Below are 81,279 nucleotides of genomic sequence, written 5' to 3' on the forward strand. Positions count from 1 at the left end.
CTCAGCTGCCGCCCGCAACAGGTCTTCGTTCGCCGCCTCCCGGCCGGAACCCAGGTGTTCTCCCGGCTTCCGGCCCGCCGGTCAGTCGGCGGCGCGGGCGGGCACGGGGACCTGAGTGGTCCCGCCGGACCCGCGGTCGTCTTCCTGGCTCCCCGCTCCCGCGTCGCCCTGGTCCGCGGCGGGGCCTCCCGTCGCTTCCCTCAGCTCCGCGATGGCGGCCTCGAAGTCATCGAGCGAGTCGAACGCCCGGTAGACGGAGGCGAATCGCAGATAGGCGACGAGGTCGAGCTCCTGCAACGGGCCGAGTATGGCCAGACCCACGTCATGGGTGGTCAGCTCGGCACTTCCGGTCGCGCGCACCGCCTCCTCGACCCGCTGGCCGAGCTGGGCGAGCGCGTCCTCGGTGACAGGCCGTCCCTGGCACGCCTTGCGCACGCCATTGATGACCTTGGTACGGCTGAAAGGCTCGGTGACCCCGGACCGCTTCACCACCATGAGCGAGCACGTCTCCACGGTCGTGAACCGACGGGAGCAGTCAGGGCACTGGCGGCGCCTGCGGATGGATGTGCCGTCGTCGGTCGTACGACTGTCGACCACACGGCTGTCGGGGTGCCTGCAGAAGGGGCAGTGCATGTTCTCCAACCCTCCTCACAGCAGACTCGTCAACCCCACTGGACCCACAGGTCTCGCGAGGCAGCCCTAAGCATAGGCGATGACCGAGCAGTCTCCGACCGGTGGACCACAACTTCTGGGCTGCTGTAGCCATCCAAGCACTACATGTGGGGATTGGCTCTCACATCAGGGGGTACGCGCGTGTCGCCCGGGCCGGGGCACGCGCGCGTGACGCGCGGGGACACCGGCATCGACGTCGGCCGGCGCGGACACGCGGGCGCCGAGCCGGCCCGTCGAGCGCTCGCGGGGATACCGTGGGCGCCGCACGGTGGCGTGGCACTCCCGCACGGAACCGACCCCGGATCCCGGACTGCGGGATTCCGGATGGCAGACTGGGGCGCGGCCCACAAGGCGAACGACCCCGGCGGTGAAGAGTACAACAATGGGCGCTTTTGCCCGACAAGTGTCGCGTGAGCCATACACCCGGACACATGATCACGGCAGGTAAAACGCACTTTTTCACTCGAACGTGTGTTTGGCGCAACCTTTCGAAAGCAACTACCGTTGTGCAGCAGGGAGACCATCGAGAGGGGCCGACGTGACCACCACCGCAGACAGTGCCACCATCACTGCCCAGGACCGCTCCCAGGGCCGAGTCGAGCCGGTACACGCGATGAACGAAGCCACGAATCCCGAGGCGCACAAGCGCTCCCTGCCAGGGCGACCTCCAGGCATCCGGGCGGACAGCTCCGGGCTCACCGACCGGCAGCGCCGGGTCATCGAGGTCATCAGGGACTCCGTGCAGCGGCGCGGCTACCCGCCGTCGATGCGGGAGATCGGCCAGGCCGTCGGCCTTTCCAGCACGTCCTCCGTCGCTCACCAGCTGATGGCGCTGGAGCGCAAGGGCTTCCTGCGCCGCGACCCGCACCGGCCGCGCGCGTACGAGGTACGCGGGTCGGACCAGGCCGTCACGGTGCAGCCCACGGACACCGCCGGCAAGCCGGCCGCGTCCTACGTCCCGCTGGTCGGCCGTATCGCCGCCGGTGGCCCGATCCTCGCGGAGGAGTCCGTCGAGGACGTCTTCCCCCTGCCCCGCCAGCTCGTGGGCGACGGTGAACTCTTCGTCCTCAAGGTGGTCGGCGACTCCATGATCGAGGCCGCCATCTGTGACGGCGACTGGGTCACCGTGCGCCGCCAGCCGGTCGCCGAGAACGGCGACATCGTGGCCGCCATGCTCGACGGCGAGGCCACGGTCAAGCGCTTCAAGCGCGAGGACGGCCACGTGTGGCTCCTCCCCCACAATGCGGCCTACGAGCCGATCCCGGGCGACGACGCGACCATCCTCGGCAAGGTCGTCGCAGTACTGCGCCGCGTGTGACGGCCGCTGCGGGCGGGCGGCCGCTCGCTCCCTGACCGGGCCCCGGAACCCCTGCGCCGGTTCCGGGGCCCTGCTGTGTTCGGGGCCTGGATCCAGCGGGTGGCTGCGGGCACTGTGCGGGCGCGGGCGGGGTGCCGCGGGTGCGGGTGTTGCGGGTGCGTGGGGTGTCGTTGATGTCCCGCGGTACCCGGAGTGTCTTCTGGTTGTCCGGCGTCCTGCGCTGGTCCAGCGTCCAGCGGTTGGCCGGGCGTCTTACTGTTGGCCGGCTTACTGTTGGCCGGCTCGGGCGGGTGTGCGGTGCTGCGTGTGGGGCGCCCGTGTGTCCGCTTCCGCAACGTTCGTGCGCTTTGCGGTACGGGGGCGGCGTAACGGGACCGGCCTCGGCGCGGGTGGCGTGACCGGTCCTGGTCACGCCACCCCTTGATCACTCAGCTGCCGCTGCCGACGTCTCCGCCTGCTTAGCCACCGCGTCGATCGCCGCGAGCGACTTGCGTACCTGGTTACGGTCCGTGGTGTACCAGAAGTCGGGCAGCGACGCCTTGATATAGCCGCCGTACCGCGCGGTGGCCAGCCGCTGGTCCAGTACGGCCACCACGCCGCGGTCGCCGGACGCCCGGACGAGACGGCCGGCACCCTGCGCCATGAGCAGGGCGGCGTGCGTGGCGGCCACCGCCATGAAGCCGTTGCCGCCGGCGTCCTCCACGGCCTTCTGGCGTGCGCTCATCAACGGATCGTCGGGCCGCGGGAACGGGATCTTGTCCATGACGACCAGCTGGCAGCTGGGGCCCGGGACGTCGACGCCCTGCCACAGCGACAGTGTGCCGAAGAGGCAGGTCTTGGCGTCGGCCGCGAAGTTCTTGATCAGTTCTCCGAGCGTCTCCTCGCCCTGGAGCAGGATCGGGAACTCGGGGACGCGGGAACGCAGCTCCTCGGCGGCGAGCTGGGCGGCCCGCATGGACGAGAACAGGCCGAGGGTGCGCCCGCCGGCTGCCTGGATCAGCTCGGTCAGCTCGTCCAGCATGTCGGCGCGCTCGCCGTCACGCGCGGGACGCGCCAGGTGCTTCGCGACATACAGGATGCCCTGCTTGCGGTAGTCGAAAGGCGAGCCGACGTCGACGCCCTTCCACTTCGGCAGGTCGTCACCCTCCGCTCCCTCCGGGCCGAGCCCCAGTGAAGCGCCCACGCCGTTGAAGTCGCCGCCCAGCTTGAGCGTCGCCGAGGTGAGGACGACCGCCCGATCGGCGAAGAGCTTCTCCCTGAGCAGGCCGGAGACCGACATGGGGGCGACCCTGAGGGACGCGCCGAAGCGGTCGTGCCGCTCGTACCAGACGACGTCCCACTCCGAGCCGTTCAGGACCCGCTCGGCCACGTCGTGCACCGTCTCCACCGAGGCCAGTGCCTGCTTGCGGACCGCGTCCTCGTCCTGGACGGACTTGTCACGGGTCGCGCCGATGGCCGTGATCACCGTACGGGCCGCATCCCGCAGCGCCATCAACGCGTAACCGAGGTCTTCCGGGATCTCCTCCAGGCGGCCCGGCAGCGCCAGCTCCATGAGCCGTTCGAAGCCCTCGGCGGCGGTCTGGAGCTGATCGGCGGCCTTCTCGTTGACCAGCTTGGCGGCACGGCGCACGGCACTGTTGACCTGGCCGGGCGTGAGCTCGCCGGTGGCGACCCCGGTGACGCGGGAGACGAGTTCGTGCGCCTCGTCCACGATCAGCACCTCGTGCTGGGGCAGCACCGGAGCGCCCTCGATGGCGTCGATGGCCAGCAGGGCGTGGTTGGTGACGACGACCTCGGCGAGCTTGGCCCGTTCGCGGGCCATCTCGGCGAAGCACTCGGCACCGTAGGCGCACTTCGACGCGCCCAGGCACTCTCGCGACGACACCGACACCTGCGCCCAGGCGCGGTCCGAGACACCCGGCGTGAGATCGTCGCGGTCGCCGCTCTCCGTCTCGTCCGCCCAGTCCCGCATCCGCAGGAGGTCCTGGCCCAGCTTGCTGGTGGGCGCGGCGGCCTCGAACTGGTCGAACAGTCCCTCCTCCTCGTCCTGCGGCATGCCCTCGTGCAGGCGGTGGAGGCACAGGTAGTTCGACCGGCCCTTGAGCATCGCGAACTCCGGGCGGCGCCGCAGCAGCGGGTGCAGGGCGTCGACCGTGCGCGGCAGGTCCCGCTCGACCAGCTGGCGCTGCAGGGCGAGCGTGGCCGTCGCGACGACCACCCGTTCTCCGTGCGCGAGGGCGGGCACGAGATAGCCGAGCGACTTTCCGGTGCCGGTGCCGGCCTGGATCAGCAGGTGGGATCCGTCGTCGATCGCCTCGGCGACCGCTTCGGCCATGGTCACCTGGCCAGGGCGCTCCGTGCCGCCGACGGCCGAGACAGCGGCGTGGAGGAGTTCGGGGAGTGAGGGCTTCGTCATAGCCTGACCACCCTACGACCCTGCACTGACAAACGGGCGGTCACGGCGGAGGCCGGGGGTGGAATCACGGCGGGGGCTCCTGGGGGTGGTGGGCTGTTGGGGCGGGCGGAACGACGCTGACGGGGCCCTGCGGCGCTCGGCGGGATCGCCGGGTGGGGTTATCGGATCGGGGAGCGCCGCGGCGGGACGCCGTCGGGCGGGACACCGGCGACCGGGCGGGCCGGAATACGAAGCGGGCAGGCGGGGACCGGGCGTCGGCGGCCCGACGCCTCGGCGCCTCTGCGACGCGCCGGCCGTGCGACTGGGCGACTGGCCGGCCCCGCGACCGCGCGATTGGCCGGCCCTGCGACCGAGCGATTGGCCGGCTCTGCGACCGAGCGACTCGGCGGGGGCGAACGCCTCCGGCATGCGGACGCCACTCGAGATTTTTTCCGGGACCGGGAACACCTCGGACTCGCCGCTCGTATCTCATAGTGAGCGGTCAGTCACGTGACGCTACAGCACATGTCGCAGGACCCGGTCCCGGATCATGAGGGCGGCCCGCTTGCCGGGCAGGTCGATCTCGTCCGCGTACCGGAAGCCGGCGCTCAGGAACGCGGCAACGGAGGGGGTGTTACGAAGATCGGGTTCTGACACGACCCGTGCGCAGGCGGGACACCGATCGAGGATCAGATCGGCCACGGCTCGGAGCAGGACGGATCCCAGCCGTCGTCTCCGGTCGGCGGGGTCACCGACGAGAAGGTGGATCCCGGTGTCCTGCGGACGGGCCGGATAGTGACGGGCGAGCGGATCCAGGTCCGCCCGGTAGATCTCCCAGTAGCTCATCGGGGTGCCGTCGAGAACGCCTAGGCACGGCACACTGCGCCCGTCGCCATGGAGCTGCGTGCGCAGGTGGCCCTCGGTCCGTTCGCGCGGCCCTGCCAGTTCCCAGAACTCCGCGACGGCGGGGTCGTTCATCCAGCGGTGGACGAGCGGCAGGTCCTGGTCGATGCGTACGGGCACCAGCTGGAAGGAACCGACGGGGGTCCCGACCGGACCCCATGCGGCGACTCGGGCGAGGAGGCCGGCCGTCGCCCCGGTGCACAAGGCGGCGAACTGCGCGGGCAGGCACAGCTCCAGCGTGTCCTCGCTGTCGGGGTCGTCGTCCTCGACGGTGAACCCGCCGAACGGAGAGTTCAGGAGGGCCGCAGTGTCCGCTCGCGCTCGGGGGCCGGCGCCGTCCGGGTGGGCGGAGACAGGGCCGGTTCCGGCGTTCGCGTCGGTGGGAGGCACGGTGCGCTCCTCTCAGGAGACGAGGTGGGTCATGTTCCTCGGGTGTGCGGAGGTGGTGCGGCTCGCTGCGGGTCCGGTCCGCACAGGTGGTGCGGACCGACCGACGGCTCGGGAACCGGGCTCAGGAATGAAGGGGGTTGGCGATGGTGACGTAGACGGACTGGGTGTCGACCGGGCCCACGAGTTCGTCACGACCGTGCAGCCGGGTCAGCAGGTTGGCCTTGCAGCGCAGGACGGGTGAGTCGAGCAGGAGGTCGGGCAGGGAGGTGCGCAAGGGGACGGGTCCTGAGGCGAGGTCGGTGAGGAATCGGCGGAAGGCGGCGAGGAGCAGTCGCTCGTCGGCGAGGCGTTGGGAGCCGAAGGCGCCGATGAGGCCGAGCACGTTGTTGACGGCGAGGTAGTAGGCGAAGCGTTCGTCGGCGACCTCGTCCGGCACGAAGGTGTCGCTGCGCTCGCCGATGCCGGGGAGCCGGGCGTCCAGTTCGGCTCGCCGGGACTCGCGGAAGTAGTACCCCTGGTTGTCCCGGTAGCGGCCGCCGGCGGGCCAGCCGTCGCCGTCCAGGAGGAGCAGTGTGTTCTGCTGATGGGCTTCGAGGGCGATGCCGGCCTCGCTGTCCAGCCAGAGGACGGGCCGGACCACGTGTTCCAGATAGCGGAGGAACCACTCCGCGGAAACGGCGCCGACGGGTCGCCCGGTGCGAGTGGCGAGACGGGTGACGAGCTGGGCCAGACGGGACCGCAGCGGCCATGTCACGGCGGGCGAGGCGGTGCGTGTCGCCGTGTGTGCCGCGGTGTGCGTCGCGTTGTCGGCGGAGGGCTCGGCGCAGGGGCGGGGTGAGACGAGCCCGGCGACGCAGCCGACGTCGTCGGTCGGGGCGAACGGGTTGTGCCGGATCACCACGTCGAGCCCCGGCACGGAATGGCCGTCCGGGTCGTCGACGGCCAGCCAGGCCGGGTCGCGGACGATGTCGAAGCAGGGGTGGGCCGCCTGCCACTGGCCGGCCAGGCCGGTGCGCAGCAACCGGTGCACCTCCACGCCGCGGTGGAGTTCCTTGCGGAGGTTCTCGCGGCGGGAGTTGGTGATGTGCAGGGCCAGCGAGAGCTTGAGCATCGCGGGCGCACCGGATCGGTGGACGGTTCGTACGGAGGAGGTGGGATACCAGGGAGTGCCCAGGGGGCCGAGGTCGCGAAGCAGCCCGGAGTCGAGCAGTGCGGTCACGGAAGGGCGGTGCCGTACCTCGCGTGCCTGCCAGGGATGCAGGGGCAGGGCGGTGTAGCCATCGGGCAGCGGCAGTTCGGTTCCGGCACCGGCCAGCCGTCGGATGAGGTGCCCTGCGGGGACGGGACGGCCGCGCTCGGTCCAGGCCGAGTCGGACGCGAGGAGAGAGGGGGCGACAGCCAGCCAGTGCAGAGGGAAGGAGCCGCGCAACTCCGGTGAGTACCGGCGGGCTTCGGCCTCGGTCAGGCCTTCCCGGCTCTTCGGGGTCGGGTGCAGGGGATGTCCGAGGAGAAGAGCCTGTTCGGCGCCGAGGAAGAGGTCCGGGGGATCGCAGGGGTGCCGGCGCCGGTGCTGGATGAAGGTCGCGGTGCGGCGGACGGAGTCGGCCACCCTGGCCACGAGGTCGGCACCGTCGACTGGACCAGGCCCGGCACCGGGGCTGTGCCCCGCGCCGTCGCGGAGCCCGGGGGCGGTGCCGTCATCTCCACCTGGACCGACGCTGAACCCGCCTCCCGGACCTGAGCCGCCACCACCGCCTGACCCGAAGCCGCCGCCATCTTCCGGACCGCAGCCGTCACCACCACCCGACCCGACCCCGACACCACCACCCGGACCGCAGCGGTCACCACCACCCGACCCGACCCCGACACCACCACCCGGACCGCAGCCGTCACCACCACCCGACCCGACCCCGACACCACCACCCGGACCGCAACCGTCACCACCCCGCTCGACCCCACCCGAGCCGGCGGCAGCCGGGGCGGCAGGGTCGGTGGACCTCCTGCTCTCGCCGACGGACTCCCTGGTGAGCAGAGCCGCGAGGGTGACGGCGTCGACCGGGGGCGCGGTGTCGGGTGTGTCGGCCAGGCGGGGGAGGCCGAAGCGGTGCCAGCCCGTCGGGGACCAGTGGCGGACCGGTGCGATCAGGGCGGTGCCGCTGGCGGACAGCGGAATGCGGAGGCTGCCGGTCGTCGGAGCGGCGAGGCCGGTCTCGCGGACCCAGCACCGCAGGAGGTTCTCGACGGCGGCGGCCTGGGCCACGGAGCCGGGATCGGGGTTCTCCAGCGGGTCGGCGCCGGCGGCTGTCCGTCGAGGGGGATGCACTTCCCACTTCCTCTGCGGGGGAACCGACTCGGGGGGTGGTACCGCGCAGGACGGGGCGTCGGAGGCTCCCTGGCCGTCGGGGGTGCCGGAGCGGCCGTCGGATGTGGGAGTGGCGTTCATGACGGCTCCTCTGGGGCTGGAGTGAGGTGGTGCGGGCTCTTTCCGTGGTCCGCTCCCCTCCCCTCCCCGCCGTGGTCGGTGTCGGCCGGGAGTGCCGGGTGTGCCGGCAGTGCCCGTAAGGAAGTGGAGCGGGATGTCGGGACGGGAGGGGCTTGTGGAGTGGTCAGCTCGTGGGTTGGGCAGAGCCGGGGTGTCTTGGCTGGTGTGGGTCGTGGGACTCGTGCTGGCGGGCGGCCGCCGCCGCGACCGCGTCGGCCAGGCGGTCGAGTACGGCCGCAGCCTGTTCGTCGCTGATCGTCAGCGGTGGGAGCAGACGGACCACGGACGCGTGACGGCCGCCGAGTTCGACGATCAGGCCGCGCCGGAGACACTCCCGTCGTACGGCGGCGGCCAGGCGGGGCGCGGCCGGGGGTGGGGTGCGGGTGGGTTCCAGGCCGGTCGGTGCGGTGTCGGGGCGGTCCGGAAGGGGTGCCGTGGGAGAGGGGGTGGGGCCGGCGTCCGGATCCACCAGTTCGACGCCGATCATCAGCCCGCGTCCCCGCACGTCGCCCACGCAGGGGAACTGGCGGGTGAGTCCCGTCAGTTGGGTCAGCATGCGGGTGCCGAGGGCGGCGGCGCGTTCGGCGAGGGCGTTCTCGCGGACGTAGGCGAGGGTGGCGGTGCCCGCGGCCATGGCGAGCTGGTTGCCGCGGAAGGTGCCGGCGTGGGCACCGGGTTGCCAGACGTCGAGATCGTCACGGTAGACGATCACGGCCAGCGGGAGGCTGCCGCCGATGGCCTTCGACAGGACCATGACGTCGGGGGTGACACCGCTGTGGTCGACGGCCCAGAAGGCACCCGTGCGGCCGACTCCGGTCTGGATCTCGTCGACGACGAGCGGGATGGCCCGGTCGGTCGTGAGCCGGCGCATGCGGCGCAGCCAGTCGTCCGGCGCGGGGATCACTCCGCCCTCGCCCTGGACGGGTTCGAGGATCAGGCCGGCCGGCAGGGGGACTCCGGACTTCGGGTCGTCGAGGAGGGACTCGGTCCAGCGGGCGGCGAGTTCGGCGCCGGGCCGGCCGCCGACGCCGAAGGGGCAGCGGTAGTCCTGGGGGTAGGGCAGGCGGGCGACCTGGATCTCGCGGGCGCCGCCGGAGGCGGCCAGGGCGCCCGCGGTCATGCCGTGGTAGGCGCCGGTGAAGGCGAGGATGCCGGTGCGGCCGGTCGCGGCCCGGACCAGTGTGAGAGCGGCCTCGACGGCGTCGGTGCCGGCCGGTCCGCAGAACTGGACGCGGGCCCGGTCGGTGAGGCCGGGCGGGAGGGTGCGGAACAGCTCGGTGGTGAAGGCGTCCTTGACGGGGGTCGCGAGGTCGAGGACGGAGAGGGGAGCGCCGGAGTCGAGGACCTTGCGGATGGCTTCGAGCACGACCGGGTGGTTGTGGCCGAGGGCGAGGGTGCCGGCGCCGGACAGGCAGTCCAGGTAGCGGCGGCCGTCGGCGCCCTCGATGGTGAGCCCGCGCGCCCGGACCGGCACGATGGGCAGGGCGCGGGCGTAGGTGCGCGCCGCGGACTCACGCGCCGACTGGCGTCTCAGGATCCCCTCGTGCACGGCCCGCGCGTCCCCGGGCGTGCCTCCAGCCATCGACTCCGTAACGGCCACTGCGCGTTGTCCTCCCCAGTGTTCAAGGGCGAGTTGATCGTCGGGGACCGCACGGGCGGCCGGCCCCACCGGCTACAACCGCGGACCGTTCGGGCGGTTACGGGGTCACCCGCGGTTCGTTGGCGCGCGCCCTGTTCAGGCGGCGTCCGGGCAGGCCCTGTTCGGGCAGCCTGTGACGGAACCGTTGCCCCGCCGTCGGAACTCCCCCGTGGCGACGGCATAGTGTGGGATGCCGTTCCCAGAAGGCCGTGAGGCCGGCGTGAACCGTCCATGAGTTCACCGCCGGTGTCGGGGCCGAAGCGCCGAGTTCCTTCCACAGCAGGGGAGTCAAGAACATGCGATCCATACGGCCGTCGTTCACCGCTCGGCGAGGGAGGGGCCGTCGCCGCGCCTCCACCTCGCTGACGGCGGTCGCTCTCGTGTCGGCGCTGGCGCTGACCGCCACCGCCTGCAACGGCGACGGTGACGACAACGCCAACGGCGAGCCGACCGCCACCGCGTCAGCGGCGGGCACCGGCGACGGAAAGATCACGATCCCGGACGACCTGAAGCGCAGGCTCAAGCAGCACGGGATCGACGTCGACAAGTGGAAGCACGGCGCCTGGAAGAACTGGAACAAGGACGACTGGCTGCGCGAGGCCAACGACTTCATCAACCCGGTCATCAAGGGCCTGTGGGACCCGGACCGGATGCGCCACGCCGACGACCCGGACCAGGGCGTCGACGACAACGACATCTCCGGTGACCAGGGTGTGACGGACCCGGCGCCGCAGCCGGTGAAGGCGCAGGCGGTCACGCCGCCGTACCACGTCGGCGCGGCCACCTCGGGCAAGCTGCTCTTCGACTCCCCCGAGGGCACCATGGTCTGCTCGGCGACGGTCGTGCAGGACCCGGCGCACCCGGGCAAGTCGAACCTCGTGTGGACGGCGGGTCACTGTGTGCACGCCGGCAAGAAGGGCGGCTGGTACCGGAACATCGCGTTCGTGCCGTCGTACAACAACCAGGGCAGGTCGGCGGCCGAGCTGGAGAACGCCGGCCGGTCCGACATCGCCCCGCTGGGCGTGTGGTGGGCCGACGCGGCGAAGACCTCGCAGCAGTGGATCAGCAAGGGCGGTCAGACGGGCGGTGACGGCGCCTCGTACGACTTCGCCGTCATCCATGTGGCCCCCGAGCAGGGCAGCGGCGGCAAGTCGCTGGAGGAGACCGTCGGCGGCGCGCTGCCGGTCGACTTCGACGCTCCGGCCGTGGCGAACGTGAAGAGCGTCACGGCGACCGGATACCCGGCGGCGGCGCCGTACGACGGTCAGCTGATGTACCAGTGCCAGGACAAGCCGGGACGGCTCTCCATCGAGCAGGCCGACCCGACGATGTACCGGATCGGATGCACGATGACCGGTGGCTCCTCCGGCGGCGGCTGGGTGGAGACGGGTGCGGACGGCAAGCCCGCGCTGGTGTCGAACACCTCCATCGGCCCGGTGAGCGCGGGCTGGCTGGCCGGCCCCCGGCTGGGTGAGGTGGCCAAGGGTGTGTACGAGTCGGTGAGCAAGCAGTTCGCCGGGCGGTGAGCGGGCCGCGGACATGACGGAGGCCCGTCACCCGGGTGGGTGGCGGGCCTTCGCGTCGGGGTGGTTCAGGCCGCGGAGACCGGTGCGTGGGGCGCCAGGTCCGCCGCCAGTTCCTCGTGCACCCGGGCCTTGAGCAGGGTGCCCTCCGCGGTGTGCTCCTCGGAGATCACCTCGCCCTCGGTGTGGGCGCGGGCGACGAGCTTGCCGTGGGTGTACGGCACGAGCGCCTCCACCTCGACCGAGGGGCGGGGCAGCTCGTCGTCGATCAGGGCGAGGAGCTCCTCGATGCCCTGGCCGGTGCGGGCCGAGACGGCGAGCGAGCGCTTCTCGACGCGCAGGAGCCGCTGGAGGGTCAGCGGGTCGGCCGCGTCCGCCTTGTTGATCACGACGATCTCGGGCACGTCGGTGGCGCCGACGTCCCGGATCACCTCGCGTACGGCGGCGAGCTGCTCCTCCGGGTTCGGGTGCGAGCCGTCCACCACGTGCAGGATCAGGTCGGAGTCACCGACCTCCTCCATGGTGGAGCGGAACGCCTCGACCAGGTGGTGCGGCAGGTGCCGGACGAAGCCGACGGTGTCCGCCAGCGTGTACAGCCTGCCGCTCGGGGTCTCGGCCCGGCGGACGGTCGGGTCCAGGGTCGCGAACAGGGCGTTCTCGACCAGGACGCCGGCGCCCGTGAGGCGGTTGAGCAGGGAGGACTTGCCGGCGTTGGTGTAGCCGGCGATCGCGACGGACGGCACCTTGTTGCGTCGGCGCTCCTGTCGCTTGACCTCGCGGCCGGTCTTCATGTCCGCGATCTCCCGGCGCATCTTCGCCATCTTCTCGCGAATCCGGCGCCGGTCCGTCTCGATCTTGGTCTCACCGGGGCCACGCGTGGCGAGGCCGCCGCGACCGCCACCCATCTGCCGGGACAGCGACTGACCCCAGCCGCGCAGTCGCGGCAGCATGTACTGCATCTGCGCGAGCGCGACCTGCGCCTTGCCCTCGCGGGACTTGGCGTGCTGGGCGAAGATGTCCAGGATCAGGGCCGTACGGTCGATGACCTTGACCTTGACGACGTCCTCCAGCTGGATCAGCTGGCCGGGGCTCAGCTCACCGTCGCAGATGACGGTGTCCGCGCCCGTTTCGATGACGATGTCACGCAGCTCGGCGGCCTTGCCGGAGCCGATGTAGGTGGCCGCGTCGGGCTTGTCACGGCGCTGGATCACGCCGTCGAGCACGAGCGCGCCCGCGGTCTCCGCGAGGGCCGCCAGCTCCGCGAGGGAGTTGTCGGCGTCCTGCGCGGTGCCGGTGGTCCACACGCCGACGAGCACGACCCGCTCCAGGCGGAGCTGTCGGTACTCGACCTCGGTGACGTCCTCCAGCTCGGTGGACAGGCCCACGACGCGGCGCAGGGCCGCGCGCTCGGAGCGGTCGAACTGGTCGCCGTCCCGCTCGCCGTCGATCTCGTGGCTCCAGGCGACGTCCTCTTCCATCAGGGCATCGGCCCGAAGACCCTCGGGATAGGCGTGCGCGAGGCGCTTGGTGTCCTGGGAAGGGGAAGAAGAGGAGGTCATTGGATCCTTACGTCGATGAGATACGTCGATGCGGTGCCGTCGGTGCGCCACGGCGCCGGTACGGCGGCCGGTGACCCGGGCCGTACGTGAGGTACAACGCACGGGTACCCCGGGAGATTCCCGTGACCCGTGCGTGTGCCGACCTGTAGATGGTCGCACGGTACGGCCCGTCTCGTCACCGGGTTATCGCCGCATGCGGGGCTCGGTGGTCTGCGTGCGCGGCAGCGGCTTCCAGTCCGGGTGACCGGGCATCGGCGGGGTCTTCTCGCCGTATAGCCAGGCCTGGAAGAAGCCCCTCAGGTCGCGGCCGGAGACGGCTGCGGCCAGCCGCGCGAAGTCGCTGGTGGTGGCGGTGGTGTCCCGGTGCTCCTGGACCCAGATGCGCTCCAGCCGCTCGAAGGCGGGCGCGCCGATCTCCTGCCGCAGGGCGTAGAGGACGAGCGCGGCGCCGTCGTAGATGTTGGGGCGGAAGATGCTGATCTTCTGGCCGGGTACGGGCGGCTTGGGCCGGGCCGGGGGGCCGCCGGCCTCCCGCCAGCGGTCGGAGGCGCCGTAGGCGGCCTTCATCCGCTCCTCCATGGGCCGGTGTGCGGTCTCCTCGGCGTACAGCTCCTCGTACCAGGTCGCGTGGCCCTCGTTCAGCCAGACGTCGGACCAGGTGCGCGGGGTGACGCTGTCCCCGAACCACTGGTGGGACAGCTCGTGCACCATGACCGACTCGATGTACCACTTGGGGTAGGCGGGCTCGGTGAACAGGCCCTTCTCGAACAGGGAGAGGGTCTGTGTCTCCAGTTCGAAGCCGGTGTCGGCCTGTGCCATGAGCACGCCGTAGGTCTCGAAGGGGTACCGGCCGACCTTGCTCTCCATCCAGGCGATCTGGTCGGGGGTCTTCTCGAGCCAGGGCTCGAGGGCCTCGCGGTCGCTCGCGGGCACGACGTCGCGCAGGGGCAGCCCGTGCGGACCTTCGCGGTGCACCACGGCGGAGCGGCCGATGGACACCTGGGCGAGTTCGGTGGCCATGGGGTGCCGGGTGCGGTAGGTCCAGGTGGTGGTGCGGCCGACCCGGTCGGCTCCGGCGCGCAGGCCGTTGGCGACGGCGGTGTAACCGTTCGGCGCGGTGATGCGGAAGGTGAACATCGCCTTGTCGGACGGGTGGTCGTTGCACGGGAAGACCAGGTGGGCGGCGTCGGCCTGGTTCGCCATGGCGAGACCGTCGGAGGTGCGTACCCAGCCGCCCTGCTCCTCGTCGTAGACGGGGTCGCTGGTGTGCCGCACGGTGATCCGGGTCCAGCTGCCCTCGGCCAGGGGGTGCTCGGGGGTGACGACCAGGTCCTCGCCGGCCCGGGTGAAGGCGGCGGGGCGCCCGTCGACCTCGACCGAGCGGACGGTGCCGTGCGCGAAGTCGAGGTTGAGCCGCTCCAGGTCGGCGGTGGTCCAGGCGTCGATGACGGTGACGGCCTGCAGCGGCTTGTCGTTGGTGCCGGGATAGGTGAGGGACAGGTCGTACGAGGCGACGTCGTAGCCGGGGTTGCCCAGGTACGGGTAGAGCCGGTCGCCGACGCCGAGCGGTCCGGCCGGGGCCGCGGCGGCGACGAGGCAGACGGAGACGGCGGAGGCGAGCAGGGCCGCCGTGCGGCGTCGGCGGAGCGTGTGCCGGATCCCGCGGCGGGAGAGTCTCGGCCGGGTCCGGGGGCGGGGGGTGAGCGGCATGGACCATCGCTACCAGGGCGTGATCGCTCCGCGGTGGCGACGCGCGTCCGGCCCACCCGATCGGGTAAGCCGGACGCCGTCGTCAGGAGGCCGGTGCCTGGTGCTGGGCGCGGCTCACGTCGTACACCCCGGGGACGTCCCGCATCGCACGCATCAAGGCGGGGAGGTGGGCGGCGTCGGGGAGCTCGAGGGTGTAGGTGTGGCGGACCCGCTGCTGGCTCGGGGGTTCGACGGTGGCGGAGACGATCTCGGCGCCCTGGAGGGCGATCGCCTCGGTGAGGTCGGCGAGGAGGTGGGGGCGGCCGAACGATTCAGCGATCAGGGTGACCCGGCACTCGGTGGTGTCTCCCCAGCGCACTCCGATCTCGTCGCGTCCCCTGCTCTTCATGTGGGCCACGGCGGCGCACTCCACGCGGTGCACGGTCACCACCCCGCCGCGCACCGCGAACCCGGTGATCTCGTCCGGCGGTACGGGCGTACAGCACCCGGCGAGCCGTACGGCGGCGCCGGGCAGGTCCGCGAGGACGTCGGCGCGGCGGGGTCGGGGGGCGGGCGGGCCGTCCGCGGGGGGCGCGGGCGGGGCACCTGCGGGGGCGCCGGGGCGGGTCGCGCCGGCGGGGGCGGTGCCGTGGGCGGCAGCGGGGTGCGCGGCATCGCCGTGGGTGGCGGTGGCGGGGCGGCTTCCGGCCGGGTGCCCGTCCGGCGGCGTCGCCGGGCCTGGGGTGCCGGCGGGTGCCGCGGGAGCGCCGTCCGGCCCGGCCGGGTCGGTGCCGCCGCCGGGGTGGGCGGCCAGCCAGCGCTGGATGGCGATGCGGGCGGCCGGGGTGTGGGCGTGCTCCAGCCACTCGCGGGAGGGTTCGGAGGCCGGGTCCTGGCCCATGAGGAGCTGGACCGTGTCGCCGTCGCGCAGGACCGTGCTGAGCGTGGCCAGCCTGCCGTTGACGCGGGCGCCGATGCAGGCGTGGGCGTCCTCGCCGTACTGCGCGTAGGCGGCGTCCACGCAGGTGGCGCCCTCGGGGAGGCCGAGGGCGCCACCGTCGGGGCGGAAGACGGTGATCTCCCGGTCCTGGGCGAGGTCCTCGCGCAGGGTGGACCAGAAGGTGTCGGGGTCGGGGGCGGCCTGCTGCCAGTCGAGGAGGCGGGAGAGCCAGCCGGGGCGGGTGGGGTCGACGCGCTCGCCGTCGGCGGCGGAGGCGGGGCCGGAAGCGGGGGTGTCGAAGACGGACGGGTCGGAGGCCGGTGCGTACGGGTTGCCGAGGGCCACGACGCCGGCCTCGGCCACCTTGTGCATCTGGTGGGTGCGGATGAGGACTTCGACGACCTGGCCGTCGGGGCGGGCGACGGCGGTGTGCAGGGACTGGTAGAGGTTGAACTTGGGTACGGCGATGAAGTCCTTGAACTCCGAGACCACCGGGGTCATGCAGGTGTGCAGCTCGCCGAGGACGCCGTAACAGTCCGCGTCCTCGTTCACCAGCACCAGCAGGCGGCCGAAGTCGGAGCCGCGCAGCCGGCCGCGCTTGCGGGCCACACGGTGGACGGAGACGAAGTGCCGGGGGCGGATGAGGACTTCGGCCGGGATGCCGGCCTCGCGCAGCACCCCGCGCACCTCGTCGGCGACCTCGGCGAGGGGGTCGTCGGGGCGCGCGGCGTTCTCCGCGATGAGTTCCCTGGTGTGCTCGTACTCCTCGGGGCGGAGGATGGCGAAGACCAGGTCCTCCAGTTCGGTCTTCAGGGCCTGCACGCCGAGGCGTTCGGCGAGCGGGATGAGGACGTCACGGGTGACCTTGGCGATCCGCGCCTGTTTCTCGGGGCGCATCACGCCGAGGGTGCGCATGTTGTGCAGGCGGTCGGCGAGTTTGATCGACATCACCCGCACGTCGTTGCCGGTGGCGACGAGCATCTTGCGGAAGGTCTCCGGCTCGGCGGCGGCTCCGTAGTCGACCTTCTCCAGTTTGGTGACGCCGTCGACCAGATAACGAACCTCCTCCCCGAACTGCTCCCCCACCTGATCCAGCGTCACCTCGGTGTCCTCGACGGTGTCGTGCAGCAGAGAGGCCGTCAACGTCGTGGTCTCCGCGCCGAGTTCGGCGAGGATCAGGGTGACGGCGAGCGGATGCGTGATGTACGGCTCGCCGCTCTTGCGCATCTGTCCGCGGTGGGAGGACTCCGCCAGGACGTAGGCGCGGCGCAGGGGTTCGAGGTCGGCGTCGGGGTGGTGGGCCCGGTGCGCCTCCACGACATGGCTGATCGCGTCGGGCAGCTTGTCGCGGGCGGTGGGGCCGAGCAGCGCGGCCCGGCCGAGCCGGCGCAGGTCGATCCGGGGCCGGGACTTTCTGCGCGCCGCCGCGGGCGCTGTGAGCGCTTGTGGCGTTGGGGGCGCTACCGGGCCAGCGGTCGCAGGGTTCGTGGCCTCCGCACTCATGGGCACCTCCGGCTCGTGGACCGGCGGACGGGGCCCCAGGGCGTACGCGGCTCAGGGTTGGCGACGTTCCCCCGTCCGTGCCGGTGCTTGATGCTATCGAGCCCATCACGTGCGACCGACCGCCTCTCGCCGAGCGTGAAACGGATCACCCATTCGAGCGATGGAAACGAGGTTTAGATTTTCGGTCAGCCGACAGCGTGAGCGAGCCACTCCGCGTCGATCTGGCCCTCGGCGACGATCACGGCGGGCCCGGTCATCTCGATCTCGCCGTCGGGGCGCTCGGTGATGACCAGGCGCCCGCCGGGCACGTCCACGGTGTACGTCGCCGGGGTGCCGGTGACGGCCGGGTCGGTGCCGTCGCGCCGGGCCGTGGCCACGGCGACGGCGCACGCGCCCGTGCCGCACGAGCGGGTCTCGCCGGAGCCGCGCTCGTGCACGCGCATGGCGACGTGGCGGGGGCCGCGGTCCACGACGAACTCGACGTTCACCCCGTCCGGGTAGGCGGTCGCCGGGCTGACCGGCGGTGCGCCGTACAGGGTGCCCGCGTGGGCCAGGTCGGCGACGAAGGCCACCGCGTGCGGGTTGCCCATGTTCACGTTGCGCGCGGGCCAGCTGCGCTCGTCGACGGTCACCGTGACGTCGCCCTCGGGGAGGCGGGCGCGGCCCATGCCGACGGTGACGTCACCGTCCTTGGCGATGTGGACGGCCTTCACGCCCGCGCGCGTGGCGATCGTGAGGTCCCCTTCGGCCACATGTCCGGCGTACTGCAGGTAGCGCGCGAACACACGGACGCCGTTGCCGCACATCTCGGCGACCGAGCCGTCGCCGTTGCGGTAGTCCATGAACCACTCGGCCTCGGCGGCCATCGCCCGGGCCTCCGGGTGCGCGGCGGAGCGTACGACGTGCAGCACACCGTCGCCGCCGATGCCCGCCCGGCGGTCGCACAGGGCGGCGACGGCGGCCGGGGACAGGTCGAGGGCGTTCTCGGGGTCCGGGAGGATCACGAAGTCGTTCTCGGTGCCGTGACCCTTGAGGAAGGCGATCCGTGTGCTCATTCCTCGATCGTACGGGGTGGGTACGACAGTGCCGTCCCGGCAGGGTCCGGCACCGCATCGCCCCTGGCCGGGTCCGGCGGCACCGGGTCCGTGTCCGCGGGCCTAGCGGAGCCGGGCCACGCGCCACACCGCGAGGACGACCACCACGATCACGAGGAGGACGTACCCGACGACGACTCTCCAGTCCGGGCGGCGGCCGGAGCCGCGCGGGGGGAGGCCGGGCCAGGTGTAGCCCACCCGGCGGGCGGCCATCATGCCCCAGCCGGCCGCGCAGGAGCAGATCAGCAGGCCGAGCATGGCGATGACCGCGCCGCTGTCGCCGAAGTCGAAGGCGAGCGGGAAGGCGAACATCAGGGAGCCGACGGCGGCCAGGCCCACGATGGGGGCGAGCTGCCAGATGCGCAGCCGGCGCTGCGGCCGCAGCTCGACCTCGACCTCCGGGCCGCCCGGGTACATCTCCTCGGGCTCCGGTCCGTCGTCGGTCACACCGTCCGGGGTGTCGTCGGGACCGTCGTCGGCGAGGCGGTCCTCGGCGAGCGGACTCCCGGGCAGGGGGCCGCCGAGCAGGCCGTCGGACGGGCCGGCGTCGGGGAGACGGTCCTCGGAGGGACGGGCGTCGGACAGATGATCCCCGGACGGGCCGTGACCGGCCGGGCGGCCCTCGGGCAAGGGGCCTTCGGGGAGGGGGGCGCCGGACGGAGCACCGTCGGACAGGGGGTCGTCGAGCAGGCCGTTCCGCGGTGAGCGGTCCTCGCCGGGGCGCGGCTCGTCACGGCACCCGTCACCCTCTGTGGTGAGGTGCTCGGCACCTGGTGCGGTGTCGCGAGGGCCGGCCTCCATCGCCACGCGCCCTCCCAACTAGGCTCCACTTGGTCGATCGAAGCTCGATGATGGCACGGCCCCGAAGGCCGGGATGACCGGCGGCGCATCCCGATGCCATGACGTGATCAGGCTGTAACCGGTCGTTCGACCAACGCCAGGGCCTGCTGCGGAAGTTCCCCGCGGTCCGCCGCGGCCCCACTCAACCAGTGCACCCGGGGATCCCGCCTGAACCATGAATCCTGACGGCGCGCGAAGCGCTTCGTGGCACGGACGGTCTCGGCCCGCGCCTCCGCTTCGGTGCACTCCCCGGCGAGTGCCGCGAGCACCTGCTGGTAGCCGAGCGCGCGCGAGGCCGTGCGCCCCTCGCGCAGCCCCTGCGCCTCCAGTGCGCGCACCTCCTCCACGAGGCCCGCCTCCCACATGCGGTCGACGCGCCGCGCGATGCGGTCGTCCAGTTCCGGCCGGGCCACGTCGACGCCGATCTGGACGGTGTCGTAGACCGAGTCGTGGCCGGGCAGGTTGGCCGTGAAGGGCTGGCCGGTGATCTCGATCACTTCCAGCGCGCGGACGATGCGGCGCCCGTTGCTCGGCAGGATGGCGCGGGCGGCCTCGGGGTCGGCGGCGGCCAGCCGGGCGTGCAGCGCGCCCGAGCCGCGCAGCGCCAGCTCCTCCTCCAGCCGGGCCCGGACCTCCGGGTCGGTACCGGGGAACTCCAGGTTGTCGACGGCACCGCGGACGTAGAGGCCGGAGCCGCCGACGAGGATCGGCCAGCGGCCCTCGGCGAGCAGGGCGTCGATCCGCGCGCGGGCCAGCTTCTGGTAGTCGGCGACCGAGGCGGGGACTGTCACGTCCCAGATGTCCAGCAGGTGGTGCGGGACGCCGCCGCGCTCCTCGGGCGTCAGCTTGGCGGTGCCGATGTCCATCCCTCGGTACAGCTGCATGGAGTCGGCGTTGACGACCTCGCCGCCGAGTTGCTGGGCCAGGAAGACGCCGAGATCGGACTTTCCGGCCGCGGTGGGTCCGACGACGGCGATGACGCGGGGGGCGGGGGGTGCGCTGCTCACCGCACCAGTCTCGCAAACCTGCCGGTGAGGTCTCGAACGAGTTACGTGACGGTGCGCGTCCCAGGTCGTTGCCCGTGGCGAGGTACCGCCCTCCGGGGTGCCGGAGGCGGTGGCCCGGGCGGCGCAACCGTACGCACCGGGCGACGCGGGAATTCGCCCGCACGAGTACCGTATGGAGTGGATATGGGCGTGTTTGAACGGCTTCTCGGCAGGTCGAAGGCGACTCCGGAGGCGTCGGACGCACCGGCGCACACCGGCTCGGAGCCGGCGGAAGCCGGGGCGGAGCAGGCCGAGGTGACGGTGCCGGCGAGCGAGGTCGGGACCGCGGAGGCCGAGGAGGCGTCCGGGGACGGGCACGGTGACGTGGCCGCGCCGTCGGACTCCGGTGCGGACGACGCGTCCGAGGGCGCCGGGATCCCCCGGCAGCAGTCCGCCGGGAAGGCCGCCGACAGGGAAGCCGGTGAGGGCGCCCGCGGATAACTGTCCCGCGAGGGAAGGTGGACCATGGGTCTGATGGACAACATGAAGGCCAGGCTGGGCCCGGCCAAGGACAAGGTGTCGGACCTCGCGCGGCAGCACGGGGACAAGGTCCAGCACGGGATCGACAAGGCCGCGAAGGCCGTCGACGAACGGACCAAGCACAAGTACAGCGACAAGATCCAGGCGGGCACGGGCAGGGCCAAGGAGGCGATGGACCGCCTCGCGCACAAGAGCGGCCCGGACGCGGCGCCCCACACTCCCACGACCCCGACCCGCCCGGCACCGCCGGAGGGCCCACCGCCGGCGTCCTGAGGAACCGGACACCGGCCGCCGTGCCGGTGACCACGCGACCGGGGCGGCCTGTGCACCACGGGCCGCCCCGGTCGCTGTCCGGGGTGGGTTCAAGAAGAAACCTGTGCGGGCGAGCGGCGCCTTGGCCGGCTGGTCCACGCCCGTGTCAGGACCAGGTCGCCACCATGTACCCGACGCCGTACGGCGCGTCCTCGTACAGCAGGCCGCCGGCGAGGCCGGCCCCCTCGGCCGCGCCGGCCAGGATCTGCCAGGGGGCGCGGCCGGCCGCCTTCAGTTCCCGGGCCAGGCCGGGGTCCAGTGCCCGCAGGGCGGACACGTCGGCCGCCGCGAGGGCCCGGGCGGCCTCCGCGTCGAAGGGGGCCGCCCGCTCGTCCAGGTATCCGGGTGCCTTGAGGGTGCGGCAGGCGCTGCCGTCCCCCATGACCAGGAGGGCCACCCGGCCGGCCCGGCCGGCCAGCTCGCGCCCGGTCTCGGCGCACTGCTCCGGCTCCAGTGTGTCCGGGACGGCGAGCCCCTCGATCGGTGCGTCGGCCCAGCCGGTCCGCTCCAGCAGCCAGGCGGCGACGGCCAGTGAGGTCGGCAGCTCGCGTTCCGGGACGGGGCGGCCTACGGCTCCCGGGTGACCCAGGTGTACGTCCAGGTCGACCCCGAAGCCTCGGAAGGCACCCGGGGCGCCCTGCGGGTACCGGCCCAGCCCGCTCTCTCCGGCGTGCCCGACGACCACCAGCAGGTCGGGGCGGGCGGCGGCGAGCACACCGAGCGCGTCCGCGCAGGCCGCGCGCGCGGCCTCCAGTTCCGGAGCGGCACCCGCGGCGACCTCGGGCACGAGCAGCGGCGGGCAGGGGCATACGGCGGCGGCGACAAGCATGATCGGCAGCGTAACCCGGCAGGACGGCCGGGTGTCACTCCTCGATCAGGACGTCGGAAGCACGTCGGAGCGACCTTGGTGGGACGCGTCGGAGCACGTCGGAGCGACATCGGTGGGACGCGTCGGAACACGTCGGAGCGGCATCGGTGGGACGCTTCGGACGCACGTCGGAGCGCCGCCCGGAGACCACGACGGGCGCCGCCGCAGCGCCTTCCGGAGCAGCACCGGGGCGCCGCCGCGGCCGTGCCGGCGTGACGCCGCAGCGCCGCCGGAGCGCCGTCGGAGCACGTCGGCGAGGTGGATCACCTCTCAGGACCGCACGACGGGCTTCGTCACCGAGAGCCTGGCCACCCTCGACCCCTCGCACCTGGACCCACCGTGGGCGGGGCCGGCGCGGCCGCCGATCAAGGACGGCCGCGCCGCCCGTCAGTCGCAGCCGCAGCCGCTCCCCGTCGCCACCGGCAGCGGAGCCGGGGCGCCGATCTTGGGGAGGCCGAGCATGACGCCCGCCGGCTTGGCGGCCGCCGCGGCGTTGCGCTTCTCCCAGGCGTCCCCCGCGCGCGTGCGGCGCACGTCGAGGACCGGGCCCTCGGCGAGGAGGTGGTGCGGGGCGGCGTACGTCACCTTGACCGTGACCACGTCACCGGGGCGGACCTCCTGGTCCGGCTTGGTGAAGTGGACGAGGCGGTTGTCGGGGGCGCGGCCGGAGAGGCGGTGCGTGGCGCCGTCCTTGCGGCCCTCGCCCTCGGCGACCATCAGTTCCAGGGTGCGGCCGACCTGCTTCTTGTTCTCCTCCCAGGAGATCTCCTCCTGGAGGGCGACCAGCCGCTCGTAGCGCGCCTGGACGACCTCCTTGGGGATCTGGTCGTCCATGGTCGCGGCGGGGGTGCCGGGGCGCTTGGAGTACTGGAAGGTGAACGCCTGCGCGAAGCGGGCCTCGCGGACGACGTGCAGCGTCTGCTCGAAGTCCTCCTCGGTCTCGCCGGGGAAGCCCACGATGATGTCGGTGGTGATCGCGGCGTCCGGGATGGCGGCGCGGACCTTCTCGATGATCCCCAGGTAGCGCTCCTGCCGGTAGGAGCGGCGCATCGCCTTCAGGACGGTGTCCGAGCCGGACTGCAGCGGCATGTGCAGCTGGGGCATCACGTTCGGCGTCTCGGCCATGGCCGCGATCACGTCGTCGGTGAAGTCACGGGGGTGCGGGGAGGTGAAGCGGACCCGCTCCAGGCCCTCGATGTTCCCGCAGGCGCGCAGCAGCTTGCTGAAGGCCTCGCGGTCGCCGATGTCGGAGCCGTAGGCGTTGACGTTCTGGCCGAGCAGCGTGATCTCGGAGACGCCCTCGCCGACGAGGGCCTCGATCTCGGCGAGGATGTCGCCGGGGCGGCGGTCCTTCTCCTTGCCGCGCAGGGCCGGGACGATGCAGAAGGTGCAGGTGTTGTTGCAGCCGACCGAGATCGACACCCAGGCCGCGTACGCGCTCTCGCGGCGGGTCGGCAGCGTGGAGGGGAAGGCCTCCAGCGACTCGGCGATCTCGACCTGCGCCTCCTCCTGGACGCGGGCGCGCTCCAGCAGGACGGGCAGCTTGCCGATGTTGTGCGTGCCGAAGACGACGTCCACCCAGGGCGCCTTCTTCACGATGGTGTCGCGGTCCTTCTGCGCGAGGCAGCCGCCGACCGCGATCTGCATGCCGGGGCGCGAGGTCTTCTTGGGCGCGAGCCGGCCGAGGTTGCCGTACAGCCGGTTGTCGGCGTTCTCCCGGACCGCGCAGGTGTTGAAGACGACGACGTCCGCGTCGCCGTCCGACCCCTCGGGGGCCCGCACGTACCCGGCGTCCTCCAGCAGACCGGCCAATCGCTCGGAGTCGTGGACGTTCATCTGGCACCCGTAGGTGCGGATCTCGTAACTCTTGGGGGCGGGAACGTCCACTGCCGGGCTCCGGTCGCTGCTGCTGGTCATGCTTCAAGGGTAGGTGGTGCCGGAAGGCGCTCCGCCCGCCTTGTCCGGCCGGGCCGCCACCGGTGCCCCGGTCCGCCGCCCGCACCCGGCAAGGGAAGGATTTCGCCAAAGGGAGACCAAAAGGCCCGGCAGACGTGTTCAAGGCGGTGCGTGACCTGCTTATGTGTGAGCGACACCTTGTCCGCTGGAGACGGGAACTGGTTCCTCGCCCGGGAGTTGGAGATTTGGCCATCCGCGTACGGCAGGTGAGGAGATCCGGGGAGTTCGCCGCGCTGCAGCGCCGTTGTACCGCGATCCTGCGTGATCTCGGAGTGCCTCGGTCGCTGTCCCTGGACGCGGTCTGTGCGCGGGTGGAGGAACTCAGAGGCCGTCCGCTCGTGCTGCGCGAGCTGCCGGAGGAGGCGGCGGCGAGCGGCGCCTGCGGGCTCTGGCTGGGCACCGACAACGCCGACTACGTGTTCTACGAGGCCCGGACCGCCCCGCTCCACCGCGAGCACATCATCCTCCACGAGATCGGTCATGTGCTGTGCGACCACCACCGGAGCCTCACGGACGACGGTGACGACGGGACGGACCGCCTCCTCGACGGTCTGCAGCCGCACCTGGTGCGGCGGGTGATGGCCAGGACGAGTTACACGACCACCGAGGAGCAGGAGGCCGAGATGATCGCCAGCCTGATCCAGAGCGCCGGGACGGCCGGTCCGGTCGCCGGCCCGCTGGGGCGGCTCGGCGCGTTCCTCGGGGTGACGGCGGACGCCGGTGAGTGAGCTGGCGGCGCAGGTCGGGCTCGCCAGCGTCCTCTCCCTGTGGTTCGCCCTGGTCTGGCGGGCCCGGGGCGCGCTGCGCCGGCCCAGCCTGCGCGGACTGTGGATCACCGTCCTGGCCGCGACCACCGCGATCACCCTCTTCCAGCCGAAGGTCGTCGCCTGGCTCACGTCCGCCGGCATCGACGTCCACACCGTGTCCCTCACCCGCAACCTGATCGGCGTCCTCAGCGCGGGGCTGGTCCTGCTGTTCGTGATCGACTCGAACCGGGCTCCGCGTCTGCGCCTTCTGGTGGCGGTGGGAATGACGGCCGCCCTGGTCTCGCTGCTCGCGCTCGACCTGCTGCAGGTGGACCACGGGGCCGCGGGGGCGGCGGCCGCCCAGCGGCCCGCGTCCGCCTCCTCCGCCTACTGGCTGATCCTCATCGCCGCCCACCTCGCCGGGGACGCCGTCGCGGTCGTGGTCTGCTGGGGGTACAGCCTGCGGACGACGGAGCGCGACCTCGTCTGGTCCCTGCGGCTCTTCGCGGCGGGCAGCGTGCTCGCCCTCGCCTTCTGGTCCGGTTACCTGTTCCACCTCTGCGACCCCGCCCCGGGGCTGCTGCCCTACCTGTCCGTGATCATGGGCGTGCACGGCTTCCTGCGGGCGGCGTCCCTGCTGGTCCCGTCCGCGACCGCGCTGGCCCGGTCGGCCACCGCGCTGCGGACCACATGGCAGCTGTGGCCGCTGTGGCACGACCTGGTGACGGCGGTGCCCCACGTGGCCCTCGCCCGGCCCCGCCGGACCCGGCTCCAGGAGGTGCTGTGGCCGCGGTACCCGCCCGCGCTGCTGGCACACCGGCAGACGATCGAGACGTACGACGCGCTGCTCACGCTGCAGCAGTACGTCCAGCCGGACGCCTACGAGCGGGCCCACCGGCTCGCCCGGCAAGCGGGCGTGCGGGACGACCGCCTCGCGTCCGCGGCGCTCGCCGCGGCGGTGGGACAGGCCCGGCGAGCCGTCCTCGTCGGCGTGCCCCCGTCCTCCGCCGCCCAGCCGCTGCCCGGGGTGACGCACGGCAGCTCCGAGACCCTGCTGGGAATCGCCCGGATGTGGCCGTCCATGACGGACGTGCTGCCTTGCCGGGGACGGTCGTCCTCGGCGCAGTAGGGCAGTGGAGCCGGGCGGGGGAGGACCAGGCGAGATGCGGCCCCGGCCGAGCCGCGGGGGCCCGAGCCGGGCCAGGGAGCGTAGTTGCCGCTGGTCACCGACCCGGCCGACCCGGCTCTCTCCCCTCTGGTCCCCAGCCGTCCGGGGACCCCGTGGACCCGGCCCCCCTCCGCGGTCAGACCTCCCGCGGCGTGACCCGGAAGTCGAAGGCGAGGGTCCCCGGGTCCAGTGCCGTCGCACCGCCGTCGACGGTGAGCACCGATCCGTTGACGTACGACGCCGCCGGCGACAGCAGCCAGCTGATCGCCTCCGCGACCTCGCGCGGTTCGCCGGGGCGCCCCTGGGGCAGCAGCCGGGTCGCCTCCTCGTAACCGGCTTCCGTGTCGCCGCCCGGAAGCTCGGCCTCCGCGGCGAAGCGCGCCATGCGGCGGTCGGCCATCTCGGTCCGTACCCAGCCGGGACACACGATGTTGGCCCGCACGCCCTGCCGCCCGTAGTCGACGGCGACGGAGCGGCACAGCTGGAGCAGGGCCGCCTTGGAGGTGGCGTACGGCGCGTTGCCGGTGCCGTTGCGCAGCGCGGAGACCGAGGCGACGGCGACCACCGAGCCGGCGGACTCCAGCAGGTGCGGGATGGCGGCGCGGAGCAGCAGCATCGGGCCGGTCAGGTTGGTCCGCATCACGTCGTCCCAGTCCTGCAGAGACATGTCGCCGACGGCTCCCCCGCGTCCGATGCCCGCGTTCAGCACCAGCCCGTCGAGCCGTCCGTACGCGGTCAGGGCGGCCTGGACGAGCCCCTCGGCCGCGTCGGGGTCGCCCACGTCGGACGGATGCGCCAGCGCCCCCGTCTCCTGCGCGAGGCGCTCCAGGGGCTCGACCCGTCGGCCGGAGACGACCACATGGTGACCCGCCTCGCTCAGCAGCCGGGCGGTGGCCTGCCCGATGCCCGACCCTCCGCCGGTCACGACGACAACCCGCTTGTCCTCCACCGCAGTTCAGGCCCTTTCCCCGAGACCGGCCAGTCCGGCCGGATTGACATGACCGCCTGGAACGCCAGGCGTCTCGAGCTTATTGGCCCACTGATCCACTGGTGACGACTTCCGGCCAGCGTCAGCCCTGGTCGCGCGGGAGGCGCGCCGGACCGGCCCCGAATCGGCCAACCCCCTTCCCTCACTTCTTACTTCACACCTTGACGTAAGTGGTCTGGACCTCTAGCTTCTCGGGGCGACCACCCCACCACCCCCACGAGAGGCGGGCCCCCACCCATGCCCCGAGCCAGATCCCTCCCCCTGTCCGCGTCCACCGCGCTCGCGGTCACCGCCCTCACCCTGTCCACCGGCCTGCTCACCGCCTCCCCCGCCCAGGCGGCCACCGGCTCCATCACCGGCCTCGCCGGCAAGTGCCTCGACGTCGCCGGGGCCGACTCCGCGGACGGCACACCCGTGCAGATCTACGACTGCAACGGCACCGCCGCCCAGCAGTGGACCGTCGGCGGCGACGGCACCCTCCGCGCCCTCGGCAAGTGTCTCGACGTCACCGGCAACTCGACCGCCGACGGCGCCAAGGCACAGCTGTGGACCTGCACCGGCGGCGCCAACCAGAAGTGGACCGTCACCGCCGCCCACGACATCGTCAACCCGCAGGCCGACAAGTGTCTGGACGTCACCGGGAACACCTCCGCCAACGGCACCCGCGCGCAGATCTGGAGCTGCACCGGCGGCGCCAACCAGAAGTGGAACGCGCCCGCGGCCGGCGGCGGCACCACCCCGTCCGCGCCGATGGCCGTGGCGCCGTACCTCTACAACGGCTGGGGCAGCCCGCCCAGCCCCACCACGATCACCCGGGCGACCGGCGTGAAGTGGTTCACCCTCGCCTTCGTGCTCAGCAACGGCTACTGCAACCCCCAGTGGGACGGCAGCCGTCCGCTGACCGGCGGGGTGGACCAGCAGACCGTCACCACCGTGCGGGCGAACGGCGGTGACGTCATCCCGTCCTTCGGCGGTTACAGCGGCAACAAACTGGAGAGTTCCTGCTCCAGCGCCGGTGAACTCGCCGCCGCCTACCAGAAGGTCGTCGACGCCTACGGCCTGAAGGCGATCGACATCGACCTGGAGGCCGACGCCTACGCCAACGGCACCGTCCAGCAGCGCACGGTCGACGCGCTGAAGACCGTGAAGGCGAACAACCCGGGCCTGAAGGTGTACGTCACCATCGGCACCGGGCAGAGCGGCCCCGACACCGGCCTCATCAACCGGGCGGCCTCCTCCGGGCTGAGCGTCGACGCCTGGGCGATCATGCCGTTCGACTTCGGCGGCGCCGGACAGAACATGGGCGACCTGACCGTGCGGGCGGCCGAGGGCCTGAAGAACGCGCTGAAGACCGCGTACCACTTCAGCGACGACCAGGCCTACCGGGACATGGGCATCTCCTCCATGAACGGCGTCACCGACCAGAACGAGACCGTCACGGTGGCCGACTTCCGTACCATCCTCGGCTACGCCCAGCAGCACCACCTGGCCCGGCTGACGTTCTGGTCCGCCAACCGGGACCGCCCCTGCACCGGCGGCCCCGCCGACAGCTGCTCCGGCGTCGGCCAGTCCGACTGGGACTACACCCGCGTCTTCGCCGGCTACACCGGCTGACGGCTCCCGACTCGGCAGCACACCGGTCACCGCCCTGGCCGCACACCGGTCACCGCCCTGGCCGCCCGGCCCGGCCGGGGCCTTCCGGCAGGATCCGGAAGAGTGGCCCTAGTCCCCGGTGGCCAGCTTGTGCAGGGCGGTGACCGTCTTCCAGTTGCGGGTCGTGGCCCGCATGCCGAGGCGGCGCTCGACGAAGGTGTTGTTGAGCTTGGTCCGGCCGTAACCGTCGGGGACGTGCAGGTGGATCTCGTCGCCGGCCAGGGTGAACACGCCGGTCTCACCGGCCGGCACCTGAAGGCGGGCGGCCTGCTCGGCGGTCGGTGCCTCGGCGAGGAAGGTGACGTGCAGCTTGGCCGGGTCGTCCTCCTGCTCCAGGTACGGGTTGGCGGCGAGGGTACGGCCCAGGGAGTCGCCGGTGCGCAGCAGGACCGTGACGGACACCCCCAGGTCGTCGGCGATCCGCTGCTCGATGCGCGCGGCGAGTTCCGCGGGGCGCAACCCCTCCTCGCCCGGGGTTCCGGGCGCGCCGAACACCACGTTCCCGCTCTGCAGATAGGTCTGCACGTCCTCGAACCCCATGCCGACGAACAGGCCGCGAAGGTCCTTCATGCCGATCCTCGCGCTGCTGCCGACGTTGACCCCGCGCAGCAGCGCGATGTGCTTCGTCATGGCTCCAACCTCTCATGCGGGTGCCCCGGCCACGCGGGCGGAGCGCACCGGCCGCTCACGGGGTGCGCCGGCCGGCCATCCGCGCCGGCGACCGCACCCCGCACCGGACGGCCGCCGCAAAACCCGCTGGAGAGCCGGCCCCTCCTGTGCCTAGGGTCGCCGAATGACCACACGAACCTTCCGCATCACCGTCCGCGGCGCCTTCGACGCCCTCACCGGCGCCCAGCGCGCCGCCCTGCTGGCCGACGCCGCCGAACACGACGTCCTGCGTGCCGCCTTCACCCCGGAGGGCACCCTCACCTACGACATCGCCGCCCGGCCCGCCTTCGTCTTCCGCTTCTGCGCGACGGGCGAGAAGGAGGAGGACATCCTGGAGGCGACGGAGCGCGCCGAGGAGGCGGCGAAGGCGTGGCTCACCGAGCGCGGCTACGGCTTCAAGCACCTGCGGGCCACCGCCGAGGACCTCTCCCAGGCCCCCTTGGGCAAGCGACAGCGCCGCGCCGCCCGCACGACGGGCCGATGAAGCGTGCGCATAAACTTGAGTGGTCAAGGATCCCGCACATGACAGCGGGGAGATCCTGCGGGCGGCAGGAGACACGGGACGTGACAACAGGCGGGGAGGAGGCGGGCCGTGAGTGAGGCTCTGGACACGGCGCTACGGCTCGTGCGGGCCCAGACGGCACTCGTACGGCGCTTCGACGCCCGGCTGAGCGGGCTGCACGGCGTCAGTCTCGCCGACTTCACCCTGCTCCTCCGGCTGGGTCGGGCACCCGGCGGCCGGATGCGCCGAGTCGATCTGGCCGAAGCGCTGGGGTTGACCGCCTCCGGGGTCACGCGCGGGCTGGCTCCGCTGGAGCGGATCGGGCTGGTGACCCGGGAACCGGACGCCCGGGACGCGCGCGTGGCGTACGCGGCCCTGACCGCGACGGGCCGGCGGCGGCTGACGGAGATGCTGGCGACGGCGGAGGAGACCGCCGCGGAGATCTTCGCCGGCCCGGCGTGGCCCGCGGCGGACGTCGCCGGCCTCGCGGATCTGCTGACCCACCTCGGCGGTACGGGCCTCCTCGGACGCTGAGCCCGCCCCTGCCGCACGCGGACCACCCGGCCGCAACTCCCCGTGGCGCAGGTCACGTTGAGGTGTGGCCGGAAGGTGCGCGACCTGTGCGCAAGGGGTGGCATGCTCACGCTCGTCAACGAGTTACCGGTCGGTACTACCGATGAGTAGGGACATCGCCGGTGCCTCTCCGCCACCCCCCACTCCACACGGGACCCACCTTGCACAGACCCATGAGGCACAGGCGAGCCCTGCTGCCCGCCTTCGCCGTGACCTCTCTGTTCCTCGCCGCGGCCTGCTCCTCGGCCCCGCCGCCGGCCGCCGACCGGCCGGCCGCCGACCGGCCGGCCGCCGGAACGGGGCAGCAGGTCAGGGCCACCGAGCAGTCCGCCGACGGCACGGACCACCCGCTCACCGTCGCCGCCGCCCCCGCCGCGGCGGCGACCGCGACCGCCACGGCGACCCCCGGCCGCTCCGGGCAGCGGGCCCACAGCACCTCACTGACCGTCAGCTCGTACGACGGGCACACCCGGCGCGCCGTCATCGTCGACAAGCCCCGGGGGAAGGGCGGTTCACCCGCCTCCCCGGCCCCGTCCGCCGGCACCTCCGGCCCGTCCGCCCCTTCCTCTCCTTCCGGTTCCTCCACTCCTTCCACCGGTTCCTCCGCCGCACCGCGCCCGGCCGCCGTCGGCGACGTGATCGCCAGCGCGCCCGCGCCGGGGGCACCGCGCGGACTGCTCGCCAAGGTCACCAAGGTGATCGGCGAGACGCACGGCGGCACCGAGGTGCAGACCGAACCGGCCACGCTCAACGCGCTGCTGGGCGACGCCACGGCCAAGGGTGACGTGCCCGTCGACCCGTCCTCCTTCACCGTCGACAAGCTGCTGCCCGATGTCCGGGTCTCCTGGGCGAAGCACGGTGACGTGCACGCCGGACCGGAGGGCGCGACGGTGCCGCTCGGCAGCCTCCGGCTCGACGTCGCCGCCGAAGTGCCCACCGCCAAGGACGCTCCCGCGTCCGCCACCGCCTCCGTGCACGGCTTCGTCCAGGTCGCCCCGCAGGTCGACTTCGCCTACGGCGGCGCCGGGACCGACGCACCCCCCGGTTCGGCCTACCTCGGTGTGTCCGGTGACTGGACCTCCGGCTGGGCCGTCAAGGGACGGGCCGCTGCGGCCACCGGCACCCCGCTGCGGATCCCGTTCGCCAAGCTGCACGCCGACCCCGTCCTGCAGGTCGGCCCGGTCCCCGTCGTCGTCAACCTCGATCTGACCTGCTACGTCCAGATCAGCGCCGACGGCCGGGTGACCGTCGATGTCGAGCAGAGCCTCAAGGGCGATTTCAAGGCGGGCGGCGCCTTCGGGCCGGCCCGCGGCTGGACGCCGGTCAGCTCCTCGCACATGAGCAGCACTCCCGTGCACGCCGCCGTCACCGCCGCCGGGGACGTGAAGACGGCACTCGGCGCCGAGGCCACGGTGGGCCTCTACGGCGCCGTCGGTGTCACCGCCGACCTCGCCCCGTATCTGCGCGGCGAGGCGTCCGGGACGCTCACCACGGGCTCCCACGGCGGCGAGCCGAAGGCGACGGGCACCTGGGCCGTCTACGGCGGCGTCGACCTGTCCGGCACCCTGCGTCTCCAGCTGTCGGTCTTCGGCACCCCGGTCGTCCAGCGGAGCGTCCCCCTGGGCGCCCTGCACCGCGAGTGGAGGCTGGCGGGCGGTTCGCCGTCCTCCTAGTTCCCGCCGGGTATCCAGCCCTGCCGGCGCAGTACGGCCGAGACGTCCGGCGCCCGGTAGTGCTCCCCCTTGAGCACCTTGCCGTCGGCCCGGCGGGCGACCTTCCCGTCCGGGCCGATCTTGCTCATGTTGGCGCGGTGGATCTCGGCGATCACCTCGTCGAGATCGATGCCGTGCACCAGGGCCGTGCCGTAGGCGACGTACACGACGTCGGCCAGCTCGTGCGCCAGCCGGTCCAGCGGACCCTCCACCGCGACCTCGGCGACCTCCGCGGCCTCCTCGGCGAGCAGCTCGCCGCGGTGGGCGGCCAGCTTCGCGTCCACCTCCGTCGGCGTGGTGCGGGCGTCGAGACCGAAGGCGTCGTGGAACTCACGGACGAGGCGGGCGGGCGAAGTGGTCATACGGCGACTCTAACGGCCGCCACCGACAACGCCGGCCGCCCGCGGACGGGCCCCACGCACGCACTCCGCGGCCACCGGCCGGAACCCGCGCATCCGCTCCCCGGCCCACCGACCGACCCCACGCATCCGCTCCCCGGCCCACCGACAGACCCCGCGTCCTTTCCCCGGCCCATCGACAGACCCCGCATGCGTTCCCTGACCCACAGACAGACCCCGCGCATGCGCTCCTCCGCGCCTGGGGGCGTATCCGGCGCATCCGCGCTCCCCGGCCCACAAGCAGACCCCCTGACCCACAGACAGACCCCGCGCATGCGCTCCTCGGCGCCTGGGGGCGCATCCGCGCTCCCCGGCCCGGACACGTACCGCGCGCGTCCGCGCTCCCCCTCCCCGGACCCGTGCCACGCGCGTCCGCGCCCCCGCCCCGGACCCGTACCGCGCGCGTCCGCGCCCCCGCCCCGGACCCGTGCCACGCGCGTCCGCACCCGGGCCCGAAGACGGACACCCCACCCCCTCCCCCGCTCCCGGACCGGCCCCCTCCACCACCGTTCCCCCTCCGGGAGTAACCCCGGCCCTGGTCAGCGCCGCACGTCGCCTGGCAGGATCCTCCGCATGTCCAAGGTGTTCCCCCGGCTCGGCAGGCGCCGAGCGCTGCAGGGCGCGGTCGTCGGTGCCGTGGCCCTCGGGCTGCTGCTGTGGTGGCTGCTGCCCCTGGGCGAGAAGCCACCGAGCGGAACGATCGTGTTCAGCACCGGCACGCCCCGCGGGGTCTACCAGGAGTACGGCGAGCGGCTGCGCACCGAGCTGGGGAGGGACATGCCGGGTCTGAAGGTGAAGCTGCTCAACAGCGCCGGTTCCCAGGAGAACGTCCAGCGGGTGGCGACCGGCCGGGCCGACTTCACCATCGCGGCGGCCGACGCGGTGGCGACGTACGAGCTGCGGCACGGCAGCGGCGCCGGCCGGCTGCGGGGCGTGGCCCGGCTCTACGACGACTACGTGCACCTCGTCGTGCCCCGTGACTCGGACATCAGGACCGTCGCCGACCTGCGGCACAAGCGGGTGGCGACCGGGCTGCCCGACTCCGGCGTGCGGCTGATAGCCGAGCGGGTGCTGCGGTCCGCCGGTATCGATCCGCACAAGGACGTCACGCCGGTGGCCGACGGCATCGACACCGGGCCCGCGCGGCTGCGCGAGGGCAGGATCGACGCCTTCTTCTGGTCCGGCGGACTGCCTACGAACGGACTGGTCGCGCTGGCGAAGCAGCGTGCCTTCCGGTTCGTGCCGATCGACGACGGCCTCGTCGCCCGGCTGCACGGCCAGGGCGAGGGCGCGCGCTACTACCGGGCCACCAACATCCCCGAGTCCGCCTACCCGGACGTCCAGCAGGGTGCACAGGTGCCGACGATCGCCGTGTCCAACGTGCTGATGACCCGTACGGACGTCGACCCCCGGCTGACCGAGTGGGTGACCCGTACGGTGATCAAGAGCCGCGACGGCATCGGCGCCCACGTCCACTCCGCCCAACTGGTCGATCTGCGCACCGCCATCTACACCGACCCCCTGCCCCTCCAGGAGGGCGCCCGCCGCTACTACCGGTCGGTGAAGCCGTAGGGGGCCGCCGCCCCCGCGCGGAAGCCGACGGCGAAGAGCGGGGCCCGCACCGGCAGCCACCGCCGCCCTGCGCCATCCCGCGCCGCGGCACCCGCAGCCCACCCGCCCCGGCACACACGCCCTAAGGGGCGATGTCCGTGGTCTCCCCGTGCGCCTCGCCGTGCCGCGGCACCCTGACCGTCACCCGGAGTCCGCGCGGCTCGTGGTGGGCGTAGTCGATCGAGCCGCCGCCCGCCGCGAGGAGGGCGCGGCTGATGGACAGGCCGAGGCCCGAGCCCTTCACGTTCTGGTGCCGGCCGCTGCGCCAGAAACGGTCGCCCACGCGCGCGAGTTCCTCGTCGGTGAGTCCGGGCCCGGTGTCCGTCACGACGACGGTGGTGGCGTCGCCGTCCACGCAGACGGCGACGTCGACCGTGCCCTCCTCGGGGGTGAACTTCACGGCGTTGTCGATCACCGCGTCCAGGGCGCTGGACAGGGCGATCGGGTCGGCCCAGGCGGTGGTCGGCGGACAGTCGCCGGCGAGCCGGACGCCCTTGGCCTGGGCGGCCGGTGCCCACGCGGCCACCCGTTCCCCGGCCAGCGCGCCGATGTCGGTCAGCCGGAGGTCGGCCTCGGCGTGCTCGGCCAGCGCCAGGTCGAGCAGGTCGTCGAGGACCTGCGCGAGGCGCTTGCCCTCGGTGCGGACCGAGGCGATCTCCTCGCTGCCCTCCGGGAGTTCGAGGGCGAGCAGTTCGATGCGCAGCAGCAGCGCGGCGAGCGGGTTGCGCAACTGGTGCGAGGCGTCGGCGACGAAGGCGCGCTGCTGCTCCAGAACGGCCTCGACGTTGTCCGCCATCTCGTTGAACGAACGGGCCAGCCGCCTGAGTTCCGGCGGCCCGCCACCGACCGCGACCCGGGACTTCAGGCGTCCGGTGGCGATGTCATGGGTGGTGGCGTCCAGGATCCGGACCGGTCTGAGCACCCACCCGGTCAGCCGCAGCGCCGCGCCGACGGCGAGCAGCATGGCCGCGATCTCACCGGCCCCGATGAACAGCCAGCCGCGCAGGATCCGCGACCGCAGCTGTCCGGTGGGCGAGTCGGTGACCACCACCGCGACGACGTCCCCGTCCCGGATCACCGGTGAGGCGACGACGAGCCGGCCGCGCTGCCAGGGCCACACCTGGCCCGGGTCGTGGCTGCGCCGGCTGAGCAGCGCCTCGTCGAACGCCCGGCGGACCTCACCCGATTGCGGTACGAGCCAGTCGTCGGGCGCGTTGGCCATCGAGGAGCCGTTGCGGTAGAAGACGCCCGCGCGGATGCCGTAGACGCCGTAGTAGCTCTCCAGCTCGCTGCGCAGACTCTCCCGGCGCTCGTCCGTGCTGGTGCGGCGGGAGCCGCCGGGGGCGTCGGTGACGAACTGGGCGAGCGCCGCGAAGCGCGCCGTGTCGTCGATGCGGTCGACGACGACGCGCTGCTGCTGGGCGGCGGCCACGCTGCCGGCGAGCGGGACGCCCAGCGCGAGCAGGACGGCTGCCAACAGGACGATGAGCAGCGGGAGGAGGCGTGTGCGCACCCGTCCCCGCTAGGCGGCCGGGGCGACGAGCCGGTAGCCGACGCCGCGTACGGTCTCGATCAGCGCGGGCATGCGCAGCTTGGCGCGCAGGGAGGCGACGTGCACCTCCAGGGTGCGGCCCGTCCCCTCCCAACTCGTGCGCCAGACCTCGCTGATGATCTGTTCCCGGCGAAAGACCACCCCGGGCCGCTGGGCGAGCAGCGCGAGCAGGTCGAACTCCTTGCGGGTCAGCTGGACAGCGGCGCCGTCCACGCTGACCTGCCGGGTGGGCAGTTCGATCCGGACGGAGCCCAGGAGCAGGGCGCTCTCGCCGCCGGCCGCCGGGTCCTCGTGGACGGTGCGCCGGCTGACGGCGTGGATCCGGGCGAGCAGTTCGCCGGTGTCGTACGGCTTGACGACGTAATCGTCCGCGCCCAGGTTGAGTCCGTGGATGCGGGAGCGGACGTCGGAGCGGGCGGTGACCATGATCACCGGGGTGCTGGTGCGTTTGCGGATCTTGCCGCAGACCTCGTAACCGTCCTGGTCGGGCAGGCCGAGGTCGAGCAGGACGACGCCGAAGCCCGCGCCCTCGGGGACGAGTGCCTGGAGGGCCTCCTCGCCGCTGCGCGCGTGGGTGACCTGGAAGCCGTGCCGCGCGAGGACGGCCGACAGGGCCGCGGCGACATGGTTGTCGTCCTCGACGAGGAGCAGTCTCATCCCGGCCCCCTCCGGTTCAGTGGTCGTGCGGTCTCGGTCGGTCGGTCGTGCGGATCACACACACGCGTGTGCACCAAGGCAGTGACGCTGATGGACAAGGACGGCGTCAAGGGGGTTCCGGTTGCCCGCCGCTTCCGTTACCCGGCCGATATACGCACAGGCCACAAGTACTACGACATGTGTCCGATTGCTATCGGATCGTGATGCTCAGATCTCCCTCAGATGTGATGACGCAGGTCACAGCCCCTCACTACTGTCCTCGGAAACCCGAGGAGGACGGAGCCCGAGAGCGATGACCAAAGTATCGGTGGCCAAGGAGGACGCGGCCACGTCCGACGAACTGGTCGTCCTGAAGAGCGTCAACAAGCACTTCGGCGCGTTGCACGTGCTCCAGGACATCGACCTGACGATCGCCCGCGGCGAGGTCGTCGTGGTCATCGGGCCCTCAGGGTCCGGAAAGTCGACCCTGTGCCGCACCATCAACCGCCTGGAGACCATCGACTCCGGCACGATCACGATCGACGGCAGGCCGCTGCCGCACGAGGGCCGCGAACTGGCCCGGCTGCGGGCGGACGTCGGGATGGTGTTCCAGTCGTTCAACCTCTTCGCGCACAAGACCGTGCTCGAAAACGTGATGCTGGGCCAGGTCAAGGTCCGCAAGGCGGACAGGAAGCAGGCCGAGGAGAAGGCCCGGGCCCTGCTGGACCGGGTCGGCGTGGGCACGCAGGCCGACAAGTACCCCGCCCAGCTGTCCGGCGGCCAGCAGCAGCGGGTCGCGATCGCTCGGGCGCTGGCGATGGGCCCGAAGGTCATGCTCTTCGACGAGCCGACCTCGGCCCTCGACCCGGAGATGATCAACGAGGTCCTCGAGGTCATGCAGCAGCTCGCGCGTGAGGGCATGACGATGATCGTGGTCACCCACGAGATGGGCTTCGCACGCTCTGCCGCGAACCGTGTGGTCTTCATGGCGGACGGGCGGATCGTCGAACAGTCCGCGCCCGACCAGTTCTTCAGCAACCCGCGCAGCGACCGGGCCAAGGACTTCCTGTCCAAGATCCTGCACCACTGACGCCGGCGCTCCGGCCGCCCGCACCGCCCGGCCGCGTCATCCGCGTCCCAGGGACTCGTTCCTCACCACTCAGAAGGATGTTCACCATGAAGCTCCGCAAGGTCACCGCCGCCTCGGCCGTCCTCCTCGCCCTCTCCGTGACCGCCACCGCCTGCGGCGGCGACAAGAAGGACGACGGCGGCTCGTCCGGCGGTGGCAAGAAGATCGCCATCGGCATCAAGTACGACCAGCCGGGCCTCGGACAGAAGACCCCGCAGGGTTACGCCGGCTTCGACGTCGACGTCGCCACCTACGTCGCCAAGAAGCTCGGTTACAGCGCCGACCAGATCGAGTGGAAGGAGTCGAAGAGCGCCGACCGCGAGACCATGCTGCAGCGCGGTGACGTCGACTTCATCGCCGCGACCTACTCGATCAACCCGGAGCGCGAGAAGAAGGTCGACTTCGCCGGCCCGTACCTGCTGGCCCACCAGGACGTGCTGATCCGCGCGGACGACAAGACCATCACGTCGCCTGCGGACCTGAACAAGAAGAAGCTGTGCTCGGTGACCGGCTCGACGTCGGCGCAGAACGTCAAGGCCAAGCTGGCCACCAAGGCGCAGCTGCAGCAGTACCCGACGTACTCGGCGTGTCTGACCGGTCTGCAGAGCAAGGCGATCGACGCGCTGACCACGGACGACTCGATCCTCGCGGGTTACGCCTCCCAGTCGCAGTTCAAGGGCAAGTTCAAGCTCGGCGGCTTCAAGATGACGAACGAGAACTACGGCATCGGCGTCAAGAAGGGCAGCGACCTCAAGGCCAAGATCAACAAGGCCCTGGAGGAGATGGTCTCCGACGGTTCCTGGCAGAGGGCCGTGGACAAGAACCTCGGCCCGGCCGGCTACAAGAACGAGCCCGCTCCGAAGATCGGTGACATCAAGAGCTGAGGCAATGCCGTCGGGTGCGCCGTCCGTGAGGCCGGCGCACCCGGGCATCCCTACACGCGGAAGCGCGGGAGATCGTGTTCGACTTTCTTGACAAGTACGACGTGCTGGGAGCCTTCTGGACGACGGTGCAGCTGACGCTGCTGTCCGCCGTGGGCTCCCTGATCTGGGGCACCCTGCTGGCCGCCATGCGGGTGGGCCCGGTGCCGCTGATGCGCGGTTTCGGCACCGCGTACGTGAACATCGTGCGGAACATCCCGCTCACGGTGATCATCCTCTTCGCCTCGCTCGGGCTGAAGGACACGCTGAACGTCACCCTGGGCTCGGACCAGGTCGAGACGAGTACCTTCCGGCTGGCCGTGCTCGGTCTGATCGTCTACACGTCGGCCTTCGTCTGCGAGGCGATCCGCGCCGGCATCAACACGGTTCCGGTCGGCCAGGCCGAGGCGGCCCGGGCCATCGGCCTCAGCTTCACGCAGGTGCTCGGCCTGATCGTGCTGCCGCAGGCCTTCCGCGCGGCCGTCGGCCCGCTGACCAACGTGCTGATCGCGTTGACGAAGAACACCACCGTGGCGGCGGCGATCGGCGTGGCGGAAGCGGCACTCCTGATGAAGGAGATGGTGGAGAACGAGGCGCAGCTGCTGCTGATCTCCGCGATCATCGCCTTCGGGTTCTGCTGTCTGACCCTGCCGACCGGTCTGATCCTCGGCTGGGTGGGCAAGAAGGTGGCGGTGAAGCGATGAGCGCGCTCCTGTACGACGCCCAGGGTCCCCGGGCCAAGCGGCGCAACATCCTCTACACGGCGGGTTTCCTCGTCGTCCTCGCGGCCGTGCTGTGGTGGGTGTACAAGGCCCTGGACGACAAGGGCCAGCTGGAGTGGGCGCTCTGGAAGCCCTTCTTCAGCGGCACCGAGGCCTACTCGACGTACATCTGGCCGGGTCTGCAGAACACCCTGAAGGCCGCGGCCCTGTCCATGGTCATCGCCCTCCCCCTGGGCGCCGTCCTCGGCATCGCCCGGCTCTCGGACCACGCGTGGATACGCGTCCCGGTCGCGGTGGTCGTGGAGTTCTTCCGCGCCATCCCCGTGCTGGTCCTGATGATCTTCGGGCTCGCCCTGTTCGCGCAGTACACCGACGTCAGCTCGGACGACCGTCCCCTGTACGCGGTCGTCACCGGCCTGGTGCTGTACAACGCGTCGGTGCTCGCGGAGATCGTCCGCGCGGGCATCCTCGCCCTGCCGAAGGGCCAGTCCGAGGCGGCCATGGCGATCGGACTGCGCAAGAACCAGGTGATGCGGCTCATCCTGCTGCCGCAGTCGGTCACCGCGATGCTCCCGGCGATCGTCAGCCAGCTGGTCGTGATCGTGAAGGACACCGCACTCGGCGGCGCGGTCCTGACCTTCCCGGAACTGCTCGCCTCGGCCAGCACGATGAGCGGCTACTACGGCGCCAACACCATCGCCTCCTTCACCGTCGTCGCCGTGATCTTCGTGGTCATCAACTTCGCGCTGACCTCCTTCGCGAGCTGGCTGGAGGGCCGGCTGCGGCGGCGCAAGAAGTCGACCGGCGCGGTGCTCGGAGTCCAGGACACCGCGGACATCGCGGGCGCGGCGGGAACCGGAGCCGCGGTCTGACGCCTGCTCAGACCCGAATGCACCACCCGGAGGCAGTGGCGTGATCGCCACTGCCTCCGGTCGCTTGACGCGATCTCCGCCAATGGGTTGCATACGTTGTGTGATCGTGCACCCCGCTCCACCTTCCTGTTCACTTGTCTCCGTCAGGGCATCGTCACGGGCAGGGGGCGCCGCGTCATGGACCCGGTGATCATCGTCGGAGCGGGGCCCGTCGGGCTGACGCTCGCGCTGGCCCTGGCCCGGCAGGAGGTGCCGGCCGTCGTCCTGGACGAGGGCCCCGGGAAGGACGAGCCCCGCCCGGCACGCACCGTCGTCCTGCGCGAGGACACCGCCGCCCTGCTGGAACGGCTGACCGGTGTCGCACTCGGTGAGCACGGCCTGCGCTGGACGGGATGGCGGTCCCTGCGGCGCAGGCAGGTGATGAGCGAGATCGCCTTCGCCGCCGACGAGCCCGCCCCGCTGCACATCGCCCAGCACCTCCTCACCGGGTTCCTGCGCGCGGCCATCGCGGCTCAGCCCCTGGTCCGGCTGGTGGCGGACGGCCGCGTGGACGCGATCGAGCAGGAGCGTTCCGGCGTCACGGCGCACACCCGCGGCGCCGAGGGCACCTGGTGGCGCGGGAGCTACCTGGTCGGCTGCGACGGCCCCCGCTCGACCGTGCGCAAACTCCAGGACATCCGCTTCCCGGGCCGTACGGCGGTGGAACGGCACGCGGTCGCCGCGCTGCGCGTGGAACTTCCGTGGGAGGGTCAGGCGTTGCTCCATCGGATGCCGCCGTGGCGGTCGTCCGGGCCCTCGGCCGGGGAGGTGACCGCCCGCCCCCTCCCGGACGGCGTGTGGCGCCTGGACTGGCTGCTGCCGCCGGGCAAGGACCTGGTCACGCCGGAGGCCCTGCTCACCCGGATCCGCGAGACCCTCGCGGGCTGGTCGGACGGCACCGCACCGCCGTACGAGCTGCTCGACACCGGTGTCCACACCGTGCACCACCGGCTGGCCCGCCGGTGGCGTGCCGGCCGGGTCTTCGTCGCGGGGGACGCGGCACACCTGCTCGGCGCGCTCGGCACACAGGGGCTCGACGAGGGGCTGAGGGACGCCGACAACCTCGCCTGGAAACTGGGCACGGCCTGGCACCACGGCCCGCACGAGGCCCTGCTGGACAGCTACCAGACCGAGCGGCGGGCGGTGGTCGCCGCCCGGCTGCGCGCCGCCGACCAGGTGCTGCCGGTGCTGCGCGGCGGGGGCGGGCTGCGCCACATCGTGCCGGGTGCGGCCCGCAGCCAGGACGCGCTGCTCACCGACGGTCACCTGGGACGCGGTCCGCTGGGCGCGCCCGGCACGTACGGCGACTCGCCGCTCGCGTCCAGGCATGCGGAGGGCGTCATCCCGGTCGAGACCGCGCCCGGGGCGCCGGTCACGGACGTCCGGGTCACGGCGGAGGACGGTTCCTTCGTCCGGCTGCGCGACCGGCTGGGCCGCGGTGCGCTGCTGGTCGTGCTGATCGCACCCGGTACGGGTGTCTGGGAACGCAAGCACTGGAGGTCCGCGGGGGTGATGCCCCGGCTCGCGGCGGCCGTGTCCGCGCTGCCGCACCCCGCCGAGCTGCTGGTCGCCGAGAGCTACCCGGGTGCGCCGGCGCACAGTGTGCTGCTCGTACGCCCCGACGGCCACCTGGTCACCGCCCTGAGCGGCGTCCGCCCGGCCGACCTGTACGCGGCGGCCGAGGCCACGCTGGGCGGCGCGGGACGGACGGAACAGGAGCAGGAACAGAAGCTGCCGCAGGAGGAGCAGGCGGCGGCGCGGGCCGGTTCGGGCGCGCGCTGATCCTGCGCCGGGACGTGCGAACAGCGCGCGCCGGCGCCGGCTTCGGCGGGCGCGGATCGTGCGCCTGCTTCGGCGGGCGCGGATCGTGCGCCGACTCCGCGTCGGCCGTACGCCGACTCGTGCACCGAGCCTGCGCCGCGGAGGCGCCGGCACGCGCCGGAGCGCCCGGAACGTCCCTCTCCGCACCCTGCGTCCGCAGAGTGACACTCGGTTGACCGGAGTACGGCAGCATGCTGTACTCCGGATCGTGACCGACACCTGTGTGCGCCTGTGGCGGAGGGTCCATATGGACCTCGTCCGCTACGCGGGCTGCGTGTGTCGCCCGTCCTGCTGATTCGCGTCCCTTTCCCATTCCGGGCGCCGTCGCGCGCCCGTTTCCGCGAACCCCCAGGACGGTGCACGTGTCTGTCCCCTCCCCTTCCCTGTCCTCGTCCGCGTCCCCGGCAGCCGGCGCGGCGCCCAGCCAGGCTGACCTCTTCGACTTCGTCCGGCGAACGGCGGCCGACGCCGAGCTGATCGCTTCCCTGCCGCTCGATCCCGAGGGCCGTACCTGGGTACGGCTGGACGGCCCCGGTGGCAGCGAGGCGTGGCTGATCGGCTGGCCGCCCGGCTCCGGTACCGGCTGGCACGACCACGCCGACTCGGTCGGCGCCTTCCTCACCGCCTCGGGCGATCTCACGGAGTACTCCCTCGCCGCGCGGCTGCCCACCGACGGCTGGAAGACCCTGGAACTCACCGAGGGCGTGGACCGCGTACGCCGGCTGTCCGCCGGACAGGGCCGCGCCTTCGGCCGTCACCATGTGCACGAGGTGCTCAACGAGTCCCTCGACCGACACGCGATCTCCGTCCACGCCTACTACCCGCCGCTGCCCCGGATCCGCCGTTACAGTCGCTCGGGCCAGGTGCTGCGCCTGGAGCAGGTCGAACGCCCGGAGGACTGGCAGTGAGCGGCACGAGCGAGCGGTCGGCGGTGTCCGAGGTGACCCACGAGAGCGCCGTTGCGGGCGAAGCGCCCCTCGGCATCGACGCGTTGCTGGAACAGGTCCGGGCGGGGTACCGGCGCATCGGGGCACGCGAGGCGCACGAGGAGGCGCGGTCCGGTGAGGCGTTGCTGGTCGACATCCGGTACGCGGCCCTGCGCGAGCGGGACGGGCTGATCCCCGGCGCCGTCGTGGTCGAGCGCAACGAACTGGAGTGGCGCCTCGACCCCCAGGGCAGCCACCGCCTCCCCCAGGCCACCGGACACGGCCTGCGTGTCGTGGTGATCTGCAACGAGGGCTACGCCTCCAGCCTCGCCGCCGCCTCCCTCCACCAACTGGGCCTGCACCGGGCGACGGACCTGGTCGGCGGCTTCCAGGCCTGGCGCGCGGAGGGACTGCCGGTGACCCCGGTGACGTCCTGAGCGGTGGGTGCGGCGTACTCGCCCACGAAGAGCGGTGAGTACGCCGCACCCGCCGCCGCCCAGCGGTGAGAAGGACGTGCCCGCCGGCGCCGTCTCCGCTCACACTCCCGCACCGTCTCCCGCTCCTCCTGCCTTCTCCTACTCCTTCGCCGTGGCGACCGTCACCGCCCGCACCCTCAGCGCCACCCGCCCCGGTACGGCACTGGCCACGAGCGCGAGGAGTCCGGCGACGGCGACCACGCCGAGGTAGAGCAGCGGGGCGACCGTCGGTGCGGCCCGGCCCGTCATGCCGACGCTGAACGCGGTGAGCACCGCGAGGGCGATACCGCTGCCGAGCGCGGTGGCGAGGAACAGCACCGACAGCACCTCGGTGCGCAGCATGCGCAGCACCTGGCGGCGCGTGGCACCGGCGAGTCGCAGCAACGCGAACTCCCGGACACGTTCGGCGACCGACATGGCGAGCGTGTTGACGACGGCGATGGCGGTGAAGGCCAGCACGAGTCCCATGGCGAGGTAGTTGACCTCGGCGTTCGTCTGCTGCCGGTCTGCCTGGAGGGCGTCGGCGGCAGCCGGCGACAGAATGCGCACCCCGGGGAACTCACGGAGCGTAGTCGCGAGTTGTATCCGTGTACGGGTCGTGCTGACGAGGACGGAGGAGGCGAGCGGGTTGTCGACGTGGTGGGCCACGAGGTCGTGGGCGAAGGTGAGGTCGCCGAAGCCGAGACCCCGGGCGTAGACGGCGGCGACGGTGAGCGTGGCGGGCGTGCCGTCGCCGAGCGTGAGTTTCAGGGTGCTTCCGGGCTTCAGATGCTGCTGGTCCGCGGCCAGTCGGCTGACGGCGACGGTGCCGGGGCCGAGCCGGGCGAGGGAGCCGGCGGTGACCTCCGGGTCCCAGGTGCGGGTCAGTCCGGCGGGGGTGACGCCCTGTGCGGGGTACTTGTCGAGGCCGACGCGGACGGTCGTGCGGACCACCTCGGTGACGGTGTCGTGCTGTGCGCGCAGCCGCTCGGCGGCCTCGCCGGGGACGCCGGGGCCCTGGGCGGCGACGACCCAGTCGGCCCGGACTCCGTCGCGGACCTGGGTGCGGGCCGCGTCCCCGAGGGTGTCCTGGACGAACAGGACGGTGCAGGTCATGCCGACGAGCAGAGTGAGCGGGGTGACGACGGAGGCCATGCGGGCGGCGTTGCCGCGCAGGTTGGCGGTGGCGAGCCTGCCACCGTGGCCGGTGAGCCGCAGCGGGCCGGCGAGCAGCAGCGCGGCGGCCCTGACCAGGACGGGGCCGAGCAGAGCGACGGCGGTGGACAGGACGACGACGGCGAGGAAGGTCACGGGAGTCGAGGCGGGCTCGGTGCGCAGGGAGGTGAGCACGACGACGAGGACGACCCCGCCGGCCAGGAGCAGCAGCCCGGCGGTGATCCGACCCCATGCGGGCCGGGTGCGTTCGGTCCTGGCTTCGGCCAGGGCCTCGACCGGGCGGATCCGGGCGATCCTCCGGGAGGCGATCCGGGCCGCCGCCCAGGCGCCGATCAGGGTGACGGCGAGGGCGACCAGCGACGGGAAGACACCACCGGTGGGTTCGAGCGTGTCGGGTACGGCGCCGAGGGCGACGAACCGGGCATGCAGCCAGCTGCCCAGCGGCAGCCCGAGCAGTGCGCCGGCGGTGCCCGCCGCGGCGCCGACGATCAGCGCCTCCCGGCCGAGCAGCCCGCGGATCTGCCCGGGCGTGGCGGCGATGGCCCGGAGCAGGGCGAGTTCCCGATGACGCTGCTGCACGGTGAGCGCGAAGGTGCCGACGACCACGAGCACCGCCACCAGCAGCGAGGTGCCGCCCATGGCACCGCCCATGCTGACCAGCCGGGTGCGGGCGGCAGCGGCGTCCAGGAACTCGACGGGGCCGCGGGCGTCGCCGGTGCTCACCTGGGCCGTTGTGTCGTGCAGGGCCCCTGTCACGGCACGGCGCACCTGCTCGGGGCCCGCCCCCTTGGCCGGCAGCACCCCGAAGGCACTGACCTGGCCGGGGTGTCCGGCCAGCCGGCGGGCCTCGGTGGCGGAGAAGAACAGGGACGTCTGGTGGCGCACGGCGGTGGCCGGGGCGGCGATACCGGTGATCCGGTAGTCGCGCGGGGCCTGTGTGGACTGCACCGTGAGCCGGTCGCCGGGCCGTAGCCGGGCCCGCGCCGCGAGGCCGTCGTCGATCACCAGGTCCCCCGGGGCCTCGGGGGCGCGGCCGGCGGTGAGCCGGTAGGGCGTCAGCGCGGCGGAGTCCCAGGCATGGCCGTAGGCGGTAGGGCCGCCGGTGCCGGCCGGGGTCAACGGCTGGGCGGGAAAGGTGAGTTCGGGGATGACCCGGGCCACGCCGGGGGTGCGGTCGAGTGCTCCGCGCAGCCGCTCGGAGAGCCAGGCGCGTTCGGCGATGGGTTTCGCCTTGTGCTTGACCTTGGTCTTGCCCTTCTTGTGCTTGACGGTGGTGCGGTGGACGTACTGGTCGGCGGAGACCACGACGGGAGCGGCGGCGTAGCGTTCGGTACGGATGGTGCCGCGCAGGCCGGTGTCGAGGAGGGTGCCGCACGCGGTGATCAGAGCCGCCGCGCACATCAGGGCGAGGAAGGCGCCGAGGAAACCCGCCTTGCGGGCGCGGACTGTCTGCAGGGCGTAACGCAGCATCATGGGGACGGGCTCTCTTCGGTTGTACGCGTCGGCTGTGGTGTGCGCTGGGCGCGCGTACAGACTCGCCGGTGCGGGGGTGGAAGAGCACTGCGGTGACCCGGCGTCTTGCGCCGGGGGTCACCCCGCCTGCCGGAGGCGGGGGTTAACCCCACCCCCGCGCCGGCTCGCACCGGTCCGACCCGGGAGAGCCGTCCCCGGTGACCGCGTCAGAAGTCCCCGTCCCCCAGGAACTCCGTGTCCTCGCCCTCCTCTTCCAGGGCCTGGCGGACGACGCGGAGGGCCATGCCCTCGGAGTAGCCCTTGCGGGCGAGCATGCCCGCGAGCCGGCGGAGCCGCTTGTCGCGGTCGAGGCCTCGGGTGGCGCGCAGCTTGCGGTCGACGAGTTCGCGCGCGGTCGCCTCCTCCTGTTCGGAGTCGAGCTGGGCGACGGCGTCCTCGATCAGCGCCGAGTCGACGCCCTTGGTGCGCAGTTCCCGGGCGAGTGCGCGGCGGGCGAGGCCCCGGCCATGGTGCCGGGACTCCACCCAGGCGTCCGCGAAGGCGCCGTCGTCGATGAGCCCGACCTCTTCGAACCGGTTCAGCACCTCGTCGGCGACGTCCTGCGGGATCTCCCGCTTGCGCAGGGCGTCCGCGAGCTGTTTGCGGGTGCGGGGAGTCCCGGTGAGCAGGCGCAGGCAGATCGCCCGGGCCCGCTCAGCCGGGTCCCCTGAAGACTCCCCCCGCTCGTCCCTCGCCGAGGAGGGGGCGCCTTCGTCCTGTTCGGGTGCGTCCCCGAAGCCGCGCCGCCGCCGGCGCCCCCGGCCACCGCCGTCCCGCGCACCGCCGTCCCGCACACCGCCGGGCCCGCCGAAGCCGCGACCGCGGCCGCCGAGCGAGCCGCCCCCGCGCGGCTCACCCCCCACGCCGGCCGCGTCTACGCTGGCGTCCTCGTACCCGCCGGTTCCGCGGTACGCGTCGTGCCCGCCGTAGCCGTGCACGTCCCGCTCGCGGTACTCGTCCTGTCCGCGGTACTGCTCGTGCCCGTCGTCCCGGTGTCCGTCGGCACCGTCAGGGACGGAGTCCGGGTGGCCCCCGGCGCCCCTCCCCCGTGGGGCACCGGGGGTGACGTACTCGTACTCGGCCCAGTCGGTTCGTCGCGTCACGGGTCAGCTCTTGGCTGCGGCGGCCTTGGGCTTGGTGGCCTTGGCGGCTGCCGGGGCGGGCACCGACTTGGCCGCGTCGTCGGCCGTGGTGCCGACCGCAGCGTCGGCGCCCGGCTCGGCGGCGGGCTCCTCCGGCCGGACCCCCACGCCCAGCTTCTCCTTGATCTTCTTCTCGATCTCGTTGGCCAGGTCGGGGTTGTCCTTGAGGAAGTTGCGCGCGTTCTCCTTGCCCTGGCCGAGCTGGTCGCCCTCGTACGTGTACCAGGCACCGGCCTTGCGCACGAAGCCGTGCTCCACGCCCATGTCGATCAGACCGCCCTCGCGGCTGATGCCCTGGCCGTAGAGGATGTCGAACTCGGCCTGCTTGAAGGGCGGCGCGACCTTGTTCTTGACGACCTTGCAACGGGTGCGGTTGCCGACCGCCTCCGTGCCGTCCTTCAGGGTCTCGATGCGGCGGATGTCGATGCGCACCGAGGCGTAGAACTTGAGCGCCCGGCCACCGGTCGTGGTCTCCGGGGAGCCGAACATCACACCGATCTTCTCGCGGAGCTGGTTGATGAAGATCGCGGTGGTCTTGGACTGGTTGAGCGCACTGGTGATCTTGCGGAGTGCCTGGCTCATCAGACGGGCCTGGAGACCGACGTGGCTGTCGCCCATCTCGCCCTCGATCTCCGCGCGCGGGACGAGCGCGGCGACGGAGTCGATGACGATGAGGTCGAGGGCACCGGAGCGGACCAGCATGTCCACGATCTCCAGGGCCTGCTCGCCGTTGTCCGGCTGGGAGAGGATCAGGTTGTCGATGTCGACGCCGAGCTTGCGCGCGTACTCGGGGTCGAGGGCGTGCTCGGCGTCCACGAAGGCGACCTGGCCGCCGGCCTTCTGCGCGTTCGCCACGGCGTGCAGGGTCAGGGTCGTCTTGCCGGAGGACTCCGGTCCGTAGATCTCCACGACACGGCCGCGCGGCAGGCCACCGACGCCGAGGGCGACGTCGAGCGCGGTCGATCCGGTCGGGATGACCTCAATGGGCTCCTTCGACCGCTCGCCCATGCGCATGACCGCGCCCTTGCCGAATTGCCGTTCAATCTGCGCGAGCGCGGCGTCGAGCGCCTTCTCGCGGTCGGTTCCTGCCATGGGTTCCACCCGGTTTGCTTGAGTCGATCGCTTCACGTCAAAGACGCTAACGCCTGCCACTGACAATGCGCCCCGACGCAGGCCCAGCCTGTGGATAACCAAGGGACACATACCCGCGAACCGGGACGAAATCCTCAGCCCAAGGCCTCGCCTGAGCCCTCATAAGAATGGATGTTCGATTTTTGTGTCAAGCGCACCACGCGGGCGCCGTCCGACTACCGTGGCTCCGCATGGCCCCTACCGAGAACGTGATCACCGCCGACCTGGTCCGGGATCTCCTGCGCGACCACCACCCGGACCTGGCCGGTCTCCCCCTGGAGCTCGGCGCACGCGGCTGGGACAACCAGCTGTGGCGGCTCGGCGACGATCTCGCCGTCCGGCTGCCCTGGGCGACGCCGTCCGCGGACGCGCTGCTGCGCAAGGAGCACGAGTGGCTTCCGGCCCTCGCCCCGCACCTCCCCCTGCCGGTTCCCGTCCCGCAGCGCCTCAGTGAACCTTCCGAGCGTTTTCCACGCCCCTGGCTGGTCACCACCTGGGTGCCGGGAACGCCCGCCGACCGTGCCCCCGCCACGCGCGCCGCAGAGGCGGCGGACACCTTGGCCGCCTTCCTGACCGCTCTCCACCGCCCCGCCCCCGAAGGGGCGCCGGCCGGCCGCGACCGCGGGGGCCCGCTGGCCGGGCATGCCGAGGGGTTCGCGCAGCAGCTGGCCTCGGCCACCGGGCTGGGGCTGGTCCCCGACCCGGACGCGGTCCGCGCGGTCTGGGAGGACGCCGTCGCCGCACCCGGCTGGACGGGGCCGGCGCTGTGGCTCCACGGCGATCTGCATCCGGCCAACGTCCTCACCGCGGACGGCACCTTCTGCGGCGTGATCGACTTCGGCGACCTCTTCGCGGGTGATCCGGCCTGCGACCTCGCCGCCGCGTGGCTCCTGCTGCCGGACGGCGCCGTCGACCGCTTCCACGCGGCCTACCGACCGGTCCCCGACCCGGCGACCCTTCGCCGCGCCCGTGGCTGGGCGGTACTGAAGGCCCTCGCCTGCCTGCACATCTCAGACGCGGGCGTCCACGGCCGCCCGGGCGGCAAGCGCAGCTGGGGACCACCCGCCCACGCCGCGCTGCGACGCCTCACCGCGACGGTCCACCACCCCGGTTCCCCGGCGTCGGCGAAGCGACCGCGAGACCCGTCGTGACCGCGGGTCCCGTCGCGACAGCGGGTCCCGTCGTGACCGCGGTCCCACCGTGACCGGGAGACCCGTCGCGGCCGCGAGACCCGTCAGTCCTGGTCCGCGCGGGCCAGCGCCTTGGTGATCAGACGGGTGGCGAAGTCCTGGTCCCCGGTGACCCGGTTGATGTGCTCCGCGAGCAGGAAGGCGGTGACTTCCAGCGGGTTCATCTCGCCCGTGGTCCAGTCTCCGTACTGCTGGCGCCACAGGCTGGGGCTGAGGTCGAGGCCGGCCGCGATGACCAGACCGGCCATGAGGGGGACGGCCTCGGGACGGACGCTCCTGGGCATCATGCGCATCGTGGCCACGAGGTGGGGCACCACGTACTCGATCACGTCCCCGTCGTGGTCCTCGTACGCCGTCCGCAGCCACCGCATGTACATGTAGATGAGCGTGCACGCGCCGTCCAGCAGGTCCTGGACTCCGTCGGGGCCCAAGGACGCGGCGAAGTGGTCGATCAACTGCTGCTGCTCGGGGTCGGTCTCGGTCCCGCCGTCGTAGACGGCCCTGAGCCGGGAGTCGATCACCATGAGGGCCGCACCCACATCGCCGGCGGGGGCGTACCGGGGGTCGCAGGGGGATGACACAGGCTTCCTCCTTCGGTGACCGCGGAACGTGACGCGGCATGTCCGTACGGTAGACCGCCCGGTCGGACCGGGGTCGGGCGAATCCCGATGGAGGGGCTTTGCGCGCTTCGGCGGCGCGGGACAGCCTCCGTAAGGTATGGCGGAGATGAACGACGACGACCGGATGCTCGCCCTGCTGCACGCGCTCGACCGGCTGCCCGCACCGCACCACCTGGAGCACCCCGACGGCTTCGACCGCCCCGGGGCCCGGCTGCGCGCGACCAGGCTGCGGGACCGGCTGTCCCGGAGACTCGGAAGCCCCTGCCGGCTCGACGAGGGCATCCAGGACGCCGGTTTCTCCTTCTGCGTCGACGTGCCGGCCGAGGCGGCCGAGGCCGGAGTGCCGTTCTCCGTGCGGCTGAGCAACTACGGCGACCTGGCGGCGGTCACCACTCCGGCGCCGGACTGCCACGACGACCTGGACGACGCCGTCCGTGACGGAGCGCTGTCCGAGGCGGACCGCGTCCGGATCACCACCTCCCTGTCCGACCTCGGCTACCGACTGGTCGAGCAACGGCTGCTCCACCGGCGCTACGACGGTGTGACCTGGCTCGCCCACGAGGACCACGCGACCTGGTGGACCCGCTTCTTCGACTACCTCTGAGAACGCCCGCCCACCTCTGAGAACGCCCGCCGGCGATGCGGCGACCGAGGCCGGTCACGGCCGCTGCTGCTCGCCGGGGCGGCGGTCGGCCCAGAGCTGTCGCGCGCGCGTGAGCATCCCGGGCCCGGCCGGGTTCCTGGCGCGGTGCCCGTGCACGCGGGGATCGTCCGTGACGTCGTACCGCTTCACGTACGCCCCCAGGAACGCCTGCAGCGTGGCCACCGCCGGGATGGCGATCAGCGCGCCGACCGCGCCCAGCAGGGCGGTGCCGGCGATCACCGACCCGAACGCGACCGCCGGGTGGATGTCCACCGTCTTGGCGGTCAGCTTGGGCTGCAGCATGTAGTTCTCGAACTGCTGGTAGACCACGACGAAGCCCAGCACCCACACCGCGTACCAGGGGTTGACGGTGAACGCGATCAGCATCGGCAGCGCGCCCGCGAGGTACGTGCCGATGGTGGGGATGAACTGCGAGACCAGGCCCACCCAGACGCCCAGCACCGGCGCGTACGGCACCCCCAGGGATTCCAGCAGGATGTAGTGCGCGATGCCGGAGATGAGCGCCATGAGGCCGCGCGAGTACAGATAGCCGCCCGTCTTGTCGACGGCGATCTCCCAGGCCCGCAGCACCTCGGCCTGGCGCGCGGGCGGCAGTACGGAGCACAGGGCGCGGCGCAGCCGGGGGCCGTCCGCCGCGAAGTAGAACGAGAACAGCCCGACCGTCAGCAGCCGGAACAGCCCGCCGAGCACCTGGGCGGACACGTCGAGGACGCCGGCGGCGCTGTTCTGCGCGTACTTGCGCAGCCAGTCGGAGTGGAGCAGACCCTCCTGGACGTCCACGCGTCTGAGTTCCGTGTGGAAGGTGTGGTTGATCCAGTTGATGAGCGAGTCGAGGTAGTCCGGGAAGCCCTCGACCATCTTGATGATCTGCCCGGCCAGCATCGACCCGAGCAGGGTGACGAACCCGGCGGCGAAGACGGTCAGGCCGAGGAAGACGAGGAAGGTGGCGAGCCCCCGGCGCATGCCACGGGCCGCCATCCGGCTCACCGCGGGCTCGATCGCCAGGGCCAGGAAGAACGCGATCAATATGTTGATCAGGAGCCCGGTCAGCTGGTGGAAGGCCCAGCTGCCGAGCTGGAAGGCGGCGATCAGCGCCAGCGCGAGCACCATGGCGCGCGGCAGCCAGCGCGGCATCCGGCCGTCGGGAGCGGCGGCGCCGGAGACCGGGGGCCGGCCGGGCGGGGTGGTGGAGGCCGGTGCCGTCTGCCGCGGGGACGGCTCGCCGGCCTCGGCGGGGGATGCCGGAGGGTGCTCGTCAGTGGGTGCCACGCGCCCAGTCTCGCCCACGCCACCGACAACCGGTGCCCGCCGGCGATCTTCGTGACGGATCGGTGCCGTACTGTCGCGTCCTTGTCCGGCAAGCCCGGCATTTCACCCGGCGCCTCAACGCCTCTCGCCCGGCACGTCCATGACCGCGCAGATCACGCGCCAGACGTCCTTGGCCTCCCAGCCGGCGTCCAGCGCCTCGTTCACCGTGCGTCCGCCCAGTTCGGACATGACGTGGTCGCGCGCGAAGGTGTCGGCGTACCCCGGACCGAAGTGTTCCGCCATCCGCTGCCAGAAGACCGTCAACCGCATGCCTCCAGTATCCCGCCCCCGGGGGTGGGCCCCGCCCGGGAGCTCCTGCGAGACCGCTTTCCGCCCTACGGTCTGACGCATGGCCGAAACCGGAGCTTCCCCGCCCCCTTCCACGCCCCCGGCGCGCTCCCCGCTCTTCCGCGCCGAACAGTTCGTGTGGCTCACCGCGCGCGTGCTGGAGCAGCACCTCTTCGCGTACCACTTCCTGCACGGCGGCCCGGAGGCGGTGGAAGCGGCACTGGACGCCTACCGCAACGACGACGGCGGGTACGGGCACGCCCTGGAACCCGATCTGCGCGGTCCGGTGAGCCAGCCCCTGCACACCGCGCACGCGCTGCGCGTCCTGGACGCCATCGGGCACTGCGGAGGGCAGCGTGTGGAGCGCGTGTGCCGCTATCTGACCTCCGTCTCCGGCCCGGACGGCGCCCTGCCCGCGATCCACCCGAGCCAGCGCGGGTATCCGACGGCGCCGTTCGTCCCGGTCGTGGACGACCCTCCCAGCGAGCTGCTGGCCACCGGACCGGTGGTCGGGCTGCTGCACCGCAACGAGGTCTGGCACGCCTGGCTGTTCCGGGCCACCGACTTCTGCTGGCGGGCGGTGGAGTCCCTGGACAGGACGCACCCCTACGAGGTCCAGGCCGCCGTGACCTTCCTGGACTCCGCCCCCGACCGCCCGCGCGCGGAGGCCGCCGCCGACCGGCTGGGCCGCCTCGTGCGGGAGCAGCGGCTCGCGGTGCTGGACCCGGACCGGCTCGACGCGTTCCCGGTCGCCGCCGGTTACGCCCCGGGCGAGCATCACTTCCCGCACGACTTCGCCCGCGGTCCGGAGTCCCTCGCGCGCGCGTGGTTCACCGACGACGAGATGGCACGCTCGCTGGACCGGCTGGCCGCCGAGCAGCAGGAGGACGGCGGCTGGCCGGTCCGGTGGCGCCGGTGGGCCCCGGCCCCGGCGCTGGAGGCCCGCCCGATGGTGACGATCGAGGCGCTGCGGACGCTGCGGGCCTACGGCCGCTTCGTGGGCTGAGCCGGGCCGGGCCCGTACCGTCGGCGGACCACCGGACGGGCCCGGCTCGCCGGCCACGGCAGCCGACGGCCCCCTCACCCTCCGCCGGGCTCGCCTCGCCCGCCGCCCGGCCGAAGGGCCGCGCTTTCCTTATCCGCCGAGGGCCCGTACGCCCGCCGTCACCACCACGGCCGCCGCCACGACCAGCAGGAACGGCGCACGCAGCACCAGGGCCACGGCAGCGGCGCCGAGCCCCGCGGCCCGCGCGTCCAGCACCAGCGCGTGGCCGTCGGCGAACGTCTGCTGCGCGGTGAGCGCGGCGAGGAGGGCGACCGGCAGCAGGGCGGCGAGCCGCCGCACGAACGGCCGCTCGACGGTGTGCGCCGGTACCAGCAGGCCGGCGAGCTTGGCGGCGTAACAGCCGAGGGCGGTCACGCCGATCGCGATCCAGACGTTCACCGGCCCTCCTCCGCGCCGTCGTGCGCGTCCTGGCGGGTACGACCGCGGCGCCGGCCCTCCGCGAGGAGCGCGAGGGGGGCCGCCAGCGCCGCCACCAGCACCGGCACGCCGGCCGGCAGGACGGGCAGCAGTCCGAGACCGAGCAGGACGGCGAGGCCCGCGACCGCGCGCTCGGTGGCCGTCTTCAGCATCGGGGCGAGCAGCGCCAGGAACACCGCGGGTCCCGCCGCGTCCAGGCCCCACGCGCGCGTGTCGCCGATCGCCCTGGCGCCGAGCGCGCCGAGCAGCGTGGTGAGGTTCCACAGTGCGTACAGGCTGAGGCCGGTGACGGTGAAGCCGAGCCGCGCGGCCCGCCGGTTCGGCTGTGCCAGGGTCACCGCGGTGGTCTCGTCGATCACCCAGTGGGCGGCGAACGGCCGCACCGCGCGCGGGAGGGCGAGCAGCTGCGACAGCCGCAGCCCGTAGAAGGCGTTGCGCACGCCGAGGAAGAAGGCGCCGGCGGCGGCCGTGAACGGAGCGCCCCCGGCCGCGAGCGCTCCGACCAGCGCGAACTGGGAGGCGCCGGTGAACACCAGGAGGCTGAGCGCGCAGGTCTGGAGGAGGCCGAGTCCGCTGCCGGCCGCGGTCACCCCGAAGGCGAATCCGGACAGGCCGACGGCGACGCCGACGCCGAGGGCGTCCCGTACGACGGCCGCGTCCGGCTTGTCCGCTCCTTCGGCGGTCTGGTCCCTGAGAGCTATGTGCTGTGTCACGCCCGGGACGGTACGGGCGGCCGTCACCTCGCGTCTTGTACGTTCTTGCGCTCGCGCCGGCTCGTGCGCTCCCCTCGCCCCGTTCCCGCGTGCCGGCTCGTGTGCTCGCGCTGGTACGCGCCCGGGGGCACGCCGACGATCCGGGTGAAGTGCCGGTTGAGGTGGGGCTGGTCGGTGAAGCCGACGGCGGCGGCCGCCTCCGCGGGGGGCGTCCCCGCGTCCAGCAGCCGCCGGGCGCGGCGCACGCGGGCGTCGGTCAGCCAGGTGTGCGGCGGCATGCCGTAGGCGTCGCGGAACGCCCGCAGCAGGGCGAACGGGCTGGTACCGAGTTCCGCGGCCAGCCGTTCCAGGGTCGGCGGCTCCGCCATCCGCTCCTCCAGCGCCGCACGCGCGCGTGCCGCGATCCGGGCGCCGGCCGCCCGGGGCCGCCGCTGGGGCAGCGGGCCGCCGTTCAGCCGCAGCAGCCTCGTCACGGCGACCCGCAGCAGCGTGTCCGCGGCCAGCGCGTTGCCCTCGTCGGCGGCGCGCAGCACCTGGTGGACCAGGCGGGCAGTGGCAGGGTCGTCGAGGACGGGGCTGACGAAACCGGGGGTGCCCCGCAGGGTGGTGGTCTCGGCGGCGATCTCGGCGACCACGTCGGGCGAGGGGTAGAGCGCGCCGTACCGCCACCCCTCCGGCACGCCGGCCCGGCCGGTGTGCGGGGTGTCGGGATTGATCAGGGCGAGCGCTCCCGCGCCGGCGGAGACGTCGGAGCCGTGGTGGTGGAAGACCTCCACACCGTCCGCTATGGCCGCGATCACGAAGGTCTCGTGGGTGTGCCGGACGAAGGTCTTGCGGATGTACCGGGCCCGCAGCAGGTCGACCCCGGGCAGATCCGAGTACCGCCAGTGCCGTGCCCGTTCCCCTGAACCCGCCATACGCTCCATTGTCCGCCCCCGCCCACCGCCGCACCGGCTCCGCGTCGGCGGCCCGCGCCCGGCCCCGCCGCGCCCCTTCTCTCCCGCGGTCGTTCGCGCAGGTCAGGCCGATTGTCAGTGGGCGGGTGCAGGATGGACGCATGGTCAGCTCCGCACACCGGGCCCTCGACGGCTTCTCCCCCGCGACCCGCGGCTGGTTCACGGGGGCCTTCTCCGCGCCCACCGCGGCCCAGGCGGGTGCGTGGCAGGCCATCCGGGAGGGGTCGGACGTGCTGGTGGTCGCCCCGACCGGCTCGGGCAAGACGCTGGCCGCGTTCCTCGCCGCCCTGGACCAGCTGGCCTCGGCCCCGCCCCCGGCCGACCCGAAGAAGCGCTGCCGGGTGCTGTACGTGTCCCCGCTGAAGGCCCTGGCGGTGGACGTCGAGCGGAACCTGCGCAGTCCGCTGACCGGTATCCGCCACGAGTCGGTGCGGCTGGGCCTGCCCGAGCCGGAGGTCAGGGTCGGCATCCGGTCCGGCGACACCCCGGCCGCCGAGCGCCGCGCCCTGTCCACCCGCCCGCCGGACATCCTGATCACCACTCCGGAGTCGCTGTTCCTGATGCTGACGTCGGCCACGCGCGACGCGCTCACGGGTGTGGAGACGGTGATCCTGGACGAGGTGCACGCGGTCGCGGGCACCAAGCGCGGCGCGCACCTCGCGCTCTCGCTGGAGCGGCTGGACGAGCTGCTGCCGAAGCCCGCCCGCCGGATCGGCCTGTCGGCGACCGTCCGCCCGGTGGACGAGGTGGCCCGCTATCTGTCCCCGCGCCGCAAGGTGGAGATCGTCCAGCCGGAGTCCGGCAAGGAGTTCGACCTCTCCGTGGTCGTCCCGGTCGAGGACATGGGGGAGCTGGGCGGTTCCCCGGCGTCCGACGCGGCCGAGGGCGGGGAGCGGCCGTCGATCTGGCCGCATGTGGAGGAGCGGATCGCCGACCTGGTCCAGGCCCACCGGTCCACGATCGTCTTCGCCAACTCCCGCCGCCTGGCGGAGCGGCTGTGCAACCGGCTCAACGAGATCGCGTACGAGCGCGCGACCGGCGAGACCCTGGAGGAGCACCACTCCCCCGCCCAGCTGATGGGTGGTTCCGGCGCGGCCGCCGGCGCACCGCCGGTGATCGCCCGCGCGCACCACGGCTCGGTCTCCAAGGAGCAGCGCGCTCTGGTCGAGGAGGACCTGAAGGCCGGCCGGCTGCCCGCGGTGGTCGCCACCTCCAGCCTGGAACTCGGCATCGACATGGGGGCCGTGGATCTCGTCGTCCAGGTCGAGTCCCCGCCCTCGGTGGCCTCGGGTCTCCAGCGTGTGGGCCGCGCGGGACACCAGGTCGGCGCCGTCTCCACCGGCGTGGTCTTCCCGAAGTACCGGGGCGACCTGGTCCAGGCCGCCGTGGTCACCGAGCGGATGCGCTCGGGCGCGATCGAGTCCCTGAAGGTCCCCGCGAACCCGCTGGACGTGCTCGCCCAGCAGCTGGTCGCCATGACGGCGCTGGACACCTGGCAGTTCGACGACCTGCTCGCCGTGGTCCGCCGCGCGGCCCCGTTCGCCTCGCTGCCGGAGTCGGCGTTCACGGCGGTCCTGGACATGCTCGCGGGCCGCTACCCGTCGGACGCGTTCGCGGAGCTGCGCCCGCGCGTGGTGTGGGACCGCGTGGTCGGCACGGTCACCGGCCGTCCCGGCGCCCAGCGCCTGGCCGTCACCTCCGGCGGCACCATCCCGGACCGCGGCCTGTTCGGCGTCTTCCTCGCCGGGTCCGACCCCAAGAAGGGCGGCGGCCGGGTCGGCGAACTGGACGAGGAGATGGTGTACGAGTCCCGCGTCGGGGACGTCTTCACGCTGGGCACGAGTTCCTGGCGCATCGAGGACATCACGCGCGACCGCGTCCTGGTGTCGCCCGCGCCGGGCGTGCCGGGCCGGCTGCCGTTCTGGAAGGGCGACCAGCTGGGCCGGCCGCTGGAGCTGGGCCGCGCGGTGGGCGCCTTCCTGCGCGAGGTCGGCGCCCTGTCCCGTGACGACGCGCGGCTCAGGCTGCTGGCGGCGGGCCTGGACGCGTGGGCGGCGGACAACGTGCTGTCGTACCTGGACGAGCAGCGGGAGTCCTGCGGCCACGTCCCGGACGACCGCACGATCGTCGTCGAGCGCTTCCGCGACGAGCTGGGCGACTGGCGGGTCGTCGTCCACTCCCCCTTCGGTGCCCAGGTCCACGCCCCCTGGGCGCTCGCCCTCGGCGCCCGGCTCTCCGAGCGGTACGGCATGGACGCGCAGGTCATGCACGCCGACGACGGCATCGTCCTGCGCCTGCCCGACGCCGATCTGATGGGCCTGGACCTGCTCGACCGGGAGCCGGTGAAGGCCGGCGGCGAGTACGACAGCGAACAGGCCCCGGTCGGCGCGGCCGACGTCGCCTTCGACAAGGGCGAGGTCGACCAGATCGTCACCGACCAGGTCGGCGGCTCGGCGCTGTTCGCCTCCCGGTTCCGCGAGTGCGCCGCCCGCGCGCTGCTGCTGCCGCGCCGCAACCCCGGCAAGCGCACCCCGCTGTGGCAGCAGCGCCAGCGGGCGGCCCAGCTGCTCCAGGTGGCGAGCGAGTTCGGCTCGTTCCCGATCGTCCTGGAGGCGGTCCGCGAGTGCCTCCAGGACGTCTTCGACGTCCCCGGCCTCGTCGAGCTGATGGGGGACATCGAGTCCCGCAAGGTGCGCCTGGTCGAGGTCACCACCCCGGAGCCGTCCCCGTTCGCCCGCTCCCTGCTCTTCGGGTACGTCGCCCAGTTCCTGTACGAGGGCGACTCCCCGCTGGCCGAGCGGCGCGCCGCCGCGCTGTCCCTGGACTCGCGGCTGCTGGCCGAGCTGCTCGGCCAGGCGGAGCTGCGCGAGTTGCTCGACGCCGAGGTGCTGACCGAGCTGGAGCGCGAGCTGCAGTGGCTCGCCGAGGACCGCCGGGTCAAGGACGTGGAGGGTGTCGCCGACGTGCTCCGGCTGCTCGGCCCGCTGACCGACGCGGAGCTGGTCGCGCGGGGCGCGGATCCGCAGTGGGCGCGGGAGCTGGCCGGGGCCCGCCGGGCCATCAGGGTGCGGATCGCGGGCGCCGACCACTGGGCGGCCGTCGAGGACGCGGGCCGGCTGCGCGACGCGCTCGGCACGGCCCTGCCGGTCGGGGTCCCCGAGGCGTTCACCGAGCCGGTCAAGGATCCGCTGGGTGATCTCCTCGCCCGGTACGCCCGTACCCACGGCCCGTTCACCTCGGCCACCGCGGCGGCCCGGTTCGGCCTGGGCGTGGCGGTCACCGAGGGCGCCCTGCAGCGGCTGGCCGCGGCCGGCCGGGTCGTGCAGGGCGAGTTCCACCCGGCGGGCATCGGCCAGGAGTGGTGCGACGCGGCCGTACTGCGCCGCCTGCGCCGCCGTTCCCTGGCGGCCCTGCGGCACGAACTGGAGCCCGTGCCGCCCGCCGCGCTCGCCCAGTTCCTGCCCCAGTGGCAGCACATCGGCAAGGGCCACGGCTTGCGCGGCGTCGACGGACTGGTGCGTACCGTCGAGCAGTTGCAGGGTGCGTCCGTGCCGGCCTCCGCGCTGGAGAGGCTGGTCCTGCCCTCCCGCGTGGCCGGCTACACGCCCTCGATGCTGGACGAGCTGACCGCCGCCGGCGAGGTGGTGTGGGCCGGCGCGGGTGCCCTGCCCGGCAAGGACGGCTGGGTCTCCCTCTACCTGGCGGACGCGGCCCCGCTGTTGCTCCCGGCGCCCCACCCGCTGGAGCTGACCGCGCTCCACCAGTCCGTCCTCGACACCCTGTCGGGCGGTTACGGCCTGTTCTTCCGGCAGATCGCCGACCAGGTCCGCGCCACCACGCACCCCGAGGCCACCGATCCCCAGCTGGCCGACGCGCTGTGGGACCTGGCCTGGTCGGGCCGGCTCACCAACGACACGCTGGCGCCGATGCGCGCCCTGCTGGGCTCGGGCCGTACGGCGGGCTCGACCGCTCACCGTGCCAAGCGAGCCGTACCGCGCGGACGTTACGGTTCCCTGACGGCCGCCGCGCGCACCGCCTCCCGCACCGGGCCGCCGACCGTGGCCGGCCGCTGGTCACTGCTGCCGGCGGCCGAGCCGGACACCACGGTGCGGGCACACGCCCTGGCCCGCACGCTCCTGGACCGGCACGGCGTGGTCACCCGGGGCGCGGTCGCCGCGGAGGGCGTCGAAGGCGGCTTCTCGGCGGTGTACCGGGTGCTGTCGGTCTTCGAGGAGAGCGGCCAGGCCCGGCGCGGTTACGTGGTCGAGGGGCTGGGCGCGGCCCAGTTCGCGATGGACGGCGCGGTGGACCGGCTCCGCACGGTGGCGAACGCCCGTGAGCGCACCGAGGGCCTGCCGAGCCCGGTGGGCCGGAACGGATTCGGCCCCGCGGCCGCCGCCAACGGCTTCGCCGAGCCGGGCTTCGCGAACCCGTTCGACGTCATGGCCGGCACCCCGCACGGCCACGCGTCCCCCGACGCCCGCGACACGGCCGACGGCGGTTTCGCCCATCCCGGCCTGGACGGCGACTTCACCTGGCCGCCGGAGGACGGACCCGCCGCCGACGGCTCCCGCGACCTCGCCGACCCCTTCGCCTCCCCCGGTTACGGCGGCCCCCGCGGCGGCGGACCCACCCGCCACGGCTCGCCCGCCCCGTACGGTTCCGCCCCCTACGGCACGACCCCGCACGGCCAGGCGCCGTACCGTGGCTACGGCAACGGCCGCACGGGCGGCTCCCCCGCCTCCGACCCCCGCGCCGTCGTCCTCGCCGCGGCCGACCCCGCGAACGCCTACGGTTCCGCGCTGCCCTGGCCGGAACCGCCGACCGGAGCCGGGCACAAGCCCGGCCGCAAGGCGGGTTCCCTGGTCGTCCTGGTGGAGGGCGAGCTGACGCTGTACATGGAGCGCGGCGGCAAGACGCTGCTGGCCTGGCCCACCGCACCGGACACCGCGGCGGCGGACGACGCCCGCCTGCGTATGGCGGCCCAGGCGCTGGCCGCGGCGGCCCGCGCGGGCGCGCTCGGCACGGTCACGGTCGAACGGATCAACGGCGTCCAGGCCCTGACCTCCCCCACGGGCGCCCTCCTGGAGACGGCGGGATTCGTGGCGACACCGCGCGGACTGCGTCTGAGAGCATGACCGGCCGCGGCCCGGCAGCGTGAGCCCCGCGCCCCGTACGACCGGAGCCCCCGGCCTCCGCCGCACACCCAGCCGCACCCCACCGACCGCAGACCACAGACCGCAGACACAGACTTCCACCCGCACCCCACCGCTCCCCCCGCCGCACCCGTCACCTCCGAACCCTCACCCCTCACCCCACCGTGGCACCCTTGACGCATGCCCGAAGGTGACACGGTCTGGCAGGCCGCGCGTCGGCTGCACGAGGCCCTCGCGGGCAAGCCGCTGACGCGCAGCGACTTCCGCGTGCCGAAGTACGCGACGGTCGACCTCACCGGCCGTCGGGTGCTGAACACGATCCCGCGCGGCAAGCACCTGCTCACCCGGTTCGAGGGCGGCCTGACCCTGCACACCCATCTGCGCATGGAGGGCGCCTGGAAGGTGTTCGGCACGGGTGAGCGCTGGCGGGGCGGCCCGGCGCACCAGATCCGGGCGGTGCTCGGCACCGTCGACCGCACGGCCGTCGGCTACCGCCTCCAGGTCCTGGAGCTGCTGCGCACCACCGACGAGGAGCGGGTCGTCGGCCACCTGGGCCCCGATCTGCTCGGCCCGGACTGGGATCCCGAGCGCGCGCTGGCCAACGTCCTCGCGGACCCCGCCCGCGAACTGGGCGAGGCCCTGCTGGACCAGCGCAATCTGGCCGGCATCGGCAACGTCTACAAGAGCGAGCTGTGCTTCCTGCTCGGCGTGACTCCGTGGCTGCCGGCCGGCGCGCTCCCCGCGGACCGCGCGGAGAAGCTGCCCGGTCTGGCCAAGCGGCTCCTGGAGATGAACCGCGACCGCCCGGTCCGGCAGACCACCGGCCTGCACCGTTACGACCTGTTCGTCTACGGCCGCGCGCCCCGCCCCTGCCTGCGCTGCCACACCCCCGTCCGGGTCGCCGACCAGGGCGACGGCACCCAGGAGCGCCCCACCTACTGGTGCCCCACCTGCCAGCCGGGCCCCGCTCCCGCACCAGGCTCACCCCAACGCTGGCGCGACAAGTACCCCCGCCGCACCGGCTGACCAGCCGACCCCCGTACCCGCCGGGACAGCACACGTGCCCGCGCCGCCACCCGCCTCCGGCTGACCGCCCGCGCCCCCTCCGGCCCCGCACCCGCGCCGGCCCGCCCCGACCAATTGACGGTCCGTCAGACATGCTCGTACCGTCGCCGGTATGACGCTCCCCGCGTACGACCTCAGCGGACGCACCGCCTTCGTGACCGGAGCCGCCGGCGGGATCGGACGGGCGTGCGCCGTCCTGCTCGCCGGGGCGGGGGCGGCGGTGCACTGTGCCGACCGGGACGCGGACGGCCTGGACGGTACGGCCGCGCTGGTCGAGGAGCGCGGTGGCACGGCCAGGGTCCATGTCCTCGACGTCACCGACCGGGACCGGCTCGGTGAGGCGGTCCGGTCCTGCGGACGGCTGGACGTGCTGGCGGCGATCGCCGGGATCATGCACAGCAGCCCGGTGCTGGAGACCCGGGACGAGGATCTCGACCGGGTGCTGAACGTCAACTTCAAGGGAGTGCTGTACGCCTGCCAGGAGGCGGCCCGCCTGATGCTGGCCCGGGGCACCCGCGGCAGCATCGTCACCATGGCCTCGGGCGCGGTGGACACCGGCGGTGCCGGGCTGCTCTGCTACGGCGCGGCGAAGGCGGCCGTGGTGCAGCTGACGAAGACGCTGGCCACCGAGGTCGGCCCGCACGGCATCCGGGTCAACGCGGTCGCACCGGGCTGGATCCGCACTCCCATGACCGACCGTCACGACCACGCGGCGCAGGCGCACACCGAGGCCGCGATGACCCGGCTGACCCCGCTCGGCCGGGTCGGCGAACCGGACGACGTCGCGCACGCGGTGCTGTATCTCGCCTCGGACGCCTCGGCTTTCACGACGGGTCAGATACTCCGTCCGAACGGGGGCGTGGCGATGCCCTGGTGACCTCAGCGTCCCGCGAGGCGGCCGGCCGGCCCCCCAACGGGCCGGCCCCGGTCGCGTGTCCCTTCGGCACACAGTGCACCGGCAGCAGGCTCAGCCCCCACCCGCCGGTCACGACGGCCGCTTCCACCACGCCCTGGCCCTCGCCCAGGGCGAGCCGCAGCACGGCCCACCACCACACCGCCCCCGCCCCGAGCGCGATCGTCCGGCGCACTGTCCGCCCCACCATGCCCGCCACCACCTCCAGCCGGACGCTAGACCGTCGCCTGTCCCGCGCGGGAGGCGCACCACGGGCTCACCGATGCAACACCGGTCCACCCGGCGTCGCGGACGACGACCACCCCGGCCGCCGACCGCAGCCGCTAGGCGTTCTCCGCCTGGAACATCCAGTGGTGCTTCTCCAGGTCGGCGGTGATCCCGATCAGCAGGTCCTGGGACACGGCATCCGGCTCCCCGGTCGCCTCCACCCGCTCTCGCATGCGGGTGATCACCGAACCGAGCGCGTCCACCATCGCCCCGACCGCGTCCGTGTCCTTGATCCACCCGGCCGCAGTGGTCTTGATGCCGCTGCCGGAGGCCACCGTGGCGGCGCGACCGTCGGGCGGTACGCCCAGCGCGGAGGCCCGCTCGGCCACCGTGTCCGAGTGGGTGCGGGCGGAGGCGACGACCTCGTCGAGCTGGAGGTGTATGGAGCGGAAGCGGGGGCCGACGATGTTCCAGTGGATCTGCTTGGCGGCCAGGGCGAGGTCCACCAGGTCGACCAGGGCGCCCTGCAGGGCCTCCGCCACGGTCTTCAGATCCGCGTCCGCCAGCGGGCTCTTCACGACGTACATCCGCTTCCTCCGGTGTTTCGGCGCCGTCACGTCCTCCCACGATGACCGCACCACGCGGTACCGGCAAATGGGCGCAGATCAGGAGGAAACAGGCGGCAACCCCGCTGGACGGCGGAAGACCGCGAAAAGCCACGGCCGGCTCCCTCAGGTCTTCCTGGAGGAGCCGGCCGTGGCTTCAGCCGTATCGGGTTGCCAGGCCGCGCGGGCGTGTGTCACGCGGCGACCACGTCCACCGCCTCCGCGGGCGCCTTGATGGTCACCCGTTCCGGTGGCACACCGGTCACCGACACGGAACCCAGCATCGGTCGGACCGGCGTGGGCACGGGCTCGGTGGCCGCGGCGGACTGGGCCAGTTCGGCGAGCGCCAGCTCGTCGCTCACTTCCCGCATGAGTTCCGACATCCGTACGTCCAGCGCGTCGCAGATGGCGGCGAGCAGCTCGGAGGAAGCCTCCTTCTGCCCCCGCTCCACCTCGGAGAGATAGCCGAGTGAGACTCGGGCGGACGAGGAGACTTCGCGCAGAGTACGGCCCTGGCGTTGGCGCTGCCGACGCAGCACGTCACCCAGCAGGCGACGGAGCAGAATCATCGGTGGCTCCCTCCTCGGACCGCGTAGCCGCATCCTTCTCGCCCCACCGTACCGCCTTGCGCCGCGGCCGTGCGGGGAGCGATGTCGTGTTCACTCAGGGCTGCAAACATCAAAACCCCCCGTTCCGTTCCGTATCCTGTGCCCGCTCATTCCCAGTCTGTTCGCCCGCAAGCTGCTCCAGGAGCACTGCGAGTACGCTCCGTACACTCTCCATACGAATTTCCGCACGGCCGCCGTTCAACCGCAGCGCCTCGACTTTTCCGCCACCGGCAGAACCGGCGCGAGCCGTGAGGGGTCCGTCGACGGCCACGAAGACCATCCCGACGGGCTTTCCGTCCTGCGGGTCCGGACCCGCGACCCCGGTGGTCGCGATGCCCCAGTCGGCACCCAGCGCCTTGCGCACACCGGCCGCCATCTGGGCCGCGACCTGCGGATCCACCGCGCCGCGCTGGGCCAGCAGGGTGGCGTCGACACCCAGCAGCCGGTGCTTCAGCTCGGTGGCGTAGGCGGTGATCGAGCCCCGGAACACGCGGGAGGCGCCGGGCACCCCGGTGACCTCCGCCGCCACCAGGCCACCGGTCAGCGACTCCGCGACGGCGAGGGTCTCGCCCCTCACGGTCAGTAGTCGAACCAGTTCGGTGGCCGCGGAACTCACGCTTCCTTCTCCTCCAACGCCGCCGCGCGCTCGGCGATTCCCCGCCGGCGCAGCACAATGGCTTGTCTTACGTAGTCGAGGCCGGTCACGACGGTGAGGACGACCGCCACGGCCATCACCCAGAACCTCAGGGTGGCCAGCCACCCCGTCAGTGCCAGGACGTACATCCCGACGGCCACGCCCTGGGTGAGCGTCTTCAGCTTGCCGCCCCGGCTGGCGGGGATCACGCCGTAGCGAATGACCAGAAAACGCAGCAGGGTGATGCCGAGTTCCCGGCCGAGGATCACCCCCGTCACCCACCACGGCAGATCACCTAGGCCCGACAGACAGATGAGCGCCGCACCCATGATCGCCTTGTCGGCGATGGGGTCGGCGATCTTCCCGAAGTCGGTGACCAGGTTGTAGGTGCGGGCCAGATGCCCGTCGAACAGGTCGGTGATCATGGCGACGGCGAAGGCCGCCCAGGCCAGGGAGCGCCAGGCCGGGTCGTAGCCGCCGTCCGCCAGCATCAGGGCCACGAAGCCGGGGACCAGGAGCAGCCGGAGCATCGTCAGCAGATTGGCGACGTTCCAGACGCTCGCCTGGTTGACGGCCGCGGCCGCGATCTTCCCGCCCCGTGCGGGTTTGCCGCCGCTGTCGGGGGCCGTGGCCGGGCCCGAAGCAGAACCGGAGACCTCGGACCGGGCGCCGTCGACGGCCGGCCCCCGGGCGCCGTGCGCGCCGGAGGAGCCGCCCGCGGCGGATGCCGGGACTCCGGTCATCTGCCCGCCTCCTCACTACACGCGAGCGAGCCGGTCAGCGGCTCGGCCACCAGGTCGACACCTTCCGTACCGACCACCTTCGCCTCGACCATACGTCCGACGGTCAGGCCCTCGCCGCTCGTGAGGAGCACCTGGCCGTCGGTCTCCGGCGCCTGGTGCGCGGCACGGCCGTGGACGCCCTCCTCCTCGTCCACGGACTCCACCAGGACCCGCAGGGTCTCGCCAACGCGCTCCTCGGCACGCTGCGAGACGAGTTCCTCGGCGAGCCGGGAGATGTGGGCCAGGCGCTCGGCGACGACGTCCTCGTCCAGCTTGTTGTCGTACGTCGCCGCTTCCGTGCCCTCCTCGTCGGAGTAGCCGAAGACACCGATGGCGTCCAGCCGGGCGCCGTTCAGGAAGCGCTCCAGCTCGCCCAGGTCGGACTCGGTCTCGCCGGGGAAGCCGACGATGAAGTTGGAGCGCACGCCGGCCTCGGGTGCCTTGCTCCGGATGGTGTCGAGCAGCTCCAGGAACCGGTCGGTGTCGCCGAAGCGGCGCATGGCGCGCAGCACGTCGGGCGCGGAGTGCTGGAAGGACAGGTCGAAGTACGGGGCGACCTTGGGGGTGGAGGTCAGGACGTCGATGAGACCCGGGCGCATCTCGGCCGGCTGCAGGTAGCTCACCCGGACCCGCTCGATGCCGTCGACATCGGCCAGCTCCGGCAGCAGGGACTCCAGCAGGCGGATGTCGCCGAGGTCCTTGCCGTAGCTGGTGTTGTTCTCGGAGACCAGCATGATCTCCTTCACGCCCTGCTCGGCCAGCCAGCGGGTCTCGTTCAGGACGTCGCTGGGGCGGCGGGAGATGAAGGAGCCGCGGAAGGACGGGATGGCGCAGAAGGAGCAGCGCCGGTCGCAGCCGGAGGCCAGCTTGACCGAGGCGACCGGGGAGCCGTCGAGCCGGCGGCGCAGGGGCGCGCGGGGGCCCGAGGCGGGCGCGAGACCCTCCGGGAGGTCGGCCGGGGCGTGCCCGGGGAGCGCCACCGAGGCGGCCGACTCCTGACGCTCGGCCGGGCTGATCGGCAGCAGCTTGCGCCGGTCGCGCGGGGTGTGGGAGGCGTGGATGCCGCCGGACAGGATGGTCTGCAGGCGGTCGGAGATGTCCGTGTAGTCGTCGAAGCCGAGCACGCCGTCGGCCTCGGGCAGCGCCTCGGCCAGTTCCTTGCCGTACCGCTCGGCCATGCAGCCCACCGCCACGACGGCCTGGGTTCTCCCGTGGCCCTTGAGGTCGTTCGCCTCCAGCAGGGCGTCGACGGAGTCCTTCTTCGCGGCCTCCACGAAGCCACAGGTGTTGACGACGGCGACGTCGGCGTCCGCGGCGTCCTCGACGAGCTGCCAGCCGTCCGCCTCCAAACGGCCTGCGAGCTCTTCGGAGTCCACCTCGTTACGAGCGCAGCCGAGAGTGACAAGTGCGACGGTACGGCGTTCAGGCATGGGCTCAAGACTACTTCGTCTCACTGACGGCCCACGTCGACGGGGTTGGCCCATCGTGGCCGACTCCGTCACATCCAGGCCCGCCGGGGGCGGCCCGTCAGCCCGCCACCGGGTCGCCCTTCGTGTAGGTGAGGCGCTCGACCGCGCCGGGCCGGAAGGTGTCCTCGATCTTCTTGCCGTTGACGTACAGCTCGATGGCGCCCGCGTCGCCGAGAATCAGGTTGATCTTGGAGCTGTCCTGGAAGGTCTTGGACTGGCCCTTCTTCAGCAGCCCGTCGAAGAGCATCCGGCCGTTGTGGTCCTTGGCCGAGATCCAGCTGCGTCCGTTGGGTGCGCTGACCTGGACGGTGACCTTGTCCTGGGGAGCGGCGGCGATGGCGCTGTCGGAGGGTTCGCCGGTCGGCTCGGCGGTCTTGTTCTTCTTCGGGGTGGGCACGGCGGACTTGCCGGCGGCGGGCGCGGTGCCCTCGGCGATCTGGGACTTCGAGTCGCCGGAATCGTCTCCGCCCTTGAACGCGGTGAACCCGACGAACCCGATCACGACGACGATCGCGGCGACCATGGCCGCGGTCCAGTTCGGGCCGCGCCGCTCGGGCCGGATCCGCTCCGCCTCGAACAGGGGTGCGGCGGGGGTGGGTGCGGGCCGGCCGCCGTGCTCGGCGTCGTACTGGGCGATCAGCGGGTCCGGGTCGAGGCGGACGGCCCGGGCCAGCGTGCGGATGTGACCCCGGGCGTACACGTCCCCGCCGCAGGGGGCGAAGTCGTCCGCCTCGATGGCGTGCACGATGGCGATACGGACACGAGTGGCACTGCTGACCTGTTCCACGGTGAGCCCGGCCGCGAACCGCGCCTGCTGGAGGGCGCGGCCCACGGAGGGTCGGGCTTCCTGGGACTCGTCTGGGAACGGACGCTCGTCTTCAGGGGAGTTGCCGATGGACACGGGGGGCGCCTTTCGAGCGTGTAGCCACCTGTGCTGGAAGCTCAGTCTAGGGGGGGTACGAAAGGGTGGGGCAACCGGACAGTAGGACTTTGTACACCGTCGGACCGGCCGGACAATCCGATGGTTTGACAGGCAGGTACCCCATGATGAGGCCCGTAGCTGTCCTTTCGCTCAACTGGACGTACGACGAACGGAAACGGTTGCTCACAGATCTCTAACGGGTGGATCACGGCGATCCCGCCACCCGGCGTAACCCGCTTCCGCCGAACGGCCCTTCGCCCCTCACCCCTCAGACTCCCCGCGAATCACGGCGAGCACGCCGTCCAGGTCGTCAGGTTTCACCAGAACGTCACGTGCCTTGGAGCCCTCGCTCGGTCCCACGATGTTGCGCGACTCCATGAGGTCCATGAGCCGTCCGGCCTTGGCGAAGCCGACGCGCAGCTTGCGCTGGAGCATGGACGTCGACCCGAACTGGGTGGAGACGACCAGCTCGGCCGCCTGGCACAGCAGGTCGAGGTCGTCGCCGATGTCCTCGTCGATCTCCTTCTTCTGCTTGGTGCCCACGGTCACGTCGTCCCGGAAGACCGGCGCCATCTGGTCCTTGCAGTGCTGGACGACGGCCGCGACCTCCTCCTCGGTCACGAACGCGCCCTGCATACGGGTCGGCTTGTTCGCGCCCATCGGCAGGAACAGGCCGTCACCCTTGCCGATCAGCTTCTCGGCGCCGGGCTGGTCGAGGATGACCCGTGAGTCGGCGAGCGAGGAGGTGGCGAAGGCCAGCCGCGAGGGCACGTTCGCCTTGATCAGACCGGTGACCACGTCGACCGAGGGCCGCTGGGTGGCGAGCACCAGGTGGATGCCGGCCGCGCGCGCGAGCTGCGTGATCCGCACGATCGCGTCCTCGACGTCCCGCGGGGCCACCATCATCAGGTCGGCCAGCTCGTCGACGATCACCAGCAGGTACGGGTACGGCTGCAGCTCCCGCTCGCTGCCCTCGGGCGGCTTGACCTTGCCCTCGCGCACCGCGCGGTTGAAGTCGTCGATGTGCCGGTAGCCGTAGGCGGCCAGGTCGTCGTACCTGAGGTCCATCTCGCGGACCACCCACTGCAGCGCCTCGGCGGCCCGCTTGGGGTTGGTGATGATCGGCGTGATCAGGTGCGGGATGCCCTCGTAGGCGGTCAGCTCGACGCGCTTGGGGTCCACCAGGATCATCCGGACGTCCTCCGGGGTCGCCCGCATCATGACCGAGGTGATCAGGCAGTTGATGCAGGACGACTTGCCGGAACCGGTGGCACCGGCGACCAGCATGTGCGGCATCTTCGCCAGCGAGTGCATGACGTACCCGCCCTCGACGTCCTTGCCGAAGGCCACCAGCATCGGGTCGTCGTCCTCCGCGGACTCCGCGAGCCGCAGGACGTCGCCGAGGTTGACCATCTCCCGGTCGGTGTTCGGGATCTCGATGCCCACCGCCGACTTGCCGGGGATGGGGCTGATGATCCGTACGTCCGGGCTGGCGACGGCGTAGGCGATGTTCTTGGTCAGCGCGGTGATCCGCTCGACCTTCACGGCGGGACCCAGCTCGACCTCGTAGCGGGTGACCGTCGGGCCGCGGGTGAAGCCGGTGACGGCCGCGTCGACCTTGAACTCGGTGAAGACCTGGGTGAGCGAGGCGACGACCGCGTCGTTGGCGGCGCTGCGCGCCTTGCCCGGGCCGCCGCGCCGGAGGAGGTCCAGGGAGGGCAGCGCGTAGGTGATGTCGCCGGACAGCTGGAGCTGCTCCGCGCGTGCGGGCAGGTCGCGGGGCTGTTCCGGGGCCTTCTTGGTCAGGTCCGGCACGGCCTTGGTCAGGTCCGGCACGGGCTTGGTCGGGTCGGGGACGGCCCCGGTCCTCGGCTTCTCCTGCCGGTCCCGGGCGACCGGGACCGGCGTCGGCGCGGGTTCCGCCGCCGGAGCGGGCACCGGGGTGGTGTCCTCGCGCTCCCCCGCGCTCACCCCCTGGGTGAGGTCGGCGACGAGCGGGGACGGCGGCATCCCGTGCAGCACGGCACCGTCGAGCGAGGCCGCGGCGGCCGCGGCGACGTCCACGGCGTCCGGGTGGCGCTGCGGGTCCGGCTGGGGCACCGCGGAGCGCCTGGGGCGCCCACGGCGCCGCGAGAGGGCCTCCTCCTCGGCGCGCTCCGGATCGTACGCCGGAGGGGCGCTGGAGCGTCTGCGCGGGCGCGCGGGCGTCGCCTCGCGCCACTGCTCGTCGTAGCCCTCCTCCTCGACGAGGAGGTCGTCCTCGGGGTCGCGCAGCACGCCGAGGTGGACGCCGAGCGTCCGCAGCCGCTGCGGGATGGCGTTGACCGGGGTCGCGGTCACCACCAGCAGCCCGAAGACCGTCAGCAGCACCAGCAGGGGTACGGCGAGCACCTCGCTCATCGTGAAGGTCAGCGGGGTGGCCGCCGCCCAGCCGATGAGGCCGCCGGCGTCCCTTATGCCCTGCATGCCGGCGCTGCGCGCGGGGGAGCCGCAGGCGATGTGGACCTGGCCGAGCACGCCGATGACGAGCGCGGACAGGCCGATCACGATCCGCCCGTTGGCCTCCGGCTGCTCCGGGTGCCGGATGAACCGTACGGCGATCACCGCGAGCAGTATCGGCACGAGCAGGTCGAGCCGGCCGAAGGCGCCGGTGACCAGCATCTCGACCAGGTCGCCGACGGGCCCGCGGAGGTCCGCCCAGGTGCCGGCGGCGACGATCAGGGCCATGGCGAGCAGCAGCAGCGCGACGCCGTCCTTGCGGTGGGCCGGGTCGAGGTTCTTCGCGCCCTGCCCTATGCCGCGGAAGACGGCGCCGACGGCGTGCGCGAGGCCGAGCCAGAGGGCGCGCACCAGCCGGTACACGCCCCCGGTGGGGCTGGCCACCGGCCTGGGCGGCGGGGCCTTCCTCACCGCGGCCTTCTTGGCGGGCGCCTTCTTGACCGGTGCCTTCTTCGCGGCGGCCCTCTTCGCCGGAACCCTCGCGGGAGCCGCCGCCTTCTTGGCGGGCTGCTTCTTGGCTGCGGAGGGACGTGAGGCCATGGGTGTGAGGTTACCGGGGGAGACGACAGCGGACACGCGTGCCCACAGCTTCACCCGTTCGTGTCGTGCCCGCCGTGGCGCGGAACTGACGCACGCTCATCCGCAACTGCCGTCCCCGCGCGGGTCAGTTCTGCGAGGGCACCGCGGCCCCGGCGCCGCCCGAGCCCGGCTCCAGGGCGTCGAGGGCACGACGCAACCCGGTCAGTTTGCGCTCCAGATGGGCCGCCGTGGCCACCGCCGCCGCGTCCGCGGAGTCGTCGTCCAGCTGCTTGGACAGCGCCTCCGCCTGCTCCTCGACGGCCGCGAGCCGCGCGGACAGCTCGGCGAGCAGCCCGGCCGACTCCTTGCCGGCGACACCGCCCTTGCCGCCGCCCTCCAACTGGAGCCGCAGCAGCGCCGCCTGCTCCCTCAGCTGGCAGTTCTTCATGTACAGCTCGACGAAGACCGAGACCTTCGCGCGCAGCACCCACGGGTCGAAGGGCTTGGAGATGTAGTCCACCGCGCCCGCCGCGTAGCCCCGGAAGGTGTGGTGCGGACCGTGGTTGATCGCCGTGAGGAAGATGATCGGGATGTCCCGGGTCCGCTCCCGCCGCTTGATGTGCGCGGCCGTCTCGAACCCGTCCATGCCCGGCATCTGGACATCCAGCAGAATGACCGCGAAATCGTCCGTGAGCAGCGCTTTGAGCGCTTCCTCCCCGCTCGATGCCCGCACCAGCGTCTGATCGAGCGCAGAGAGGATGGCCTCCAGCGCCAGCAGATTCTCCGGCCGGTCATCGACCAGGAGGATCTTGGCCTTCTGCACCATGGCCCGCCCTCCTCGCCCCGGCGGTACACCGGGCGCCGCCCCAGGGGACGACTCCCTTTCGCCGCCTGTCCTTGTGCCGGTCATCGTAGCCGCACCCCGCCTGTCGCCACACCCTGTCACCGCGATGTCACTGTGCACGTACCGGAAACGCGGCGGGACCCCGGATGGTTCCCGGAATCCGGGATTCCCGCGTGTTCCCGGCCTCCATCATGCAGCAACTCCCGAGACCCGCCGCAGGTTCCCCCGGCGTCCGCGCCCCGCCCGGCCGTACCGCTCGCCGTGTTCACTCCGCCCTCATCCACTGGCCCATCACCGACAGCAGGTGATCGGGGTCGACCGGCTTGGTGACGTAGTCGGAGGCGCCCGACTCGATCGCCTTCTCGCGGTCGCCCTTCATCGCCTTCGCGGTGAGCGCGATGATCGGCAGGCCCGCGAACTGCGGCATCCTGCGGATCGCGGTGGTCGTCGCGTACCCGTCCATCTCGGGCATCATGATGTCCATCAGGACGACCGCCACATCGTCGTGCTGCTCCAGCACCTCGATGCCCTCCCGGCCGTTCTCGGCGTACAGCACCGACAGGCCGTGCTGTTCCAGGACGCTGGTGAGCGCGAACACGTTGCGGATGTCGTCGTCCACGATCAGCACCTTCTCGCCGCCGAACCGCCGCGCGTGGCCCTGCTGCGAGGAGTGGTCCTGCTCCGGGACGGTTACCCACTGCTCGGCCCGCTGCCCCTCCTGCGGCAGGCTCCGCCGCCGGCGCCGGAAGAGCGCGGCCGGACCGTTCTGCGTCTCCTGGTACGACTTCACCTCGGCCGGCATCTCGATCTCCACCGCGGACAGCTCCGACGACAGGCGCGCCTCGGAGGCCGAGGCGACCAGGTCGCCGGCCTCCAGCGCGGGCAGCGACTGCTGGTAGCCCTGCGGCGGCAGCTCGCTCGGGTGCAGCGGCAGGTAGAGCGTGAACGTCGAGCCGCGGCCCGGTTCGCTCTGCGCGTGGATCTCACCGCCCAGCAGCTGCGCGATCTCCCGGGAGATCGACAGGCCGAGCCCGGTGCCACCGTACTTGCGGCTGGTGGTGCCGTCGGCCTGCTTGAACGCCTCGAAGATCACCCGCATCTTGCTGGCCGCGATGCCGATGCCGGTGTCGGTCACCGAGAACGCGATCAGCTCCCCGTCCGGCGCCCGCAGCGAACCGGCCTCCAGCAGCTGCTCCCGGATGGACTGCGGCACGTCCGCGCCGGCGGGCCGGATCACCAGCTCCACCGACCCGGAGTCGGTGAACTTCACCGCGTTGGACAGCAGGTTGCGCAGCACCTGCAACAGCCGCTGCTCGTCGGTGTGCAGCGTGGCCGGCAGCTCCGGGGAGACCCGTACGGACAGGTCCAGACCCTTCTCCGCGGTCAGCGGCCTGAAGGTGGCCTCGACGTAGTCCACGAGCTGGACGAGCGCGATCCGCGTCGGGGAGACGTCCATCTTGCCCGCCTCGACCTTCGACAGGTCCAGGATGTCGTTGATCAGCTGCAGCAGGTCGGAGCCGGCGCCGTGGATGGTCTCGGCGAACTCCACCTGCTTCGGCGAGAGGTTGCCCTCGGCGTTGTCGGCGAGCAGCTTCGCCAGGATGAGCAGCGAGTTCAGCGGGGTGCGCAGCTCGTGCGACATGTTGGCGAGGAACTCGCTCTTGTAGCGCATGGAGACCGCGAGCTGCTCGGCGCGCTCCTCCAGGACCTGCCGGGCCTCCTCGATCTCGGTGTTCTTCACCTCGATGTCCCGGTTCTGCCGGGCCAGCAGCTCGGCCTTCTCCTCCAGCTCGGCGTTGGACGCCTGCAGCGCCTTCTGCCGGTTCTCCAGCTCGGCCGACCGCTCCCGCAGCTGCTCGGTCAGCTCCTGCGACTGCTTGAGCAGCTGCTCGGTCTTGGTGTTGACCGAGATGGTGTTGACGCTGGTCGCGATCATCTCGGCGATCTGGTTGAGGAAGTCCTTCTGGATCTGCGTGAACGGCGTGAAGGACGCCAGCTCGATCACGCCGAGCACCTTGCCCTCGAACAGCACCGGCAGCACGATCACCTGGGCGGGCGGTGCCTCGCCGAGCCCGGAGGAGATCTTCAGGTAGCCGCTGGGCGCCCGGTCCACCAGGATCGTGCGCTTCTCCTCGGCGGCCGTGCCGATCAGGGCCTCACCGGGCCGGAACGACGTCGGCATGGAGCCCATCGAGTAGCCGTACGAACCCAGCATCCGCAGCTCGTAGTCGTCCTCGCCGGTGCCGACGCCCTTGCCCTCCATCAGCGGCATCGCCAGGAAGAACGCGCCGTGCTGCGCGGACACCACCGGCGTCAGCTCGCTCATGATCAGCGAGGCGACGTCCTCCAGGTCCCGGCGGCCCTGCATGAGGGCGGAGATACGCGCCAGGTTGCCCTTGAGCCAGTCCTGCTCCTTGTTGGCGATCGTGGTGTCGCGCAGGTTGGCGATCATCTTGTTGATGTAGTCCTGCAGCTCCTGGATCTCGCCGGACGCGTCCACGTCGATCTTCAGGTTCAGGTCGCCCCGGGTCACCGCGGTCGCCACGCGCGCGATGGCCCGCACCTGCCGGGTCAGGTTCCCGGCCATCTCGTTCACGGACTCGGTCAGGTCCCGCCAGGTGCCGTCGACGTCCCGCACGCGCGCCTGACCGCCCAGCTGGCCTTCCGTACCCACCTCGCGGGCCACGCGCGTGACCTCCTCGGCGAAGCTGGACAGCTGGTCGACCATGGTGTTGATCGTCGTCTTCAGCTCGAGGATCTCGCCGCGGGCGTCAATGTCGATCTTCTTGGTCAGGTCGCCCTTGGCGATGGCCGTGGTCACCATGGCGATGTTGCGGACCTGGCCGGTCAGGTTGGACGCCATCTGGTTCACCGACTCGGTGAGGTCCTTCCAGGTGCCGGCCACCCCGGGCACATGCGCCTGGCCGCCCAGGATGCCGTCCGTGCCCACCTCGCGGGCCACCTTGGTGACCTGGTCGGCGAACGAACTCAGGGTCTTCACCATGGTGTTGATGGTGTCGGCGAGCTGCGCGACCTCACCGCGCGCCTCGATCGTCACCTGCCGCGTCAGGTCACCGTTGGCGACGGCCGCGGCCACCTGCGAGATGTTCCGCACCTGCATGGTCAGGTTGTTGGCCATCAGGTTGACGTTGTTGCTGAGGTCCTTCCAGATGCCGGTCACACCCGGTACGTGCGCCTGGCCGCCCAGGATGCCCTCGGTACCCACCTCACGGGCCACCCGGGTCACCTGCTCGGCGAAGCTGGACAGCTGGTCGACCATCGTGTTGACCGTCGTGACGAGCTCGAGGATCTCGCCCTTCGCGTCCACGGTGATCTTCTTCGACAGGTCGCCCTTGGCGACCGCCGTGGTGACCTCGGCGATGTTGCGCACCTGGATGGTCAGGTTGTTCGCCATGAAGTTCACGGACTGCGTGAGGTCCTTCCAGGTGCCGGAGACACCCTGCACCTCGGCCTGACCGCCGAGGATGCCCTCCGTGCCCACCTCACGGGCCACCCGCGTGACCTCCTGGGCGAACGACGACAGCTGGTCCACCATCGTGTTCAGCGTGTTCTTCAGCTCCAGGATCTCCCCGCGGGCGTCCACGGTGATCTTCTGGGAGAGGTCACCGCGCGCCACCGCCGTGGCCACCTGCGCGATGTTGCGCACCTGGGCCGTCAGGTTGCCCGCCATGCCGTTCACGGAGTCCGTCAGGTCCCGCCACACACCGGCGACACCGGGCACCTGCGCCTGTCCGCCGAGGCGGCCCTCCGTACCCACGTCACGCGCGACCCGGGTCACCTGGTCGGCGAAGGCGGACAGCTGGTCCACCATGGTGTTGATCGTGTTCTTCAGCTCGAGGATCTCGCCGCGCGCGTCCACGTCGATCTTCTGCGACAGGTCACCGCGCGCCACGGCCGTCGTCACCTGGGCGATCTGCCGCACCTGCGACGTCAGGTTGCCGGCCATGAAGTTGACGGAGTCCGTCAGCTCCTTCCAGGTGCCGGAGACGCCGTCCACCCGGGCCTGACCGCCCAGCCGGCCCTCCGTACCCACGTCCCGGGCCATCCGCGTGACCTGGTCGGCGAAGCTCGACAGCTGGTCCACCATCGTGTTCACGGTGTTCTTCAGCTGGAGCATCTCACCGGACACGTCCACGGTGACCTTCTGCGACAGGTCGCCGTTGGCTACCGCCGTGGTCACCTGGGCGATGTTGCGCACCTGCCCGGTGAGGTTGCGGAACGCGGTGTTGACGGAGTCGGTCAAGTCCTTCCACGTCCCGGCCGCCCCCGGCACCTGCGCCTGGCCGCCCAGCTCGCCCTCGACACCGATCTCCCGCGCGACCCGCGTCACCTCGGCACCGAACGCGGACAGCTGGTCCACCATCCCGTTGACGGTGTTCTTCAGCTCCAGCATCTCGCCGGCCACGTCCACGGTGACCTTCTGCGAGAGGTCACCGCTGGCCACCGCCGTCGTCACGGCGGCGATGTCGCGCACCTGCGTGGTCAGGTTCCTGAAGACCGTGTTGACGGAGTCCGTCAGGTCCTTCCACGTCCCCGCCGCGCCCGGCACGTTCGCCTGCCCGCCCAGCCGGCCCTCCGCGCCGACCTCGTTCGCCACCCGCGTGACCTCGTCCGCGAAGATCCGCAGGGTCTCGGTCATCTGGTTGATCGTCTCGGCGAGCTGCGCCACCTCCCCGCGCGCGGGGACGGTCACCTTCTGCGACAGATCACCGTTGGCGACGGCGGTCGTGACCTGTGAGATCCCCCGCACCTGCGCGGTCAGGTTCCCCGCCATCGTGTTGACGGAGTCGGTCAGCTCCTTCCACACGCCGGCCACCCCGGGCACCTGCGCCTGACCGCCCAGGATGCCCTCGGTGCCCACCTCCCGGGCCACCCGGGTCACCTCGGAGGAGAACGACGACAGCTGGTCCACCATCGTGTTGACGGTGTTCTTCAGCTCCAGCATCTCGCCGGCGACATGGACGGTCACCTTGCGCGACAGGTCGCCCTTCGCGACCGCCGTGGTCACCAGCGCGATGTCCCGCACCTGCGCGGTCAGCCGGTACGCCATCGTGTTGACGGACTCGGTCAGGTCCTTCCACGAACCGGACATACCGCGCACCCGGGCCTGACCGCCGAGCTTGCCCTCGGTGCCGACCTCGCTGGCCACGCGCGTGACCTCGTCCGTGAACGTCGACAGCTGGTCGACCAGGTTGTTCACGGTCCGGCCGACCTTCAGGAACTCACCCCGCAGGGGATGGCCCGTACCGTCGTCCTGCGCCTGCGTCCGCAGCTCCATCCGCGGCGACAGATCACCGTCGGCGACCGCCGTGAGCACCCGGCTCACCTCGGACACCGGCCAGACCAGATCGTCCACGAGCGCGTTGGAGTGCTCGACGGCCGTCGCCCAGGAACCCTCGCAGGCCCCCGTCTCCAGCCGCTCCGTGAGCTTTCCCTCACGCCCCACCATGCGCCGTACCCGCGCGAGCTCACCGGTCAGGTGCAGATTCCGGTCGGCCACCTCGTTGAAGACGGCCGCGATCTCCGACATCACGCCGTCACCGGACACCGTGAGCCGCTTGCGGAAGTTCCCGTCCCGCATCGACACGAGAGCCGCCAGCAGCCGGTTCAGGGCAGCCGTGTCCACGGTGGTGGTACCGCCGCTCCTGCCCAGGGACGGTCCGCCTTTCGCGCGCGTCTTCGTGCCTCGCGTCGCCGCGCCAGACTCCACTGTGTCCCTCCCGGAGGGGTAGACCGTTACTGCTGTGCTCGGCCGCTTCGGCCCCGGCGTGCCGGTCATCGGCATACCGGTTACTTCCGCGTACCGGTTACTGCTGCGTATATCCGCCAGACGGGATCCGGCCGCACACGGGGCTGCTGCCCGCCGTACACGGGACCCACGCTGCCCGACCCGACCTCCGTCAGAAGCCTGCCCAGTGTTTCACCCCGGCCCAACCAGGCCATAACAGTTCGGCAGCTTCGCACATCGTCCGCACACCCTGGGGCGTGAACACCCGCGACCGGCATCCGCTCGGACCGCGAAGGTAAGTAACCTTGCATGCGGCTGTCCAGCCGCACCGGTCCGACCGGTCTGGGCGGTGGCACGAGTACCAGCGGGCATCGGAGGGGCGGCCGGACACCATGACCACCGGACTGATCCCCGGGGGACAGCCCCCGGAGCCACAGCCGACGGGCGAGCCGGTGCCGCGGCAGCGGCGCGAGCCGCCCGGCCACGCAGCCCCGCATGTCGACAACCGGCCGAGGAGTTCTGTGATCACCGCGCGCGCGGCCGCCAGTTTCGAGCCCGTCGGGCGATCGGTCGCGACCGCCCGGTCCTTCGTCCGCGACACCCTCCAGGGCTGGGGGTTCGCCGACATCGTCGACGACGCCGTCGTCCTCACCAGCGAACTGGTGACCAACGCCGTCGTCCACGCGGGCACGCACGCGGACGTGCTGTGCCTGCGCACCGAGGACGGCGTCCGCGTCGAGGTCTCCGACCGCTACCCCGAGCGCGAGGTCCCGCTCCAGAGCTCCCCCGCCACCATGGGCAGCCCCGACCGCGAGGGCGGCCGCGGTCTCCAGCTGTGCGCGGCCCTGGCCACCCGCTGGGGCGTGGACTACACCCCGACCCACAAGAACGTCTGGTTCCAGCTCGACCTGCCCGAGCGCCCCGTCGGCACCCGCACCGCCGGCCCCGCGCTCCCCGCGGACCTGCTGCCCCTGGCCGACGGCCGGGTCCGCGTCGCCGTCCTCCAGGTCGACCGGAAGGGCGGCATCAGCGCCTGGAACGAGGACGCGGAGGAGCTGTTCGGCTACCCGGCGGGCGACGTCATCGGCAAGCCCCTCACCGACCTGGCCGCCTGGCCGCACACCCCCGGCACCGGCACCGGCATCGCCGAGGCCCTCCAGCTCTCCCGCTGGGAGGGCACCTACGGCATCCGCGGCGCCGACGGCCGGGTGGCCCAGGTCTACGCCTCCCACCTCAGGGTCCGCGACACCGGGGGCGAGCCCTCCACCGTCTGCCTCCTGGTCCGCGACCACGAGCGCGCCGTCCTGCAGAGCCCGTCCCGCGTCCCGGCCACCGACCAGAGCCAGTCCTCCGACGGGCAGAGCACCGACCCCTTCGAACTTTTCATCGGCTCCCCCGCCCCGGACGACCTCGACGGCCTGCTCCAGCGCACGGTGGAACGCGCCCGCGACATGCTCGACGGCGACTCCGCGTTCCTGCTGCTCGCCACGGACGACGAGACGGAACTGGAGGTCCGCGCCTCCACCGGCCTGCCCTCCGCCCGCCAGCGCTTCGCCCGCGTCCCCGTCGAGGCCGGCCCCGGCCGCTACGGCTCCGCCCGCATGCCCGCCGTCCACGACGACCTCACCGCCGTCCCGGGGGCCGTACCACTCCTCGCCGGCACCGGCATGCGCTCGGTCGTCACCGTCCCGCTCAAGGTCGAGGGCCGTCTCACCGGCTCCCTGGGCGTCGCGGCGGAAGCACCCGGCCGGTACACCAACGAGGAGGCGCTGCGCCTGCAGTTCGCCGCCGACCGCATCGCGCTGGCCGTCGAGTCGGCCCGCCTCGGCGAACTGGAACGGCTGCGCCGCGGCTCCCTGAGCTTCCTGGTCGAGGCCTCCGACCTGCTGGCCGGCACCCTGGACCGGGATCAGACCCTGGCCCTGATGGCCCAGATGACGGTCCCCACCCTGGCCACCTGGTGCGCGGTGTACACCATCGCCGACCAGGCGTCCGAGCCGTACCTGTCGTACGTCCTGCACGAGGACGAGGAACTCATCGACGGCATCAAGTCGTTGCTGTCCAAGATCCCCGCACCCGATCCGGTGCCCACACCGGGCGCCCGCGTGTGGACCACCCCCGGCGAGGTCGCCCACCAGGCCGCCCTGCGCAGCTCCATGCGCAGCCTCGGACTGTCGGGCGGCCCCACCCACCAGGTCGCCTCCCGCATCGGCCCGACACTCACGACGGCGTCCGCGGTCGGCGGGGAGACGGTCGTCCTGCCCCTCGTCGCCCGCAACCGCGTCATCGGCATGCTGACCCTCGGCAAGCCCACCGACGAACACTTCCGCCAGGAGATCCTGGAACTCGCCGAGGACCTGAGCCGCCGGGCCGCCCTCGCCCTGGACAACGCCCGCCTGTACTCGGAACGCACGGCCATCAGCCAGTCGCTCCAGCGCAGCCTGCTCCCCCCGGGCCTGCCCCAGATCGACGGCGTGGAGGTCGAGGTCATCTACCGCGCGGCCGGCGAGGGCAACGAGGTCGGAGGCGACTTCTACGATCTCTTCCCCATCGGCAACGGCGCGTACGGCTTCGCCATCGGCGACGTCTGCGGTACGGGCCCCAACGCGGCGGCGGTCACCGGCCTGGCCCGGCACGCCCTGCGCCTGCTGGCCCGCGAGGGCCTGTCCGGCCCGGCCGTGCTGGAGCGCCTGAACTCCGCGATCCTCGACGAGGGCGACCGCAGCCGCTTCCTGACCCTGCTCTACGGCGAGATGCGCCCGCAGGACGACGGCAGCGCCGAGCTGAAGGTGGTCTGCGCCGGCCATCCGTTGCCGTTGCGCCTGCGCCAGGACGGCACGGTGGTGGCCGCGGCCGAGCCGCAGCCACTGCTGGGCGTCATCGAGGACCTGGAGCTGTACGAGGAGACGGTCACCCTCGACCCCGGTGACGTGCTGCTCTGTGTCACGGACGGCGTCACGGAACGCCGTGAGGGCACACGCATGCTGGGCGACGACGGCCTCGCCGACGTCCTGACCACGTGTACGGGGCTGACGGCGGGCGCGGTCGCGGCACGGATCATGCGCGCGGTGGAGCGTTTCGCCTCGGACGCCCCCTCCGACGACATGGCGATTCTGGCGATGCGGGTCCCGGGAATCCACATGGAGGGCTGAGAGAGCCCCGGGGAAACCCCGGGGCAGTCCCTGGGAAGCACGAAAAGGCCCCACCCGGAAGGGTGGGGCCTTTTTGCCGGAGCCCCCAAACGGAATCGAACCGTTGACCTTCTCCTTACCATGGAGACGCTCTACCGACTGAGCTATAGGGGCCTGTCGCTTTCGAGGTTTCCCTCGCGGCGACAAAGAAACTGTACCCCGAGCACGCCCCGGTTCCCAAATTCGTTCGGTGCCCGGTCAGAAGGCAGCCTGAAGCAGGCCGCCGAGGGCGTTGCACGCGGACACGATGCGGTGCATCTCCCGCCTGGTGAGCCCGGCGTCCACGGGCAGCGCGAGCGTCTCGTCGGCGGCCCGCTCGGTCTCCGGCAGCGACACGTACCGGCGGAACTCCGGCAGCCGGTGCACGGGCGTCTTCACCGGCACCCGGCACTCGACTCCCTTGCTCCGCACCGCTCTTGCGAAGGCGTCCCGGTCCGGCCGGCCGTTCCCCGGTACCCGCACGACGTACTGCTGATAGGTGTGCCCGTCCCCGCCGTCCGGCGTCCGTACGCCCTTCAGCCTGGCGTCGAGATAGGCGGCCCGCTGCCTGCGCTGCGCTATCTCGTCGTACGGCGCCTCGGACTCGCCCTGTTCGAGCACCAGCAGCGCGTGCCGCTGCCCGAGCGCGTGCAACCGCGTGATGTCCGCGTGCCGTCCGAAGCGGTGTACGGCAACGACCGCGGCGGTACGGGAGGTTACGGCCGCCTCGACCGCGTCGGGGTCGAGGCAGTAGGTCACCGGGTCTATTTCGGCGAACACCGGGAGCGCTCCGGCCAGGGTCACGGCCTCGGCGACCTCGACGTTCCCGAAGGCCGGTACGACGACCTCGTCGCCGACTCCCACGCCGGCGGCCCTGAGCATTGCTGCAGTACCCATGCCTGGATGCTGTGCCCGCAACGTGAACGACACGTTACGCACAACAGAAAAAGGCCGGACCCCGAACCGAAGTTCAGGATCCGACCTTTGTCATAATTTGTTCGGCGGCGTCCTACTCTCCCACAGGGTCCCCCCTGCAGTACCATCGGCGCTGTGAGGCTTAGCTTCCGGGTTCGGAATGTAACCGGGCGTTTCCCTCACGCTATGACCACCGAAACACTATGAAACAATCAACCGAAACGCCCTCGAAAGGGGGCGACGTGGTCGTGGTTTCAGAACCAACACAGTGAACGCGAGCGTCTGAGGACAAGCCCTCGGCCTATTAGTACCAGTCAACTCCACCCGTTACCAGGCTT

General features: G+C 72.4%; 63 protein-coding genes, 1 tRNA gene and 1 rRNA gene. 26 read left to right on the forward strand and 39 right to left on the reverse strand.

The genetic code is table 11. The features are described from left to right. Positions 1 to 81 precede the first annotated feature (81 nt). Complete coding sequence (gene nrdR / locus ACZ4VF_RS07400; protein WP_467923663.1) at positions 82 to 633, reverse strand: transcriptional regulator NrdR; 552 nt, start codon at positions 631 to 633, stop codon at positions 82 to 84. Positions 634 to 1,210: 577 nt separating this feature from the next. On the opposite strand from nrdR, the gene lexA reads away from it, so the two are divergent. After that, the gene (lexA, locus tag ACZ4VF_RS07405; protein ID WP_030342891.1) at positions 1,211 to 1,990 is read left to right on the forward strand and encodes a transcriptional repressor LexA; all 780 of its coding nucleotides are present in this window, start codon (positions 1,211 to 1,213) and stop codon (positions 1,988 to 1,990) included. A 424-nt stretch (positions 1,991 to 2,414) separates the two neighbouring features. On the opposite strand, the gene ACZ4VF_RS07410 is transcribed toward lexA, so the two are convergent. The 4 genes from ACZ4VF_RS07410 to ACZ4VF_RS07425 form a co-directional block, all read right to left on the reverse strand. Further along, positions 2,415 to 4,406, reverse strand: a complete 1,992-nt coding sequence (locus tag ACZ4VF_RS07410; protein ID WP_467923664.1) for an ATP-dependent DNA helicase — start codon at positions 4,404 to 4,406, stop codon at positions 2,415 to 2,417. Positions 4,407 to 4,901: 495 nt separating this feature from the next. Further along, the gene (locus ACZ4VF_RS07415; protein WP_467923665.1) at positions 4,902 to 5,678 is read right to left on the reverse strand and encodes a GNAT family N-acetyltransferase; all 777 of its coding nucleotides are present in this window, start codon (positions 5,676 to 5,678) and stop codon (positions 4,902 to 4,904) included. Between the two features lie 121 nt (positions 5,679 to 5,799). After that, positions 5,800 to 8,121 carry an IucA/IucC family protein gene (locus ACZ4VF_RS07420; protein WP_467923666.1) on the reverse strand — a complete coding sequence of 774 codons (2,322 nt, stop codon included), beginning with the start codon at positions 8,119 to 8,121 and terminating at the stop codon, positions 5,800 to 5,802. A 163-nt stretch (positions 8,122 to 8,284) separates the two neighbouring features. Then, entirely contained in the window at positions 8,285 to 9,742 is a 1,458-nt protein-coding gene (locus tag ACZ4VF_RS07425) for a diaminobutyrate--2-oxoglutarate transaminase family protein (RefSeq protein WP_467923667.1), read from the reverse strand. Positions 9,743 to 10,095: 353 nt separating this feature from the next. Between ACZ4VF_RS07425 and ACZ4VF_RS07430 the strand changes: the two genes are divergently transcribed. Then, positions 10,096 to 11,325, forward strand: a complete 1,230-nt coding sequence (locus tag ACZ4VF_RS07430; protein ID WP_467923668.1) for a trypsin-like serine peptidase — start codon at positions 10,096 to 10,098, stop codon at positions 11,323 to 11,325. Between the two features lie 65 nt (positions 11,326 to 11,390). On the opposite strand, the gene hflX is transcribed toward ACZ4VF_RS07430, so the two are convergent. From hflX to miaA, 6 genes are all read right to left on the reverse strand, one after another. After that, the gene (hflX, locus tag ACZ4VF_RS07435) at positions 11,391 to 12,881 is read right to left on the reverse strand and encodes a GTPase HflX (protein ID WP_467923669.1); all 1,491 of its coding nucleotides are present in this window, start codon (positions 12,879 to 12,881) and stop codon (positions 11,391 to 11,393) included. 183 nt (positions 12,882 to 13,064) lie between these two features. Next, positions 13,065 to 14,591, reverse strand: a complete 1,527-nt coding sequence (locus ACZ4VF_RS07440; protein WP_467923670.1) for a M1 family metallopeptidase — start codon at positions 14,589 to 14,591, stop codon at positions 13,065 to 13,067. A gap of 82 nt (positions 14,592 to 14,673) precedes the next feature. Next, positions 14,674 to 17,013 carry a RelA/SpoT family protein gene (locus ACZ4VF_RS07445; RefSeq protein WP_467923671.1) on the reverse strand — a complete coding sequence of 780 codons (2,340 nt, stop codon included), beginning with the start codon at positions 17,011 to 17,013 and terminating at the stop codon, positions 14,674 to 14,676. A 185-nt stretch (positions 17,014 to 17,198) separates the two neighbouring features. Continuing rightward, the gene (dapF, locus tag ACZ4VF_RS07450; RefSeq protein WP_467923672.1) at positions 17,199 to 18,068 is read right to left on the reverse strand and encodes a diaminopimelate epimerase; all 870 of its coding nucleotides are present in this window, start codon (positions 18,066 to 18,068) and stop codon (positions 17,199 to 17,201) included. A gap of 102 nt (positions 18,069 to 18,170) precedes the next feature. Then, positions 18,171 to 18,620: a hypothetical protein gene (locus ACZ4VF_RS07455; RefSeq protein ID WP_467923792.1), complete on the reverse strand. Its 450-nt coding sequence runs from the start codon at positions 18,618 to 18,620 to the stop codon at positions 18,171 to 18,173. A gap of 395 nt (positions 18,621 to 19,015) precedes the next feature. Continuing rightward, positions 19,016 to 19,954 carry a tRNA (adenosine(37)-N6)-dimethylallyltransferase MiaA gene (gene miaA, locus ACZ4VF_RS07460; RefSeq protein ID WP_467923673.1) on the reverse strand — a complete coding sequence of 313 codons (939 nt, stop codon included), beginning with the start codon at positions 19,952 to 19,954 and terminating at the stop codon, positions 19,016 to 19,018. 183 nt (positions 19,955 to 20,137) lie between these two features. Here miaA and ACZ4VF_RS07465 point away from each other — a divergent pair, with 183 nt between their 5' ends. Together ACZ4VF_RS07465 and ACZ4VF_RS07470 are read left to right on the forward strand one after the other, a co-directional pair. After that, positions 20,138 to 20,434, forward strand: coding sequence for a hypothetical protein (locus tag ACZ4VF_RS07465; RefSeq protein ID WP_467923674.1), 297 nt, complete (start codon positions 20,138 to 20,140; stop codon positions 20,432 to 20,434). Between the two features lie 24 nt (positions 20,435 to 20,458). Continuing rightward, complete coding sequence (locus ACZ4VF_RS07470; protein WP_467923675.1) at positions 20,459 to 20,746, forward strand: antitoxin; 288 nt, start codon at positions 20,459 to 20,461, stop codon at positions 20,744 to 20,746. A gap of 145 nt (positions 20,747 to 20,891) precedes the next feature. Here the strand turns inward: ACZ4VF_RS07470 and ACZ4VF_RS07475 are convergent, their stop codons facing one another. Then, positions 20,892 to 21,614, reverse strand: a complete 723-nt coding sequence (locus ACZ4VF_RS07475) for a class III extradiol dioxygenase subunit B-like domain-containing protein (RefSeq protein ID WP_467923676.1) — start codon at positions 21,612 to 21,614, stop codon at positions 20,892 to 20,894. 426 nt (positions 21,615 to 22,040) lie between these two features. Beyond that, entirely contained in the window at positions 22,041 to 23,570 is a 1,530-nt protein-coding gene (miaB, locus tag ACZ4VF_RS07480; protein WP_467923677.1) for a tRNA (N6-isopentenyl adenosine(37)-C2)-methylthiotransferase MiaB, read from the reverse strand. A gap of 311 nt (positions 23,571 to 23,881) precedes the next feature. Here miaB and ACZ4VF_RS07485 point away from each other — a divergent pair, with 311 nt between their 5' ends. Both ACZ4VF_RS07485 and ACZ4VF_RS07490 read left to right on the forward strand, forming a co-directional pair. Further along, entirely contained in the window at positions 23,882 to 24,337 is a 456-nt protein-coding gene (locus ACZ4VF_RS07485; RefSeq protein WP_467923678.1) for a regulator component, read from the forward strand. Next, positions 24,330 to 25,484, forward strand: coding sequence for an MAB_1171c family putative transporter (locus ACZ4VF_RS07490; protein ID WP_467923679.1), 1,155 nt, complete (start codon positions 24,330 to 24,332; stop codon positions 25,482 to 25,484). Before ACZ4VF_RS07485 ends, ACZ4VF_RS07490 begins: the two co-directional genes overlap by 8 nt. Positions 25,485 to 25,659: 175 nt before the next feature. Here the strand turns inward: ACZ4VF_RS07490 and ACZ4VF_RS07495 are convergent, their stop codons facing one another. Next, positions 25,660 to 26,472, reverse strand: a complete 813-nt coding sequence (locus ACZ4VF_RS07495) for an SDR family NAD(P)-dependent oxidoreductase (protein ID WP_467923680.1) — start codon at positions 26,470 to 26,472, stop codon at positions 25,660 to 25,662. A 276-nt stretch (positions 26,473 to 26,748) separates the two neighbouring features. On the opposite strand from ACZ4VF_RS07495, the gene ACZ4VF_RS07500 reads away from it, so the two are divergent. Further along, complete coding sequence (locus ACZ4VF_RS07500; protein ID WP_467923681.1) at positions 26,749 to 28,125, forward strand: lectin; 1,377 nt, start codon at positions 26,749 to 26,751, stop codon at positions 28,123 to 28,125. Between the two features lie 108 nt (positions 28,126 to 28,233). Here the strand turns inward: ACZ4VF_RS07500 and ACZ4VF_RS07505 are convergent, their stop codons facing one another. After that, positions 28,234 to 28,794: a DUF1697 domain-containing protein gene (locus ACZ4VF_RS07505; protein WP_467923682.1), complete on the reverse strand. Its 561-nt coding sequence runs from the start codon at positions 28,792 to 28,794 to the stop codon at positions 28,234 to 28,236. Between the two features lie 163 nt (positions 28,795 to 28,957). Here ACZ4VF_RS07505 and ACZ4VF_RS07510 point away from each other — a divergent pair, with 163 nt between their 5' ends. From ACZ4VF_RS07510 to ACZ4VF_RS07520, 3 genes are all read left to right on the forward strand, one after another. Beyond that, positions 28,958 to 29,317 carry a DUF6204 family protein gene (locus ACZ4VF_RS07510; RefSeq protein ID WP_467923683.1) on the forward strand — a complete coding sequence of 120 codons (360 nt, stop codon included), beginning with the start codon at positions 28,958 to 28,960 and terminating at the stop codon, positions 29,315 to 29,317. A 108-nt stretch (positions 29,318 to 29,425) separates the two neighbouring features. Further along, complete coding sequence (locus ACZ4VF_RS07515; RefSeq protein WP_467923684.1) at positions 29,426 to 29,869, forward strand: MarR family winged helix-turn-helix transcriptional regulator; 444 nt, start codon at positions 29,426 to 29,428, stop codon at positions 29,867 to 29,869. A 212-nt stretch (positions 29,870 to 30,081) separates the two neighbouring features. Beyond that, positions 30,082 to 31,581 (forward strand): hypothetical protein, encoded by a 1,500-nt coding sequence (locus ACZ4VF_RS07520; RefSeq protein WP_467923685.1) that lies wholly within the window; start codon positions 30,082 to 30,084, stop codon positions 31,579 to 31,581. Here the strand turns inward: ACZ4VF_RS07520 and ACZ4VF_RS07525 are convergent. Further along, the gene (locus ACZ4VF_RS07525; RefSeq protein ID WP_467923686.1) at positions 31,578 to 31,982 is read right to left on the reverse strand and encodes a pyrophosphohydrolase domain-containing protein; all 405 of its coding nucleotides are present in this window, start codon (positions 31,980 to 31,982) and stop codon (positions 31,578 to 31,580) included. The two genes, ACZ4VF_RS07520 and ACZ4VF_RS07525, sit on opposite strands and share 4 nt — an antisense overlap. Positions 31,983 to 32,591: 609 nt before the next feature. On the opposite strand from ACZ4VF_RS07525, the gene ACZ4VF_RS07530 reads away from it, so the two are divergent. Continuing rightward, on the forward strand, positions 32,592 to 33,590 hold the full coding sequence (locus tag ACZ4VF_RS07530) for a TAXI family TRAP transporter solute-binding subunit (RefSeq protein WP_467923687.1): 999 nt from the start codon (positions 32,592 to 32,594) through the stop codon (positions 33,588 to 33,590). A 121-nt stretch (positions 33,591 to 33,711) separates the two neighbouring features. Here the strand turns inward: ACZ4VF_RS07530 and ACZ4VF_RS07535 are convergent, their stop codons facing one another. Then, complete coding sequence (locus ACZ4VF_RS07535; protein WP_467923688.1) at positions 33,712 to 35,142, reverse strand: sensor histidine kinase; 1,431 nt, start codon at positions 35,140 to 35,142, stop codon at positions 33,712 to 33,714. Between the two features lie 9 nt (positions 35,143 to 35,151). After that, positions 35,152 to 35,838: a response regulator transcription factor gene (locus tag ACZ4VF_RS07540; protein ID WP_467923689.1), complete on the reverse strand. Its 687-nt coding sequence runs from the start codon at positions 35,836 to 35,838 to the stop codon at positions 35,152 to 35,154. 292 nt (positions 35,839 to 36,130) lie between these two features. Here ACZ4VF_RS07540 and ACZ4VF_RS07545 point away from each other — a divergent pair, with 292 nt between their 5' ends. The 8 genes from ACZ4VF_RS07545 to ACZ4VF_RS07580 all read left to right on the forward strand — a co-directional run bounded on the left by ACZ4VF_RS07545 (position 36,131) and on the right by ACZ4VF_RS07580 (position 42,683). Next, a complete protein-coding gene (locus ACZ4VF_RS07545; protein ID WP_467923690.1) occupies positions 36,131 to 36,907 on the forward strand; it encodes an amino acid ABC transporter ATP-binding protein in 777 nt (258 codons plus the stop codon). Between the two features lie 86 nt (positions 36,908 to 36,993). Next, positions 36,994 to 37,830, forward strand: coding sequence for a glutamate ABC transporter substrate-binding protein (locus ACZ4VF_RS07550; protein ID WP_467923691.1), 837 nt, complete (start codon positions 36,994 to 36,996; stop codon positions 37,828 to 37,830). A 74-nt stretch (positions 37,831 to 37,904) separates the two neighbouring features. Continuing rightward, positions 37,905 to 38,570: an amino acid ABC transporter permease gene (locus ACZ4VF_RS07555; RefSeq protein WP_467923692.1), complete on the forward strand. Its 666-nt coding sequence runs from the start codon at positions 37,905 to 37,907 to the stop codon at positions 38,568 to 38,570. Beyond that, complete coding sequence (locus ACZ4VF_RS07560; RefSeq protein ID WP_467923693.1) at positions 38,567 to 39,460, forward strand: amino acid ABC transporter permease; 894 nt, start codon at positions 38,567 to 38,569, stop codon at positions 39,458 to 39,460. Before ACZ4VF_RS07555 ends, ACZ4VF_RS07560 begins: the two co-directional genes overlap by 4 nt. Before the next feature lie 177 nt (positions 39,461 to 39,637). After that, entirely contained in the window at positions 39,638 to 41,281 is a 1,644-nt protein-coding gene (locus ACZ4VF_RS07565) for an FAD-dependent monooxygenase (protein WP_467923694.1), read from the forward strand. A 262-nt stretch (positions 41,282 to 41,543) separates the two neighbouring features. Continuing rightward, positions 41,544 to 41,615 (forward strand): putative leader peptide, encoded by a 72-nt coding sequence (locus ACZ4VF_RS07570; RefSeq protein WP_309544753.1) that lies wholly within the window; start codon positions 41,544 to 41,546, stop codon positions 41,613 to 41,615. A 61-nt stretch (positions 41,616 to 41,676) separates the two neighbouring features. Then, complete coding sequence (locus ACZ4VF_RS07575) at positions 41,677 to 42,228, forward strand: cupin domain-containing protein (protein ID WP_467923695.1); 552 nt, start codon at positions 41,677 to 41,679, stop codon at positions 42,226 to 42,228. Next, the gene (locus ACZ4VF_RS07580; protein WP_467923696.1) at positions 42,225 to 42,683 is read left to right on the forward strand and encodes a rhodanese-like domain-containing protein; all 459 of its coding nucleotides are present in this window, start codon (positions 42,225 to 42,227) and stop codon (positions 42,681 to 42,683) included. The genes ACZ4VF_RS07575 and ACZ4VF_RS07580 overlap by 4 nt, the downstream gene beginning before the upstream one ends. Before the next feature lie 138 nt (positions 42,684 to 42,821). On the opposite strand, the gene ACZ4VF_RS07585 is transcribed toward ACZ4VF_RS07580, so the two are convergent. The 3 genes from ACZ4VF_RS07585 to recA form a co-directional block, all read right to left on the reverse strand. After that, positions 42,822 to 45,350: an FtsX-like permease family protein gene (locus ACZ4VF_RS07585; RefSeq protein WP_467923697.1), complete on the reverse strand. Its 2,529-nt coding sequence runs from the start codon at positions 45,348 to 45,350 to the stop codon at positions 42,822 to 42,824. A gap of 206 nt (positions 45,351 to 45,556) precedes the next feature. Beyond that, positions 45,557 to 46,492: a recombination regulator RecX gene (gene recX, locus ACZ4VF_RS07590; protein WP_467923698.1), complete on the reverse strand. Its 936-nt coding sequence runs from the start codon at positions 46,490 to 46,492 to the stop codon at positions 45,557 to 45,559. A 3-nt stretch (positions 46,493 to 46,495) separates the two neighbouring features. Next, positions 46,496 to 47,623, reverse strand: coding sequence for a recombinase RecA (gene recA, locus ACZ4VF_RS07595; RefSeq protein ID WP_467923699.1), 1,128 nt, complete (start codon positions 47,621 to 47,623; stop codon positions 46,496 to 46,498). 230 nt (positions 47,624 to 47,853) lie between these two features. On the opposite strand from recA, the gene ACZ4VF_RS07600 reads away from it, so the two are divergent. Continuing rightward, positions 47,854 to 48,813 (forward strand): aminoglycoside phosphotransferase family protein, encoded by a 960-nt coding sequence (locus ACZ4VF_RS07600; RefSeq protein ID WP_467923700.1) that lies wholly within the window; start codon positions 47,854 to 47,856, stop codon positions 48,811 to 48,813. Positions 48,814 to 48,896: 83 nt separating this feature from the next. Here ACZ4VF_RS07600 and ACZ4VF_RS07605 read toward each other — a convergent pair whose 3' ends face one another. Further along, positions 48,897 to 49,433: a hypothetical protein gene (locus ACZ4VF_RS07605; protein ID WP_467923701.1), complete on the reverse strand. Its 537-nt coding sequence runs from the start codon at positions 49,431 to 49,433 to the stop codon at positions 48,897 to 48,899. A 145-nt stretch (positions 49,434 to 49,578) separates the two neighbouring features. Here ACZ4VF_RS07605 and ACZ4VF_RS07610 point away from each other — a divergent pair, with 145 nt between their 5' ends. Continuing rightward, positions 49,579 to 50,076 carry a hypothetical protein gene (locus ACZ4VF_RS07610; protein ID WP_467923702.1) on the forward strand — a complete coding sequence of 166 codons (498 nt, stop codon included), beginning with the start codon at positions 49,579 to 49,581 and terminating at the stop codon, positions 50,074 to 50,076. Positions 50,077 to 50,130: 54 nt separating this feature from the next. On the opposite strand, the gene ACZ4VF_RS07615 is transcribed toward ACZ4VF_RS07610, so the two are convergent. Both ACZ4VF_RS07615 and ACZ4VF_RS07620 read right to left on the reverse strand, forming a co-directional pair. Next, positions 50,131 to 51,405: an AI-2E family transporter gene (locus ACZ4VF_RS07615; RefSeq protein ID WP_467923703.1), complete on the reverse strand. Its 1,275-nt coding sequence runs from the start codon at positions 51,403 to 51,405 to the stop codon at positions 50,131 to 50,133. A 114-nt stretch (positions 51,406 to 51,519) separates the two neighbouring features. Continuing rightward, positions 51,520 to 51,714: a DUF3046 domain-containing protein gene (locus ACZ4VF_RS07620; protein ID WP_467923704.1), complete on the reverse strand. Its 195-nt coding sequence runs from the start codon at positions 51,712 to 51,714 to the stop codon at positions 51,520 to 51,522. A gap of 79 nt (positions 51,715 to 51,793) precedes the next feature. On the opposite strand from ACZ4VF_RS07620, the gene ACZ4VF_RS07625 reads away from it, so the two are divergent. Then, a complete protein-coding gene (locus tag ACZ4VF_RS07625; RefSeq protein ID WP_467923705.1) occupies positions 51,794 to 52,738 on the forward strand; it encodes a hypothetical protein in 945 nt (314 codons plus the stop codon). Positions 52,739 to 52,867: 129 nt separating this feature from the next. On the opposite strand, the gene ACZ4VF_RS07630 is transcribed toward ACZ4VF_RS07625, so the two are convergent. Genes ACZ4VF_RS07630 through ACZ4VF_RS07640 form a run of 3 tightly spaced genes read right to left on the reverse strand, consistent with a single transcriptional unit; the run spans position 52,868 to position 54,845 of the window. Then, positions 52,868 to 53,176, reverse strand: a complete 309-nt coding sequence (locus tag ACZ4VF_RS07630) for an AzlD domain-containing protein (protein WP_467923706.1) — start codon at positions 53,174 to 53,176, stop codon at positions 52,868 to 52,870. Further along, positions 53,173 to 53,928 (reverse strand): AzlC family ABC transporter permease, encoded by a 756-nt coding sequence (locus tag ACZ4VF_RS07635; RefSeq protein WP_467923707.1) that lies wholly within the window; start codon positions 53,926 to 53,928, stop codon positions 53,173 to 53,175. Before ACZ4VF_RS07635 ends, ACZ4VF_RS07630 begins: the two co-directional genes overlap by 4 nt. 23 nt (positions 53,929 to 53,951) lie before the next feature. Continuing rightward, positions 53,952 to 54,845 carry an AraC family transcriptional regulator gene (locus ACZ4VF_RS07640; RefSeq protein WP_467923708.1) on the reverse strand — a complete coding sequence of 298 codons (894 nt, stop codon included), beginning with the start codon at positions 54,843 to 54,845 and terminating at the stop codon, positions 53,952 to 53,954. Positions 54,846 to 54,985: 140 nt separating this feature from the next. On the opposite strand from ACZ4VF_RS07640, the gene ACZ4VF_RS07645 reads away from it, so the two are divergent. From ACZ4VF_RS07645 to ACZ4VF_RS07655, 3 genes are all read left to right on the forward strand, one after another. Further along, the gene (locus ACZ4VF_RS07645) at positions 54,986 to 60,022 is read left to right on the forward strand and encodes an ATP-dependent helicase (RefSeq protein WP_467923709.1); all 5,037 of its coding nucleotides are present in this window, start codon (positions 54,986 to 54,988) and stop codon (positions 60,020 to 60,022) included. 198 nt (positions 60,023 to 60,220) lie between these two features. After that, positions 60,221 to 61,066: an Fpg/Nei family DNA glycosylase gene (locus tag ACZ4VF_RS07650; protein WP_467923710.1), complete on the forward strand. Its 846-nt coding sequence runs from the start codon at positions 60,221 to 60,223 to the stop codon at positions 61,064 to 61,066. A gap of 151 nt (positions 61,067 to 61,217) precedes the next feature. Next, entirely contained in the window at positions 61,218 to 61,982 is a 765-nt protein-coding gene (locus tag ACZ4VF_RS07655; RefSeq protein WP_467923711.1) for an SDR family NAD(P)-dependent oxidoreductase, read from the forward strand. Positions 61,983 to 62,341: 359 nt separating this feature from the next. Here the strand turns inward: ACZ4VF_RS07655 and ACZ4VF_RS07660 are convergent, their stop codons facing one another. From ACZ4VF_RS07660 to ACZ4VF_RS07700, 9 genes are all read right to left on the reverse strand, one after another. Then, the gene (locus tag ACZ4VF_RS07660; protein ID WP_467923712.1) at positions 62,342 to 62,812 is read right to left on the reverse strand and encodes a Dps family protein; all 471 of its coding nucleotides are present in this window, start codon (positions 62,810 to 62,812) and stop codon (positions 62,342 to 62,344) included. Positions 62,813 to 63,024: 212 nt separating this feature from the next. After that, positions 63,025 to 63,399 (reverse strand): helix-turn-helix domain-containing protein, encoded by a 375-nt coding sequence (locus ACZ4VF_RS07665; RefSeq protein WP_053666341.1) that lies wholly within the window; start codon positions 63,397 to 63,399, stop codon positions 63,025 to 63,027. A 109-nt stretch (positions 63,400 to 63,508) separates the two neighbouring features. Beyond that, positions 63,509 to 64,054 (reverse strand): CinA family protein, encoded by a 546-nt coding sequence (locus ACZ4VF_RS07670; RefSeq protein ID WP_467923713.1) that lies wholly within the window; start codon positions 64,052 to 64,054, stop codon positions 63,509 to 63,511. Further along, positions 64,051 to 64,815: a CDP-diacylglycerol--glycerol-3-phosphate 3-phosphatidyltransferase gene (pgsA, locus tag ACZ4VF_RS07675; protein WP_467923714.1), complete on the reverse strand. Its 765-nt coding sequence runs from the start codon at positions 64,813 to 64,815 to the stop codon at positions 64,051 to 64,053. Before pgsA ends, ACZ4VF_RS07670 begins: the two co-directional genes overlap by 4 nt. Then, positions 64,812 to 66,284: a 30S ribosomal protein S12 methylthiotransferase RimO gene (gene rimO / locus ACZ4VF_RS07680; protein ID WP_467923715.1), complete on the reverse strand. Its 1,473-nt coding sequence runs from the start codon at positions 66,282 to 66,284 to the stop codon at positions 64,812 to 64,814. The genes pgsA and rimO overlap by 4 nt, the downstream gene beginning before the upstream one ends. Positions 66,285 to 66,381: 97 nt before the next feature. After that, positions 66,382 to 67,224 carry a helix-turn-helix domain-containing protein gene (locus ACZ4VF_RS07685; RefSeq protein WP_467923716.1) on the reverse strand — a complete coding sequence of 281 codons (843 nt, stop codon included), beginning with the start codon at positions 67,222 to 67,224 and terminating at the stop codon, positions 66,382 to 66,384. 282 nt (positions 67,225 to 67,506) lie between these two features. Next, complete coding sequence (locus tag ACZ4VF_RS07690; protein ID WP_467923717.1) at positions 67,507 to 70,284, reverse strand: DNA translocase FtsK; 2,778 nt, start codon at positions 70,282 to 70,284, stop codon at positions 67,507 to 67,509. A 124-nt stretch (positions 70,285 to 70,408) separates the two neighbouring features. Next, positions 70,409 to 71,089 carry a response regulator gene (locus ACZ4VF_RS07695; RefSeq protein WP_467923718.1) on the reverse strand — a complete coding sequence of 227 codons (681 nt, stop codon included), beginning with the start codon at positions 71,087 to 71,089 and terminating at the stop codon, positions 70,409 to 70,411. Positions 71,090 to 71,372: 283 nt separating this feature from the next. Then, entirely contained in the window at positions 71,373 to 76,838 is a 5,466-nt protein-coding gene (locus ACZ4VF_RS07700) for a HAMP domain-containing protein (protein WP_467923719.1), read from the reverse strand. Positions 76,839 to 77,248: 410 nt separating this feature from the next. Here ACZ4VF_RS07700 and ACZ4VF_RS07705 point away from each other — a divergent pair, with 410 nt between their 5' ends. After that, positions 77,249 to 80,008, forward strand: coding sequence for a SpoIIE family protein phosphatase (locus ACZ4VF_RS07705; RefSeq protein WP_467923720.1), 2,760 nt, complete (start codon positions 77,249 to 77,251; stop codon positions 80,006 to 80,008). Between the two features lie 80 nt (positions 80,009 to 80,088). Here the strand turns inward: ACZ4VF_RS07705 and ACZ4VF_RS07710 are convergent. The 3 genes from ACZ4VF_RS07710 to rrf form a co-directional block, all read right to left on the reverse strand. Continuing rightward, a tRNA-Thr gene (locus ACZ4VF_RS07710) sits at positions 80,089 to 80,161 on the reverse strand. Between the two features lie 84 nt (positions 80,162 to 80,245). Beyond that, positions 80,246 to 80,908 (reverse strand): DegT/DnrJ/EryC1/StrS family aminotransferase, encoded by a 663-nt coding sequence (locus ACZ4VF_RS07715; RefSeq protein WP_467923793.1) that lies wholly within the window; start codon positions 80,906 to 80,908, stop codon positions 80,246 to 80,248. A 114-nt stretch (positions 80,909 to 81,022) separates the two neighbouring features. After that, positions 81,023 to 81,139, reverse strand: a 5S ribosomal RNA gene (gene rrf / locus ACZ4VF_RS07720). Between the last annotated feature and the right edge of the window lie 140 nt (positions 81,140 to 81,279).

This window comes from Streptomyces sp. NPDC029151, from assembly GCF_055564315.1.

Bases quoted from the DNA above. Each gene is read 5' to 3' on its own strand.
- pgsA (WP_467923714.1), bottom strand. From the start codon at position 64,815: ATGACCGGAGTCCCGGCATCCGCCGCGGGCGGCTCCTCCGGCGCGCAC.
- ACZ4VF_RS07705 (WP_467923720.1), top strand. From the start codon at position 77,249: ATGACCACCGGACTGATCCCCGGGGGACAGCCCCCGGAGCCACAGCCG.
- ACZ4VF_RS07715 (WP_467923793.1), bottom strand. From the start codon at position 80,908: ATGCTCAGGGCCGCCGGCGTGGGAGTCGGCGACGAGGTCGTCGTACCG.
- ACZ4VF_RS07695 (WP_467923718.1), bottom strand. From the start codon at position 71,089: ATGGTGCAGAAGGCCAAGATCCTCCTGGTCGATGACCGGCCGGAGAAT.
- ACZ4VF_RS07560 (WP_467923693.1), top strand. From the start codon at position 38,567: ATGAGCGCGCTCCTGTACGACGCCCAGGGTCCCCGGGCCAAGCGGCGC.
- ACZ4VF_RS07625 (WP_467923705.1), top strand. From the start codon at position 51,794: ATGGCCGAAACCGGAGCTTCCCCGCCCCCTTCCACGCCCCCGGCGCGC.
- ACZ4VF_RS07645 (WP_467923709.1), top strand. From the start codon at position 54,986: ATGGTCAGCTCCGCACACCGGGCCCTCGACGGCTTCTCCCCCGCGACC.
- ACZ4VF_RS07445 (WP_467923671.1), bottom strand. From the start codon at position 17,013: ATGAGTGCGGAGGCCACGAACCCTGCGACCGCTGGCCCGGTAGCGCCC.
- ACZ4VF_RS07585 (WP_467923697.1), bottom strand. From the start codon at position 45,350: ATGATGCTGCGTTACGCCCTGCAGACAGTCCGCGCCCGCAAGGCGGGT.
- ACZ4VF_RS07610 (WP_467923702.1), top strand. From the start codon at position 49,579: ATGAACGACGACGACCGGATGCTCGCCCTGCTGCACGCGCTCGACCGG.
- ACZ4VF_RS07640 (WP_467923708.1), bottom strand. From the start codon at position 54,845: ATGGCGGGTTCAGGGGAACGGGCACGGCACTGGCGGTACTCGGATCTG.
- ACZ4VF_RS07620 (WP_467923704.1), bottom strand. From the start codon at position 51,714: ATGCGGTTGACGGTCTTCTGGCAGCGGATGGCGGAACACTTCGGTCCG.
- ACZ4VF_RS07655 (WP_467923711.1), top strand. From the start codon at position 61,218: ATGACGCTCCCCGCGTACGACCTCAGCGGACGCACCGCCTTCGTGACC.
- ACZ4VF_RS07600 (WP_467923700.1), top strand. From the start codon at position 47,854: ATGGCCCCTACCGAGAACGTGATCACCGCCGACCTGGTCCGGGATCTC.
- ACZ4VF_RS07505 (WP_467923682.1), bottom strand. From the start codon at position 28,794: ATGACGAAGCACATCGCGCTGCTGCGCGGGGTCAACGTCGGCAGCAGC.
- ACZ4VF_RS07440 (WP_467923670.1), bottom strand. From the start codon at position 14,591: ATGCCGCTCACCCCCCGCCCCCGGACCCGGCCGAGACTCTCCCGCCGC.
- ACZ4VF_RS07545 (WP_467923690.1), top strand. From the start codon at position 36,131: ATGACCAAAGTATCGGTGGCCAAGGAGGACGCGGCCACGTCCGACGAA.
- ACZ4VF_RS07565 (WP_467923694.1), top strand. From the start codon at position 39,638: ATGGACCCGGTGATCATCGTCGGAGCGGGGCCCGTCGGGCTGACGCTC.
- ACZ4VF_RS07540 (WP_467923689.1), bottom strand. From the start codon at position 35,838: ATGAGACTGCTCCTCGTCGAGGACGACAACCATGTCGCCGCGGCCCTG.
- ACZ4VF_RS07430 (WP_467923668.1), top strand. From the start codon at position 10,096: ATGCGATCCATACGGCCGTCGTTCACCGCTCGGCGAGGGAGGGGCCGT.
- ACZ4VF_RS07470 (WP_467923675.1), top strand. From the start codon at position 20,459: ATGGGTCTGATGGACAACATGAAGGCCAGGCTGGGCCCGGCCAAGGAC.
- ACZ4VF_RS07525 (WP_467923686.1), bottom strand. From the start codon at position 31,982: ATGACCACTTCGCCCGCCCGCCTCGTCCGTGAGTTCCACGACGCCTTC.
- rimO (WP_467923715.1), bottom strand. From the start codon at position 66,284: ATGCCTGAACGCCGTACCGTCGCACTTGTCACTCTCGGCTGCGCTCGT.
- hflX (WP_467923669.1), bottom strand. From the start codon at position 12,881: ATGACCTCCTCTTCTTCCCCTTCCCAGGACACCAAGCGCCTCGCGCAC.
- ACZ4VF_RS07665 (WP_053666341.1), bottom strand. From the start codon at position 63,399: ATGATTCTGCTCCGTCGCCTGCTGGGTGACGTGCTGCGTCGGCAGCGC.
- ACZ4VF_RS07530 (WP_467923687.1), top strand. From the start codon at position 32,592: ATGTCCAAGGTGTTCCCCCGGCTCGGCAGGCGCCGAGCGCTGCAGGGC.
- ACZ4VF_RS07410 (WP_467923664.1), bottom strand. From the start codon at position 4,406: ATGACGAAGCCCTCACTCCCCGAACTCCTCCACGCCGCTGTCTCGGCC.
- recA (WP_467923699.1), bottom strand. From the start codon at position 47,623: ATGGCAGGAACCGACCGCGAGAAGGCGCTCGACGCCGCGCTCGCGCAG.
- ACZ4VF_RS07690 (WP_467923717.1), bottom strand. From the start codon at position 70,284: ATGGCCTCACGTCCCTCCGCAGCCAAGAAGCAGCCCGCCAAGAAGGCG.
- ACZ4VF_RS07510 (WP_467923683.1), top strand. From the start codon at position 28,958: ATGACCACACGAACCTTCCGCATCACCGTCCGCGGCGCCTTCGACGCC.
- ACZ4VF_RS07650 (WP_467923710.1), top strand. From the start codon at position 60,221: ATGCCCGAAGGTGACACGGTCTGGCAGGCCGCGCGTCGGCTGCACGAG.
- ACZ4VF_RS07475 (WP_467923676.1), bottom strand. From the start codon at position 21,614: ATGCTTGTCGCCGCCGCCGTATGCCCCTGCCCGCCGCTGCTCGTGCCC.
- ACZ4VF_RS07550 (WP_467923691.1), top strand. From the start codon at position 36,994: ATGAAGCTCCGCAAGGTCACCGCCGCCTCGGCCGTCCTCCTCGCCCTC.
- ACZ4VF_RS07420 (WP_467923666.1), bottom strand. From the start codon at position 8,121: ATGAACGCCACTCCCACATCCGACGGCCGCTCCGGCACCCCCGACGGC.
- ACZ4VF_RS07500 (WP_467923681.1), top strand. From the start codon at position 26,749: ATGCCCCGAGCCAGATCCCTCCCCCTGTCCGCGTCCACCGCGCTCGCG.
- ACZ4VF_RS07660 (WP_467923712.1), bottom strand. From the start codon at position 62,812: ATGTACGTCGTGAAGAGCCCGCTGGCGGACGCGGATCTGAAGACCGTG.
- ACZ4VF_RS07520 (WP_467923685.1), top strand. From the start codon at position 30,082: ATGAGGCACAGGCGAGCCCTGCTGCCCGCCTTCGCCGTGACCTCTCTG.
- ACZ4VF_RS07465 (WP_467923674.1), top strand. From the start codon at position 20,138: ATGGGCGTGTTTGAACGGCTTCTCGGCAGGTCGAAGGCGACTCCGGAG.
- nrdR (WP_467923663.1), bottom strand. From the start codon at position 633: ATGCACTGCCCCTTCTGCAGGCACCCCGACAGCCGTGTGGTCGACAGT.
- miaB (WP_467923677.1), bottom strand. From the start codon at position 23,570: ATGACCAGCAGCAGCGACCGGAGCCCGGCAGTGGACGTTCCCGCCCCC.
- ACZ4VF_RS07425 (WP_467923667.1), bottom strand. From the start codon at position 9,742: ATGGCTGGAGGCACGCCCGGGGACGCGCGGGCCGTGCACGAGGGGATC.
- dapF (WP_467923672.1), bottom strand. From the start codon at position 18,068: ATGAGCACACGGATCGCCTTCCTCAAGGGTCACGGCACCGAGAACGAC.